Source organism: Sphingobacterium wenxiniae, assembly GCF_900116225.1.
GTDB lineage: Bacteria > Bacteroidota > Bacteroidia > Sphingobacteriales > Sphingobacteriaceae > Sphingobacterium > Sphingobacterium wenxiniae.
The window spans coordinates 173,014-288,356 of sequence record NZ_FOZZ01000004.1; the positions used below are offsets into that span (position 1 = coordinate 173,014).

Consider the following 115,343-nt stretch of genomic DNA (forward strand, 5'->3'; position numbering starts at 1 on the left):
AAACTGATTTATCAAAATAGATATGAGTAAAAACACGGCACTCACAGAGCACCATATTGCCTTAGGTGCTAAAATGGTCCCTTTTGCAGGCTTCAACATGCCTGTACAATATTCCGGCATCAATGACGAACACGAAACCGTACGTACCGGAGTCGGTGTTTTTGATGTAAGTCACATGGGCGAGTTCATCATTAAGGGTGAAAAAGCATTAGATTTACTTCAAAAGGTATCATCCAACGACGTTGCTAAGCTTTATGACGGAAAAGTGCAATATGGCTACTTGCCAAATGAAGATGGTGGTATTGTAGATGACTTCTTAACATACCGGATTGACGAACAGACTTATTTTTTGGTTGTCAATGCTTCCAACATCGATAAAGATTGGGATTGGATTTCCAAATACAATACTTATGGTGTCGAGATGAAGAACATTTCTGATCAGACTTCCTTGTTTGCCGTACAAGGCCCTAAAGCTGCCGATGCATTACAATCTTTGACGGACATCGAGTTGGCTCCTATGGAATACTATACTTTCCAGAAAGGTACTTTTGCAGGTGTGGACAATGTATTGGTTTCTGCAACAGGCTACACCGGCGCTGGTGGTTTTGAAATCTATGTTGCTAATGAGCATGCCCAACAGGTATGGGATGCCATCTTTGCCGCCGGCGCTGAATACGGCATCAAGCCAATAGGATTGGGCGCACGTGATACGCTTCGCTTGGAAATGGGCTTTTGTCTATATGGCAATGATATTGATGACACGACTTCTCCACTTGCCGGAGGTTTGGGCTGGGTAACCAAATTCACGAAAGACTTTGTGAACTCCGCCAACCTTAAAGCAGAGAAAGAAGCAGGCGTGAAACAGAAATTAGTCGGTTTCGAAATGATCGACCGTGGTATCCCTCGTCACGACTATGAGATCGTGGACGCGGAAGGCAACAAAATCGGCCGCGTGACTTCCGGAACGCAATCACCAACCTTGAAAAAATCTATTGGCTTAGGCTACGTAGATGCTGCTTTCGCTAAAGAAGGAACAGAAATCTATGTTTCTATCCGTAACCAAGCGGTGAAAGCCGTAGTGAAAAAACCACCGTTTGTGAAATAATATTTCTATTGTAGAGACACAATGTATTGTGTCTCTACAAATTTATTTCTTCGTTTCCTTCCGAACTACCTTTAACAGCACCACCTTCAAATAAACGAGCACGACCAATAGTGCAATAGAAATGAATAATACCATTTGATTACCCGTTTGGAAGGATACTATTCCGCTATATACAATAAAGGCTATTGCCAGATTCAACACGATGTTGAGGATAAAATATTTTTTCATTGTTATTTATTACTTTTTGGTTTGTGCAGGACTTTCTCCCGAATGAAAAAGAAATAGGCTATTCCTGCTATAATATTTCCAAAGATGATAAACAGGATCAGCAACATGCGCTCCATATTAGACAACTTGGGCGAGAGCATAACTTCACGAAGAACCAAAACAACCCAGAGCAGGGATAAAAGCAAAGCGATACTGATCAGTATGTCCGCTAATGGAAAGCGTAACACCTTAAACAGTATCGCCAGTATATAAAAGCCTAAGCTGAAATAGAATGCCTGCTTTGTCTGATGCGTCAAATCCTTCATGTGACAAAGGTAGGAAATATGATCAACTTAACTTTCCATTATGGGAAGATGCCCAACTCTTCGTAAGCCACGCCAATCTTGTCGATAGCACAGACAAATGCTGCTGTACGCAAATCTTCCACGCCTTCGCGGTTTTTATAAATCTCCCGGATTTCGCCGTAAGAACCAATCATAGTATCTTCCAGACCAGAATGCACCAAGTCAATTTCTGATGGCCCTCTCAAAATAGTCTTGCGTTCCAATTCCGAAACCTTTCTGCCTGTTGTAGATTCTATAATATCAATCAACTCTTGGTACATATTTTCGCTAAAGCGTTTCTCCAATCGTCCATAACGCACATGGCTCAGGTTCTTCAACCACTCAAAATACGAAACCGTTACCCCTCCAGCATTCAGATAAATATCCGGAATAACCAATATACCTTTTTTGTTTAGAATTTCATCCGCTTCCGCTGTTATTGGACCATTAGCCGCTTCACCGATAATCTTTGCCTGTATCTTGTCTGCATTCTCTGCGTGGATAACACTTTCCAGAGCCGCAGGAATAAGAATATCACACGGCTGTTCCAAACCTTCTGCTGGATTAGAGAAGCTAATTGCCCCCGGGAAGTTCAAGATGCCTCCCGTTTGTTGTCTATGTGCCTGGACAGCATTCAAGTCTAATCCATTCTCATCGTAGATAGCCCCGTCATACTCGATTAACCCCACCAATTTGGCGCCACCTTCGTAGAAATATTTTGCAGCGTGATAACCTACATTACCTAGACCTTGCACAATAACCCGTTTCCCAGCAACCCCCGTGGTGAGCCCTAATTGATCCATATCCTCTTGGAAAGAGCAAGCCTCACGGACGCCAAAGAATACACCTAATCCTGTAGCCTCCGTACGTCCTCTGACGCCTCCTTGTGAAACAGGTTTGCCAGTTACACAAGCTTGTGCATTAAGATCGTTCGGGTTCAAAGAGGCATAGGTATCCACAATCCAGCTCATTTCCCGAGAACTCGTTCCATAATCAGGTGCAGGTACATCAATCCCCGGGCCGATGAAGTTCTTCTTGCACAGTTCGGAGGTATAACGACGTGTAATCTTTTCCAACTCAAAGGCAGAGTATTTTTTGGAATCGATTTTAATCCCACCTTTTCCACCTCCGAAAGGAACATTCACGATAGCACATTTATAGGTCATCAGTGCGGCCAAAGCCATTACTTCTTCCTGATCCACCTCTAGGCTAAATCGTATACCTCCCTTACATGGAAGTTTGTGGTGCGAGTGTTGCACCCGATAGGCTTCGATAACCTCAATACTGTCTCCTATCTTCACAGGGAACTTCACCCGCAATATAGAATTACAGGCTTTAATCTGATCCAAAATTCCCTTGTCAAAACGGGTTTGTTTAGCCGCCTTGTCAAAATTGCGTTGTACGCTTTCGAAAAAACTTTGATTTGATGAATTTGTATTCGCCATAGCGTTCTTATGTTTATATTGATCCTTTTTTTACACCTTCTCCCTATCCCAAATCACATATTAAAGTTAGCTAAACTTTAAACAGCTAAGCAACAAAACAAAAGAATTATATTATTTATTTACAAACAGATAGTTTGTTTAGAAATTCACAAGGATTGCAATTGGTTTTTATAATTCGAGTATTTATACTTTTGAAGTTTTAAAAACTTCAAAAGTATAAATAGTATCATTCTTAATACACATCCAGTTCTGGATCGATTTCTTCTTTCCAGGCAAGTATCCCGCCTTGGAGATTGGACAGATTATCAAAACCCTGTTGCTCCAATAACATCACGGCCTGTGCACTGCGTTTTCCCGAACGGCATTGAATAATAACCGGTTTATCTTTGGAGATTTTATCCGATTCAATGACAATACCTGCCAACGGAATATTCAATCCACCCAAGTTGGAGACTTCATATTCAAATGTTTCACGAACATCAATCAGTTGAAAGTCCTCCTGATTATCGATCATGTTTTTTAACTCTTGTACTGTAACTTCGTTCATATTTTTATACTTTTATCAAACTTAGAGAAATTTACCCTTACCAACAATAGAAGAGTATAATAAGGTAAATTTATACATAACTCCTCTTGAATAAAAATTTTTTGGAGGAAACAAGTGATATTAAGACAACAACATGATGAAAAGAAACATCCTTTCGTATCTCTTACTGCTTGCCAGCCAGGCTTATTTCTTATTTTCCACAGCTCAGGTGGCAGACAAAGATGATGTCAAACGTATTATTGAAACTTTAGCCTCCGATGATATGCGTGGTCGAGCGGCACTGAGTAAAGATATTGAGCGGGCAGCAGATTTCATTGCCGATGAATTCAAATCTGTCGGACTTCAATCTTACACTGAAGAAAACTACAGACAGACTTTTTACATGACCAAGGTCAATTCCTTGGAACAACAAGTCATCATCAACGGTACAACGCTGAAAAACGAAGACTTTGTGATGATTAGTAGTGCTCCTCAAGTAAGTTGGAATCAAGATAGTACTGTCGAAACCCTGGAAATCAAAGCCGGAGAGGATTTCTCCCAACGCTTTCGGGAGATTGTGCGCAACAATCCGAATTCCAATATCGTTTGGGTAGATCCTTCTTTCGGACCTATGCTACAGCGCTTTAAGAAGATCTTCCCGAAAGAGAGTGTTGTTCCAAAGCAGGACAACGTAGAAGATGGGCCAAGCAAGGTCTTTATCCTCAAAAAGGAACCTGTACAGACTTTCCAAATTAACGCAGCAACCCGCAGAGAGGATTTTCCTTTGTTCAATGTGGCGGCTGTTTTGCCCGGAAAATCCAAGCCTGACGAGTTCGTCATATTCTCAGCGCATTATGACCACATCGGTGTATTGGATGCTGTAGAACAGGATTCCATCGCCAATGGAGCCGATGACGATGCTTCAGGAACAACGGCTGTTATCAGTCTAGCAAAACACTTCAAAAAATTGAATAAAAATGAGCGGACATTAATATTTGTTGCCTTTACTGCTGAAGAAATCGGCATGTTTGGTTCCAAATATTTCTCTAACCAAATAGACCCGGATAAGGTTGTGGCCATGATTAATATGGAAATGATCGGAAAAGATTCAAAGTTTGGACCAAACTCCCTTTATATCACTGGATATAATGCCTCAAACCTGGGGCAATTGATGCAGGAAAATCTTAAAGGAACGGAATTTACTTTTCATCCCGACCCCTATCCGCAACAAAACCTATTTTATCGTAGTGACAATGCGGTACTTGCAGCATTAGGTGTACCTGCACATACCTTTTCAACGGTACAAATTGACCAGGATGATTATTACCATACCGTCAGCGATGAAGTAGAAACTTTGGACATCGAAAACATCGTGTCGAGCATTGAGGCTATTGCTAAAGGTGTGGAAGGTATTGTTCAGGGAACACAGACCCCTTCTCGCGTAGAAAAACTAAGGGATTAGTACAAAAAGTGAGCGACTTTCGGTCGCTCACTTTTTGTACTATACTTTCTTCTGCATAACGTAATCATCCAGAATAAAGCCGAAATACGGTATATCTATCTCCTGTACAACCTCGAATCCTTGTTTAAGGTAAAAGTAATACGCTTTATTCCCTCTATTTACATTAAGCTCCAAAGTATCCACTCTTCTTTTCCGGGCTTCTTCCGCTGCAAACTGTATAAGTGCTGCGCCATAGCCTTTTCCTTGGCAGGAAGCCAGAAGATAGAGCTTTTCAATACGCAATAAGCATTTATCTTTAACTTGAATGGCAATAAACCCAACAGCCTCTTCCCCTTCCCAAAGCAAATAAAAATCCTGACCTCCGCTCATAGTATCACGTATAGCATCTGGTGTATAGCTCCTATTGAGCATAAATACAATCTGCTCCCTGCTTAAAATATCGGAATAGGTAGCATAATAGGCTGCATTTCCTATGTGATGGATAATGTCTGCTTCCGCTGGCAAAGCTTTACGAATAGTGTAGGACATAACGCTTAAATCTCTTCCCCAAGTAAAACAAAATCGTCCGTATTGAATTCCAAATAGATAAATCCGTCCTGCTCGGTCAGAAAGCAGTCTTTATCTATTTTGGCTATACCCACCAAAGATTTCAATTGGTCCTCCCTTACATGGATTTTTTCACCTTTTTGTTTCCACTTTTCGTATTTCCTCCGCACTAATACATAGCGTTTCTCCTCAACGAAAAGCACAATGTTGACATATTTACTATAAGCAAATATGCTCTCAGGAATCTTATCACAGACCATATTAACCGCACCATATCGATGCTCTACCAAATACCGTAATGTATCTTCGATGATGCCACGAAACAGAGGGATGGTTTTTACTTGTGTCTGGGGGAATTTTCTTTCGGTAGGAGCGATAACAAAATCTACCTTGATACCCTCAGCCAACAGAAAATCTACCGTATCCTCATCCGTAAAAACTGTTGGGCTCCACTCCAGCAGTTGTCCGATAAGCTCCTGGTCCAATACTTTAAAAGATGTTATCAATAAAGCAGGTTCCTGATTTTCCCGAACGATGTGATGTGAGGACATTGCTTAATATCCCCCTCCTTTGGAGGGGTTAAGGGAGGATTCCAATTGCTTTAAGGCAATATAGGACATCAAACCGATGCTTAGTTCCAAAGCTTGTTCATCAATATCAAACGTTGGTGTATGCACTGCCGAATATATTCCTTTCGCTTTATTACCTGTACCTAAGCGATAGAAGCAGGCATTGGTCTCCTGTGAATAATAGGAAAAGTCTTCAGCTGCTGGCCAGATGTCCAATTCTAAGACATTCTCTTCTCCGAGATATTCTACAGCAGCCTTTCGAGAAGACGCTGTGATTTTTGCTTCATTGATCAGGAAAGGGTAGCCTTTACGTACTTCAAAGTCACAGGTTGCCCCCATGCTCTCCGCAATACCGACAGCCATCTTAACCATTTTTTGGTGAGCTTCGCCACGCCAGTTTTCATCGAATGTCCGAAATGTCCCTTCTAGATATACCTCATCAGGAATAATGTTGGTAGCACCATTGCCCACGATTTTACCCCAAGACAATACGGTCGGAGTACGTGGGTCGGCCTGACGGCTGACAACTTGCTGCAATGCTGTAATAATCTGTGCTGTAATAGCAATTGGGTCAATATTTTGATGTGGATGTGCTCCGTGTCCTCCCTTTCCTTTTACCGTCATAAAAAGTTCATCACAGGAAGCCATATATTTCCCGGAGCGGAACCCCACTTTGCCAGCTTCTATAAAAGGCATAACATGTTGTCCGATGATACCCTGCGGAGCTGGATTTTGCAACACTCCCTCTTTAATCATAATCGAAGCTCCCCCTGGCAATCGCTCTTCTCCTGGTTGGAATATCAATTTAATCGTTCCGCCAAATTCCGAACGAAGGGATTGCAATATGTGGGCTACACCCAATAACGATGAAGTATGTACATCATGCCCACAAGCATGCATAACGCCTTCATTTTGAGACCCGTAAACCCTTCCTTCTACTTCTTGTATCGGTAAGGCATCCATGTCTGCACGCAATGCCAATACTTTGTCCGAAGGTTTTTCCCCGACAATCAGTCCTACCACACCTGTATTGGCCATAGATTCATAAGAAATGCCCAATACATCCAACTTTTCTTTTACAAAAGCTGCCGTTTGGTATTCTTCAAAGGAAAGTTCCGGATTTTGGTGTAAATGCCTGCGAATAGAAACAACTTCGTTAAAGTACTGTTTAGCTAACTCCTTGATTTTATTCTGTAGATAAGGCATGGTTGTTTTGTTTATTCGTAAGCCCAGATGTCTTCCGTAAAGACAAAGACATTGCTATATTGGGAACGCAGTTGACGCATGAAGTTATCGGCTTCTGAACGGCTTCTGAAGTCCCCCACTTTCACACGGTAGTTTGGTTCGTCGTAGGTGACATAACTTCCGACATCTTTATAACTCCTTTGGAAACGGGATTGTACAGCATAGGCATCATTACGGCTTGATCCAGAGAAAATCTGTACCCGAAAACCTCTCACCTTTACCCGTTTTCCGCCTTTTTTACTCGCTGTACGTTCACCAAGGCTTACCATACGTGCTACAGTAGGATTGATACCATTCTCCGCTCTAAATTCCTGCAATAAGCTGATCAAGGTATCCCGTTGAACCTCCACAATTCCCGTTTGGGCTTTGCTTATTTGCATAAATCCAATGAACGCTAAACTTAGTATCAATCCTTTCTGCAACATTTTTTCAAAAGTTATGAAAGTGATCTCAGCGATGGAAGTGAAGTTAATCACTTACTTAGAGCCATTATCACTTTATATTAAATTTTATTAACTGTTCTTGCCGTGGCAGTTTTTATATTTCTGACCTGAACCACAAGGACATTCATCATTGCGGCCTACAGTCTGTTCCTTACGGATCGGCTGTGTAATTTGCTGCTCACGAGTGTCCCGGTCTTCTTCAGATACTCCTGTCGGAGAACTCAATTCCGCTTTGGTGGCTTTTACTTGTGCAGGTTGCGCCGGTATAGGGCGCGCTTCGCGGACCTGATCTGGTTGCTGTTGTCCTGGAATCTCTCCTTTGAACAAGAAACTCACAATCTCTTTGTTCATGGATGCCAACATACCTTTGAAGAGGTTGTATGCCTCCATCTTATAGATAATAATCGGGTCTTTCTGCTCATAAACCGCATTTTGTACCGATTGTTTCAAATCGTCCATCTCGCGTAAGTGCTCTTTCCATGCTTCATCAATCAAGGCCAATACAACACCTTTCTCAAATGATCTGAAAACCTCACGTCCTTCTGTCTCCACTGCCTTCTGCAGATTTGCAGCAACTTGTATGCCACGAATACCGTCTGTAAAAGGAACCACAACATTTTCTATCATGCCTCCACGCTCTGCCAATACATTGGTCAGCACAGGTAATGTCTGAGCCGCGATCTGTTGTGCCTTATTATGGTAGTGTGTGATAACTTGTTGGAAAAGCTTGTCCGTCAATACGTGCGCATTGCTCTGTGTAAACTCCTCCTCTGTGATTTCAGGATTTATCGCAAACAAACGAATCACCTCGATTTGAAGCTCTTCGTAGGTTCCTCCTTCTTTTGCCTCAAGAACAACATCCTCTACGACATCGAAAATTGTGTTGTTCAAATCTACATCCAAACGCTCGCCAAACAAGGCATTCTTACGTTTGGTATAGATTACCGTACGCTGTGAATTCATCACGTCGTCATACTCCAACAAACGTTTACGTATACCGAAGTTATTCTCTTCTACTTTGCGTTGCGCTCTTTCGATAGATTTGGTCAACATGCTATGCTGCATCACCTCACCTTCTTCAACACCCATTCTCACCATGATGTTGGAAATACGCTCCGATGCAAAAAGACGCATCAAGTTATCTTCCAAAGACACGAAGAATTGCGAAGAACCTGGATCTCCCTGACGTCCGGCACGACCTCGCAACTGACGGTCTACACGGCGTGACTCATGACGCTCAGTACCGATAATAGCCAAACCTCCCGCATTGATAACTTCCTCGGTCAATTTAATATCCGTACCACGACCTGCCATGTTTGTGGCAATCGTTACCTGACCTGGACGACCAGCCTCCGCCACGATGTCAGCCTCTTTTTGGTGCAATTTCGCATTCAAGACATTATGCTTGATTCCACGAAGTTTAAGCATACGGCTTAATAATTCCGAAATCTCAACAGAAGTCGTACCCACTAATACAGGACGTCCCTCCTCTGTCAAACGCTGGATTTCTTGAGCCACAGCATTGTATTTTTCACGTGCTGTACGATAGATAAAATCTTGGCGGTCATCACGCTGAATTGGTCTGTTTGTTGGGATCTCAACTACATCCAATTTGTAGATTTCCCATAACTCTCCCGCTTCTGTAGAAGCAGTACCCGTCATACCCGATAATTTGTGGTACATACGGAAATAGTTCTGCAAAGTGATGGTCGCATAAGTTTGTGTTGCATCTTCGACCTTCACATTTTCTTTGGCTTCGATGGCTTGATGCAAACCGTCAGAGTAACGGCGTCCTTCCATAATACGACCAGTCTGCTCATCCACAATCTTCACTTTACCTTCATCCACGATATATTGGTCGTCGATTTCAAATAAAGTATAAGCTTTCAACAATTGGTTGATGGAATGGATACGCTCTGACTTTATAGAATAATCACGAAGAAGTTCTTCTTTACGCTGTGCTTTTTCTTCCAACGGCACATCCAATTTTTCAATATCGGCAATTTCAGAACCAACATCTGGCAAGATGAAGAAACTTGGATCCTCACCCGATGCTGTAATCAATTCGATACCTTTTTCTGTAAGCTCTACTTGGTTGTTTTTTTCATCGATAACGAAGAACAATTCTGCATCTACCTTTGGCATATTGCGATTCTGTTCCTGCATGTAGTAGTTTTCTGTTTTTTGCAGAATCTGACGGTGATTACCTTCAGAAAGGAATTTAATCAACGCCTTGTTTTTCGGCAAACCACGGAAAGCACGCAATAGGGCCATACCTCCGCCTTCTACATCGGCATCTCCTGCCGCAATGGCTTTTTTAGCCTCGTTGAATACCGTGTTGATATAGTTTTTCTGTGCATTGACCAAGCGTTCGATTCTTGGTTTCAGCTGATAGAATTCATGTTGGTCACCACGAGGGATCGGTCCGGAAATAATCAATGGCGTACGCGCATCATCAATCAATACCGAATCCACCTCATCAATCATAGCAAAATGCAATTTGCGCTGTACCATGGCATCCGGCGTCTGCGTCATATTGTCACGCAGGTAATCAAAACCAAACTCGTTGTTAGTTCCGTATACAATATCCGAAAGATATGCTTTTCTACGTTGTGGAGAGTTCGGCTGATGCTTGTCGATACAGTCCACACTTAAACCGTGGAACTCGAACAACGGGCCATTCCACTCGGAGTCACGACGTGCCAAGTAATCATTGACCGTAACGATATGTACACCTTGTCCGCTTAACGCATTGAGGTAAGTAGGTAGTGTTCCCACCAACGTTTTACCCTCACCCGTAGACATCTCGGCAATCTTACCTTGGTGTAACACAATACCACCAATCAACTGCACGTCGTAGTGTACCATGTTCCACGTGACTTCCGTCCCTGCGGCCATCCAAGAATTCTGCCAAATTGCCTTATCTCCATTAATCGTCACATTTGGTTTACGTGCTGCGATGTCCCGGTCAAAATCCGTTGCCGTAACCTCTAACTCTTTGTTTTCAGTTAAACGACGGGATGTTTCTTTCACTACCGCAAAAGCTTCTGGAAGGATTTCTTTTAATATTTCTTCCAGTTTCTTATCACGGTCTTTGGTTAATTTGTCGACTTTCTCGTATAGATAGGTCTTTTTGGTCATATCTACCTCAGGAAGATCTGCCTCAGCCTTAAGCTCAGCGATTTCCTTATCGATATCTGACAAATATTCTTTTATTCTTTCTTTAAAGGCTATGGTTTTCCCCCTCAATTCATCGTGGGTCAATGAGGACAGTTTCTCGTATTCTTCCTTAATCTTATCTACGATTGGTTGTATAGCTTTGATATCGCGTTCAGACTTGCTACCAAATAACTTGCTTAAAAATTTTAACATAATACTTTTTTCTCTGTGTGTTGCCGTACAATAATGACTCCAATTCTGTTATTGCAGACATTTTGACACTAATCGGGCAAATTTAGGTATTAGATATGATAAGTTACAGGGTTGAAGGTTATTTTTTTAATTTGTTACGGAAAGATTATTGAGGTACGGCATAACATCTATAATGTCTATCTCATTTTCGTCCTAAGGCGTTGTTTAAACGGTTTTGTTTTTGATATACCAATCAAAAAAGCTCCTTTATTCTGTTAAGAAAATCCGTTGGTTGGATTCTGGGATTAGCTCCTGTTCCTGCGCTTGCGCAAACATATACTGAATAGCACTTCGCCCCTCCTCACCCAAGTTTACAGAATAGCGGTTAACATACAGTTCAATATGCTTGTACATGACACTTTCTTCCATCTCCTGCGCATGGGAACGTATATATTCCAACCCCGATTTAGGATTGGCAAAAGCATATTCCACGCTTTCTCTAACCAAGTTGTTAATTTGTTGCTTGATACGTTCGTCCAGACTTCTTTTCACGACAATACCACCCAATGGAATGGGGTATCCCGTACGCTGTTCCCAAAAGTCGCCTAAGTCAATAACTTTAAGGAGTCCTTTTTCCTGATAGGTAAACCTATTTTCGTGAATAATCAGCCCTACGTCTATCCTTCCTTCCAACAAGGCGTTTTCAATATCGGAAAAAACCAATTCTACCTTATTCTGTAACTGCGGGAATGCCAAGCCCAAAAGGAAATTGGCGGTTGTATATTTTCCTGGGATACCAACCCGAAGCTTTGTATCCTGCTCGGCCAAAGGTTCTTTATTGGCTAACAAAGACCGCAACCTTTTTACCAAAACACCATCTTTTGCAATCAATAAGGGCCCAACACCAAAGCCCAAAGCGCTTCCTGCATCCAAAAGCTCATATTTATCTTGTGCATACGCAAAGGCATGGTAGCTGAGTTTGGTAATGTCTAGTTCACCACGGAAAGCCTTTTGGTTCAATGTTTCGACATCATGGTATTCTACATCAAAAGTAAATCCCTGTGTATCCACTTTATGATGGATTAGGGCATCAAAAATAAAGGTATCGTTCGGACAGGGAGAAAATCCTAATGATAGATTTGAGATGTGAGATGTGGGATTTGAGATGTGAGTCATGTGAATGATTATTCGACTTATTTTTGCTTAAATACTTATTTTTTGTGTGTACAGAAATGCCAACATCGCCAAAAAGGTAATCAGCACTACGCCTTTCGCCACATTATCCAGTTGGGGATCCCTTCGGTATAAGAGCCTCACCGCAATGAGGTTGACAGCAGCCGCAACAATATATGGCACGCCTTCTTTGCCAGCAGGCAAGAGGTCGGTTAAAGAGGTATATCTACTCAACACAAAAGCCAACAGCGGAAATATAAGGCCAAGTAACAGCCCTAACCAGATGTTATTCTTCATGCTTCCTGTCACTATCAAAGCTCCACGAGTTCAGTTCCGTAATGGCATGATGCGCCGTCATATCGAATTGTGTCGGTACAATGGACACAAATCCGTTTGCCAGCGCAGCGGCATCCGTATCCTCCCCTCTATCCAACAACTTGAACTGTCCGGTCATCCAAAAGTATTCACGATTATAAGGATCCATCCGTTCATCAAACTCTTCAAACCACTTGGCGGTAGCCTGGCGACAAATCTTAATGCCTTTTATCTCCTTACTGCTATGCGGGAAATTCACATTTAACAGAACACCCTTCTGCAAGCCGTTTTCCAGAACCTGTTGGACAATGCTGATCAAGTATGGGCGGCAATGGGAAAAATCGGCATGGTGTGAAAAATCATCCAAAGAAAAACCGATAGAGGGAATATCCTCGATTGCACCTTCTACCGCTGCTGACATCGTTCCAGAATATAGCACATTGATGGAATAGTTCAAGCCGTGGTTAATCCCCGACACACATAAGTCGGGCTTTGTCCCTTTAAAAATCTTATTGACGGCAAGTTTTACACAATCGACAGGGGTACCAGAACATTTATACATTTCCACGCCCTCATAAAGGTCGATTCTATCCAGGCGTAATGGTCTGCCAATGGTAATGGCATGGCCCATACCGGATTGTGGACTGTCGGGCGCAACGACCACAACCCGACCTATTTTCTGCATTTCCTCCAAAAGCACCTTAATTCCAGGAGCGGTAATGCCATCGTCGTTGACGACTAAAATCGTTGGTTTTTTATTTGCCATAATGCGAATGTAGGAAAAATTAAACAGCTATTTAAATGCAAAAGTCGGGAATAATAGATTCCAAAACCATAGAGTAAACTAATGAAAAAAGCGCGGAGACAATAAAGTCTCTGCGCTTCCATAAACTAAACTTAATGAAAAAACTAACCTAACCCTTTCAACCAGTCAATTACTTCTTCACGTGTTTTACCAAGCTTCTGTTGGATTTTACCCAACAACTCCTCGTCTTGGCCTTCTTCGTATTTCAAATCATCATCGGTCCAATCTGCATATTGTTGCTTGATTTTCCCTTTTAACTCATTCCATTTTCCTTTTAAATCTAAGCTGTCCATATTTTTCCTTTTTAATTGTTTCTTTAATAACAATGCGGAAAGGAAATTGTTTCAAATAATTGAATACAAAGTTATCTTGTTAATTAGATGGTTGTTCATATTCCACATACTTCCAATCAAATTGGTCGTCCTTGACCTCAAAAAGAAGAAAGCCCCGAGGTCCAAATTTTGTTCCCCGCCATGTTGGACGACCAGCAACGGACCCTCCGGTAATGAAGTGTGTCTTGTTTTCTATGTTCAAATCCTCTAACCAATGTAGATGACCTTGCAACACTAGTTTAAGTGTATGGTCTTTGAACACATCCAACAACATATCTCTATCCACCAGCTCCGGGCCATCGTTCTGTTTCCCAGGCTCAGGATACAATTGGTCAAATGCTGTAAGTGCCGGAATATGCAACGTTATCGCAATGGGGGTTTCCTTTGATACCTTAGCTAAATCTCGTTGCAACCAATTTAATTGTTCCTGCCCTATCCGCCCAATAAACTTCTTATCCACCACATCCAAAGCATTTAATACGATAAAATGCCAACCTTTGTGATCGAATGAATAATACGTATCCCCAAAATAACGCTGGAACATTTCATACTTATAGTCCGGGTGAGTCGCGTCCTCTACACTTTCCGGGTAAATACCAAATAGATCATGATTGCCCACAGTATTATACACAGGAACCTTTATCCGACTGCTTAATGTTTTATACAATGCAAACAATGAGTCGCTTTTTGCTTGATTGCCACGCATCACATCAAAGACTTGGTCGCCGCCAGAGATTACAAAATCCACATCAAGATTATTCACGGTATCAATAAGTTGATTAAACGCCGAAATGACAGCCGCATCCGTCCGAATATGTATATCCGTCATGAAAACAAATGAAAAATTTGTTTGTTCGGTTCGGGGAGATTGGCAAAAACCAACCATACATATTAATAAAGAGAATCAATAGGAGACTAAAAATGTGTTTCATGTTCGTTAGATTTTTCACTAAAAGTAAACAATTATCCACATTGCTTAAAGAAAACATTTTCAAAAAAACAGGAATCATTCCTCAACCATCGAGAAGGGTGGCTGATTACAGCTCGTTTCAAAATACCCTTACCACTTACGAAAACGTTTGAGTAAATTTCTTTCGCGATTATCCCTTTTAAGCCCTATATTAGTTATTTGTCAACAACGATTTAGATTATGAACAATACAATTTTCGAGAGCAGATATGCTATTGGGCCAAACGAAGCTAAAGGTCTGGATACCCAAGGCTTAAGGGATAATTTTCTTATTGAAACAATCTTTGAAGCAGATAAAATCCATTTTGTTCACACACATTACGACCGGTATATGGCGGGTGGTGCAATGCCCGTAGCCGGTAAGCTGCAATTAGAAACCATAGAAGCCCTTCTTAAGGAACCTTACTTCCTTTCACGTAGAGAACTGGGCATTATTAATGTCGGAGGCGATGGACAGGTCGAGGTAGATGGCACGGTGTACGACATCGCTCATAAAGAAGCGCTATATATCGGAAAAGGTGCAAAAGAAGTTTATTTCTCCAGCAATAGTGCAAACAATCCGGCAAAATTCTATTTAAACTCCACGCCTGCGCACCACAGCTACCCAACCAAAAGGGTAACCAAAGCAGAAGCAAATAAAATTGAACTCGGTGCTTTGGAAACAGCGAACCACCGTACCATCAACCAGATGCTGCTCCACAAAATTGTGGAGACCTGTCAGCTACAGATGGGGATGACCGAATTAAAACCAGGCTCTGTATGGAACACCATGCCTGCGCATACACACGATCGCCGGATGGAAGTTTACTTCTATTTTGAAGTACCAGAAGGGCAGGCCGTATCGCATTTCATGGGACCGATAAACGAAACCCGCCATATCTGGATGCGAAACGAGCAGGCTGTAATCTCACCACCATGGTCCATCCATGCCGGTGCAGGAACCAGCAACTATACCTTTATTTGGGGTATGGCTGGGGAGAACCTAGACTATGACGATATGGACAAATGTGCAATCACCGAGTTACGCTAAGAAGATGAAAAAGCTATTGGTAATCGCCTGCTTAATCGGTGGCAGCATCAGCCCCTTACTGGCGCAAAAGACCATTCATGTACAAAATCCCTTGGATGAAAACCGGATAGAACTTATTGAGATTCCTTTTGCCAAATTCAGCCGGCATTTCGGTGTAGATACCATCTTCACCGTGAAAGACAAGACTACCGGAACAACCTATATCCACCAGCTCGAAAAGTTGGGGACAGGTGTTCCACAGAACGTCTTGATACAGGTGCCTGTGACAGCAAACGGGAAGTTACAGCTTGTGGTAACAGCAGATAAGCCTGAGGTTTACCCGTCCAAGGCTTTTGCTCGTTATGTTCCAGAAAGAAAGGATGATTTTGCTTGGGAAAATGACGTAGTTGCCTTTCGCGCTTATGGAAAAGCCTTGGAAGGAACATCTGAAGATGCACAGGGATTCGATTTTTGGTCAAAAAGGACAAATGACCTTGTCGTCAACAAGTGGTATAAGACCGACGATTATCACCGTGATCATGGCGAAGGGTTGGACTATTATTCCGTAGGGCAAACCCTGGGAATGGGCGATATGGCTTTATATTTTGATAATCAGATCACCTATACCAAGCACTACAGACAATACGAGGTCTTGGACAATGGCCCTTTACGGACTACGTTCAAACTGATATTTGAACAACAGGACTTTGCCGGACAAACCATTTCTCTCAGCAAAACGATCAGCTTAGATGCCGGTCAACAATTTAACAAGGTTGTTGTGGAATTGAACGGTCAACCATCCAAAACCACACCGATTGTTATTGGTTTGGTCAAAAGGGGCGAAAGCAACCCACAATACGATTATGACCATTCAGATAGCTCCTTAGCCTATTGGGAGCCCAATATCCAAAATCACGGACATACAGGAACGGCTGTTATCATTCCAAGGGGCAAAGTTACTTTTATCCCGAATGATGTCAAGCAGTTTCTGCTTCACACCACTTTAGTCAACGGAAAGCCTTTTACCTATTACAATGGGGCAACTTGGGACAGAGCTGGTAAGATAACATCAGCTGATGCATGGGAGGATTTTGTGGAGGACAAAGCCGAACAGATAAAAAAACCACTGAAGGTGAAATTAAAATAAGGTAAAAAATATTGTCATGCTGAGCGGAGTCGAAGCACAGCATTTTTTACCTAACATCCTATAAGCATGATATTAGATACATTTGATTTAACAGGAAAAGTAGCCTTAGTGACGGGTTGCAAACGAGGTATAGGTAAGGCTATGGCGGAAGCTTTAGCGGAAGCGGGTGCGGATATTATTGGCGTTTCTGCTTCGCTGGAATTGGAAAACTCCAAAGTAGAGCAGTCTGTAAAGGCTTTGGGGAGGAACTTCTCAGCTTATCAGTGTGACTTCTCTAACAGGGAGAGCCTCTATACTTTTATTAAGCAGGTAAAAGCCGATCACCCCACCATTGACATTTTATTCAACAATGCTGGAAACATCTTGCGGAAACCTGCGGCAGAGCATCCGGATGAATACTGGGACGAGATCATCGAGGTAAACCAAAATGCCCAATTCATATTGACACGCGAAATCGGGAAAGAAATGATTGCCCGCGGCTCCGGTAAGATTGTGTTCACCGCATCCTTGCTGACTTTCCAGGGAGGTATTACTGTTCCTGGCTATGCCGCCTCCAAAGGAGCAATTGGTTCGTTGACCAAAGCTTTCGCTAACGAATGGGCTTCGAAAGGCGTCAATGTAAATGCGATTGCTCCAGGCTATATAGCAACAGACAATACCGAAGCCTTGCGTGATGACCCGGAACGTTCAGCCTCTATCTTGGGACGTATCCCTGCTGGTCGCTGGGGCGAACCTGAAGACTTCAAAGGTCCTGCAGTATTCCTCGCTTCCAAAGCTTCTGATTATGTACACGGAACGATTCTTACCGTAGACGGTGGTTGGATGGGCAGGTAGCATCCATCAAAAAAAATAAGGGCACCATACACACGGTGCCCTTATTCTTGAATTATAATGCCGGGAAAAACTGCTACATAATCAAGGTTTTATCAAATTCCTCGACTTTATTAAAGAACCCATCTAAATCGTAGTTTAGAACACCAAACAGTTCGATAAGTTGATCCATTTCTTCATAGTACTTACTCTCCAACCGCTTCACGAAACCTAAAGTTCCCCTGAAATCATCGAGATCTTCGTCAAAGACAACCATATCAACGGAGCAATCCTCATAGAATTGAATAACCTTCCTAAACTGCGGAAACGCAACTTCATTCATCCATTGGTCCTGCTCAAAAATAAAATCGTCATAACCAAAATACTCCTCTACGGCTTCTATCATTTCGGGGACAAAATCATCACAAAGTGCTGTAATTTTGATCAACAGATTCTTTAACTGTGTTCTGACTAACTCCTTGACCGGATTTGTCGGGAGCATCACCTCCAGGTGATCAAATTTCTGACGCGCTTCTCTGAATAATTCCGCTAACTCCTCTATTTGAAAATTAAACCCGGGGATCAGATGCCTAGCACTTTGTACCCGCTCTTTGATAGCATAAGTGCGGTCATGAATTTCCTGATAATATTTCAAAGCCACAGTTTCAAACTCAGGAGGAGCTATTCCCCGATCGAACCGCAACGTTATTTTGCGAAGTAAATGGTCCGTAGTGATTGTTTCCATAATCTTGTTGTTATAAAGTTAAGAATAAAATACAAGGGGCAAAACGGTATTGCCCCCTGTCCTGATTAAACGACCAGTGCTGTTACAACATCACTAAAGTTAAGGATGGCATCCCTTCCTATATAGGAAACCCGGAATTCATACTCTCGCATCGCCGTCAGATCACTTAGTTCAACAAATGATTTGCTGTGTAAAAAGCCAATCCATTCTTCTGTCCCTTTCTCCCGATATTCGTAACGGTACATTCGTGCTGGCCTCCATGGGTTGACACGCAATTGGATGATTCCTAACCCAACCTGTACGTGGGTTGCACGCAGGTTCTCTGCTTTGGGTGTTCGGCCTATTCGGACTGTAGTAGGTGAAGCTATGCGGAATCCTGCGGCAAGAATAATAGCTGGGTCACCCAAGGCAACCGCATCTACAAAATGCGATAGCCGATAGATTGTTTCCTGAAGGTCAACTCCTGTCTGTCCTTTTAGCACCACCGCTCTTCTGTCTCGGAAGGTAGCTTCTGCAAAAGCGGTGCGGTACGCTTCCAACCGCTCTTCCAAGACGGTTAACGATGGGACCGGATTGGCGAATAAATCTGCATTTTCTGTCATCTTCAATAAGATGTGTTCTGCATCACGCAACAAATCGGTTGCGTTCTTGCTTTTAAATACTGGTTTTGCACTCATTTCTTTAACTTTTTAAAATTTAACATTCTATGTACATGTACAACACAAAGATGCAGTGTAAAAACAGCCAAAAGGTGTAAAAAAAGGACGGATTCAAGGGTACCCCTAAAATACTTTTGTCCTTTTTTTACACCTTTCCTTCTTCAGGTTTCAAGAAAAAGCAGAGAAAAAACAGCCTTAAAAGCCATTTAAACACTGATTTTCAGTTAAACATTTTTGCTTTTCAGAAAAACACGCGAGTTACCTCTTCCGCCAAAACAGCTATCTCTTCTGACAAAGTAGCTATCTTCGCAGACAAAAGAGATAGCTTGGCTGTGAGACGAGATAGCTCCCCGAACAAAAAAGAAAACTTGTCTGTTCAGGAAGCTATCTCTCGTTATAGCGAAGATAGCTCTAAGAGCCTAGAAGCAACCTATCCTAATAGAAAAGCTATCTCGGAAGAAATTGGAGAGAGCTTCCAGAATTTTAGAGGTAGCTATACGATCACAAGAGGGTACGCATAGATCTCAGAAGCTATCTACTTTAAGAAAACAGATTGCTTAAACAGTAGAAGAGTCACCTTACAGCACAAAGAATATAGCTAAACACACCGAACAGATAGCTCTTAGGTTGCAACAGCTATCTTACGGAACAGAAGAGCTTTCCTTGTTTACAGAACAGCTACCTCCAATCGGCAATATTTTTACGGTCCTGACGAGGGGTTTGGTTAAACTGCTTTTTATATTGGTTAGCAAAATGTTTTGCATCGGTGAAATAGAGCGTAACGGCAATCTGCTCGATCGTTAACTCGGGATTGTTGCGCAGAAGCTCGCGTCCTTTGTACAACCGTACCTTTTGGATGGCAGCCCCCACAGTAATAGACCGCCCTTCAAATGCTCTACTTATACTTCGCGGTGAACAATTAAACGCATTAGCAATCATTTCCCGGTTCAGCCCCTCCTTCATATAATTTTCATGTATATAGGCGAGTACCTTATGGTAGAGGGGAACCAAAGATATATCTTTACCATTCCCCTTCTCATATCTCCTTAGCTGCTCAATATAAGAGGTATAAAACTTACCCAATAACTGCGCGATATGGTGCTGTGTAATAAACGGGCCAAAGGTCAATCGAGAAAATACCTCCAAAGCCTGACGTTCTACATAGGTAATAGGAAGAGCCATCCCCATACGATCAGCCTGTTTACCGGCATACTCTCTTAGTTTCGGATACTCGGCCATAAGCTGTGGTTTGGAAACACCGGACACCCCCATAAATAGTACCCATACTTTTTCATGCTGAACAGTAAGGTTGAGGTCATCGGCACTAAATGTAAAGATGGTATCCGCTTTGCTGGTACCGCCATTCGGGAAAGTAAGCCTACCCTGAAATTGCAGGCAAATCCATAAGATTTCTTCATCCTCACTGGGCAGCTCAAAGGAAACCATATCCTTCGGTCGCCCTTTTAATTCACATAACACAAAATCTTGTACCTTAAGTTGGATATACAAAAGCCCCCCATCAAGCTTTAGCCGGGAAGCTTGATGCAGCACGGCGAGGTGCATTCCCTTAAACGTATCTCTAGGAGAGGGTTTGGATGATACGGATTCCCTCCATAAATGAAGCGGACTCTTTTCAGGCATTTTTCTTTAAGCTATAATTTGCAGTAGCCTAATATAGCAATTTTATTCTATCTTGGCGTACACCCCAACACCCCTACCGATAAAGAATTCTATCTTTTTTCAGAAGCTATAAAGCCCCTTCTTATCCACAAAGTCAATGACCTTATCCGGGACGTAAAATCGGATGTTTTTACCGGCTTTTATAGCCTGTCGCACAAAGGTGGAAGAAAGTTCCATTACCGGGGTTTCGGTCATGGAAATTGACGGATGGCTCTTTAATGCTCCCCCATCGTATCCGGGCCGTGGGTAGACCATAATTCGATAATCACGCAAAAGAATATCCGCATTCTTCCATTTCGGAAGACCGATAAGATTATCTTCGCCCATAATTAAGATAAATTCCTTTGTAGGATGCTTTTCAGCAAGATAGGTCAATGTATCGATAGTATAGGACGGTTTCGGTAGAGAAAATTCAATATCCGAAGCATAAAGGTTTTCAGTACCTTCAATAGCAAGGTTAACCATCTCCAAACGGTCGTACATATTCGCCAAGCTCTTTTTTTCCTTAAAGGGATTCTGGGGAGATACAACAAACCAAACTTCGTCAAGCTCCGTATAATTGGCCATATAATTTGCAATAATCAGATGCCCCACATGTATAGGATTGAATGACCCGAAGAATAAACCGATTTTTTTCATTAGTATTGAGATTAAAGAGCCAAGATACAAGAACCAAGAATCTTTACTCTTTCTTCTTTCCTCTTTCTTCTTTACCCCCTATAAATTCCAACACCAACTTTTCTGCCTCTTCACAAGCTACTTCCAGATCAAAATTGTTCAGCACAACATCAAACTTATCAGCATAGCTCAATTCGTGTTCCGCCTTTGCAAATCGTTCTTGTAGTTTCTCTTCTGAGTCGGTACCCCTTCCACGAAGTCTTTCTTTCAAAACTTCCAAGGATGGTGGGTTGACAAAGATGGCCAACGCTTCTTCCGGAAATTTAGATTTTAAACGCAATCCCCCCACAACATCAATATCAAAAATCACGTGTTTGCCCTTTGCCCAGATACGCTCTACTTCTTTCCGAAGCGTTCCGTAGAAAGTGCCGGAATAGACTTCCTCAAACTCTATAAATTCCTGTTTTGCAATCTTATGTAGGAAATCTTCTTTGCTAATGAAATAATAATCTTTCCCATCTACTTCTCCCGTACGAGGTTCACGCGTACTGGCAGATATGGAAAATTCTATTTTGTCGCTGTGGTCAGCCAACAATCTTTTTACGATAGTGGTCTTCCCTGCACCTGAGGGCGCTGAAAATATAATTAATTTGCCGCTCATCTCTTTTATAATACGTTAAGCAATTGTTCTTTAATTTTTTCCAGCTCCTCTTTCATACGGACGACGATTTGCTGTATGTTCGCATTGTTTGCTTTGGAGCCTAAGGTGTTGATTTCCCGGCCCATTTCCTGCGAAATGAAGCCCAGTTTCTTCCCATTGGAATCGGAAGCATTCAAGGCCTGTATAAAATAATTGCAGTGACTGCGCAAACGCACCTTTTCTTCGGTGATGTCCAATTTATCCACGTAGAAAATAATTTCCTGTTCAAAACGGTTCATGTCTACATTTTCCTTTCCTACGGCTTCGTCCAAGTACTGGTGCAGACGTTCGCGTATCAGTGGAATACGGTTACCTTCTACCGCTTCTACCTGCGTAAGATAATCCAAAATCAATCCGACACGGCTTTCCAAATCGTTTTTCAAAATAAGTCCTTCATCCTGACGAAAGACATTGAACTGTTCAATCGCTTGGTAAAAAGCGGCCATAAGCACCTTTACCTCTTCTTCGTCAATAGCCTCTTCATTGGAAGAAACAACTTCCGGCATATTCAGCGCCATTTCAAACAAAGCCGTTTGGTCAGCGTTTAATTGCTCGGCTACTTCCTGCAGTTGGGTATAGTATTTTTTCAAAAGCTCGCTATTGATGGTAGAAGCCTTTGCTGTTTGGTTCATATATTCTACAGTGACGGTTAGGTTTACCTTCCCGCGCTCGATAAGCTTGCTCGATTCTGAACGCAATGCAAACTCACGGTCAGAAATCACCTTTGGTAACCTTAGGTTTAACTCGAGAAACTTAGAATTTAAAGATTTGAGTTCGACGGTATATTTCACCTTCCCATTGTCTTGGGAACCAATACCATACCCTGTCATTGATTTTATCATATGCAAAGGTATGAAAATAAGGTAAAAATCTACCAATCGTGCTTGGCAATGATAACACAAAGGTAGGTTTTGTAGGTCGCCCCTTGTGGAATTCGGGCGAACCCTATACCGATATCGTATAATGAACCATTCCATTGATCCATACCCAAGACATGTTTTCGATGACCAAATCCCGGAGAATTCTTCCCAATGATAAAAGCCTTTATACCATCTACGGCTGTACGGTGGTTTGCCGCAATGGATTCAAAATTATTTGCAGACAGTTTCTTCAACCAGTCAGCATTTAGTGAATAACCCGCTTTATCAATATAATAGTTAGGTCCGATTCCCTCTGGGGTAGTATGGGAAAAATAATTGCGATTTGCCATATCATAAGCCCGAAATTCTGCGGCTTTTGCTAAAGTCTCATTCCAGTGCAATTGTACCTTGGAGACTTTGCTTTCATCAAAACGCACACCCAGATCTTTCATCATTTTCTTGGGATTCTGCCTGAATTCCTGTAAATACAGATAAGCCGCAAAGGCTTCTTCCTTGTCTAATGAAATCTGCTTCTTTTGTGCTTGAACTGAGCTATGAAATAAAATAAATGCAGATAAAAAATACAGTATACGCATATATGTGTGCTATTTCAACAATAGACTATGGAGAAATGCGAATGTTTAATAGCGCATAAAAAAGGGGTCTAAAAAGGTTCACAAACCGCAAAAACGCGTCATTGCGAGAAGCGCAGCGACGAAGCAATCTACGTTTTTGACATCATTCCCGCCTCAGGCGGGACTTCGTTGCCTCGCAATGACGATGATGTTTAGCTTTTAGACATCCTTTTTCTTATTCATTTTTTCTTTGACGACTTCAAATATAATCGGTAGGATAGAAATAAAAATAATCAAGAGCACAACCTTGGAGAAATTGTCTCGGATTATGGGTATATTTCCAAGAAAATACCCGGCAAAGGTAATCCCCACAACCCACAACACAGCACCAACAACATTATACGTTAAAAAGGTCCCGTAATGCATTCTGCCTATTCCACCTACGAAAGGAGCTAGGGTACGTACAATAGGAACAAACCGCGCAATAACAATTGTTTTACTGCCATACTTGGCATAGAATGCATGTGTTTTCTCTATTTGTTCCTCTCTGACCATTTGCTTACCAAAAATTTTGAACTTGGTAATCCCCATCCCGAACCGCTTTCCGATGGAATAATTGAGTGAGTCCCCTGTAATCGCAGCGATTAGGAGCAAAAGCACCATTACCCAAACATTCAGGTCATTGGGCTGGGCAGCCAACATCCCTGCTGCAAACAAAAGCGAATCCCCCGGTAAAAAAGGCATAACCACGACTCCTGTTTCAATAAAGATGATGAGAAACAGGATAAGGTAAGTCCACATTTGGTATTCATTGACAATTTCAACCAGATGCTTGTCTATGTGCAAAACAAAATCTATAACAGAATATATCAGTTCCAAACCGCGCTGTGTATTAGATATTGTTCAACATAACAGGCATAACCAGCATCAAGATATCTTCATTATCTTCCTTCACGGCAGGGATCAATAAACCTGCCCTATTTGGTGAGCTCATTTCTATGACCACTTCTGCAGAACTCAGGTTATTCAACATTTCCACTAAAAATTTAGCGTTAAAACCTATTTCCATATCCTGACCTTCGAATTGACAACTTAGGCGTTCATGCGCTTCGTTCGAGAAATCCAAATCTTCTGCAGAAATATGCAATTCACTACCCGAGATCTTTAGACGAACCTGATGCGTAGTTTTATTGGCAAAGATAACCACACGGCGAAGTGTATTCAAAAACAATAGACGATCTACCGTTAATTTATTCGGATTAACCTGAGGTATAACCGCTTCGTAGTCTGGATAACGTTCATCAATAAGGCGACAAATAAGGTGGATATTGCCAAACTGGAAGAAGGCGTTTGTGTTGTTGTATTCAATCGAAACCTGCGTATCGTCTGACGGAAGTGAAGACTTAAGCAAGGTCAGCGCTTTCTTTGGAAGAATAAAAGACGTCGGTTTTTCTGTAGATACATCTGTACGGCGATAGCGAACCAATTTATGTGCATCAGTCGCTACAAAAGTTGCCGACTGCTCCGCCAACTGGACCAGCACACCAGACATCGCAGGCCGCAATTCATCATTGCTCACCGCAAAAATAGTTTTATTGATAGCTTCAGAAAGCACTGAGGCTGCCATATTTACTGTAGAGACATTATCCACAACAGGGATTTTAGGAAAATCATCTGCATTCTCTCCGCTCAATTTATATTTACCATCTCCAGCACTAATCTCTATAGCCAACGTATTTGTATCTACAGAAAAGGCAACCGGTTGGTCTGGAAGGGTTTTTAATGTTTCAATCAAAATCTTCGATGGCATTGCAACTCTTCCTTCTTCCTTCGCTTCAATCTGTAAGGATGTAACCATACTCGTTTGTAAATCCGTAGCCGATATGGTCAAGATGTTGTCTTTGATTTCGAATAAGAAATTTTCCAAAATTGGAAGTACAGTGCTGCTACTCGATGCACCGCTTATGGACTGCAATTGCTTTAATAAAATTGATGTGGATACAATAAATCTCATTACCTGAATTTTATAGATTTTTATATGCAATATTACATAAAAGAATCTACATTTTTATAATATTTTTGAGCTATAGGCAATATGCTTTAAGCTTACGGCTTACAGTATATTGCCTACTGCATAATCACTAAATTTAGTACATTTGTATAATTACGATATGCAGTTTAAGGAGATTATAGGTCATCACGATATTAAGGAGCATCTGCTTCAAACCGTAAAGGACAACCGGGTAAGCCATGCCCAGCTTTTTTTGGGTCCAGAAGGTTCAGGAAGCTTGGCTTTAGCAGTGGCTTATGCACAGTATATCAATTGCGAGAACAAACAGCTCAATGATAGCTGTGGCACATGTAGTTCATGCCGAAAATACCAGAAATTGATCCATCCGGATTTGCACTTTTCCTATCCCTTTTTTGCTAATGGAGAAAAGGATGTAGCGACAAGCTATCTCGAAGAATGGCGAAAAGCATTTCTGGAGAATCCATATATGGGTCTTGACCATTGGCGTCATCAATTGGATGCAGGCAACAAACAAGCGAATATCAATATAGCAGAGGCTCACGATATCATAAAGAAACTGAGTCTTAAAGCATTCGAGGCGGAATATAAGGTCTTGATCATGTGGCTTCCAGAATATCTGAACACGCAAGGGAATGCGTTGCTGAAACTTATAGAAGAGCCACCGGCAAAAACCTTATTTCTTTTGGTAGCAGAAAATCAAGATAAGATTCTGAACACGATTATTTCCAGAACACAATTGGTCAAGATTTTTAAATTGCCTCATCACGATGTTGCCCAGTATCTCATACAGGAAAAGTCTATTCCCACAGAAAGAGCCAACGAAATTGCTTTTATAGCAGATGGTAATATACAAACGGCACTTAATCTCATAGCGGAAGAATCCAACGAATATTTTAACTTATTAATCAGTTGGCTCCGCTTCATTGTGACGGACTCTGGATTGAATTTTATCCGTGTCTGCGAAGAGGACTTTCCAAAATTAGGACGTGAAAATCAGAAAAATTTCCTATTTTATGCCGTTAATATGTTGCGTCAGATCGTGCTAATGCAACAAGGTTTACAGAATTTAGTGCTCTTACAGGGGCAAGAGTTGGATTTTGTGAAGAAATTCAGCGAAATTTTCCAATTGGAACAATTGGAGGTTGCAATAGAGTTATTGGAGAAAACGCATTATAAAGTAGAACGAAATGCAAATCCCAAAATATTATTTTTAGACTTATCTTTGCAATTGGTTTTACTATTTAAATATCAAACGTTCCCTCAAGGGGCTCAATATATATAAAAGAAAGAATATGGGATGTGGCAGTTGCTCATCCGGAGGTGGTTGTGGTAGCAATACCGTAGGAACAACACCTGCAGGTTGCCAGAATAATGGCTCTTGCATGACCAGCGGATGTAATAAATTAGATGTATACGATTGGCTGTCCGACATGGATTTGCCTTCAAACTATAAACCGTTCAACATTGTAGAAGTCCGTTTTAAGGGCTCTAGAAAGGATTTTTTCGTCAATACGGATAATCTTTATTTGGAAATGGGAGAAATGGTAGCTGTTGAACCTTCAACAGGAGGTTACGATATCGGTCACGTGTCATTGACAGGGGAACTGGTACGCCTACAGCTAAAGAAAAACAATGTTGACCCCGAAACCGTCGGTAAAAAGATCTATCGGAAAGCTACAGAAGCAGACGTTGCCAAATACCAAGCGTCTAAAGATCTGGAATGGGAAACCATGCACCGCGCACGCAAATTGGCGCTGGACTTGGGACTCTCCATGAAAATTTCCGATGTGGATTATCAAGGTGATAAAACCAAGGCGACATTCTACTATACCGCCGATGGCCGTGTGGATTTTCGCGAATTAATCAAGCGTATGGCAGAGTCTTTTCGCATTCGTATCGAGATGCGACAGATTGGTATGCGTCAGGAAGCAAGCCGATTGGGAGGCATTGGCTCCTGTGGTCGAGAGCTGTGCTGTTCGACATGGTTAACAGACTTCAAAACGGTGTCCACTTCCGCAGCCCGTTACCAAAACCTGTCTTTGAACACCTTGAAACTTGCCGGGCAATGCGGTAAACTTAAATGTTGTCTTAACTATGAACTAGATAGCTATATGGATGCCCTAAAGGACATCCCGAACAATGTTGACCGCATCGAGACCACAGGAGGTATGGCTTATTTACAGAAGACCGATATCTTTAAGAAAACCATGTGGTATTCGTATCCTGGTGCAGAAAGTTGGATTCCTTTGCACGTAAGCAAAGTGAAGGAATTTGCTGAAATGAACAAAAACGGCCAGAAACCAAGCGAGTTGGTTGCCCCTCAGGATCCAAAAGATGAAGTGACAAAACCTGTATCTTATGACTACGAAAATGTAGTTGGCCAGGATTCTTTGACTCGCCTTGATGATAAAAACAGGAAGAAAAAACGCAAAAAATCCAAGCCTAAGAAGGATCAGCAAACGACAACGGATACTAAATCGGCTAATGCTGGTCCGAAAAAACAACAGCAAGACAAACAAGCTCAAGCTAAAAAAGAAGTAGTGAACAATAACGATACAACCGACAGGCCCAATGAGGAAAATGGGAACAACAAACCGAAGAGAAGGTTCAATCGTAACAACAGGAATAGAAATAGAAACAATTCTTCGGATAATAACAACAAAGGAACCTTATAAGGCGCTTCCTTTCAAAAATTACTATACGTTTACAGGCTCAGTATAGTAATTTTTGGAAGTGAATGCTTTGTAAATGTTTTTTCACCGTAGCAATATGAAAACCATAGGATACAACTTCTTGGTCATCATTTTTCTTATGCTCACTTCCTGCGGGGATCAAGCGTTTTATGAAAAAAATGAACCTATCAAAAATCGTAGCTGGGCCTATAATGAAATTCCGCAGTTCGAGGTGCATATTACGGACAAGAACATTAAATACGATGTTTTTGTCAACTTGCGCCATACAACCCATTATGGATTTTCGAACCTTTTTGTATTGGTCCATGAAAAAGGTCCACAGTTACGGGACACCGCATTTCGCCATGAGCTGAAATTGGCGGAACTGGACGGACGTTGGACAGGAAAGGGGGCGGGAAGTCTATTCCAAAATCAACTTTTGATAAAAGAAAATTTTACTTTTCCAGATACAGGAGTCTATCACTTTGCCATTGAGCAAAACATGCGTGAAAACCCATTAAAAGAAATTTCAGATGTGGGTCTTAAAATTGTTCAAAAGTAAATGATGCGCATTATCAGATGGATATTGCTCCCTTTTTCTCTTCTATATGCACTAATAGTATGGTTGCGTAATCGATTTTATGATATAGGGATCTTAAAAAGCCAATCTTTTCCCCTGCCTATCGTGGTCATTGGCAATTTAGCTGTAGGTGGTACAGGTAAAAGTCCCATGACCGAACATATACTACGCTTGATTTCTCCTTTGAGGAATATAGCTGTGCTGAGCAGAGGCTACGGTCGAAAAACAAAGGGCTTTCGCAAAGTGGAGGTTTCTTCCACAGCTGGAGAGGTCGGCGATGAACCTTTACAGATCAAACGCAAATTTCCTCAGAATACCGTGGTTGTCTGTGAAGACCGTTGTATAGGTATTGAAAAAATACGTCGCAAACATGAGGGTATTCTGTTAGACGATGCTTTTCAACATCGTAAGTTACGTCCCAGTTTTTCCATATTGCTGTTTGATTTTGCCTCACTTCAACACGTTATTCTACCTCTGCCTACAGGAAACTTTAGGGATTGCCTACACGAGAGTAAACGTGCAGATTTAGTCGTTATCACCAAATGTCCCAACAAAGTTGATGGTGACACCCGATTTCAACTGCAGGCAAAGCTCCATAAGTACACGCAAGCTCCCATTTTCTTCTCGACCATTGCTTATGAAAACCCTATAAACGACCGGGGGGAGCAACTACATTTGCATGAGTTGCAACAGAAAGGTATCCTGCTTATAACCGGTATAGCCAACCCTTTGCCCCTCCTTTCCCATATAGAGCCTATGGCTTCATCCCTTAAACATATAGCTTATCCCGACCATCACGCTTTTTCAGCTTCGGATATAGAAAAGATAAAGCATAGTTACGATAGTATACCAACAGATAATAAGCTCATACTTACTACAGAGAAGGACTTTCAGCGCCTACCGGAAGAACTGAAGATACAATCCCCCATTTTCTATATACCTATACATCAGTCTATTTTGTTTAACCAGGATTTCGAATTCGAAAATATGGTGAAAAGGGCATTTTCTTGTTAAGGAATGTTAAATTGTAACATATGTGATACAAAAAAATACTAAACCCACTCCTTTTCCTGTTATTATAAGTAAAAAAGGATAAATAATATTTAGTGTAAACATTTAAAATTTAACATCATGAAAAAATTATTTTTAACAGGTATCAGTTTATTATTTGCGTTAACATTGACATTTGCCCAAGAGGGTAATCCTGAAGAAAAAGCAAAACAAGTGGTCACGGAGTTAACTGAAAAGTTGACATTAACAGACGACCAACAAAAATCAATATACGATATCGTATTGGACAATGCTAAGCAAAAAGAAGCTTTAAAAGCGGATACCACCTTATCCCCAGAAGCGTTATCTGAAGCCGTCAGCAGATTAAAAGAAACTAAAAAAGCGCAGATAACTGAAAAACTGTCGGACGAACAAAAAGCACTCTATGCGCAAATAATCGCTGACAAGAAGAAGTAAGTTTCTTTATTTTTTAGACATCCGAAGTTTTAAAAACTTCGGATGTCTTTTTTTGTATAGGTATCATAAAAAAGGCGGATTCCAAATGGAATCCGCCTTTTTAACACTCAAAAATCAAAATAGATTCTTTACGAGGATTTCAGTTTTTTCTGAATGTCCTGTACATAAGTCTTAAATTTCTTATCAGTTTCGATTAGATCCTCAACTGTCTGACACGCATAAATCACGGTAGAATGGTCACGTCCTCCAAAGAAGTTACCGATAGACTTCAGTGAAGATTTTGTGTGGTTCTTAGCCAGGTACATAGAGATTTGACGAGCCTGTACAATCTCACGTTTACGTACTTTGGATTTCACCATTTCCACTGGGACTTCAAAATACTCACAAACTAACTTTTGAATATATTCCATGGAAATTTCTTTGTGTGTATTCTTCACAAAGTTCTTTAACATGGATTTTGCCAAATTGAGATCGATTTCTTTTTTGTTCAATGTAGATTGCGCAAGTAAGGAAACCATAGCCCCTTCTAGCTCTCTTACACTATTATCAATCTGTGTGGCTACAAATTCCACCACATTTTCCGGTAATTCAATACCGTCGGAGTACATTTTTTTCTTCAAGATTGCCATCCGAGTTTCCAAATCCGGAACTTGTATATCTGCAGATAATCCCCATTTGAAACGACTTAACAAGCGTTCTTCCAGGCCAGATAAATCCTTAGGAGCTTTGTCCGAAGTCAAGATAATCTGCTTGCCCGACTGGTGTAGATGGTTGAAAATATGGAAAAAAATATCCTGTGTTTTCTCCTTGCCGGCGAAGTTATGCACATCATCCATGATGATGACATCCATCGCTTGATAGAAGTTTACAAAATCGTTGATGGTATTATTCTTCAAGGAGTCCACAAACTGCTGACAGAATTTTTCACAAGAAACATAGATAACCAACTTATCCGGTAGATTCTTTTTGATCTCATTACCAATCGCCTGGGCCAAGTGAGTTTTTCCCAAACCCACATCGCCATAAATCATCAATGGATTAAATGATGTTCCTCCGGGCTTGTTTGCCACAGCAAAACCTGCGGAACGAGCTAATCGATTACATTCACCTTCTATAAAGTTATCAAAAGTGTAATGCGAATTTAACTGCGGATCTACCTGTAGTTTTTTCAATCCTGGAATCACAAATGGATTCTTTATATTTTTATTCAAAGCTACAGGAACAGGGATAGATTGTTTTTTACCTTCCGCACCATTTCCGTTGGAAGGGATATTGGTGGTATAAGGTGTATTGGCCGAAGATTTATCCACAATGATATTGTACTCCAAACGACCTTGCTCTCCTAAGAACTTTTTGATGGTCTTACGTAGGATACCTACATAGTGTTCTTCAAGCCACTCATAAAAAAATACGGATGGCACTTGAATAGTCAAAACGTTCCCATTCAAACCTACTGCTTTTACAGGTTCAAACCAGGTCTTGAAACTTTGCGCAGGTATATTGTCCTTGATGATCTGAAGACAGCTATTCCAAACACTTGTACACGTTTTTTCCATTCTTAAATTGTTAATAACTTGAAAACCAATAATTGACACAAAAAGTGTTTATAACTTTCTGTTAAGACGAAGATGACAAAAAAAAACGAGCTAAAAAACTAAATTGTCAAAAAAAACATAAATAGCTTATTATTAGATTTTTATATTGATTTTTGCGCGTTTTGTCTGCTAAAAAAATAACTTAAAATATTTTTTCAACACCGCCATTTCTTCGCTTTCCTCTATTGTACTTTTAACCAAAAACAGCATCTATTTCTTCTAAATGTGGAAAACTATTGTGCTGTTTCTATGGGTTAAATATAAGGAATAAAAAAAGACAAAAAAAGCGAGATTTAATAAAATCCCGCTTCTTAAATTTTCTATATCAAGCGATTAGGAAACCATTGAATCTGTCTTTATTCCAGATGTTAGCTTTTTGACTTCACTGGCAATGGATTCGGCATCATATCCACAGATTTTCCATAACTCTGCCTGCTCACCATGTTCAACAATTTCATCTGGAATTCCTAAACGGACAACTTGTGCTTTGTAACAATGATCCGCCATAAATTCCAATACCGCAGCACCTACTCCTCCCATAAGGCTTCCATCTTCTACGGTAATTATCTTATTAAACTTCTTGAATACCTCATGTAGCAACTGTTCATCCAAAGGTTTGGCAAAACGTAAATCGTAATGAGCAGGGTGAATTCCTTCTTCGCTCAAGTACTGCACCGCTTTAACCACTTCATTGCCAATGGCTCCAAAACTGAGGATGGCCACCTCTTCTCCATCTTGCAATTTACGTCCTTTCCCTATTTCAATCTTTGCAAATGGACGTTTCCAATCGACCATCACTCCATTTCCCCTTGGATAACGGATAACAAAAGGTCCTTGATCTGGTAACTGAGCTGTGTACATCAGATTCCTTAGCTCCTCCTCATTCATCGGAGCTGACACAACTAGATTCGGAACACAACGCATATAAGCAATATCATACGCCCCATGATGCGTTGGGCCATCAGCCCCAACAACACCGGCCCTATCCAAGCAAAACACGACATTTAGCTTCTGTAAAGCCACATCGTGGATAACCTGATCATAGGCCCTTTGCATAAAAGAGGAGTAAATATTACAGAAAGGTACCAACCCCTGTGTAGCCAAACCCGCGCTAAAAGTCACAGCATGTTGCTCGGCAATACCTACATCAAACGCTCGATGTGGCATTACTTTCATCATGATATTCATGGAAGAACCGGAAGGCATAGCAGGTGTAATGCCCATAATTTTATCATTGACTTCTGCCAATTCCACGAGGGTATGTCCAAAAACATCTTGGTATTTCGGTGGTTTTGGCTTGTCCGATACACTTTTTTTGATTTCACCGGTGATTTTATCAAACAAACCGGGAGCATGCCATGTCGTCTGATCCTTTTCTGCCAAGGCATATCCCTTGCCTTTCACCGTAACGGCATGCAGAAGCTTTGGCCCTGGTATATGTTTTAAATCTTCTATTGTTTTAGCCAATTTATTGACATCATGTCCGTCAACAGGGCCAAAATAACGAAAGTTAAGTGATTCGAATAAATTGGCGTTTTTTAACAACGTTCCTTTTATACTTTGCTCCAATTTCTTTGCCCAACCATAAGCATCTGGGCCATTTTTAGAAATCTTCGCTAAAACAGCAATCAGCTCATCACGGAATTTATTATAACTTCTGGAGGTAGTAATACTCGTTAAGTACTCCTTCATTGCCCCAACATTTGGGTCTATGGACATACAGTTATCATTCAGTATCACCAATAGGTTGGATTTCTCAATGCCTGCATGGTTCAGTGCTTCAAAAGCCATCCCTCCGGTCAAAGCTCCATCACCTATAATGGCGACATGCTGCCTGTCTTTTTCTCCTTTATATTCGGACGCAACGGCCATTCCTAATGCTGCCGATATAGAGGTTGAAGAATGGCCTACTCCAAAGGCATCATATTCACTTTCTTCTCTTTTAGGGAATCCCGAAAGTCCTCCAAAAACACGATTGGTATGGAAAACATCTCGTCTGCCTGTTAATATCTTATGCCCATAAGCTTGATGGCCTACATCGAAAATAATCTGGTCATAGGGTGTATTCAGTACGTAATGTAACGCCACAGTAAGCTCTACGACACCTAAACTTGCCGCAAAGTGCCCTCCATTTTCCGAAACGATATCAATGATAAACTGTCTTAGTTCATGGCAAACCTCTTCCAATTGGTTAGGTTTCAACGACCTAAGATCAGACGGATAATTTATCTGTTGTAATAGCGGACCAGCCTCTACTTGCATATCTTCTTCCCTATATAAATAAGTTACAAACTTAAGAACTTATTCCCTAAACTAAGGAACAATATAATCAAATAAAAGTTTAGCAGGTTTTTCCCTGTCAATTCCTTATTTTTGAACAGGATATGCAAACAACAGGTTACGAAATAAAACTGGAGCAATTCGAAGGGCCCTTCGACCTCTTGCTTTTCTTTATTGAACGGGATGAACTGAACATCCACGATATTCCGATTTCAAAGATAACAGATGATTTTTTGGATTATATCCAAAAGATGCAATCGTTGAATATAGAACTTGCCAGTGAATTTATCTTTGTAGCATCTACGCTGATGCGTATCAAAGCCAAAATGTTGCTTCCTCGTCCAGAACTCGATGACGCCGAAAACGAAATCGATCTGAAAAAAGAACTGACACAAAAACTTATCCTTTATAAACAATTTAAAGAGATTTGTGAACAGCTTCGTACATTGGAAGAGGAAAGAAACCGTTTACACGCTCGGGGCAATATAACCTTGGACAATAAGAGAGCGAGAAGTAAAGACACAACAGAAGAAGAGCTTTCTTCTTTCGACTTATATAAGCTGATGATGGTATACGAAAAATTGATGTTTAATTTCACACATCGTTTACAAGAAGTTATCCATACTGTGGTGAAGTTTCCTTACACCATTGAACAGCAGAAAAAAGCTATTACTGAACTTATCGAAATCAACCAAAAATTGGATTTTAGACAAATTGCCAAGAACTCGGAAAACAAGGTACAGTTTGTCTTCAATTTCTTAGCTATTTTGGAAATGTTGCAACAACGGTTGCTGGAAATACAAATAGGCACCGGTTATAACAGTTTTTGGATTGAGAAAAGAACGGACCTAAATTAAGGAATCTATTTATTAAACATTCTTTTCTGTACATCTCCAGAAAATTTCAATTCCTGTAAGCGCTGTAATAAAAAGGCATATCGGTTTTCATGCGGAATGTTTGGTAACTGCCGTACAGCCTTAAATCCAGAAAAAATAGCTGATGAACTCATCGCCTTAAATCGTTCCACAAATTTTTCTACTTCTATTTTATTCAAAAAGCCATCTACCAATCCATAATCCATCGCTTCTGCTGCAGAAAAATAGTCTGTATTAAGACATAATTGCAAGACCTTTTTTTCTGGCATTACTTGAAGTAAGCTAGCCACCACCTGAAAAGGAAATATACCTAAATTCAATTCCGGTAATCTAAACTGTACATTTTCAGCACAAAAAACATATGTACATCCCGCTATCATCAAAAATGCTCCAGCAATCACATCTCCTTCCACAATTGCCACAGAAGGTTTATACAGGGTTGCGAAGACTTCACCCAAAGAGATTGGTTGATTTTCTATGTTTGGGTTTCGTATATCAAGCTCTTCATTTTCGAAGGTTTTCAAGTCCATACCTGCACAGAACACCGGTCCATCAGCTTTTAGGACAACAACCTTTACCGCATTATCCGCATTTGCCTGTTGAAAAGCATGCGCCAATTCATTGACCATAGTCGGTGTGAAAGCGTTTCTTTTCTCCGGACGCGCTAAAATGACCTCCATTTGGAAATCTATTTTGTTGACTTTGATATATTGGTATGTTATTGTCTGCATATCATTCTTTTAAACTTCCCTTATCAATTCCTGAAACCCTGTTAACAACGCTTGTATTTTCTCATCTTTTGGGTTTTTAAACTCCCTTAACAACATCTCCGTGGGTATATTGCCCACCAAGTCATCCTGTGCGAATGGACAACCACCATAACCCATAATAGCCCCTTCAAAAATACGACATCCTGCTTCGTACGCTGCTTTTATTTTCAAAAGAGCATTTTCTTCCCTGCTGTGTAAATGAACACTGAATTCCAATGCAGGGAAAGTGTGCTTTATCAACGTGAATAACATTTTTATGCTCTCAGGGTAGGCTTCAGATGTAGTATCAGCAATGGAAAACCTTGTAACCCCCAATTGGGAAAGCTTTTCAATCCATTCCAAGACCAAATCCGTGCTCCAAGCATCTTTATAAGGATTGCCAAAAGCCATGGATATATAGACTATTAATTCTTGCTTACCCTTCCCCATTATATTCCGAATACCTTCTACGCGTTGAAATGATTGTGCTATTGTAGAATTTGCATTGCGCTGTTGGAAAGTTTCGGATATGGAAAACGGATAACCCAAAAAATCAATTTTATCAAGTTGTTGTGCAATTTCCGCTCCTTTTTCATTAGCAATAATTGCTAAAAGCTTGGTATTTCCTTTTTTTTCTATCCCTTCCAGAACCCGTGCAGTATCCGCCATCTGTGGTACCGCCTTTGGTGAAACAAAACTTCCGAAATCAATACAATCAAATAGATGGCTATCCATCAATAAATTGATATACGCTATCTTTTTCTCCGTTGATATAATGTGTTTAATCCCTTGAATAGCATCCCGAGGGCACTCTATTAGTTGTATCGCTTGTTTATCAGACATTTTTCTATTGTTCTCTTCTTACATATACAAATTGTGTTACCACATCGAAATATCTTTTTCGCACAGAACTTTTTTCTAACCACATAGGGACATAGCCTTTTTCTATTACCCAAAAATTTTCACAGATGCCAAAGGCATTGTCATAGCTTGTCCTTTATTTGATCTATGTTTGTATGTCGTTCAATTTATATATCTCGTTTAATTTCTCTTGCAATAACCATTTTTTGGATAGCACTTGTTCCTTCTCCTATAGTACACAGCTTGGCATCCCTAAAGTATTTTTCTGCTGGATAGTCTTTCGTAAATCCATATCCCCCGTGTACCTGCACACTGTGATTGGACACCTCCACCGCTATTTCCGAAGCATAATATTTGGCCATTGCACTTTCTTTCGTTACTTTCTGACCCGTATCTTTTAAGTGACCTGCCCGACGTATCAAGAGCTCAGAAGCATCTATTTTGGTAGCCATATCCGCAATGGTAAAACCGACGTCCTGAAAATCAAAAATCTTCTGCTGGAACTGTTCGCGTTCATTAGCATAGCGTAGTGCACATTCGTAAGCTCCGCGAGCAATGCCTAAAGAAAGCGCAGCAATAGAAATCCTTCCTCCATCCAACAATTTAAGAGCCTGAACAAACCCGTCTCCTACTTCACCGATTACCTGACTTTTATGCACACGACAATTATCAAAAAACAAACTTGCTGTTTCTGAAGCCCGCATACCCAATTTGTCGATTTTCTTTCCCGCCGTAAAGCCAGGAGTCCCCTTCTCTATAATAAATGCCGTAACGCCGTGCTTATCTCCTTTTTCCCCTGTTCTAACCATCACAACAGCTACATCGCCACTTATAGCATGGGTAATAAACGTTTTAGAGCCATTAATAATAAAATAATCATCTTCTCGTACAGCGGTAGTCGTTAGTCCCCCTGCATCGGAGCCAGACCCTGTTTCCGTAAGTCCCCAAGCACCAATCCACTCGGCCGTAGCCAATTTAGGTAGATACTTCTCCTTTTGCTCTTCATTTGCAAAGGATAAAATATGGTTGGTACATAAAGAATTGTGAGCTGCGACAGACAAACCTATAGAACCACAGACTTTGGAAATTTCATCTAAGATGGTAATGTACTCTTGATAACCTAAACCTGCTCCGTTGTATTTTTCGGGAACCAATATACCCATAAAGCCATATTCGCCCATCTTTTTAAACAACTCGACAGGAAAATACTGTTTTTCATCCCACTCCATGACATAGGGCTTGATAAACTCTCGAGCGAACTGGCGGGCACTTTCCCTTACCAAAGCTAATTGTTCATTTTCTTGTATTTGCAGTATCATATTTTAGAAGTTTATATTCGTATTTGTTAAAAATATAAAATTTTAGACTTATTTTAAAATAATTATATTTTCATAAGTAAAAACAACCATATAATTAAAAGGTTTTAAATATAGGCTATTAACAAACATTGTCCATTTTTATTATATTTGAGGAAAACGGCTAATTTTTTATAAAATAAACCACATAGGGACATAGTTATGGTTAAAATAACATTATGGAAAATCTACTTAAGACGTTAAAAAGCAAATACGAAAAATTACTTCTTGGAGGTGGTTTAAACAAAATAGAAAAGCATAAGGAAAAAGGTAAAATGACCGCTTGGGAACGAGTCGTTTATCTATTGGATGCAGATAGCCCTTATGTGGAAATAGGATCCTTTGCCGGCGATGGCATGTACGAAGAGCATGGCGGATGCCCCAATGGAGGTGTAGTTGTTGTTATGGGCTACGTAAGAAACCGATTGTGTATCATTGTTTCCAACGATGCCACGGTTAAGGCCGGGGCTTGGTTTCCTATTACGGGCAAGAAGAACTTGCGAGCGCAGGAAATAGCAATGGAAAATCACCTTCCTATCATCTATCTTGTAGATTCTGCAGGCGTATATTTACCCATGCAGGATGAAATATTTCCCGACAAAGAGCATTTTGGCCGTATATTCCGAAACAATGCCAAGATTTCATCCATGGGTATTCCCCAGATTTCTGCCATCATGGGTTCCTGTGTCGCAGGTGGTGCTTATTTACCTATTATGTCTGACTATGCCTTAATTGTAGAAGGTACAGGTTCTGTTTTCTTAGCGGGGTCTTATCTGGTAAAATCCTCTATCGGCGAGACCATAGACAATGAAACGTTGGGAGGAGCAAGCACACATTGTGAAATATCTGGCGTCACCGACAATAAATACCCAAATGATGAAAGTTGTCTTGATGCCATCAAGAATATTGTTGACAAGTTTGGTGAAAATGATAAGAACCTTTTTTCTCGCATAACAAGCAAGCAACCCGAATACCCTGTTTCCCATATCTATAAAAACCTACCGGAAGACCGCCTGAAGCCTTATAATATGGTGGAAATACTGAAAGCTATCGTCGATAAAGATTCTTTGGAAGAATACAAAAAAGAGTATGGAAAAACCTTGATTTGTGCTTTGGCGCGTATCGATGGTTGGGCGGTAGGTATTGTAGCCAATCAGCGCGAAATGGTAAAAGCCAAAAAACCAGGAAATACAACAGAAATGCAGATGGGTGGTGTCATTTATTCAGATTCTGCCGATAAAGCAGCACGTTTTATCATGAACTGTAATCAACAGAAGATACCCTTGGTATTTTTTCAAGATGTCACAGGGTTTATGGTCGGTTCGCGGTCTGAGCATGGGGGTATTATCAAGGATGGTGCAAAGATGGTCAATGCTATGGCAAACTCCGTTGTCCCTAAGTTTACCTTTATTGTAGGAAATAGTTATGGTGCTGGAAATTATGCCATGTGTGGGAAGGCTTATGACCCTCGGTTGATCTATTCCTGGCCCACAGCCCAAATGGCAGTAATGAGTGGTGCATCAGCAGGCAAAACTTTACTACAAATACAAGAGGCAGCCTTAAAATCCAAAGGAGTTTCTTTATCAGAAGAAGAAAAGAAAGATTTACTTTCCAAAATCGAACAACAATATAATAGGCAATTGAGTCCATACTATGCCGCAGCACGCTTATGGGTAGATGGTGTTATTGATCCAAAAGAAACCCGCAAGATTATTTCTATGGGTATTGAAGCCGCTAACCAAAATCCGGAAAGTCCGAAATATAACGTCGGTGTGATACAGGTGTAAAAGCCTCGTTAAAAACAGCGCGAGGATGGAACATCGATCCATTCTTAAAATAAAACCTATAAGGCTTGTATATAAGCTTGGCACAAATAATCCAATAAATATTATAGATTTTCAGAAAAAAATCTATAATATTTATTGCTAATCCTCTATTACTACTTAAATTTTCCATAAAAACAGGTAATATTTTAAAAAATATATGAAAATCATATATTTTTTAAAATCAATTTATATTTCATCAATGTATATATCTTGTTTTAAATATAAAAATATTGAAAAGCACGCTATATTTTAATAAAATAAATATTAAAACAATATATTTATTATAAATATTTCAATATAAATTTTATTTTGTTAAAAATTTAATATATAATTACGTTATAATTAGAAAATAAACAAAAATTATGTGAGTTTTATTAACTATTTAAATCTTAAAGCATGGAAAATTTAGCCTTATTTAAGAATTATCTTCATTCACCGAACATTTGGGACGAAATGTATGTCCAAAATCATGAAGTAAGGGATTCTTACAAGAGATTATGTAGCTTTCTCGAGAATATACCGCAAGCGCAACTTTCGAGCAAGGAAGAAATGGCTAAAAGACTTTTCATGAGCCAGGGCGTTACTTTTACGGTTTACTCCAGCGGAGAGGGTATTGAAAAAATATTTCCTTTCGATATCATCCCCCGGATTATTACTTCTGCAGAATGGGATTATATCGAGCGGGGAATTAAGCAACGTTTGAAAGCTTTAAATCTTTTCCTGAATGATATCTATTCCAATCAATTTATACTTAAAGATAAAATTATACCTGTTGATTTAGTGTATTCCTGTCCGCATTATCTTAGGGAAATGCATAATCTACCAGTGCCGCACGAAATATTTGTACATATAGCAGGAATAGATATCATCCGGGATTATGACGGGACATTCTATGTTCTGGAAGATAATCTTCGTACACCTTCTGGTGTTTCTTACATGTTAGAGAACCGCGAGATTACCAAACGTATATTTCCAGATTTTATTCCGCAGAACCTGGTCAGATCTGTGAATCAGTATCCACAATTGCTTTATAAAAACTTAGCAGAATTATCTACCAAAAATGGTTCTAAGCCAACAATTGTTATGCTTACACCTGGAATCTATAATTCCGCCTATTATGAACATTCATCACTTGCACGCCTAATGGGTATTGAATTGGTGGAGGGGCGTGACCTCGTGGTCGATAATCATCGTGTGTATATGAAAACAACTTCAGGATTACAATCTGTCGATGTTATTTACAGAAGAGTAGATGATGAATTTCTTGATCCACTGGTGTTTAAACCAGATAGTCTACTCGGTGTACCTGGCTTAATGTCTGCTTATCGTAAAGGCAATGTAGCTATCGTAAACGCGCCCGGTAATGGTGTAGCGGATGATAAGGCGACTTATATTTATGTGCCGGATATTATCAAATATTACCTTAACGAGGAACCTATCTTGAAAAATGTTCCAACCTATCATCTAGCGGATGAAGAGCAACGAGAATACGTTTTCAAGAACATGGAAAAAATGGTCATAAAAAAGACCAACGAATCTGGGGGGTATGGGATGATTATTGGAAATTGTGCCAGCGAAGCGGAGTTGGAGGATTATAAACAAGCTGTTCTACAGAATCCTCGACAGTTTATCGCGCAGCCAATTGTCAGCCTTTCGACAGTGCCATGTTATATCAATGAGCGTTTGCAGCCTCGCAGGGTAGATTTACGTCCTTTTGCTTTATATGGCCCATCGGGAATTGACATTGTGCCTGGCGGATTGACCCGGGTAGCGTTGAAGGAAGGTTCGTTAGTAGTCAATTCTTCCCAAGGAGGAGGAAGTAAAGACACTTGGGTACTCAGTGTTTAAATCCAATTATTAAAAAATAAATTATCGTATGTTAAGTAGAGTAGCCGATTCATTATATTGGATGTCCAGATATATGGAGCGTTCGGATGGTATTTTACGAATGCTAAAAACAAATTATGCTTATTCGCAGGATGATGGTACGGATTTCAGCTGGAGAGCAGTATTAACTATCTTCAGCGAAAGTTCTGAAGAACAAATCAACCGCATCTCGCAAAATAACCGTGAGGTACTGAAATATCTGATCACAGATAAAAGTAACCGAAATTCAGTCATCAATATTGTCTCGAATGCGCGGGAAAATGCCCGTGCTGTCCAGGATAACGTGACAAAAGAACTTTGGCAGTGCCTAAATGATTATTATCACCTGATCCGTAGCAATGATCTCGAAAATGCCATTCAATATGACGACCCTATTTCCGTCATAGATGAGTTGATAAAACAAGGATTATACTATTATGGAACTACGGAAATCACTTTAGCCCGTGATGGAGGATATTATTTTATCAATCTTGGAAAGTTTCTGGAAAGGGCAATGCAATCGGTGGATACCCTGGATGTTAAATTGCGTGAGCTGGACTACTGCCTGGATGCGAGTGAAGACCCATCCTATTGGAAATATCTCCTGCTTTCTATTTCCGGTTACGAGATCTTTCTGAAAAGTTACCGTTCTGCCCTGGAACCTAAAAATGTTATCGACCAAATTATCTGGAACCACAGTTTTCCGCGCTCGATACTCTATTCCGTAACCCGTTTGAAACAATCTTTCGAGACCATCAAAACAGATAAATCTGCCGAGAGTTACAAAACAGTCAGTTTCATGATAGGAAAATTGCATGCACAAATAAAATATACAAATATGGCTGATTTAGAAAGAATTGGATTCAAAAAGTATCTTCAAAGCACGAAAGAAGCATTAGGAGATATTGGTAATGCCTTAAATCATTATTACTTTGCATTCAAATAATAAAAAATACTTTCTATATTTCCACAATGGCAAAATTTAATATACAGCATATCACTACGTACACATATGATGAGCCTGTCTATGACAGCGCCAATCAAATTATGCTTTACCCTATAAAAGATGCTTATCAAGAAGTCGTCAGCCATCGTATAGCTATTACAAACGATCCACTGATAGAAACTTATACGGATTACTACGGCAATCAGGTCGGTACATTTACCAACTACGAAAGTCATAACGAATTAAATATATCTTCGTCTTTGGAAGTCCAGGTGAAATCAAAACTGCTTCCGGATGATAAGCTATCTGTTGAAAAACAATGGGAAATAATTGATGGGTTACAATACGATATGAGCTACATCAATTTTTTAAAAAAGGAATATTTTGATGCCGAAGATGAGCTTTTAGCTGTAGTTCTGCCAGAAGAACGAAGAAAATCTACACCTTATGAAGTAGCGCAATACTTTTGTCATTATGTATTCGAGAATTTCAAGTATATAAAAGGCATTACGAGTGTAGAAACTACCGTAGATGAAATATGGAAACTCAAATCTGGGGTTTGTCAAGATTTTGCCCATATTTTATTGGTCATGCTAAGGCGGGTGGGTATTCCGGCAAGGTATGTCAGCGGTTATATATGCCCTAATCAAAATGGTATGCGTGGAGAAGGAGCTACCCATGCATGGGTAGAAACTTTTATACCGGACTATGGCTGGTTAGGATTAGATCCCACGAATAATTGTATTGTCCAAAGTAACCATGTGCGATTGGCCGTAGGTCGTAATTTTGTGGATGTAAGTCCGGTAAAAGGAACTTATAAAGGGACTGCTCACCACAAACTGGAGGTAAAGGTCATCATATCATACGAAAACGACCCAATCCCACAAGAGAATGAAAGTAAAGAAGCGTTAATTGTTAATCCACAGTTTGAAGGCAACTCTTATCAACGGTTTAAAGAGATGCAGGAAATGCAGCAGCAATGATGAATATTTAAGATAAATTGTATTACTTACACTATATCGTCGTATAGCCTTATATAATCTGCCAAAGAATCGGGATTACGCATGATATCTTTAGATACTGCTTTTTCTACAGGAAATCCGGAGAAAATCTTCTTTATAGGTATTTCTAATTTTTTACCACTTAACGTATAGGGAATATCAGCAACCTTATAAAATAAATCAGGAATATGTCGGGCACTATACTGCTTCCGTAATTCATTTTTCAGAATAGGAATAAGAGATTCCAATACAGTTTCACCTTCTAATTGCAGAAACAAAATCATCTTCGATTCGCCTTTTTCGTTGTCTGTAGCAATAACCAAACTATCTTTTACTCCTGCAATACCATTGACAACATTATAGATTTCTGCCGTTCCGATACGTATTCCCCCTCTATTTAGTGTGGCGTCCGAACGTCCGTACATCACTATTCCACCCTCATTGTTAATGGAAATCCAGTCACCATGGCTCCATACACCTTTACGTTGTGAAAAATAACTATCCTTATATTTTTCATTATCCTTATCTCCCCAAAAATAAAGCGGCATAGAAGGCATAGGTTGCTTAATAATAAGCTCCCCTACTTCATTAAACACCTCTTGCCCTTGATCATTTACGGCTACAATATCCGAACCTAATGTACGGCATTGTATTTCTCCTGCATATACAGGACGATAAGTACATCCAGATAGAAAAGCACTACAGACATCTGTTCCCCCGCTAAGGGATATAATATGCACATCGGGAAATTTTTCCTGCAAATTCTCAAAAGTAGTTGCTGGTAAAGGCGACCCCGTAGAACCGATTACTTTTGGTGCATATCCTTCTATTTTTACATCATGAATCGCCGAAAAATAAGCTGCTCCTCCACCTAAATGATGGACCTTCGCACGTTTGACAAAAGTCCAAAAGTCAAGGTGTTCGTTATAGTGTATCGCACCATTAAACAAGCATAATGTAGCTCCGCAAAGCAAAGACGATAAAGCATAATTCCACATCATCCAGCCTGTCGTAGAATACCATAAGAAGTTTTCTTCCTTTTGTACATTTTGATGAATGGCCAACGCTTTGAAATGCTCCAATAAATTTCCACCTGTACTATGTGTTATAGCTTTAGGCCTGCCTGTAGTTCCCGACGAATACAGAATCCATATAGGGTGTGAAAAAGGTACGTGCTCAAATTCTAACTCTTGAAGAGAATAATCAGAGAAAATAGCTTGCCAATCGTCGTTATAGACACTTACTGTAGTCTCTATAGTAGTAATTTGGCTTTGCACATATTGTATTGTCTCTACCTTTGAAAATGTTTTTCCATTATATTGATAATCTGTTTCGACAAAAAGTATTTTAGGTGCTATCTGTTCAAATCGTTCTGCTATACTCTTATCGCCAAAATCTGGAGAACAACAGGACCAAATCGCTCCAAGGGAATTGACCGCTAAAAAAATAGCTATTGTTTCGACTGTATTATTCAATATCCCTACTACCCTATCTCCTTTTTCAATTCCTTTTGTTTTGAGAAATTGCTGTAGACTGGAAACTTTGTACTGTAAATTTTCCCAGGTTATTTCATGGTAATTGTTGTTTTCATCCGTATACTTGATAGCTATGTCTGTAGCATTTTTATTCCGAAATATATGCTCTGCATAACTCAGGGAAATACCTTCAAACCATTTAGCCCTAATAAAATCAGGAGAAGATATATCCCATTGCAATACCTCCTTGTATTGACCGGAATAATCGATTTTAAAATATTGTAGAATAGCTTCCCAAAAATCACCAGTCTGCGCGATAGACCAAGCATGAAAAGCTGCATAATCTAAAAAACAGCGGTTGTTATGTTGCTCTACAAACTGTTGAAAATCATAAAGTACTGATGATTTTATATACTGTTCTGAGGGTTTCCAGATAGGCTTTTTCATCTTGCTTACAAATGATTAATAGCCCAATATAAGAAAAAATGATTTTATTCCTTTTCCATTTTTTATCACGAAAGATAGATTAAAAATTTGGTATCGTATAAAACACACTTATTTTCTAGCCAAAACAGCAAAAAACAACTTAATTTTTATAAAAAAAACATAAAAAAAACTTCTTTTTAACAGTTTTACAAAAAAAATAAATAAAAAAACATATATATTTTAAATAAAAACTTATTTTTAATATTAAAATTTTAAATATTTACATTTATAATTTTTATTATTGTAATAATTATCGTTTTAACTTTTCAATTTACTAATTAACTATGAAACTTAAACCCTTTTTTCGGGAAAACTACTCCGGTTTCCTAAGTAAAAGAACGAAAACATGGATATTTTCGTCTTTTTTACTCGGAATATCCTCAGTATCTCTTCCCTATCACGTATCCGCATCGGATATTCCCGTTGTTTTCTCCAAACAACAAATTAATGTGACCGGTAAAATCGTAGATGAATCCAATAATCCAATAGATGGTGCATCTATCAAGGTGAAAGGCGGTACAAATTCTACTTCTACCGATGTAAACGGAAATTTTACCATTTCTGCTCCTCCTCAGGGTACACTCGTCATCACACACGTATCTTATGAAGCCCGGGAGATTAATATCAACAACCAAGGATCGTTGAATATTGTTCTAAAATCATCCGGTGAGAATCTGGATGAAGTCGTTGTTATCGGTTATGGAACGGTAAGACGCAGTGAAAATACCGGTTCTATCGCTTCAGTTAAAGGAAAAGATATTGCCGAAAAACCAACCTTGAGCTTTGAAGGTGCTTTAAGTGGACAAGCTGCCGGTGTGAATATGACAGCTAACGTAGGGAATGTCAATCAAGCTCCTGTATTCAGAATCCGGGGAACAAACTCTCTGTCATTAAGTTCCTACCCTTTAATCGTAGTGGACGGTATACCAATGTACACAGAAGATGTCAGCGTAGGTGGAAATGCATCAAACAATCCTTTGGCTTCTATTAATCCTGCTGATATAGAAAGCATAGACATAGCCAAAGATGCAGCAGCAACGAGTATCTACGGTTCTCGGGCGGCAAATGGCGTTGTTTTTATTACTACTAAATCAGGAAAAAGAGGAAAAGCAAAAGTGAATTATGATGCCTATTTCGGTATAAATAAAGCATTTAGATTGGCCGAAGTGCTCAACGCTGAGCAATATCTGGAAATTAAAAATGAAGGTTTACAAAATGCTGGAACTTATAACGCACAAACAAATTATTATGATTATTCCTTAGACATCAATGGAAACCGGATAGATACACGTTGGTATGATTACATTTTCCGTACAGGAAAAGTGAATAATCACAGCGTCAATGTGAGTGGTGCTTCCGAAGCAACCCGTTATTTCTTCAGTGCAGGTCTAACAAAACAGGATGGTATCATACAAGGCAATGACTTTGATCGTAAAAACATAGCTTACAACCTCGATCATAAGGTAAATAACTGGTTAAAAGTTGGTTCCAAAGTTAACTATGCGACGAACAAGACACGGGCTATTATGTCATTGGGTACAGGCGTTAATAGTGTCGCTTCCAATTCCAATTCGTACCGCTTGGGATTCATAACAGCTCCTATCGTTGCTCCATATAATAATGATGGAACATTCAATGTCATCGGTCCGAATGTAGGTATTATGGACAACGCAGGACATTTAAGATCTACTGCTCGGTTAGGCTATACCAATCCCGTATTATCATTATTGGAAAATGATGATTACACAGGTAATCATTTTTTACAGGGAAATGTATCCGTAGATATTAACCCTTTACCATGGATCACTTTTCGTTCGATATACGGCATAAACAATATGGAAAGTAAAACATATCGTTATTTCTCCCCTGAAACAAATGAAGGAATAAGTAGAAATGGTCGTGCAGATGCGATTACAGCAAGCCGGGAGATGACTATCTGGACAAATACATTAACATTGACTCCTAAAATTGCTGATGGCCATAAGTTGGATATCTTACTGGGTCATGAAGAGCAAACAACCAAACGGGATGGTTTTGGGTTGATGCGCGGCAATCAATCAGATGATTTGTACCGCAACATTCAAGGCGGTTTCACAGACCTTTCATTATCGAACACTGAAAACAATATCACAGAGAATTTTTTGGTGTCATTATTTTCAAGATTTCAGTATAATTTACAGGATAAATACTTTTTCTCAGGTAATCTGCGTCGTGATCAGTCTTCTGTTTTGGGTACGAACAACAAAGCCGGAACTTTCTGGGGTATCGGCGGTGGTTGGGATATTTACAAAGAAAGTTTCTACCAAAACGGCACCATATCCCAAATTTTGCAGAATCTAAAACTCAAAGCAAGTTATGGTAAAGTAGGTAATTTAACCGGGATTGGTGATTTCGCCAGCCTATCTACCTATGCTGCCACGCTATATGGTACAACACCGGGATTGTATTTTGCTTCTGCCGGTAATGAAGATCTAAAATGGGAAACCAGTAAAAAGACAGATGTAGGATTATCTTTTACCGTAGCTAATAAATTTAACTTTGAACTGGCGTATTACAATAACCGTATCGATGGTTTAATCTTTGGTGTGCCTACTCCTTCATCTGTCGGTATTCCAAACCCATCTTCAGGAAGCCGCAACCAGATTCTGGCTAACGTAGGAGAAATGTATAACCGTGGAGCTGAATTTACTTTTAATACGTCGCCTATACGAAATGATAATTTCACATGGAATCTAAATTTTAATATTTCTCACAATACGAATAAGGTTCTTTCACTTACAGATGGTGTAAATTCCCTAATATCCGATGCTGTTGGTGGCATAGCAGGTATGGCATCCATTACGCAGGTAGGCAGTCCGATAGGTATGATTTATGCCATCCGAACAGACGGAGTTGATCCACAGACGGGCCGAAGAATATTTATTGATGGTGATGGTCGGCAAGTATTTTTTCAACAAATCCCACCTCCGGGTGGTTACCAATGGGAATATGCCGATGGCAGCCAGGCAAGAGCAGTCAATACAGCAGATGACGCGGTACCTTATAGAGCAACTCAACCTAAATTTTTTGGTGGATTTTCCAATAATTTCATATACAAAGGCTTCGACTTAGACATGTTATGGACATTCCAATTGGGAGGATATATGTACAATGGTACACAATCCCAGTTAATGGATTACCGGTTTCAGAATAACCATGTCATGATTTTAGACAGATGGCAGAAACCAGGAGATATTACGGATATACCTCGTGTACAAGATGGAGATATTACTTCCTGGGGTTATTCTATTCCTATTACAGCAAATGTGTATAAATCGGATTTCCTTCGTCTGAGAAATATTTCTTTAGGATATACATTGCCGGTTGATTTTACTAGAAAGGGGCAAATAGATAAAATAAGGATTTATGCGAGCATTCAAAATGCCTTATTATTCACGCCATACAATGGTGCTGATCCGGAAGTAACCAGTACAGGAAATGCGACAACAACACAAGGATTTGACAAAAACGTAACACCCAACGCCCGTACATTCACTTTTGGACTACAAGCTTCATTTTAAATTCATCGAATCATGAAAAAAAGATTTTATATTATACCTTTATTATTATTTGTAATCACAAGCTGTGATTACGACGATAAATTAAATCCCGTTCCATCCACACTGGTATCAGAGATTACAGCCTTTGAAAACGTGGGCAGGATTAACAACCAGGTCAACGGGTTATATGCTACTTTCAAAGGAGGTGGTTTTTGGGGTTCCCAATATATTTATTATTCGGAATCCAGAGCAGGAAACTTTGTAGCCACAAATCTAAATCCTACGCGTGGTGGATTATCCTACCAAATGAGCGTAGACGCAAGTACAGGCGATGTAGATAATGTATGGACACAAGGTTATCAGATTATTAATGCTTGTAACTTGTTTATAGAAAGATTGGCTATAAACGGCGAAGAACTTTTAGGCGCAAATGTTTATCAAAATTATATGGCAGAAGCTCGGTTTCTTCGTGGTATAACCTACTATTATCTGTTGCATTTATATGCTCAGCCTTATCTAAAAGATGATGGTGCAAGCCCGGGATTACCATTACGTTTAGAAGCAAATACAGGTTTAAAAGACTATAACATGCCTCGATCTACGGTAAAACAGATTTACGAATTTGTAATACAAGAATTGGATTTTGCTGAACAAAATCTACCTAATTCCTATTCCAGCGCTTTGTCAAATACAACCCGTGCGCATAAGAATACGGCTATAGCCATGAAAACGAACGTTTATTTAGCTATGGGAAATTATGCTGCGGTGATTAGAGAATCGGATAAGTTAGTTCCAAATTCATCGCCTTACAAAGCCACTACAGGCGTTGCAAACCAATTGGAAAGTAACGTACTAAATGTATTTTCTGCTCCATATACTTCCAATGAATCAATATTTTCGATGCCATTTAGTTCAAATGATGTTCCGGGAACATCGTTAGGAAATGCTTATTTACCCGATGGTGCAAATGCATCGGGATTGGGTGCAGCTGGTACCGGGGATTACTATTTGTTGGAATCCGGAGTAGTTGCTGATCCGGATTGGAAAACAACAGATACCCGGCGTAATTTTGTATTTGCTACTCCAGCTGGTACTGCAGCCGGACGTCTATGGTGTGTAAAATACAAAATGGGGACACCATTTGCCGACTACATACCTGTTATCCGTTATGCACAGGTGATGTTGAATTTAGCAGAAGCATTAGCTCAACAAAATGGTACAGATGCGCGCGCTATACAATTACTGAATGCAGTCAGAAACAGATCGGACCAAACGACTACATTTAGTCCTACGACAAAAGCAGAACTATTGGATCTTATTTTTCGTGAACGCAATATTGAATTTTTTGGAGAAGGTATTCGTAACATAGATTTAGTAAGACAGCTAAAACCTATTCCTGCAAAATCGCCACGAGGTGGATCTCCGGTACCGGAAGTTAAGCCAACAGACCCTAATTATATATGGCCTTTGCCTACATCAGAAACACTTTATAATAAAGACTTATGAAACTAAAAATTGTTAAACACTTATTAATTGCCCTCTTCATTTCGCAGTTATCCATAGGGCAGGCACAACATATTGTTTCACCTAAAGAACATTTTGGATTCCATATAGGTGATGACTACATGTTGGCGAATTATAAGCAGATGGAAAGCTATTTTAAAAAAGTAGCTGAACAGTCGGACAGACTTATTATGCAGGATGCCGGGGTGACAGAAGAAGGCCGACAGCAATATCTTCTGATTATATCCTCGCCTGAGAATTTGAAGAATATTGAAAAATATCGTTCTATTTCGCAACGCTTAGGACGAGCAGAAAATCTTACGGATGAAGAAGCTAAAGTATTAGCTAAAGAAGGTAAACCCGTTGTTTGGATTGATGGCGGTATGCACTCCAATGAAACTGTCGGTTCCCATCAATTGATAGAGACTTTTTATCAGCTGAATAATAGCGATGACGAGGAGATATTAAATTTTTTGGATAAAGTCATTGTTTTAATGTGGCATGTCAATCCAGATGGGCAAGATTTATTAGCTGACTGGTATATGCAATATCAAGACAAGGAACAACGCAACATGTCTATACCAAGGTTGTACCAAAAATATGTAGGACATGACAATAACCGCGACTTTTTCATGTTCAATATGGTAGAAGCAACCAATATGGCGAAAATACTTTATGTAGATTGGTTGCCACAGATTATGTACAATCACCACCAGACTTCTCCCGATGGTACGATCGTAGCAGGACCGCCATATCGTGATCCTTTTAATCATATTTTTGATCCGTTATTAGTGACCGGAATTGATGGTGTAGGTTTTGCCATGATTAACCGACTGAATAAAGAAGGTAAACCAGGATATGTGCGTATGGATCAGTCTACATTTTCCACATGGTGGAACGGCGGAGCACGTACTGCACCTTATTTCCGAAATATGGTTGGTATATTAACCGAAACCTTTGGTAGCCCAACACCTATGGAAGTTCCCGTTGTCACAGAACGCTTAATTCCTAAAAATGGATTACCAAATCCGATTGCCCCACAAAAATGGCATTTCAAGCAGTCTATTGATTATTCAGTTTCGATGAACTATGCCATATTGGATTATGCAGCACGAAATGGAGACGAATTGCTGTACAATTTCTACCAGATGGGTAAGAATTCTATAGAGAAAGGAAACAAAGATACCTGGACAATGTATCCGAAGTTTGCTGAGCAATTAGAGAAAACCTATGATGAGGCTGTTAAAAGTGGACAAGAAGAAAAGAAAGAAGCCACTGGTTATTATCGTTCGAAAATTATTCCTACCAAATACTATGATGCTGTTTATAAAAATCCGGATAACCGTGATCCTCGGGCATATATCATCTCTGCAGACCAAGCGGATTTCGCCACCGCTATCAAATTCGTAAATACATTGATAAAAGGCGGTATATATGTTTACCAAAGCAAAGAAGATTTCAGCTACGGGGGTAAGCATTACCCAAAAAACACAATTGTAGTAAAGACTAATCAAGCTTTTCGTCCACAAATAATAGATATGTTTGAGCCACAGGACCACCCACATGATGTTCAGTATCCAGGCGGACCTCCGGTTCGTCCTTATGATGCAGCTGGCTGGACATTAGCAATGCAAATGGGTGTCAGCTATGATCGTATTTTTGAAGACTTAAATATTCCTTTGGAAAGAACAGACTATGGGATATTGCTTCATGCCCCTACTAATTCAGTTGAGGTTAGTAAAGTCGGGTACGCTATCAATGGCAAGGCAAATGATACTTTTATTGCGGTAAACAGATTATTGAAAAAAGGTGTTAAAGTATCTCGGGACGAGGAAACACAAAATTTCTATGTCGATGCCAAAGGCAAAGCGGTATTGGATGAAATGGCAGCTAAATATGGCTTGACAGTAACATCATTAACACAAAAACCTTCAACGCTAACCCCTATTAATTCCTTGAAAATAGGTTTATTCGACCATTATGGAGGCTCTATGCCATCCGGATGGGTTCGTTGGATCTTAGAACAATATGAATACGATTATGAACTATTCTATCCACAAGACGTAGACAGTAAAAACATAGCTAAATACGATGTATTGCTGTTTATCGGACCGGGAATCCCTGTCGGGGACAAACCAGGTATTACAAGATGGGGTAAAGAGCTTGAAAAGGAACTGGTACCTAAAGAATATCAACCTTGGATGGGTTCAATAACAAAAGAAACATCTGTTCCTATCTTAGAAGAGTATGTAAAAAATGGTGGCAGAATAGTAACAGTCGGTTCTTCCAGTGGGTGGGTATATGATCTGGGTATAAACGTAACCAACCCATTGATGGAGGAAAACAAAGATGGAAAATTAGCGGAAATATCCAGTGCTAAATATTTCGTGCCAACCAGTATTTTATCAGCTGAGATTGATACGGAAAAAGCAGAAAATTACGGCATGGCTAAAGAAGCTAAAATCGTTTTCAACAACAGTCCGGTATTTCAATTCCAATCGACTGACAAGCTTTACTCCTTAGGTAAATTCACAACCGACAAACCTTTGTTAAGTGGCTGGGCACACGGTCAGGAATATTTAAAAGATACGCATTTAGGTGTCGTAGCTTTATTAGGAAAAGGTAAAGTGGTAGCTATTGGTCCGGAAATTACAAACAGGGCACAATCCCACGGAACATTTAAAATGCTATTTAATCAGCTTTATAAATAGTCATTAAATCATATTAAAGCATCAGGTTTTTGAAAAACCTGATGCTCTAATGTTTATCTTTTAAAAGCATTCCATCCTTGTGCAGTAATAGGATGCACATTTCCGGATTTAGAAATCATTTCACAACCCGCAGCTTCTTCCGTAATGTAACCGATAATGGTAATATCCAACTGGTTCTTTATTTTATCGTATTGATCTTGCGGAACAGTGAATAACAATTCATAATCTTCACCACCGTTTAATGCACAAACTGTCGGATCCAAACCAAATTCACGAGCAGTTTCATAAGTCATCGGGTCGATAGGTATTTTATCCTCATAGAGCTTACAACCTACTTTTGAAGCTTTACAGATATGCAATGTCTCTGAAGCCAGGCCATCTGAAACATCAATCATTGCATTTGGTTGTATGCCATAGGTTCCAAACAATTCAACAACATCTTTTCGGGCTTCAGGTTTTAACTGTCTTTCTACAATATAATCCTTTCCTTCCAAATCAGGTTGAATCTGCGGGTTTTCCAGAAAAATCTGCTTTTCGCGTTCCAAAAGTTGTAATCCTACATAAGCACCACCTAAGTCACCGCTTACACATAACAAATCTCCTTCTTTTGCAGAAGAACGATAAGCTATTTTAGCTGCATAAGCATAACCTATACTGGTCACCGAAATAACCAAACCTTGTGCAGAAGCGGAAGTATCTCCTCCGATAAGGTCTACATTATATTTTTTACAGGCAATCAATGCTCCTTCATATATTTCTTCTACCGCTTCCAATGGAAATTTAGAAGACAAACCAATGGAGAACGTAATCTGCGATGCTATTCCATTCATCGCATATATATCACTCAGATTAACCTGCACTGCTTTATAACCCAAGTGCTTTAAAGGTACATAACGAAGGTCGAAATGGATTCCCTCCAAAAGCAAATCTGTAGATATCAATGTTTTCTTATCCGAAAAATCCAATACTGCAGCATCGTCACCAATACCTTTTACCGTTGATGGTTCCGTAAGCTCAACTGCTTTAGTCAGATAATCTATCAAACCAAATTCACCAAGTTCTTGTATGTTTGTTTTATCGCTGTTTTCGAACATGTTATTTTAGTATTGCGTATTGAGATATGAGTATTGAGATAACTTTTCCCTAATACAGATATCTGTGATTTTTATTTTTAAATACTAATTGTTTATATACGTATTCATTTATTTTATATATCAATATTTAGTACATGACAAAACTGAATAAGTCATAAAAAACGCGTCATTGCGAGGAAGTATGACGAAGCAATCTGCATTTTTAATGTCATCAGATTGCTTCGTTCCCTCGCAATGACGATGACATTATTTTTTGTCATGTACCGTAATATCAATACTATATCTTACAATCCCAGCTTCTCGGAGATTTCCAGCATCCGCTCGATAGGTTTTCTTGCACGTTCCACAACATCCATTGGTAAATCTACCTCTGGTAGCTCATAGTACAAGCAATTATAAAGCTTTTCCAGTGTATTTAGCTTCATATGTGGACAATCATTACAAGCACACACATTATTCGGTGGTGCAGGAATAAAAGTCTTCGTAGGACTTGCTTTTTGCATTTGGTGCAAGATACCTGATTCTGTTGCGACTATATATTGTTGTGCATCGTCTTCAATCGTAAATTTCAACATACCGGAAGTAGAGCCGATATAATCCGCTTGTGCCAGAATATGGTCCTCACATTCCGGATGCGCTATAAATTTCGCCTCTGGAAACTGTGCACGTAAATCCGAAATCTTATCCTGGGAGAAGATTTCATGTACCATACACGCACCGTTCCATAACACCAAATCACGACCGGTTTTCTTCTTCACATAATCCCCTAAGTTCCGGTCAGGTCCAAAGATTATTTTTTGATCTTCGGGAAGGCTTTCCACAATCTGCACAGCATTGCTGGACGTACAGACGATGTCCGACAGCGCTTTTAACTCAGCTGTACAGTTCACATAAGTGATTACTACATGATCGGGATATTGTTCTTTGAATTTAGCAAAAAGATGCGGAGGACAACTATCCGACAACGAACATCCTGCTTTTAAGTCTGGTAGCAACACTTTTTTGGAAGGAGATAGGATTTTTGCTGTTTCTGCCATAAAATGCACACCGGCAAATACAATCACATCAGCATCCGTTTTAGCGGCCTGCTGCGAAAGACCTAAACTATCTCCAATATAATCTGCAATATCCTGTATTTCAGATTCTTGATAATAATGTGCTAAGATAACAGCATTTTTCTCTTTCTTAAGTCGCTGTATCTCAGCAATAATATTTATCGTAGGATCTATCGGTTCATCGATATAGCCCTTGGCCTCTAAATCCCTTGCAAAAGTCGTATTCATCTGTTCTCTTCTCGTTTAGCTTTCTTTTGTTTAGAATATCTAACACTACAAAGGTAAACAAAGAAAATCAAACGAAATCCACATTCCCTTTTTTCAATAAATGATAATGTTTTTTTAAAGAAAGAATCTTATTGTTTATTAGCCTGTGGAAAATGGGGAGAAGTGATTGAATTTTTATTTGGAATAGCACTTATTCCTATGTTATCCACAATTTATTCACAGTTTATTTAAGATTATATATTGATTTTCAGTTCTGTAATTTTTTATGGGTTTTATTTTCCATAATTTTTTGTTGAATGTTTGTTGTTCATAATTTGTTAATATTAGGTTGACTTTTCCTTAATTTTTGGACAGGAAATGTGTGAATAGATGTTCATTTGTGGAAAGTTTACAAGTTTTCATTTTTAATCCACGTATTATGTACATGTTTTCCACATATTTTGTTAATTTGTTTTCGATAATCAAGAAATAAGGTATTAGGTTTTACACTTTATGGCACAAAGACAGGTAGATTTTCTGGTAATAGGGTCTGGAATTGCAGGATTAAGTTTTGCATTAAAGGCTGCGGAATTAGGTAAAGTATTGATAGTCACTAAATCCAATGAAGACGAATCTAATACCAAATATGCCCAGGGTGGTGTAGCTGCGGTTGTGGATAAGTCAGATAGCTTTGAAAAGCATATTGCTGATACACAGACAGCTGGTGATGGTTTATGCCATAATATTATTGTGGAAAACGTTGTTAGGGAAGCACCGGAAAGGATTAAAGAGCTTATAGATTATGGAACCAATTTCGACAAGGTCGATGGTGAGCATTATGATCTTGCCCGGGAAGGAGGACATTCGAACCATCGTATCCTTCATTATAAAGATATTACCGGTTACGAGATAGAACGCGCACTTTTGGAGAAAGTACATCAACATCCCAATATAGAGATACTAACACATTACTTTGCTGTCGATTTAATTACCCAACACCATCAAGGTGTCCATGTAGATAAAAGTACAAAGGATATAAAATGTTATGGTATTTATGCCTTGAATACACGTACGAATAGTATTGAAACTTTTTTGAGTAAAGTAACCTTAATGGCTTCCGGTGGAGCTGGTCATGTATATGGCAGTACGACAAATCCTACTATTGCTACCGGTGATGGTATAGCTATGGTATATCGTGCTAAGGGAAAAGTTCGCAATATGGAATTTATACAATTCCATCCGACATCACTCTATAATCCAAAAGAATCCCCAGCTTTTTTAATTTCAGAAGCGGTTCGTGGTTTTGGCGGTATTTTACGTAGGGTAAATGGGGATTCTTTTATGGAGGAATATGACGAACGGGCTTCTTTGGCACCCAGAGATATCGTTGCTAGGGCGATTGATAATGAAATGAAACGTTCGGGTCTTGATTTTGTCTATCTAGATATCACACACCGAAAAAGAGCAGAGATTATAGCGCATTTTCCAAATATTTATGAAAAATGTTTGTCTATAGGTTTGGACATGACGAAGGATTATATTCCTGTTACTCCGGCTGCTCATTATTTATGTGGGGGTATTTTGGTCGATGAGTGGGGAAGGACATCCATTAATAACCTGTATGCTTGCGGAGAATGTTCGTCTACAGGATTACATGGTGCTAATCGATTGGCTTCTAATTCTTTGTTGGAAGCTGTAGTATATGCCCATCGTATTTTTGAACATGCAGCAGATACTTTGTCATCCGTGGAATATGCTAGCGATATTCCCACCTGGGATGAATCCAAGGTACAGTTGATGAATGAAGAGATTTTAGTAACTCATAATCTACGTGAAACACAAAAACTAATGAGTGATTACGTAGGTATTGTACGTTCTGATTTTCGTTTGGATAGGGCAATGAGAAGACTTGGATTTTTATATGAAGAGACTGAAGACTTTTATAAGAATACAAAGCTTTCTGTGAAGCTCTGTGAGTTAAGAAACGTTATTCAAGTAGCTTATCTCATTGTAAAATCTGCTATGCAACGTAAAGAAAGCCGGGGATTACATTATACAACTGATTTTCCATCTAAGTCGGAAAGATTAATAGATACTGTTTTATAATTTATTCCCAAATCTATATAAAATGCCTGTTATATTACCTGTAAAGGATATTCATCCTGTTATTGATGGATCTGTTTTTATTGCGGATAATGCCACTATTGTTGGTGATGTTGTGATTGGTAAGCAATGTTCTATATGGTTTAATGCGGTGGTCAGAGGAGATGTGAATTATATCCGTATAGGTGATTATTCCAATATTCAGGATGGCGTGGTTATTCATTGCACTTATCAGAAAAATGGAACTGATATAGGCAATTATGTCAATGTGGGACATAATGCTATCGTTCATGGTTGTATAGTGCGGGATTATGTGTTGATTGGGATGGGTGCAATCGTTATGGATAAAGCTGTTATTGAATCTAACGTCATTATAGCTGCAGGAGCCGTTGTTTTAGAAAATATGGTATGTGAATCCGGTTATCTTTATGCCGGAATACCAGCCAGGAAAATAAAACCGTTAAGCGAAGAACAGCTGGCCATGCTCAAGCAATTGCCACATAATTATGTGTTGTATAGTTCCTGGTTTTGATATGTATTGGAGGATAGAAACGAATATGTAGAGACGTTGCATGCAACGTCTCTACTCTATATTATGGATGATAAAATTAATTTCCTAAGGCAAATTAATCGTTTCGCTTTGATCCCAGTTTGCACGGATTGTAAATGTTTTATCTAAGTACCATAGATTTTCTGCCTGTTTCTTGGCATATACATCTGCAGGATCCCAACGCCCATTATTATTTTCGTCGTATATCACACGTAAAGAATACTTCCCTCCTGGATAGTTTTTATAATTTATATGTGGATTAGAAGCGTTTATAATGCGTCTATCAAATACTTTTTCTTTACTCTCATCAATCAACTCAACAACGTAATTCATTGTTGAATCCAAACCATTGAATGTAAAGTTAATATTTCCGTAGTTATCCGATTCTTCATATGTAAAACGCGTTTTAAACTCTTTATTGGTATCCCCAAATGGACTTTGCATAGCATTTTCCTGAATAACCAATTCATAATTTCTTTTTGCCCGCCAATTGAATCGGATATGGTATAATTCTTTGTTTACAGAATCTTGTTGCAATTGGAAATTTCTTCTTGAAACAGAATCTTCATACAACATTATTTTTTCCTTATCTACAGATGCCAAAGGTCCAGTAGTACTCAATTTAATATGTCTAACTCGGTCTACTTTATTTGTAATGCTGAGTTGTGGTTTTACTTCACGGTCAAACTTCATATTACGTGAAACACGTATGGAAACGGTATCTCTTATCTCGCCAGCGTCTTTTACCAATAGTTTTATAGAATCCAGTTCTGTGTTGTCGATGTATATTTTTGCACTATCTCTGTTAAAGCTGTAACGCTCTATTTTTGTATTATTTAGTGCTTGAGGAGCTAGTATTTCTACTTCAGGTTCTTGCAATGGCTTTGTAAATGTCAATAGAATATAACCAGTATTGTCGACTCTTTTTTCTAATGTCCTATAGTCTTTTGGATAGCCTTTGGTTAATTCCAATGCGACGCCATTGATATCCTTGTTAAGAACTAAGCTATCTGCTAAGAAACCTATCCATTCGTCGTTACCATTGTATATACGATCATTATTTTGCTCTTTTAAAGCATATATTCTATAGGTATCCTCTCTTAGATTATTGAACTTGAAATTCCCGGATGTATCTACGTTAACGAATATGTTGGCTTTTCTTTTCCCAAATATGCTATCCTGTCTTGTTGGGATAAGTAAGACTTTGATATTTTCATCTTTTTTGGCATCAAAAGATTTGGTAAATCCATTTTTTACGGAACCACTTATGGATAAGGAATCCAATTCATCCCCCGTGGCGAATACGTAATTGTAGTTAATAATAGGATTGCCTTCATTATAATCTACCAAGCCTTTACCGAAGTTGATGGTATAGGTTGTATTTGTTTCCAGTGAATCAGGTAGGGTAATGATTAAGTTTTTCTTACGAACTTTATAAATAACCATTTCATCAAGATCAGGACTTATACTGAACTCTTTCATCTGGTTATTGAGTTTGATGAATTCATCAAAACTCAGCGTGATTTCTTTACTTCTAAAATTACGGCTATAGTTTTCTGGAAATTCGTTTAGTAATTTGGGAGGTAAACTGTCTTTTGGTCCACCTGTTGGCCGTTGCATATTAGCACAGCGGATACAAGACAATAAAATCAGTGTAAAAAGACCTAATAAAAAGGTGTTTCTCATATATACTGATTTAAGGACTTTTGAGGAACTTTTTTTGTTTTTGGAACTGCAAGTCATAAAATTAAAAATATTGTCTTGTATCGCTTTATTTTATTTTTCTGATTATTTAGTTTAAAATGTTGATAATCAGATATTTAATTAATATGTATCATTAAAACACTAATATCAGAAGGAGATACACCAGAAATACGGGATGCCTGTCCTAATGTTCGTGGTTTTACTTTCAATAACTTCTCCCGTGCTTCAATGGATAGTGAAGTTAGTGATGTATAGTCAAAATCCGGATTGATTTCTTTATCTTCCATCTTTTTCATTTTGTTTACGATTTCCATTTCTTTTTCAAAATAGCTATCATACTTCACTTTTATCTCCGTTTGTTCAATAGTTTCGTCGTCGTAGTTGGACAATAATGTATTGAAGCTTTCGTCTGCTTTAGCTATATCGTATATATTGACTTGAGGTCTGCTTAGTATATTGAATAGTCGTGACTTTTGATTTATAGGACTTGAATTTAAGTTTTCCAATATAGGATTCATATTTTCAACGGATACGCTATGTTGTTTCATATAGTCTACAATAGTATCAGAGTCTTTCACTTTTTTCTCTACTTTAGCTAATCTTTCATCATCTACCAATCCTAATTTATGTGCTAATGGCGTTAATCGTATATCTGCATTGTCCTGGCGTAAGAGTAAACGATGCTCTGCTCTGGAAGTAAACATCCGATAGGGTTCTTCTGTTCCTTTGGTCACAAGATCATCAATTAAGACACCTATATAGGATTCTGAGCGTTTCAATATTAGTTCGTGCTGATCGTTGATACGTTGATGTGCGTTGACTCCTGCTACGAAACCTTGGGCTGCTGCTTCTTCGTATCCAGTAGTTCCGTTGATCTGTCCGGCAAAGAAAAGATGTTTAACCTTTAATGTTTCCAATGTCAGATCCAGTTGCATCGGTGGGAAGTAATCGTACTCGATAGCATAACCTGGTCTATACATTTTTGCTTTTTCAAATCCTGGTATAAGTTGTAGTGCTTTCAGCTGTACGTCTTCCGGTAGAGAAGTTGAAAAGCCATTTACGTATATTTCTACCGTTTTAAATCCTTCTGGTTCTACGAATATCTGATGTCTGTCACGTTCAGCGAAACGATTGATTTTATCTTCAATAGAAGGACAGTAGCGAGGTCCAAGGCCTTTGATTCTTCCAGCAAACATCGGTGATCGGTCGAAGCCTGTTTTTAAAACTTCGTGTACTTTATCATTCGTGTAAGTAATCCAGCAACAACGTTGTTCAGTAGGTATCTCTACGTCGGTATAGGAGAAGCGCCCTTTCTTTTCGTCTCCCCATTGTTCTTCCATGAGGCTATAGTTTAGAGATCGGCCGTCAACCCGAGGAGGTGTACCTGTTTTCATTCTTCCGGATTCGAAACCTAAACTCACTAATTGTTCGGTCAATCCTGTTGCAGCTTTTTCTCCAGTGCGCCCCCCTCCTATTTTCTTTTCGCCTATATGGATAATACCGTTTAAAAATGTTCCATTCGTAAGTACTACTGCATCGGCTTCGATACGGATTCCTAATGAAGTTATCACACCTTTAGCTTGTCCATTTTCAACAATGACTTCCTTTACGGTATCTTGCCACATATCTACATTGGATAAAGATTCCAATGTTAATCGCCATTCTTCTGCGAATCGCATTCTGTCGTTTTGTGAACGGGGACTCCACATTGCTGGTCCTTTGGAAAGGTTTAGCATGCGAAATTGTAATGTAGATTTGTCTGCAATAATACCTGTATATCCACCCATGGCATCTATCTCTCGTACAATCTGTCCTTTTGCTACACCACCTATTGCCGGGTTGCAGCTCATCTGTGCAATGACTCCCATGTTCATGGTAATCAACAATACCGACGAACCTAAGTTTGCAGCTGCAGCTGCAGCCTCACATCCAGCATGACCGGCTCCTACTACTATTACATTATATTTATTAAACATTTTCTATTTTTATCTTGTTTCACGTGAAACCATTTAATTTGTTTCACGTGAAACTTTTATATATATTCTGCTAATTCCAACCAACGTTCTGATTTTTTATCCAATTCCTCTTGAAGTTTTTCTATTTCCAATGCAACTTCTGTTATCTTGTTATGATCAGAAAGTGTGTTCAGTAATGTTGTTTGTTCTTTTATGGAATTTTCTATCAAATCTATTTCTTCTTCCAAAGATTCGTATTCGCGTTGTTCTTTATACGTAAGCTTTTTCTTTTCCGCTACTTTTTCAGTTGGTTTCTGTTGTTGGATTGTTTTTGATTTTTCTTTCTCCTCACGTGCTATCTGTTCTATCTCGAGTTTATAATCAGCATAGTTACCATTATAAATACGTATGTTTCCGTTACCCTCAAAAATGAAAAGTTGGTCTGTTAACTTATCTATTAAATAACGGTCGTGTGAAACTAATAATAATACACCGGTATAATTTTCCAAAAACTCTTCCAGCACATTTAACGTATCTATATCAAGGTCATTGGAAGGCTCATCCAAAATCAAAAAATTTGGAATGCTCATTAATACCCGCATAAGTTGTAAGCGCTTCTTCTCCCCCCCGCTCAGTTTGCTTACCATATTGTATTGCTTCTCTGGTGGAAAAAGAAAGAGCGTTAATAATTGCGAAGCTGTAATGACATCACCATTTGCCATTTCTATATATTCAGCTACATTCTTTACGACATCCAGAACCCGATCTTCTTCTTTGAACTGAAGACCCCCTTGTTTATAATATCCGAATATGGTAGTTTCCCCGACAACTATAGAGCCTGTATCTGCTGACTGTATGCCGGTCACAAGATTAAGAAAGGTTGACTTTCCTGTTCCGTTCTTCCCTGCCAACCCTATTCTGTCTCTTTTTTTAAAGGTGTAAGAGAAATCACTTATGATAGGTTCTGCTGAAAATGCTTTTGTTACATTATCTAATTCCAATATCTTGGATCCTTGTCTGCTTACTTTGACAGATAATTGTACCGTTTCATTTTTTCTTGGACCTTTGGCTTTATCTTCCAATTCATAATAAGCATCAATACGGGCTTTGGATTTTGTCCCTCGAGCCTGAGGCTGACGACGCATCCATTCCAATTCCCTACGTAATAGATTACGTGCTTTTTCGGCCGAAGCTATATCCATAGCTTCACGTTCGGCTTTCTTTTCTAGGAAATAAGTGTAATTTCCTTTATAAGTGTAAATTTCGCCTTTATCCAATTCCCGTATCTCCGTACATACATTGTCCAGAAAATATCGATCGTGGGTGACCAAAAGTACAGTCTTACTCCCTGTTGTCAATAGTTTTTCCAACCATTCTATGGTTTCTATATCCAAGTGGTTAGTTGGCTCATCCAATATATAAACATCTGGTTCGTCTATTAAGAGTTTTGCCAGGGATAGGCGTTTTTTCTGACCACCAGATAGCGAGTCTATCGCTTGGTCAAAATTAGAAATCTGTAACCTGTTTAGAATAGTCTTGATATTATGTTCATATTCCCAAGCTTCGGCTGCAGAGAGTTTATCCGTTAATTCTGTTAACTTGTCTTGATCAATTTTATCGCTATTCAATAAATTCTCGTAAGCTTTGATCAGTTGTTGCTGTTCATTATCTGCACTGTAAATAAAATCGTTCACGGTATCCAGACCCGAAAAATCAGGTTCCTGTGAGAGGAAACCTATTTTGATACCTCTTTCTTTTACAACTTTTCCCTGTGTTGGAACGACCTGTTCTGCGAGAATTTTAAGTAAAGTGGATTTGCCGGTTCCGTTAATACCGACCAAGGCTACCCTATCCCCCTTTTGTAAGGCAAAATGTAAGTCCGAGAATAACCATCTGTCATTAAAGGAATGACTTACCTGCTCTGTTGCTAAAATACTCACTTAATATTTAAATTACTGATAATTAATATGTTGTATGTTTTACTATTCTTTTATCACTTTAACAGCATCTACTTTGGATACTTTCGCACAGGAGTCAAGTTTAAGAAGACACTGTACATTTTATGTCATCCTGAGCTTGTCGAAGGATAGACATGTCGCTCTTCCTTTGCCATACTCGAGACACAGCGACCAGCTTAGCCTGACAATAAGGAAGCTTTATTTAATAATGCATAAGCATTATATTAATATCATTTTATCCATATAATAGATATACCCTGACTTGAGGATATAAATTTCCAAGCACAAAAATAAAGAAATATCGCCGAAAAAGTATTTTTATAAAAGATGAAGCTGTATAAATTACAATAGGATGGGTTAATTCAATTTATAGGAAGCCACGAGATTGAAGCGGGGTATTTCTACAGTGAATAAGGATCCATCTTTCAACCGGCTCATCATATAGTATCCTTCCATATAACCTATTTCGCTTTTGAGATTGCAACCGGAAATATATTGATGGGTTTCTCCGGGTTCCAAAATGGGTTGTTCGCCAACGACTCCTTCGCCATCAACTTGTATAGTATCATTGAGAGAATCGAATATATCCCAATGTCTACTAATCAACTGAACGATATCATGACCCAAGTTTTCTATCGTAATGCGATAGGAAAACATAAAGTGCTGCTTGCTGGGATTGGAATATTCTTGTTGATAAACCTGCTCCACAGAGATGCGAACGCCTTCCGTTATTTGTGTAGTCATTTGATAATAAACTCCTTAATCGAGAGCAAATTATTAATTATCTTTTGAAGATTCAAATTTTATTTTAAAGTTGCTGTATTATAAATATCTGACTTTATTAATAAAGTAAACACAGTATATTATATTCATATTATTTCTTTACAAGCTCTACCCGTCTGTTTTTTGCTTTATTTTCTTCCGAATCGTTGGCGACCAGAGGTTTTTCAGCTCCGAAACCTTGAGCTGTTAAACGGGATTTATCTATTCCGTCAGTGACTAAAGCGCTCATCACGGCATTTGCACGGTCGTCTGATAACTTTTTGTTATGCGCCGCATTGCCTGTATTATCGGTATGCCCTTCAATGGAAATCTTTAAAGAAGCTTCCTGTTTCAAAGCTTTGGCGATCTGGTCCACCACTTTTTTCCCATCAGATTTAATATTGGATTTATCTACGTCAAAATTGATATATAGGATAGATTTTCCAGTCTCGTTCAAATCTTTTACGATTTTATCTGAAGTTATCTTTGTAATGGTTTGTTCGAAAGCTTTTTCTTGTACAATCTGTATAGAGGAAGAAGGAAAATCTTTTTTCTCCATGGCAATATAAATATTGCCGTCATTTCTTCGGATTACGTACGTGACTATTTCTTCATTATAAACATCAATACTTCCATTGCTCCCCCCATAGGTGCATAGGTCTTTGTATTGTTCTAAACGATCTCCTTTTAGTCTTCCTTCGAAAACTTTGACTCCACCTGCAGCAAGAATGGCATCTTCATAGCTTCGGAATAGGTAGCGGCCACTGATTTCTTTATCACTTTTCTTATCTCGGTGAATGTATGCTCTGAATGTTTTGCCTTCTACTTCATATATATTATCTGGAGTGACGAATACGATAAAGTCAAAATCTTTCGGTTTAACATTGTTGATATAGTTTGCGCCATCAGGAGCAGTGAAAAATGGAAAATCACCTATATCAGCCGTAGATATCGGGATTGTATTGATATCAAAAACGGTTGTAGTCGTGGATTCTGTTTGGGGTTCTGTAACTTGTGAAGAAGACGATTCTGTGTTTATTTCTTCTTGGGTTTGCTCATTGTCCTTATTGGATTGATTGGAAGAGTTGCAGCTTACAATTAGTGCTGTAGCGAAGAGTAAGGAATATAATACCGTTTGTTTTTTCATGATGAAAGTAGTGTTATTTCCGAATAAAAATAGAAAAAAGTCTAAAAGTAAACTAGTAATCAGTTATATATTTTAGACTTTTATTCAAAAAGGGGGCTTATTTGGATTTTCTTTTTTTATATTTTTTCCATCCCCAGACAGCAGTGGCTATGATTATCCCTATTGGCCAAATGCTGATAAGTCCTAAAAATAAATTTGAAATAAATTCCCAACCTGTGTCAAGTGAATCTTTTATTTTACTCCAATAAGTGTAAGTATAGGCCGGGTTTTCAGTGCTTGAATAGAAAATACTGATATGCAAGGTGCTGTATGATATCTGACCCGAAAGGTTTCTGAGAAGTGATTCGCTACTTTCTATATCTTCTTGTAATTGACGGATTTGTTCTTCTATCTCCAACAGTTCTTTTACAGATTTAGCCGAAGAAACCATTTTTTGATACTGCTCCAAGTAAGTTCTTTTGCTTTTTAGGCGAGATTCCACATCATAATATTGCAATGAAACGTCTTTTGCCTGAATAGATTTCTCCGTAATTTTATCCTCGCCATTTTCGATACCTGATATGAACTGGTCAAATTGGTTGACAGGAATACGGACAATCAGATTGTAATTGGTGTAAGTAGAGCCAGCGGAAGTGCTTTCTTGTTCGTAATACGCGTCGTGTTCCTTGATTTGATTATCCAGGCGGAGTTTAGTTTTTTTAATGTCTTTTGATGCTATGGATATATTTCCCGAACGGATTATTTTCTTATTTTGAACAGGAGATACAGTATTGTTGCTTGTTTCTGAACGTCCTTTCATCGTTACTGGACTATATAATCTTGTTTGGCTTTCGGGTGCAGCTTCAAAGTTTATATCTGCTGATGCTGTTTCTTCAGATACTGCCATTCCGTAGTTTTCTGTACTATTATTTATGGCTCTATTACAGCTCCAAATCAACCCACACAACAAGAGCGAAGATAATATGGTGATTCTTTTCATGTGATAATGTTTTTGTTGAATGATGCTGAAAGGGAGCTGTTTCCATAGATTTTTTTACTTTCACCCATTCCGTAGAATATTTAGTAGTTTTGGACTATGTCTTTAGGAACGCTATATCTTATTCCCGTACCCTTGGCAGAAAATGCCGAAAAACTGTCATACACGCTTTTTCATCACGAATTGATACAGCATATTGATGAATATGTGGTGGAAAACGAAAAGACGGCACGCCGTTTTTTGAAGCAAGCGGGGTTAAAAATTCCGCAAGGTGAGCTGAAAATCCACGATTATGGCAAGCACACCCGTGAAAAGATAGATTATAATCGTATTTTTAAGTCGGTGCAGGAGGGAAAGGACATCGGGTTGATGTCGGAGGCTGGGTGCCCGGGTGTTGCTGATCCGGGAGCAGATGTGGTGGCGGAAGCGCATAAACGAGGTGTAAAAGTCGTACCATTGGTTGGGCCAAGTTCGATTTTATTGGCGCTGATGGCTTCCGGGTTTAGCGGACAGAAGTTTGCTTTCCATGGTTATCTGCCAATTGATAAGGGCGAGCGAGCAAAGAAAATCAAGGATCTGGAATACCAATCGCTGAAAGAAAAGCAAACGCAGCTGTTCATCGAGACGCCTTTCCGCAACAACCAGCTTTTTGAGGAGATGTTGCGGCAGTGCAAGCCAGCAACCAGACTTTGTGTGGCATGTAATCTTACTGCGGAAGACGAAATGATACGCACATTGTCGGTACGGGAATGGAAAGAAGCAAAGGTGGATTTACACAAGAAACCAACCATATTTTTGATGTACGTTAGTTAAATAAAAAAGATAGAAAATTATGTTCGATATGTTGCCGGAAGGCATCAGCAAGGATCTGATACAGTATGCCATCATCGTGGCAGTAATAGGGCTTATCATCAAGGTTGTCTTTGCTTATACGCTGTATAGTACTCTGAAATTAGTCAAGAAAGAAAATCAATGCATTCTGCCCAGCCAGATTTGGTTCGTGGCGCTGCCATTATTTAATATCTATTGGAATTTCGAGGTGGTACGCCGTTTGGCGGACTCACTGAACAATGAATTCTATGATCGACAGATTGAGGTAGAGGAGAACCCAACAAGAAAGGCTGGTCAACTTTTTGCGTGGACATATTTGCTGCGGAATATTCCTCTTCCGCCTTTTATATTATTGATTATTGGCATGCTGCACTTTGTTTATTATATTACTTATTGGATAAAGGTATATCAGTATAAATCCCTGTTGGCTCTACATGTCAACCATTTCGGAACAGATTATACGGCAAAGAAAGAAGAAAATGAAAATTAGAGAACTTACCGGATACTTGGAAAGTATAGCGCCTTTGGCTTATCAGGAAGCTTACGATAATTCGGGGCTGATCGTTGGCAATCCAGATGATGAAATCAGCAAAGCATTGATTTCGTTGGACTGCACGGAGGAAGTCGTGGAGGATGCTATCCGCAAGGGATGTGACATCATTATTTCGCATCATCCTATTGTCTTTAAAGGTTTGAAAAAATTCAACGGACGCAATTATGTAGAGCGCACGATTTTAAAAGCTATTAAAAATAATATTGCACTCTATGCAATCCATACCAATCTGGACAATGTGTTCGGCGGTGTAAGCACAAAAATTACAGAGCGTTTGGGGTTGGAGTCTACCGCTATTTTGAGCCCAAAATCCAATCTGCTAAAAAAACTGATTGTCTATGTGCCACGGACACATGTCGAAGAAGTGCGCAATGCGCTATTTGATGCTGGTGCCGGAGCAATTGGCAACTATGACCAATGCAGTTATAATACAGTTGGGTATGGCACATTCCGAGGTTTGGATGGGGCAACTCCTGCGATTGGTCAAATCGGCGAACAGGAACGTGTGGAAGAGACGAAGATAGAAGTAGTATATCCTGCGGTGAAAGAACGGGCCATTGTTGTGGCGATGTATGCTGCCCATCCTTATGAAGAGGTTGCATACAATATTGTTTCCTTGGATAATGGGCTGCAAAATGTAGGTTCGGGCGCTATCGGTAATTTACCGCATCCGATGTCGGAAGCTTCTTTTTTGGTTTATGTCAAGGAAAAGTTGAACGCACAGGTCATCCGATATACACAATTGCGGGGTAAAGAGGTTTCCCGCGTGGCGGTTTGTGGTGGAGCAGGCGGCTTTTTGCTTTCGGAAGCAAAGCGTTCGGGAGCAGATGTGTTCATTACAGCAGATTACAAATACCACGAGTTTTTCGATGCAGAAGGTGAAATTGTCATTGCCGATATCGGACATTATGAAAGTGAACAATTTACGCAAGAATTATTATTGGAGATTATTCAGAAAAAATTTGTTAACTTTGCTGTCCTATTGACAGAAATAGAGACAAATCCTGTTAAATACTACATTTGATAATGGAACAAACCGTAGAACAAAAGTTAAAAGCATTATGGGCGTTACAGTCCGTACATACGAAAATAGATAAAATTCGTCAGGTTAGAGGTGAGTTGCCTATTGAGGTGGCTGATTTGGAAGACGAGATTGCAGGTCTGGATACTCGTATTGAAAAAATCAGAGCAGAGTTGGATGATTTAGAAGATTCAATCGTCAATCGTCGCAACATGATTAAAGATGCGCAAGCAGCGATCAAAAAATACGAAGGACAGCTGAACGAAGTTAAAAACAACCGTGAATATGATGCAATCTCAAAAGAGATTGAAATTCAGGGCTTGGAAATCCAGGTATGCGAAAAGCGTATCCGTGAGGCAGAGTTTGAAATCAAGAACAAAACTGAGCTTTACGAAAGCACATTGAAAAACTTGGAGTTGAGCAAATCTGATCTTGACGTTAAAAAGAAGGAATTAGATACGATTACTGCTGAAACTCAAAAAGAAGAAGACGCATTATTGTCCAAAGCAGCAAAAGCTGAAAAAGGAATCGAAGAGCGTTTGTTAACTGTTTACAATAAGCTTCGTAACTCTTTCAGAAACGGTTTAGCCGTTGTGTCTATTGAGCGTGACAGCTGTACAGGTTGTTTTAACAAAATTCCACCTCAGCTGCAGTCTGAAATCCGTCAGCGCAAGAAAATCATTATCTGCGAGCATTGCGGAAGGGTTCTTGTAGATGAAGGCATTGTCTTCGAAGAAGAGAACCAAGGATAAAAAATATAGGGAAGCCTGTCATATTAGACAGGCTTTTTTAATATAGCACATGCTCATTTTCCATTAGAAATTCCTCCACTTTCTCTACCATTTTTTTACTGCCAATGACAATTGGGCTTCGTTGGTGCAGTTGTGTTGGTTGAATGTCTAAAATTCGCTCTTGGCCGGAAAGAGCTTTCCCTCCAGCTTGTTCAATAATAAACGCCATGGGGTTACACTCATAAAGCAAGCGTAACTTCCCTTGGGGATATTGTTGGGTTTCCGGATAAAGAAATATGCCGCCAATAATCATAGTTCGGTGCAGGTCAGCGACCATCGACCCAATATAACGCGATGTGTAGGGTCTTTGTGAGATAGGGTCTTCCATCTGACAATATTTGATGTAATCTTTGACATACTGCGGGAAGCGGAGGTAGTTGCCTTCATTGATAGAATAGGTTTTTCCCTCTTCAGGAATCTTCATATCGGGGTGGGAAAGACAAAATTCGCCTATAGATGGATCCAATGTGAATCCGTTAACCCCTTTCCCTGTGGTGTAAACCAACATGGTCGATGAACCGTAGATGACATAGCCGGCGGCAATCTGTTCATGACCATACTGCAGAACCTCATGTATAGCTACTGGTTGGCCTTCTTTTTCTTTGCGGCGATAGATCGAAAAAATAGAACCGACCGATACATTTAGATCAATATTGGAAGAGCCATCCAAAGGATCAATACACACGATGTACTTGGCATCTTTAGAATAGGGCTGTGTGGTCAGGTCAATGCCTTCCTCATGCTCCTCAGAGGCAATGTAACAACATTCCCCTCCCCTACTTAGGGCCTGGATGAACTGTTCATCAGCATAGACGTCCAGTTTTTGTTGTTTTTCGCCTTGCACATTTTGTACACCATGTTCGCCAAGGATGTCTGCCAGGCCGGCTTTATTGACCTCATAATTGATAATCTTGGCAGCAATGCCAATGTCGCGTAACAATCTGGAAAGTTCCCCTTTGGCATAGGGAAAATCACCCTGTTTTTCAATAATGAATTGACCTAATGTTTTGAATGACATAGTAAAAGCTTTTATTGTTCTTACGTTAGGGTTACATTTTGCTAAAAAAACAGGTGTTACTTGCTAAAATAGCCTGCCGAAACCACTAACTCTCTGTAAATTCCGCTGCAAATCTAAATAAGTGTTTTTAAATAAAAAACTGATTTTCAGCTTATTGTATTTTATACACAACGCTATATCATTGATAAATAAGAGGTTAACTTGAATTTATTTTTTTAGCTTTTTTGAATTCCTAAGATTCTCTTCGTAATGCGAAACTCTGGGAGTATTACTGTATATATCTTGTTTATTTTTTGCAACATATCTGATAGATTTCCTAAAATGCAGATATTTCCTATATTTTTGATAATAAATCATATTGTGATATCTATGCATACTTCATTTTCAAATATTTTAAAGGCACTTGCCTTTTCAGGCGTGCTGTTGTCCACCGCTTTGGCTCAACAGGAAACTCTTTTGCTGCGCAACCCCAGTATTAGTGATAAACATGTATCTTTCGTTTATGGAGGAGATATATGGATAGCAGACAAAGATGGATCTAATGCACGCCGATTGACGGTAAATCCGGGTGTGGAGCAAAATCCAATTTTTTCTCCCGATGGTAAGAACATTGCTTTTACAGGGAATTATGATGGTAATACGGATGTATACATTATTCCAATCGAAGGAGGAGCACCGCAACGGGTCACTTACCATCCCTCGGCAGATGTGGTCAGGGGCTGGTTGAATAATAATGAAGTTTATTTTACGACAACGAGGGAGTTTACGTATTCTTTGGGTTCGAGGTTATACAAAACATCTAAAAATGGAACTTTAGCAGAGCCTTTGCTCATGCCTGAGGCTTATCAAGGTAGCCCTTCTGCTGATGGGCGTTATTGGGCATATATCAAGAACACAGATCCCACAGAACGCGATCGGGTAGCATTTAAACGCTATAGAGGAGGGGGGATGCCTTCTATTTGGATTTTTGATACCCAAACCAAGGAGATTGAAATCATCCCGGGAGAGCTAAGCAACGATGTAAAGCCTGTATGGTTAGGTGATAAAGTATATTTCTTGTCGGATAGAGATAAGATTGTCAACATCTTCAGCTATGATACAAAAACGAAGAATATTGAAAAACTAACAAACTTTAAAGACTATGATGTTCGAACACTGAGCGGTCGAGGAAATGAGTTGGTGTTTGAATATCAGGGTAAGGTGAACATCCTGCATACGGAAAGCAAAAAAGTTACACCATTATCTATAGCTGTACATGCAGATGCGGTCTATAAACGCCCACATTATGCTGATGTTACACCGTCTACGATTCGTTCTTTTTCAATTTCTCCAACGGGGCAACGTGCTCTTTTCGAAAGTCGGGGTGAAATTATTACTGTTCCTAAAGAAAAAGGAGATGCACGCAATATATCTTCTTCTCCAGATTCGCATGAGCGTTTTCCTGCTTGGTCGCCTAACGGAAAATGGATTTCTTATATTTCGGACAAAAATGGGAAATATGAGTTGGTACTACGTGATCAATTTGCAAAAGAAGACCCTGTGTATATCTCTTTAGGGCAAACGGCTTTTTACTTTCAGCCAACGTGGTCGCCCGATAGCAAAAAGTTATTCTATAATGATGCTCACCTGAATCTATATTATGTGGATATCGAGTCTAAAAAAGTGACGTTGGTTGATGATGATAAGCTAAGTTCAACTACAGGGCGCACTTCAAACCATTTTCAACCTTCCTGGTCTTATGATTCTAATTGGATTGCCTATGTTAAAAGCTTGAATAATGGTGTGCGCACGCTGTTTATGTATAATTTGCAAACAAATCAGAAAACGCAGATTACGGATGGTATGAGTGCGGTGACGCAACCGACCTTCAGTAGAGACGGGAAGTATCTGTTCTTTGCTGCCAGTACGAATACCGGCTTGACCAATTCCGGCCTTCACATGACGGCTTATGAAAAGAATGTCAATTATAGCGTGTATGCTTTTATCCTGTCTAAAGACACGCCTTCCATATTTAAAAATGAAAGTGATGAGGAGAAAATCGTAGAGGATAAAGAGGGTAAGAAAGAGGAGACTGAAGATAAGAAGGACGGGGATGACAAATCTAAATCTTCTGAAGAACCAAAAGGCAAGGATAAAAAAGCACCTACAACCAAAGTGGACCTGGAGGACATCAATAACAGAATCGTAGCATTGCCATTGTCACCGGGTTATTATAGACTGAATGGGGCAACGGAAAATATGTTGACCTATATGCGCGGGCGTTCTATCGGGGTCTATGATTTGAATAAATTGGAGGACAAAACCCTTGTGGATCAGGCGAATGGTTTTGACTTGAGTGCTGACGGAAAGAAGATGATCTATATGAGCGGTCGTGATTTCTTTATTGTTAGCGCAGGCCAGAAGCCAGCAGCAGGCACAGGAAAGATTGCTTTGACAAATATAAAGCAAATGGTGGATCCGGCGGCGGAGTGGAATCAAGTGTTCAATGAGGTCTGGGCCATGCAGAAAGAATTTTTCTATGTGGAGAATATGCACGGTGTAGATTGGAATGCTATGAAGACCAAATACGCGAAATTCTTACCTTATGTGAATCACCGCTCGGACTTAGGCTACCTGTTAAACGAAATGATGGGTGAAATGGTTGTGGGACATAATTATATCTATCCGGGGGATGAGCCTTCTTCCCCATCTGTCAATACAGGTACGCTGGCGGCAGATTTTGTGGTGGATCAAAAGGGCTATAAGTTGACCAAGATATATACCCGCCTGGATTGGAACCCTTCGTTTAAAGCACCTTTGGCAGAGCCGGGATTAAATATTAAAGAAGGCGAGTATATTGTGGCTATAAATGGTATACCGGTCAATTCCGATAGGAATATCTATCAAGCGTTGGAAAACACCGTAGATAAACAAGTTTCGGTTAAAGTAAGTGCAACTGGCAGTTTGTCTGATGCGCGTGATCTTATTGTGCGTCCGATTTCATTTATGGATGAGGTGTCTTTACGCCGTACGGATTGGGTGGAAAATAACCGTAAGCGAACCGATGAGCTGAGCAAAGGGCAGATTGCATACGTCTATATGCCAAATACGGGGCAGGAAGGATATACTTCTTTCAACCGATATTATTTCTCCCAAATGGATAAGAAAGCGCTATTGCTCGATGAACGTAATAACGGAGGCGGCTCTGTTGCGGATTATGTTATTGACTTGCTTTCCAGAGAACTGATTTCGGGATGGAAAATCCGTGACGGAAAAAGTTTCACGACTCCGGGGAATGGGATATATGGACCAAAGGCCATGATTATCAATGAAAATGCCGGATCCGGAGGGGATATGATGCCGTATATGTTCCGTTTCAAAGGTTTAGGAAAATTGGTTGGCCGTACGACAATGGGTATTTTGGTGGGTATTTCCGGCTATCCTCCTTTGTTGGATGGCGGACGGATTACCTCGCCTAATTTTGGAATCTTTGATTTAAATAGTAATTACATCATCGAGAATGAGGGGGTTGCACCGGATATATTTGTTGAGCAAACACCGAAAGAACTTTTGGAAGGAAGGGATCCTCAACTGGAAAGAACCATACAGCTTCTATTGGAGGAGATGAAAACCTATCCATATAAAGAATTGAAAGATCCGAAAGACCCTGTTCGGGTTAAATAGTGAGTTGACAGCGGCCGCATTTTTGCAAAAATGCGGCCGCTGTTATTTTTATTTTATAGTTTTATCCAATGAACGATACATTAGGTAAACCCCATAACAGCCCTTGGAAGGATTTATTGACCTTATTGCTCGTAACCTTTGGTCTGAGTTTGGCGCTCCAGTTGCCTTTAGTGCTGATTGGTTTGTTTTTGTCGGGCGACATAAATGGGTTATCGGAGGATACGGGCTCTCTTTATGCTATACACCCTTATTTTACCTATCTGGTATTTATGGGAGGAACTTTGGGTACCTTTTTGCTCCCGGCCTATTACTATTATAGAAAGAGCAATCAACCTGGGGTTCTACCCAGCCAAGGCTTGAATCGGGTATGGACCTATGTTTTATCTGTATTATTTCTTTTGGCTTTTGTTCCGCTAATGTCGCTGGTTTCGGACTGGAACTTGCAGATGACTTTGCCCGAATCGTTTAGGGGCATAGAACAATGGATGCGTGTGCAAGAGGACCAGATGACGGACATTATGTCGCAGATTATTATGGTTGATCGTGTGGATCTTCTCTTGATGAATGTGTTGGCAATAGCGGTCTTGCCTGCGATTGGGGAAGAGTTTTTCTTTCGGGGAGCTTTGCAGCATATTTTTAAGCGGATTTTCGGTAATACACATATTACCATTTGGGTGGTTGCTATTATTTTCAGCGCTATTCACATGCAGTTTTATGGTTTTTTTCCTCGGATGTTATTGGGGGTGTTCTTTGGTTATATGCTGTTATGGACAGGTAATATTTGGGTTCCGATATTTGCACATTTTGTGAACAATGCATCTGTCGTAATTATGGCATTTTATTATGCGAGGCAAGGAAAGACATACGAGGAGTTGTCGGCAAGCGAGAGTTTTCCAATAATTGTGTATCTTGGCAGTATAATTCTAAGTATTGGCCTGGCATATCTGTCCTATCAATACAGCACTAAAAACAAGATATATGGAAAAAGAATGGGTTAAGATACAGTCCTATACGGATGCTCTTCGAGGAGAAATCATTAAGCAGATGCTTGAAGAGAACGGTATTCCTGTCGTTTTGATGAATAAACAAGATTCTTCGTTTAAGTTCGGTAAGATTGACCTGATGGTGAACGCTGACGATGCGGAGGAAGCACGCAGATTAATAGCGGAAAACGAATCCGGCGAAACTGATGAAAATTAGAGCGATTACGGGTTTTTTCTTTATTGCGGTGCTGATTGCCGTACTACTGGGCGGAGCATTGATATTTGTTCCTTTTTTTGCTTTGGTGGCAGCCTTGTGTGCTTTTGAGTTTTACAAAATGGTAGCAACCGAGACGGTTCGTCCCTTACGTTGGATAGGAACAATAGCCGCTTTTGCGGTGGCTGCTGCGGTAGGCTGTGTACAACTTGGGCACTTGAAGGCGGAGCAATTGCTTTGGGCTCTTCCGTTTATCTTTGTGGTGTATATCTCGGCTCTTTTCCGAAAAACGCCAAACCCCATCCAGGACATCAGCTTTACCCTAACCGGATTTATTTATGCGGCAGTTCCATTTCTGTTTTTTATAGCGTTGGGTTTTGTGCAGGGCGATTATAATGCCTATATTCCATTGGGTTTTCTAATATTGTTATGGACCAATGATACAGGTGCATATTTGGCTGGACGTAGCTTTGGGCGCACCAAGTTGTTCGAGCGGATATCACCAAATAAAACTTGGGAAGGCTTTATTGGTGGTGTTGTGCTGGCGGTAATTGTTGCTTTGAATCTACAGCAGTATTTTGGGTCGCTGGAACGATGGGAATGGGTCGTTGTAGCGTTGATTATCGGTGTTTTCGGAACATTAGGTGATTTGGTAGAATCGATGTTCAAAAGAAATCTGGGCGTTAAGGATTCCGGTAATATTTTGCCAGGGCATGGCGGTTTCTTAGATCGTTTTGATGGTTTGTTGGTTGCCGCACCTTTGGTGTATCTGTTTTTGAAGTTGGTGTAACGAATCCGTTGTGCATTGTGAAAAAATCCAGATTCCTCTCCCGCCTCAGGTCGGGATCGGAATGACAAAGAGATGAAATTGTCAATCAAATTGATTAATAAAAAAATGAAAATAGAAAAACAGACGATAGACTTTTTAAGGCAATTGCAAAAGAACAATAATCGCGAATGGTTCCAGGAAAATAAAGAAAGTTATGACGCCGCAATCACCAATGTAAAGGAGTTTATTACGGAATTGATAGCGGAATTCGCTGTTTTTGATCCGCATATCAACACCGACATACAGGCATCAAAGTGCCTTTTCCGTATCTATCGGGACATTCGTTTTTCTAAAGATAAAACACCCTATAAGAACTGGTTTGCAGCAGGAATATCCATTGATGGACGCAAACTGGATGGTCCAGAATATTATCTGCATATTGAACCTGAGAAAAGTTTTTTGGCAGCAGGTTACTGGAGGCCGAACAAAAATCATCTGGAAGCTATCCGACAGGAAATAGATTACAGCACTCCGGAACTTTTGAAAGCATTAGATGCCGGCGGTTGGAAGGTGGAAGACTTGTCGAGAGAAGACAAGCTTAAACGTGCTCCAGCTGGCTACGCTGAAGATGACCCCAATATTGAATTGCTCAAATTGAAGAGCTTTATTCTTTATCAGCAATTTACTGATGAAGAAATAACGGATGGTCAAGGGTTACAGAATCTGGTGAAAACAGCCGAGCGTATTTATCCATTTAAGCGTTTTATACACCAGGCTCTGGAACAATAAACATAACCTAATGAATATTCTTGTTGTCGCTGCTACAGAGTCTGAAATTTTGCCTTCTTTATCTTTTTTGGAATCAAAAAAAGCAGATGTGTTGATTACGGGTGTTGGTATGGTGGCTACAACCTATGCCTTGACCAAAAAACTGAAAACATCTTCGTATGATCTAATTATCAATGTTGGCATTGGCGGAGTTTTGAATAAAGAATCCCAATTGGGAGAGGTTTATCGTGTTGTTGAAGATACTATTTATCGCTTTGGGGCGGAAGATGGACAAGCGTTCCTGTCTATGGATAATTTAGGGTTTGGGAAGTCAACTTTTGTAGAGCAATTTCCTCAGCCATGGGATACTATAGCTTTGCCAACGATCAAAGGTCTTACGGTGAATACTGTTCATGGCAATGCTGAAAGCATTGAGCAGCTTCGTCTTTCCTACCCTTCGAATGTAATGGAATCCATGGAAGGTGCTGCGGTATTTTATGTGGCAAATATGGAGAAGATACCTGTGATGCAATTGCGTGCGTCATCCAATTATATTGAACCTCGAAACCGAGCCGCCTGGCAAATTGGTTTGGCTGTTGCAAACCTCAATGATTGTTTACAGAAAGTAATCGTGTCCCTGAGGTAAATCTCTTAACGATTGGGAGATACTTCCTACGAAATAATGACATAAATCGCTATTTTTTGCAGGTGGGGCATTACGAAATATAAATAAATAATAGTAGTTTTGCGATATTCTTTATTTAAGACACAATTTTACAACTGATGAGAGAAATACAATTCAGAGAAGCGCTTCGGGAAGCCTTGAACGAAGAGATGCGTAAAGATGATAAAATATTTTTGATGGGCGAAGAAGTCGCTGAGTACAATGGTGCTTACAAAGTGAGCCAGGGTATGTTGGACGAGTTCGGCGCTAAACGTGTTATAGATACGCCTATTGCAGAACTTGGTTTTGCAGGTATTGCAGTGGGTGCTGCGATGAACGGACTAAGACCTATCGTGGAATTTATGACGTTCAACTTCTCTTTAGTAGCGATTGACCAGGTAATTAATGCTGCGGCAAAACTTCGCCAGATGAGTGGTGGTCAATTCTCTTGTCCGATTGTTTTCCGTGGCCCAACCGGGAATGCGGGTCAGTTGGCAGCGCAACACTCTCAAAACTTTGAAAACTGGTATGCAAATACGCCAGGATTGAAAGTTGTTGTTCCTTCTAACCCTTATGATGCAAAAGGATTATTGAAATCTGCTATCATCGATCCAGATCCGGTAATTTTCATGGAGTCTGAGGTTATGTATGGAGATAAAGGACAGGTTCCAGAAGAAGAGTATTACCTGCCAATCGGTAAAGCAAATACAATTCAGGAAGGTACTGATGTAACCGTGGTTTCTTTTGGTAAAATGGTTCCACGTGTGGTTATTCCTGCGGTTGAAGAATTGACAAAAGAAGGTATCAGTGTAGAATTAATCGATTTGCGTTCCGTACGTCCAATTGATTTTGATGCGATTCTTGAATCTGTGAAGAAAACCAACAGATTGGTGGTTGTTGAAGAGGCTTGGCCTTTGGCTTCCATCTCTTCTGAAATCGCTTTCCGTGTACAGAAAGATGCATTTGACTATTTGGATGCACCAGTTATTCGCGTAACTTCAGCAGACGTACCGCTTGGCTATGCACCTACTTTGGTAGAAGCAGCCTTACCAAGTGTAGCTAAAGTTGTAAAAGCTGTTAAGGAAGTTTCTTACATCACGAAGTAATATTAGCACTTGATATAAAAACATGTCTTCGTCATCGCGATAAACGAAGCCTGCATACCGCAGGCAGGCAATCGGATGACATGCAAGCATATAAGGAAAGACCTTCAGCAATGAGGGTCTTTTTTTGTGGTGGAGAAGGCTGTTTTAGGAAAAAAATGCTATCTTCACTCACAAAGAAAAGTTATATGAAAAGATATTTTTTAACAGGGATGGCTCTTTGTTTGGGTTTTATCTCATTTGCACAAAAGGCCGTTGACTTTAAGTTGAATCCGGAAATCGGCAAACCGTTGAAGATTAACATGCTGATGAAGACAGATGTAGAAGGTCCTCAGAGTGTCATCATGGATATGAACATGGGTATGGAAATGGTTGCTTCACAGAAAGATGGAGAAAATTTCACCATTGAGAATACGACTAAGACAATCAAGGTAGATATAGATGCAGGAATGATGACAATGTCCTATAATTCTGAAGAGGAAGCTGCTGACGAGATGGCAAAAGCGTTAGGCGAGCAGTTTTCAAAGATTATTGATCAGAAAATCACGATCGTGATGACTGAAAAGGGAAAAACATTGGATGTTAATCTTCCGGAGAGTTTTGCGGGACAAGGGTTTGACAAGTCTTCTTTTGCGAATATTTCTGCCAGTCTTCCAGAAAATGCTGTGTCTCCGGGGGAGTCATGGAGCAGTTCGTATGAAATGACAGACAACCCTTTGATTGCTTTTGTAGAGCAAACGTCCACTTATCGAGAAGAAAGTGCGGAAGGATATGTTATTGATGTAGAAGGAAAGATGAAAGATGGATCTGACAATGAGATTGGTTCTGTAAAAGGACATTACATCTTAGATAAAACGACGCATTTTACAAAGAATGCTGTTTTGACCACTTCTATTGAGGTGCAAGGAACAAAAGTGGTTAGCGACATTACAATGTCCGTAGATTAAGAATTTTAAAAAGTATAAAAAAACGGAGTCAAATTTTTGACTCCGTTTTTTTTATGTACCAAATTTATTTTTGCGTATTACGCATTGATTTCAGCTTTGTATTGATCTGCAGATAATAAAGCATCTACGTCAGTAGGATTGCTCAATTTCACACGAATAATCCAACCCTCTCCATAAGGGTCTGAGTTTACCAATTCAGGAGAACCATCGATAGCCTCATTGACCGCTAATACCGTTGCAGTTACAGGAATGAACAAGTCTGAAACAGTTTTTACAGCTTCTACTGTACCGAATACCTCATTTGCAGCAACTTCTTCGTCAACAGTATTGATATCAACGAAAACAATATCTCCCAATTCGCGCTGTGCGAAATCCGTGATGCCGATAACGGCTTCATCACCTTCTACACGAATCCATTCGTGATCTTTAGTGTATTTTAATTCTGCTGGAAAATTCATAACTTTTTTCTTTGCTCAAAAATAGGATTATCATTCGACATAAGCAATTTTTTCACTTAAATTAGCCCTATGAACCTACAAATCGAGAAACTATACCATATTGCCCGGAAAGAGGAGCGCAATATTATTGGTTTGATGTCTGGAACATCGTTGGATGGCCTGGATATTGCCTGGTGTAAATTAAGGAGAAGTGGTGTGGATACTGAACTGACGTTAGAGCAATTCGTTACTCTACCCTATCCAGAAAGTTTCCGTAAGCAGGTGCGTGAGGTATTTGCTAAGCGAGCCATCGACCAGCAGGTGCTCTGTGGTTTGAATGCCATGATAGGGCGTTTGCACGGAGAGTTGGTTAATCAGGCACTTGCGGACTGGAATGCAACAGCAACTGATATCGATTTGATTGCGAGCCATGGACAAACGGTTTACCATGCTCCTCAGAGGCTTACGAAGGATATAATCTATCCGAATAGCACCTTGCAAATCGGTGATGGCGATCATCTTGCCGTGACTACGGGAATCATCACTATAGCCGATTTTAGGCAGAAACATATCGCTACAGGTGGAGAGGGAGCGCCTTTGGCAGCGTATGGTGATTTTCTGCTTTTTACTGATACTGTTGAAAACCGCTTTTTGCTAAACATTGGCGGCATTTCCAATTTTACATTTTTACCCCGTAAGGACAGCGATCTCAAGGCCTACGCGACCGATTTGGGACCAGGAAATACCATGATGAACCAATTCATGTTCCAGCAATTTGGGTTGGAGATGGATAAGGATGGCGATGTGGCGAGGGAGGGAGTTGTTCACGAAATGTTATTAGAAGCATTATTGGCAGAACCTTTTCTTACCGAAGGCTTTCCGAAGACAACAGGACCTGAGTTGTTCAATTTGAGCTATTTAGAGGCAGCACAACAGAAAACGGGCACGCAATTCTTAAAGACCGAAGATGTGATGGCAACCTTGAATGCTTTTGCGGCCCAAGCGATTGTAGAAGGAATAAAGCGGCAGGCTAAAGGGTTAGACCATGTTGCGGTTTATGTAAGTGGTGGCGGGTTGCATAATCCTGTTTTAATGGATAATATGCGCCAACAACTGCCAAAGATAGAGATAAGCAGTTTTGCAGAATTAGGCCTTAATCCCGATGCGAAAGAAGCGTGTCTTTTTGCTGTATTAGCAAATGAGACTGTCGCGGGCAGTCCGCAACATGTAGAAAATATTCAGGATTCCCCTGCCGTATGCATGGGGAAAGTCTGTTTTTCTTAGATTTTAGAATTTAAGCACTATCTTTGTCTTATGGTTTATATCACAAGGCGCGAGCGTTTTAGCGCAGCCCACAAACTTTTTCGGGAAGACTGGTCGCAGGAACAGAACGAAGCCGTTTTTGGCAATTGTTCCAACCCTAATTGGCATGGTCATAATTACGAGCTCTTTGTGACGGTGAAAGGAAAAATCAATCCCGAGACAGGCTTTGTTATTGATTTAAAACGAATGAAGCAGATTATGCTCATACATGTTATCGATAAATTGGACCATAAAAATATAAATCTCGATGTAGATTTTATGCAGGGTAAAAAGGCTTCTACCGAAGTCATTGCTGTAGAGATTTTTAAGGTGCTGAAAGAGGAGTTCACAAAAGAAAATGTACAGCTACACGCAGTGAAGCTTTATGAAACAGAAAATAATTATGTCGAATATTTCGGCGATTAATCCTATAAATAATACAAAATGAGTAATCTTACAGACTTCGACAGCGAAGAGCAAGACGGTTATATCAAAATTGATCAATACAATACCAAACATGTTGATCGCATAGCGACCTATTATAAAGATATTTTAGAAGCTATTGGCGAAGATCCAAAGCGTGAAGGTTTGATAAAAACGCCAGAGCGCGTAGCCAAGGCCCTGCAATTTCTGACGCATGGGTACGATATTGATGCGGCGCAGGTGTTGCGTAGCGCAATGTTCGAAGAAGATTATAGTCAAATGGTGGTTGTAAAAGATATCGAGGTCTATTCGATGTGTGAGCATCACATGCTTCCCTTCTTTGGGAAAGCCCATATTGCGTATATCCCGAATGGACATATTGTAGGGTTGAGTAAGATTCCGCGCGTGGTGGACGTGTTTGCTCGTAGATTACAGGTACAAGAGCGTTTGACCAATGAGATCCGGGATTGTATTCAAGATACACTGAATCCAGCAGGGGTTGCTGTCGTGATGGAATGTAAGCATATGTGCATGGCAATGCGGGGTGTGCAGAAACAAAATTCGGTGACGACGACTTCTGCTTTTACCGGAGCCTTTCAAAATGATGTTACACGATCGGAATTTTTACGCTTGATTACAGCGTCATTAGATTAATGGTTTTTTTATGAAAAAAGGTCTTCTGAATACTTTCAGGGGGCTTTTTTCGTTTTTAAGCCAGTTGATACAAAAATTAATTTATGTTAAAATTCTTTCTAATATAGGTGTGCTTGACTACTTTTGTCGCTATGCTTGAAAATGAAGAGGTTTTAAATGCCTATTTGGAGAAAACCTGTGACGCTGAAAATGAGCTATTAAAACGGGTTCATCGGGAGACTTATCTAAAGGAAACGATGCCGCATATGCTCTCTGGGCATTTTCAAGGAAGAGTTCTTTCCATGCTTGCAAAACTGGTTCAGCCGAAGCTGATGTTGGAGATCGGAACATTCACCGGCTATGCGACATTATGTTTGGCAGAAGGCCTATCCTCGGACGGTCTGCTTCACACAATTGATGTGAATGAAGAACAACAAGAACGAGTGCAAGGATATTTTGATGCTTCACCGTATGGTGAGCAGATAAAATACCATATTGGACCAGCGGCAGAAATAATTCCTACGATTGAGGGCATTTTTGATCTGGTGTTTATCGATGCGGACAAAAAAAACAACCTTCAGTACTTCGAAATGCTGATTGACCGTGTGCGAAGCGGAGGCATTTTGTTGGTTGATAATGTGCTATGGAAAGGCAAAGTACTATCAGATAATCCAGATAGTCAAACAAAAAGAGTATTAGAACTTAACGATACTTTGGCAAAAGACACAAGAGTTGAAAAACTTATTTTGCCAATTAGAGACGGGCTTTTTGTGTTACGCAAAAAGTAATGGTTGAACTAAATGTAACAACATGCAAAAGACAAGTATTATTTGTAAATACTTAGTAGTATTGCTCATGAGTGTGCTGACAATCCACACAGTAAGCGCACAAAAATTTTCACCAAGCAGCTATATTGCCGAACATAAAGAAGTTGCGCAAGAGCTGATGAAAGAAACGGGGGTGCCAGCCTCTGTTATTTTAGGTGTAGCTTTCCATGAAAGTGCATATGGAAATAGCCGAATAGCCAAACACCTTAACAATCATTTCGGTATTAAAGGAAAAAACAAAAGCAAGGTCATTCGTTCAGCTTATAAAGGCTACCTATCGGTTAAAGAATCTTATCTGGACTTTGTTGGACTTTTAAAAAGAAGAAAAGCCACAGCTCCACTTTTTGAAGATTATTCACATGAAAACTACCAAGCTTGGGTAAAAGGTATTGCTAAATCAGGTTATTCGGAAACCAGGACTTGGTCCGCAAAAGTATTGGCAACGATTGAACGCTATGATTTAGATGCCATCGATGCAGAGGTGTATCGTGAGCTGGAAGAGAATCGATTGGCTGTAAATGAAGTTGTTCAAGAAAAAGAAGACCTGCTGTTACAGCAGATGAGCCTAAACATTCAAGAAGATGTTTTTGACATACTGAATACACAACTGATTATCCGTCAGAATTTGAGTATGGAAGATTTGAAAATAAAAAGCCGGTTGTCGGCAAATGATTTGATTAACAGCGAGCAACGATCTATTCTATAAAATTGTATGTTCATACGCTTTCTTCTCGCACTTATGGTCGGCGTTATCTTTTTGGGGTCTTGTGCATCCAAAAGGGCGGTATTAACTTCCCCTTCACATGGCAACAATGGTTCACGTGAAACAACCGAAGCTAATAGACGAGGAGCTACTTCTACCTCTGGCCATCAATATATCGAACAATATAAAGACATTGCTATCGCCGAAATGAATCAATACGGCATTCCTGCCAGCATTAAGCTGGCACAAGCTATTTTGGAGTCGGGAAATGGCAATAGTTACCTTGCTCGAGAAGCAAACAATCATTTTGGCATAAAATGTGGAGGAGTATGGAGCGGCCCTTCTGTGAATCGACCCGATGATACACATAATGATTGCTTTCGCGTGTACAATAACCCCGAACAGTCATTTAAAGATCATAGTCAGTTTTTGTTGCGCAAGCGCTACGAAAAGCTGTTTACATTGGATAAAAACGATTATCGTGGCTGGGCTAAAGGCTTGAAAGAAGCTGGATATGCCACAAATCCGCGCTATCCAGAGCTACTTATAGACCTTATTGAACGCTATGAATTGTATCAGTATGACCGTGCGGAAGTGTCTTATGCAGCCAAGGAAAAGAGGGAAGAAAAGATAGAGGAGATCATCGAGTATAAAGAAGAAGTGGCACCGAAGGAAGTGCAGGAAGAGATAAAAAGTGCTGTTGCCATGACGATACACGAGGTGAAGGCCTCCGATACCTTGTATTCAATTGGAAGGCGTTACGGTGTGAGCGTTGAACAATTGAAGCAGCTAAACGGATTGTCTACAGATAGTCTTTCTATTGGTCAGTTATTGGTCGTGACCAAGTAAGGATCCGAATTGTATAAAAGTTGTTAAAAATTCGGAAGATAACGTTCTTTAATTTAGTTTTACAGCGGTGAACATCCTTCGGAACATATCTGTATACTTGATATTGCTACTTCCCTTTTCTGTTTTGGGACAAGCCAAGACCGTACAGGGAATTGTTTTTGATAAAGGTACGAAACAACGTATCGGAAAAGTCTTTATCAAAAACGACCAGACGAAAGACAATATCTATAACAATGCGCGCGGAGAGTTTGAAATTCGTTTGCGCGAAGGCGATGCTATCATAGCCACCAAAGAGGGATATTTCCCCGATACTATTGTTTATTCAGAAGAAAAAGTCTTGATGTTCCATATGGAACGTAGTAGCATCTACATTCCTGAGGTGCAAGTGGTTGCACGTAAGTCGCCCGAAGAAATCCTGAAACAACGAAGAGAAGAATTCAACAAAGCCTATAGACTTGCCGATCCGGGCAGCATTTTCAGTGTAGGGCCAACCGGAGCTGGGTTAAGCATTAGTACTATCTATAATTTTTTTAGTCGAGAAGGGAAAAATGCGAAACGTCTTACCCGAATAATTCAGCAGGAATACGAGAATAATGTTATCGACTCCAAGTTTACACGTGAATTGGTGCAGAAAACGACTGGGCTTAAGGGTGAACACCTCGAAAACTTTATGAGTAATTACCGACCAAATTATTATTTTATATTAGCAGCGTCGCCTTATGAGCTTACGGAGTATATAAAAAGCAAGTATGAAATATTTAAATTAAATCCTAACTTGCGTTTTTTACCGAAATTGCCGGAAATAGAATTAGAAGTCAATAATTAGATAATAATATGGTTAAAGAGTTAAAAATACTTGCTGTAATTGTTTCTATGCTGGCGGCACAGGCAGCCGTGGCTCAGGTCGATTTGAAAGAATTGAGAGCAAAGCCGGATACAACCATAGTCGGGGAGTCTAAAACTCCACTAAACAATCTGAACCGCATTCATGTGCCTATTCCCAAATTGGATTTGGAAGTGGACTATTGGAAGCATTGGACGAAGTTTGGTATCAATGCCAATCAAGCTTCATTTAGTGACAACTGGAATGCCGGGGGGGTAAACTCTATTGCTGTGGGTGTACTTGGTTGGCACAAATCTGAATACAATAAGAATAACTTTCAATTTGCTACAGAAATTGATTTAAGGTACGGTAAAATCAAAAATAAAGATCAGTTGGCAAAGAAAAATAATGACCGTATTTTCTGGGATAATAAGGTTGCATACGGTCTTTCAAAGAGTTGGGCTCTTTATTTCTCCTTAACATTTGAATCTCAGTTTGACTTAGGGTATACTTATAGAACAGAAGAAGGAATAGAGCGTATTTATGAATATAATACTGGTTTTATGGGCCCTGGGTATTTTACAGAATCCTTCGGTTTAGAGTATAAGCCTGATAATACTTTTTCTCTTCGTTTGGGTACAGGTACTGCTCGACAAACCCTAGTGTTGAATGACCGAGTAAAACCTTTGACTGTTAGTGAATATGCTATGAGATACCCAGAAAATGATCCGATAACAGCAGATCAAGAGAAGTTTGGTTTAAAACCGGGTGAAGAATTTAGAAATGACCTCGCGTTTCAGTTAACAGCTAACTTGGACAGAAACCTTTCCCAGAATCTGAACCTCAAGGCGAGATATAATATGTTTGCGGATTATCGAGAACTAAGTGATCCAGATCACCGTTTAGATGCTACGCTTACGGCAAAAGTGACCAGTTTAGTGAATGTTTCTCTATCTGGAATTATTGTCTATAATTCGGATGAGTCCAAGAAAGTGCAGTATAGCCAAGCTTTGGCTTTAGGTTTAACCTATTCATTACCACGATAATTTGTTTTGAAGTATAGTCTGTTTTTATTTGGGGTGATGTTGTTGGTTTGGAGTTGTGGAACGCCTAAAAAGACAGTTTTGCAAGCTCCTAAGCCTATTTTGGTTCAGCCGGATACAGTTAAACTGGAAGCAAGCCGAGAGAACTTGATTGATACAAGGCAGGTGCTGGATACGCTTTTCGGCGCTGCCGAAGTCCCTGTCGTGTTAACAACAGAAGATCGTGTCAGGGAGATGATGCGGGAAGGTATCAACAAGAATGCGGACTGGACGGAAGCAATGCATTATGATGTGCGTAAGCCAAATTTCGTTATTATCCACCATACAGCTCAAACAAGTATTAATCAGACTATCCGCACCTTTCAATTGCCCCACACGAAAGTTTCCTCCCATTATGTTATTGGTCGGGACGGGCAGGTCGTGCAGATGCTTAATGATTACCTGCGATCCTGGCATGCTGGACGTTCCAAATGGGGAAGTATTACGGATATGAATTCGGTTTCGTTGGGAATAGAATTGGACAATAATGGTAAAGAACCCTTCTCTGAACTGCAGATACGTTCTTTATTGGTGCTTTTGGATACACTAAAAACAAAGTACAGTATTCCATTTACCAATTTCTTGGGACACGCAGATATTGCACCAACACGAAAAGATGACCCTAGTGCTTTCTTTCCCTGGAAACGTTTGGCCGAGCAGGGTTTTGGCGTATGGTATGACGAGTATAATTTGCAAATGCCACCAGAAAACTTCAATTATGTTGATGCGTTACGGATTATAGGGTATGATGTGAGTAATCTTCGGTCTACGATTATTGCTTTTAAACGGAAGTTTATCGCGACGGATACCAGTGAAACATTGACGGACTACGATAAGAGGGTGCTATATAATCTGTACAAACGGTATTTTTAACGAACGTTTATTCTTTATTAGCCTTTTTTCCTACGGAAAACTGTACAGCATAACCCAAAACGATTACTGCAACACAGCCGACTAGATTTAACCAAAGGTAGGCCAGCCAATCCATATGCCATACGGCAAATACGATAAGTTCAGAAAGAATAGCTGCGATAAATACAGCCCTCCCTCCTATCTTTTTGAAGTAGAAAGCCACGATAAAAATACCTAAAATCGTTCCGTAGAATAGCGACCCTAAAATATTGACGGCTTCCAGCAGGTTTCCCAATTGACTGGCATAAAGCGCCACTAATAGCGTAATAATACCCCAGAACAGGGTAAAGATACGTGAGGCATTCAAATCGCTTCGCTCGGAACCGGTCTTGTGGATAAAACGTTTATAAATGTCAACGACAGTTGTCGAGGATAAAGAGTTTATTGCACTGGCTGTAGCGCCCATGGAGGCTAAAAAGATGACAGCAATCAGCAGGCCGATAAGTCCTTTCGGGAAGGTTGACGTTACGAATGAAAGGAAGATATAATTATTGTCATTGAGCTCTGCATCGGGATTATTCTTCTTAAGCAAGACTTCTACCTCTTTGCGCAAGGCTTTATCTTCCTCGTTCTTGGTTTGTAAAGCCGTTCGGGCTAAATCAATACCAGTTTCATCTTTTTGCTGTAGGGCTGTTGCTAATTCCTGTGATACAATGGATTTCTCTTGACTGATGGCCTCATGGCGTTGCATGATAGCCTTATATTCGTCGTGGTAGATACTTTGTTCTATTTTGCTTACTTCGACATTATTAAAGAATAAAGGAGCCGTGTGGAATTGGTAATAGGCAAAGACCAATACGCCAATAAGCAGGATACAAAACTGCATAGGGACTTTGAGCAACCCATTCATCAGTAAGCCTATTCTCGAATCGCGGACAGAGGAACCTGTTAGGTAACGACCGACCTGACTTTGATCTGTCCCAAAATAGGAAAGTTGCAAGAAAAAACCACCAATGAGTCCGGTCCAGATCGTATATTGGTTATTTAAGTCAAAGTTCCAGTCTATCGCGTTGGTTTTGCCTGATTTCCCGGCGATATGCAAAGCTTCGGAAAAACCTATGTTCTCAGGAAGTAGCTTCACTACCATTACACCTGCGACAAGCAATGCTGTAAAGATGATCCCCATCTGTAATAGCTGTGTATAGGATACGGCTTTTGTCCCTCCCCAAACGGTGTAAAAGATGACTATTAGTCCGATAATGAGGGTTGTATAGGTAACGTCTAAATGGAGGATACTGGATAAAATAATGGAGGGAGCAAAAATGGTGATCCCGGTAGATACACCGCGTTGAATCAGAAAGAGTATCGCGGTCAGGGCACGGGTTTTTACGTCGAAGCGCTTTTCCAGAAACTCGTACGCGGTATAGACTTTTAGTTTATGAAAGATGGGAACGAAAGTTATACATAGCACAATCATTGCCAGCGGTAACCCGAAATAAAACTGCACGAAGCTCATCCCTTGGCTGTAAGCCAAACCGGGAGCAGAAAGGAAAGTAATTGCGCTGGCTTGCGTAGCCATCACAGATAAGCCGACAGTATACCAAGGCAACTCACGATTGCCGACGATATAACCATCTATATTTTTGATTCCTCTGCTTTTGTACATGCCGTAGACGACAATAAGCAGAAGAGTGAGAAAGAGTACTATCCAATCAATAGTACTCATGAATAATATTGTGTAAACCAGTACATAAAGGCAATGCAAAGCAATAGCCACAGACATACCAGCAGGTAAAACTGTTTCCAGCTCTTAATAAAGGGCAGCAGTTTCTTATCTGTCATGCGGTTTAAATGGTAGAGCAAAGCTAATGAAGAGGATAGCGATGACAAGACCGATTACTGCACCACCGATAAAGCCCATAAAAGTACCATGGGTGATGATAGAAACCAATGCGCCAAATACTGTTCCTACTAAAAGGATAATGCCTTTAACATTCAATGTTTCGTTTTTTTCTACTTGATTTTCCATTATGTTTTTATGTTCTATTTTTCTTTTGTTAACAAATTTACAAATAATCTATTAGCTCCGGGAACTCCGGCAGGTAATTGTCGGAAAAAAGATAAGGATGTATAGACAAATTTGCCTTTTCCGATACGGTTGATGAGCAAAGAACCGCGATGCGGAGCTTCATTGGTATCGTGCATAGACAAAGGTGTGCGATAGCTTTTGTCTACATCCTCGGCAAAATATAAGCCCCGCTCCTGCACCCATCCGTCAAAATCTTGTTCTGTGATCTTGTTCGGGTAGTTCAACACAGGGTCGTCCTCGTCGACCAATGTGACTTTCGCATCTTCCTCGGTTACTCTTGCCCGTGTGATTTTGAACGGTTTGGGTGCAAAATTATCTTTTTTCAGACCACTGTTCACATTGTACTGCATGACCACTACTCCACCATTTTCTACATAAGCATAAAGCTCGGGGAGTTTGTAGGCTATTTGTTTGTCTACATTCATAACCCGTACGCCAAGCACAACGGCATCATATTTTTGGAGTGAATTTCTATTGATGCTTTCGGACGTAAGAATATCTACATCGATTCCAATAGCACGAAGAGATTCGGGGACAAGGTCGCCAGCCCCCATAATGTAAGCAACGCGATTTACAGGGTTATTCAATGTTAGTGATTGTAACCTTATCTGTGCGTCTGGAAACCAACTCTGTTTTGGAATATGCTCGTAAGCGATTTCCCGTAAACCCATAAGGCGCTCGTCCTGCATTTGAAGGGTTAAGTTTGTGGCGCCGTTAGTAGCCCCATTATTGGTGATGTTTACGGTTTTTGTTAAATAAGGTTGGTCCGGGCTAAAGTTTAAGGTCAGGTTTGTCGGTTCAATATTCCATCCCTCGGCACCGGCATTTACATGAACGGTATATTGTTTCGCTTGTTGTGCATGGTTTTGGAACGTAATCGAGACCATTTTGCTTTCCTGCGGTTGGATGAGCAACGCCTGTTGGTCGAATGATGCAGTCAAGGCCGGGGTTACCCGAACAAATTCATGCACTTCACCACGCACAGGGTCTACATATTTGAATTGCAAAGGTTCGTTAATACGGATATTTACCCCTCCTATTTCTAACAGGATTTCCGTTGCGGGCAAATCCTTATTAATGGGATAGCCAAAGTCTTCGGAGCGCACATTGAATTTACCTTTGCCGGGTTTCTGTACTAACCAATAAGGCTGTGTAATGTCATCGATAGAGGCTTTGCCCTCAAAAAAGAATGTTTCATTATGTGGCAAAGGCTTATTGATTTCCTGACCGTTAATACGAAGTACATTAACTTTTGTATCGGGATTGCGGAGAATAATTTCGGTTTGATAAGGAATAGGCGCATTTTTTACATAGCTTCCCTGCGCCGTTAAGCTTTCTACCTTGATGCCAGCACAGGCCAAAATAAGTTCCTCTATCTCTTTGGACTTACGGGATTTCCAATAATCATCATCTATTTTCTGGACATCTTTCCATAGCGAAGTGAGTCGCGGAATAGATAAATAAGGCTTTTGTGGGTTAAAATCAGCAATTAGCTGATCGATGCTTTGTGCAATATGGGAACTATTGCTGATGCGGTTCCAGGAAATATCAATGTGATCGAACAGGTCGCTTTCCGCTTTATCTCCATCCACATGCTCGAAAGTTTCCAATAACACACCGTTTGTTCCTGCAGAACCAAAGCCCTGACTTTTATGTTGCGAGCGGCTTAGGGCTGCAATTTCACCATAGGATCTACCCAATAGCGGATTGTAATTGCCAATGTCTAAGCGAAGCTGGTTTTGGCTGTTGCCCTGCATGCGCATAAAGTTGGCGGTGTTCCACAATAAACGTTTTACCTTCCAGGGTTTTACAAGAGTTAGCTGTTCCGGATAGGCGTTGGGATCAGCGGCGGCTTTAAAAGCTTCATGGGCAATGATGGCTGAGGTTTGGTGGTGGCCATGCCCTCCCCGTTCGTCTGGTGGGAAACGAGTGATGATAATGTCCGGCTGTAGGGAACGAATAATCCAGACGGCTTCGCGAAGCACTTCCTCTTTGTTCCAGAAGCGGAACGTTTCATCGTAGGTTTTAGAAAAACCAAAATCGAAGGCTGAAGAGAAGAACTGCTCACCGCCATCCACTTTGCGAGCCTGCAGAAGCTCTTGGGTACGTATTAAGCCAAGCTCGATGCCTTGCTCCGTTCCGATAAGGTTTTGTCCACCATCACCTCGCGTTAAAGACAGGTAGGCTGTACGTACTTTGCGTTCAGAAGCCAGATAGGATATTAATCGGGTGTTTTCATCGTCCGGATGGGCAGCAAAGTAAAGTGCGGATCCAACAACTTGTAGACGTTCCATTTTAGAAAGGATGTCAGCTGCGGTTTGGGGGGTATAGGATTGACAAAAACTTGTACTAACCTTAAAAAATAGAATAAGTATGCAGAGAAATAGTTTCTTCATAATTTCTAAAATAGAAAAAATCAAACATAAAAATAAAAGGAACCAAGTTTTATCTTGATTCCTCTTACCAACAATTAAAAATCTTTTGTCTAAAACTTCCAATTCAAAAGCCCCTATGTTTTGGAAAACGAAGCATTAAATTAAGTCGATAGTTTTAAAATAGTAACCTTTTAGTATTAGTAAAAATAGCATTAAAAGTATTAGGTTGGCGCGATGTGAAAAAAAAACTTTTCCACACCAACTGAGTTTTGAACAAACAAGCAGGGGTGGAAAAGCTATAAAGGGTTTTATTATATGGGTTGGTATCAGGTATGTGGCTTGATAATAACTACTTATCAATCGAACCCAAGACGCGTTTCATGAAATTATTCAATGCATCTTTTTTAGGAGTTCCTTCTTTGATAAGTTTATCCACCTCTACCGCTCCGTACATATTGGAGATCAATTCACCGATAACATCGAGCTCCTCGTCTTTTAAAGAAGAGACTTCTGTCAAAGCTTCCAGCGTTTCGATAGTTTCCAATACGAAGTCTACATCGTTCTGCTCGATAAACTCGATCAGGTGCTTAATTACTGGTAACTTCATTTAATAGTTCGATTAATCCGTCGATTTTGTTTGTTTGTACTTGGTTCACCAGTTTACCGCCTTTGAAAGCAGCAAAAGTTGGCAAGTTATTTACGTTTGCTAATTTTCTGGATTCAGGAAATTTTTCCGCATCCACGATTACAAAGCCTACGTTTTCATTCTCAGAAGCCAATTTTTTGAATTTTGGTTTCATGATTCGGCAGTTTCCGCACCAAGAAGCGGAAAATTGTACCAATACAGTATCATTGCTGCTTACTACTTCTTGTAGATTGTCAGCTTCTAATTCTTGTAACATAATAATTTTGTTTAACGTTTTTAGTTCAAAGTTGTAGGTCTAAAGTTTAAGGTTCTATATAGAACCTTAAACTTTGAACTTTAAACAAATTAGTTTGCAGAAAGGTAAGAAGCAACACCATCTCGAGTCGCGTTCATAGCTTCTTTTCCTTCTTCCCAGTTTGCAGGACAAACTTCTCCGTGTTTCTGAACGTGCGTATAAGCATCGATCAAACGAATATATTCTTTTACGTTACGGCCAAGAGGCATATCGTTTACAGACTCGTGGAATACTTTACCAGTTTCGTCGATCAAGTAAGTCGCACGGTAAGAAACTGCTGAACCTTCAACCAAGGTACCGTATTCTGGGTGTTCAACTTCTTTCATTTCCAAGATACCCAATACGCTTGACAAGTTACGGTTTGTGTCAGCGATCAAAGGATATTCTACACCTTCGATACCGCCATTGTCTTTTGCTGTATTTAACCAAGCAAAATGTACTTCGTTAGAGTCGCAAGAAGCACCGATAACGATTGTGTTGCGTTTTTCGAACTCCGCTACTTCTGCTTGAAAAGCGTGCAATTCTGTAGGACATACGAAAGTGAAGTCTTTCGGATACCAAAACAATAATACTTTTTTGTTTTCTTGTTGTGCTTTTTCGAATACGTTGATTGACAAATAATCGCCTAAATAGTCAATTGCGTCTACTGTGATGTTTGGAAAATTTTTACCTGTGAAACTCATAATATTTTCTTTCTTATTTTGTAGCACAAAGGTACGCTTTTGTTTGTTAGAAAATAATCAAAAAATTTTATAGTGTATTGGTAAAATCTATATATGTTTTTAAACACAATAAGAAAGCCTTATATTTTTGTTTGGAAAAATAATGTATTTTTGTTTGTCTTTCACAAAGGGCTTAATGGCCCCGTAGTTCAACGGATAGAATAGATGTTTCCTAAACATTTGATAGCAGTTCGATTCTGCTCGGGGCTACTAAATAGAAAAACCAAAGACTATCCTTTGGTTTTTCTTTTATGTTATAGACACCTAACCCCAATGACAAATCAACGAACCACTATTTCTCGTTCGCCGGAGATTAAACTAATATGGCAGCAATCGAACGCAACTGTATATATTGTATTGATAACTTCCTTCGAGCCAATATACCCTTGAAACCGTACTGGGATTTTCTTAAATTTGGGCAACACCTTGTCATGTAGGTCACTCACTATAGGATAGTTTCCATATTGCTGGTACAATCTCCAATCCTCTTTAGCAAACGGATTAGTCAACACCTCTCCATTGGACAATCGAGTTACCTTGGTTTGTGTCAATGCAACGGGCTTCCCCTGATTATCGACTACTTTTGCCGATATAGTTACAAGCATATCGGTGCACATAGCTGATTCACAAGACATATCCAGCATATCTTCTTCCTTGTGTTTAGAGCAGGATAGTAAGAGGATGGCTGTCAGTCCGAATGTAAAAAATGTTATACTTCTCATCGTTGGTTTAATGGGGTTTTATACATAACGTTAGCTATTGATTTTTCGCTACAATAATCTCTAACTATATTGCCATATGGAGGTAATATGAACAACTAAATTACCTAACAGAGTTTGGCTTTTCATAAAAATATGTAAATTGTCTGCAAAATTAGTAGACATTAAAAAACAACTACTGCACGAGAGAGATAGATGAAAGCAACGTATATCGACTATAGCGATACAGGCAGTTTTTCTAAAGCCCTTTTAGCTTATTTGGGCAATGAGGAACAGCTTCGCCCTTTCTATGGCCTTCGGCCGACTTTACCAGACTTCAAAGAGCAGATTGCGCTTAAAAAGAATTTTAATAACGACCACAGGTCGTTATTGGTCGCGCAACTTAAAGAACAATATGCTGAACTTTTAGACAATGCACCGTTGGTAGCTTCGCATATTGACCTGTTGAAGGATCAGCATGTTTACACCGTAACAACGGGGCATCAGCTGAATATATTTACAGGGCCGTTATATTTTATTTTTAAAATCGTTTCGGCAATCCGTTTAGCTAAAGACCTCAAAGCCGCACACCCAGAGAATGATTTCGTACCGGTCTATTGGATGGCTACGGAAGATCATGATTTCGAAGAAATCAACCATACACGGGTATTCGGGAAGAAAATTGCATGGGATACGGAGGGTATATCGGCTACAGGGCGTATGTCTACTGCAAATATTGTAGATACTGTCAAACAATACTGCAATACCTTTGGTATCTCACCGAATGCGGAAAAGCTTACGCAAATCGTGGAAGAAGCTTATTTGAAAGGCCGTTCATTGGCAGATGCTACTCGTCTGTTTGTCCATGAGCTTTTTAAGGATTATGGATTGGTGATTATCGATGCGGATAGAAAAGCTTTCAAGGCGGTATTTGCGCCTTATATTGAACAGGATATTCTGGAGGAAAAAAGTTTTAAGGCAATCCGTGAAACCTCGAATCAATTGGAAGATTTGGGGTATCACCCCCAGGTACATGCACGGGAAATCAACTTTTTCTACCTTACAGACGAATTTAGGGAGCGTATTGTGCGCACAGAGGATGGACGATTTGAGGTTCTGCACCAGTCGATTTTCTTTACGGAATCTGAGTTACGTGAAGAGATAAAAAACTATCCGGAACGTTTTAGTCCCAATGTGGTTATGCGTCCGCTATATCAAGAAATCATCCTTCCCAATCTGGCCTATATTGGGGGCGGTGCGGAAATTGTATACTGGTTACAGCTGAAAGCTAATTTTGAGCAATACGGTCTTCCCTTTCCTATATTGATTCCCCGAAACTCTGCAATGATTACAGATGACCAAGTTGCAGGTAAAATTTTCCGTTTGGATTTGACGTTCAAAAGTATCTTTAGGGATGCAGAACAACTCAAAAGCGAATACGTTCGTCGGCATACGACCCATCGACTGAACCTAAAAGATGAGTGGATGGAGTTTAATTCCATTTTTGGAAAAATCAAACTTCGCGCACACAAGATTGACCCCAGCCTCGGGCCGAGTACCGATGCAGTCAAGGCGCGATTGAAGAAAGCTATAAACAATCTGGAGAAAAAATTATTAAAGGCAGATAAACAGAACCACAAAGAGGCTCTGATACAGATTGAGCGTTTGAAAGACAAGCTTTTCCCTGGCGGCGGACTGCAGGAAAGAACAGAAAACTTTGCACCGCTCTATATCAAGTATGGCGATGATTTGATAAGGGATCTGGAAAAGTATTTTAATCCGTTAGACTTCAAATTTTCTATCCTGTACTAATGAAAATGCCTATCATAGACTTCAAGACGAGTAATTTTTACCGTTATTATGCGGAGAAGGCAGGTCTTTCGGATGAACAATTTGAGGAACTTAATCCTTATTTTGCTTTTAAACAAGTCGAGCCAAACAGTTATCTCCTGCGTGCCGGAGAAGTGGGGCATTATGCTTTTTTTGTGGAGTCTGGTTTATTACTGTCTTATTCTCTGGATGAAAAGGGAGGAGAACATATCCTGCAATTTGCTCCCGAGAACTGGATAGTCTCAGACCGGGCAAGTCAGTATTTTAATAAGCCTTCAGATTATTATATCAAGGCTATTGAGCCATCTCTCGTCGTTTATATCCAACCGGAGTTTATGGAGAAGGCTTCGGCTTTGAGTACCGAGTTTGCATGTTTCGTGGAACATTCTCTACAGCGAAACATTTATGCGCAGCAGCAACGTATAAACTCGCTGTTGGCTATGCCTGCCAAACAAAGGTATTTAGCTTTTATGGAGATGTATCCAAATATGTTATTGCGTGTTCCGCAATGGATGATTGCGTCTTATTTAGGCATCACGCCGGAAAGCCTGAGCCGGGTACGCAGGGAGCTTTTAGAAAGAAAATAAAGAGTAAAGAATATAGAAGAAAGAGCAAAGAAGAAAGAGATTGATGTCAGTCTTTACTCTTTGTTCTTGCATCTATTCTTCTCTCTGAAATACCTCTGCAATCATACAACGTGCACTTCCGCCTCCACAGGTTTCTATTGTTGGTAAAGGGCTGTGCACAATTTTACCAAACTTCGATAATATATTAACCTGTTCATTGGTAAAACTATGGTAGGCCCGACTGCTCATAACAATCAAAGGATTGCCATCTTTCGATTTTACCTCAAGGATATTCCCTGCAAACTCGTTAACCTGTTCTTCCGAAATCTCAATAACCTCTTTACCTGTTTTTTCAAGCTGTTCCAATAAGTCATGTCGATGATGGAGGTTGTCTATGCTTTCTAAGCAAACTACGGCGAATTTACGACCTACGGACATCATCACATTCGTGTGGTAAATCGGCATACGCAGGCCATCGACCGTTTGATTGGCTTGAAAGATGATGGGGGTAAACGCCATGTTCAAACAAAAGCGATGAATTAGCACGGCATCGGCACGTGGGGACAAAGAACAGTAGGCGATGCGGTTTTCCCTATCGAGGATAAGGCAACCAGTGCTCTCCAAGAAAAGATGCTCTTGTTCGTAGAATGTATAATCGATGACATGTTCAAAAGTTATCCTTTGTTTTGCCAATATGGAAAGCACGTCAAGCTCTCTTTCTAATCGACGGTTTTTAGCAAACATAGGATAAAGGATCGCCGTGTCACCGTGGAAAGAAATGCAGTTGTTGGGGAAGATGCTATCAGGCGTATCGTGTGTGGCTGTATCCTGTACGATAACCGTGTTTACTCCGTGTTGTTGAAGTTGTTGGACAAAGGTATCAAACTCTTGTTTTGCCAAGTTATTGACGTTGTCGCTTTCTATATCCTCTTGGAAATAATTGTTGACGGCCGTTTGTTCGTTTTTCCGAAAACGATGTGGGCGTACTAATAGCAATGTATCTGTTGTCTGTCGCATGCTTTAATCACGAAGTAAAGGAAGTGTAGAACAACGTAGAAGCCCCTCTTGTTTACCTATTTCGTGGTAAGGTATTTCCTCTACATGGAATCCCTGAGCTCGTAGCCAATCATTTAGTCGGGTGAAACGCTTTTCTGTAACAACGACCTCCAGGGATATGGAAAATACATTACTGAACATTTGGTACATCTCGTCTGCGGTAATGTGAAAGAGATTTTCTTTGCCAAAGAGACTAACCAAATAATCATAATCCTCTTTATCTCGAAATCCTCCTTCAAAGATAATTGCCTTGTCAGCTCCTATAGGCTGGAAACAACAATCAAGGTGTAATGCATTTGCACGAGGATCGGTCATAGACTTGATAAGATCAAACCCTTTCACCTGTTTGTGAGGAAATAACGCTTTAATAAATTGAACGCCAGCCATGTTCGTTCTTGCCGTGTTGAATGAGGAATAGTCTTCTCCTTTGTAGGTGCCAATGAAAATATGGTCGTTCCATAATAGGACATCACCTCCTTCGATATGCACCTCTTCTGGTGGGATAATGAAATGTGCCGGGTCGATTTGTGCTATAATGTATTCGATAGCTTGCCACTCGTCAGCACGGTCTGGAAGTATATTGGCCTTGATAAAAAAGTCATCAATAACGAATCCGATGTCGCGGGAGAATATCTGGTTAATATCCGGTAGAAGTTGGGGTCTATATACCCTGACGCCATGACGTTCCAGCACCTGTTGGAAACAGGTCATTTCATAGACCATGTCTGCCTCCTGTGGATAAGTGCCCGCCAAGATATGCTCCAAAGATTTCGGGTCATAAGCATCTTCAGCTTTTGGTGTGGGGCCATTTTGGTGTGCAATTCCCAAAATTACCGCATGCAATTTTCCGGTTTCATTTTTAACATGGAGTTTTATCATACAAGGTTTCTTTTGTTTACAAATGCCTTTAAATATAGCAATTAAGCCAGTTGAAGCGTAATTTTTGTAGCGAATTGAATTGTTGGTAAAGTTTCCTCTGAAATGTTGCCAATCCATAAAGGAATGGTTGTTTTGTTTTTGTTTCTTTTAATAGAAAAGTAGTGTTCAAATCTCAAATAAATAGTCTATTAGACATTCGATTATTGCTGTGTATTTTGTTCATGGGCTAAAAAATAAAAAGACAAACGTTTGTGCGTACTTTTCAACCGATAGATTATTAAGGACAGGTTTTTATTCGTTAATAAAATTGTATCTTTGCAGTCTCAAAAATGTATAGAATAGTATAGTTTCTGAAAACGAAAAATCAAGCTGTTAGGGCTATGCTAATCAAAAAGTTAAGCGCACATGAGCCACGTATTTTATCAAGAAAAATTTGAAGACCGTCACAACGGTCCAAGAGCCGAAGAAGCACAGGAAATGTTGTCTTTCTTAGGTGTGCAATCCATTGACGAGCTTATCGAACAAACCGTTCCAAGCCAAATTCGCCTTAAAGCTCCCCTTGCTTTACCGAAAGCATTGAGTGAAAAAGCTTATTTAGAGAAAGTAAAGCAAGTTGCAGACAAGAACAAAGTGTTCAAGTCCTACATTGGACAGGGTTATTACGATGTAACTGTACCGGGTGTTATTCAGCGCAATGTATTGGAAAATCCAGGATGGTACACCCAATATACCCCATATCAAGCTGAGATTGCACAAGGTCGTCTTCAAGCTTTGTTGAATTTCCAGACAGCTGTTTCCGACTTAACAGGATTGGAGATTGTAAACGCATCATTATTGGATGAGGCCACCGCAGCGGCAGAAGGGATGTTCATGTTATATGCGGCTCGCAAAAACAAAGCGGCTAACGTATTCTTGGTAACACCGAATGTATATCCACAAACATTGGACGTCTTGCAAACCAGAGCTGTGCCTTTTGGTGTAGAAATCCGTGTGGCTGATATTACGGAAGCAAATTTAACAGAAGACGTTTTCGCGGTATTCATCCAATACCCTGCAGCAGATGGTACGATTGTGGATTATACTAACTTTACAGCGGCAGCTCATGAAAAAGGGATTACGATTTGCGTGGCAGCTGACCTGATGTCTTTGGCTTTATTGACGCCTCCGGGTGAATGGGGAGCGGATGTGGTTGTCGGTAATACACAACGCTTCGGTGTACCAATGGGTTTTGGTGGTCCTCATGCGGCTTATTTTGCTACAAAAGATGCTTATAAACGTAATATTCCGGGACGTATCATTGGAGTAACTTCAGACTCTACTGGTGGTTACGCTTTGCGTATGGCATTGCAAACCCGTGAACAACACATTCGCCGTGATAAAGCTTCTTCTAATATCTGTACGGCACAGGCGTTATTGGCTATTATGGCATCATTTTATGCAGTATATCATGGTCCCGTAGGGATTAAAAATATTGCATCCCGCATCAATGACTTGGCAAAGCTGTTAGATAAAGCTGTACAGGCATTAGGGTATGAGCAAATCAATAAAACATATTTCGATACGTTACGCATCCATGCAGGCGAGCAAGTTGGCGCTTTAAAAGGCGAGGCTTTAAATAACGAATTGAACTTCTTCTATGATGGAGAAGTGGTGGGAATCTCTATCGATGAGACGACTACTTTTGAAGATATACAAACCATCGTTAAGGTATTTGCTAAAATCAAAGGCAAGACCCAAAACGATGTGGATTTACAAGCTTTAGTGAATGAATTGAGTACATCTATTCCTGCTGAATTGGTTCGTCAATCCAACTATTTGACTCATCCAGTGTTCAATAGCTACCATTCTGAAAGCGAGATGTTGCGCTATATCAAGTCTTTGGAAGCTAAAGATTTGTCGCTGTGCCACTCGATGATTCCTTTGGGTTCATGTACCATGAAATTGAATGCAACTACCGAGATGCTTCCGTTAACCTGGGCACATTTTGGCGGCTTGCATCCATTTGCTCCTGCAGACCAAACCACAGGATATATGCAGTTAATCAACGAATTGAATGACTGGTTGTCTGCCATTACCGGTTTTGCGAAGATGTCATTCCAACCGAACTCTGGAGCACAGGGTGAATACGCGGGCTTGATGGTTATTCGCGCTTATCACGAAAGCCGAGGTGAAGGACATCGTAATATTTGTTTGATTCCTGCTTCTGCACATGGAACGAATCCTGCTTCTGCTTCTATGGCAGGGTTAAAGGTAGTTGTGGTGAAATGTGATGAGTATGGTAATATTGATGTTGCCGACTTAAAAGCAAAAGCAGAAGAACATGCGGCTAACTTGAACTCCTTGATGGTTACTTATCCATCTACCCACGGTGTTTTCGAGGAGTCTATTATTGAAATCTGTGCGATTATCCATGCGAATGGTGGACAAGTGTATATGGACGGTGCGAATATGAATGCGCAGGTTGGTTTGACCAGCCCAGGTTATATTGGTGCTGACGTTTGTCACTTGAACTTACATAAAACATTCTGTATCCCACATGGTGGTGGTGGTCCAGGTATGGGACCTATTGGTGTTGCGGAACATTTGGTTCCTTTCTTACCAAACCATGAAGTGGTTGCGGTATCGGGCGAAAAAGGTATCTCCGCAGTATCTGCAGCTCCATTTGGCTCGGCCTCTATCCTCACTATTTCTTATGCGTATATCGCGATGATGGGTGGCGAAGGGCTTACTAACGCAACAAAAACAGCAATTTTGAATGCAAACTATATCAAGGCTCGTCTGGAAAACCACTATCCGGTATTGTACGCAGGGGCTAACGGACGTTGTGCGCACGAAATGATTTTGGATTGCCGCGCTTTCAAAAATGTGGGTATTGAGGTTGGTGATATTGCTAAGCGTTTGATGGATTACGGTTTCCACGCACCTACGGTATCCTTCCCGGTTGCAGGGACATTAATGGTTGAGCCTACGGAATCAGAATCTAAGGCAGAGCTTGACCGTTTCTGTGAAGCTTTGATTGCTATTCGTGCGGAGATTGCTACGGTAGAATCAGGCGACGCTGACCAAAAGGAAAATGTATTGAAACATGCGCCACATACAGCAGCTGTAGTGACAGGTGATGAATGGGATAGACCTTATAGCCGTCAAACAGCCGCTTATCCGTTGCCGTATTTGAAAGTGAACAAATTCTGGCCTTCAGTAGGGCGCGTGAACGATTCGCAAGGGGATAGAACCTTGATTTGTTCTTGTCCTTCTATTGAAGAATATGCGGAAGCATAAGGCTTGAAAAAAAATAAGTTCCAGACAGCCTTTGTCGCACTTTTACTCGGCTCAGCGTGACAAAAGGAGTTGTTTGAAGACAATTAATAACTCTTAATAAATGCCTGCAATGTTAAAATTGCAGGCATTTTTCTATTTTAGGGAAATTTTACTGTTTTCAATATGAGGAGAAGATATAAGTTTCTATCTGTTTTTGTGTTATGTTGGCTCTTGCAACAAGGGTTGACGCAGGGACAACAGGTTCTTTTTGAATTTGGTGAGAAGAAGGATTTTAATGATTTGATCTCGGGTACTGTTGCACCTGAGCCTTTAAAATGGATAGATGTCAATACATCGGACACCTCTTGGTATAGGGATGGGGAAAAGCTGGTCTGTAAAGGTTTACCGATAGGTGTTGTGCGTTCTGAAAAGATGTACCAAAATTTTATTATGCATGTCGAGTGGCGCCACTTGGAAAAGGGTGGGAATTCAGGAATATTTGTGTGGTGTGATGACGAGCCGGAGGAGTATAGCCGACTTCCAAGCGGTGTGGAGGTACAGATGCTGGAACTGGACTGGGTTAATCAAAATAAACGGGATGGTGCAATGCCACCGATAGCCTATGTACATGGTGAGCTTTTTGGGGCTGGAAAAGCCAAGACGATTCCGGATAACCCTCGTGGAGAACGAAGCAAATCTATTGAAAACAGATGCTTAGGTGTGGGCGAATGGAATAAATATACCGTAGTATGCGTGGATGGTACGATTAAATTGTCGGTGAATGGAAAGTTTGTAAATGGTATTCGGGAATCTTCGCAGCGAAAGGGTTATCTGTGTCTGGAGTCCGAAGGAGCTAAAATAGAATTTAAAAATCTCCATATTATTGAATTGGAAAAGGGATACATTCTTCCCGAGCATATTGTAGAAGCAAAATAAAGCGTACTTTTGCTATAAGCTATAAGCTATAAGCTATAAGCTATAAGCTATAAGCATTGCTTGCTTGATAAAATGTATGGATATGAAGAAATTAATTTGGGTAATGCCGTTGTCGCTTTTATTCTTGTTGAGTGCATGTGGTGGTGGAAAATATGCTGCGACAGAGAAAGTCTATAAGCAGAAATCAGAAGAATTTGCTCAACTGTATAGGGAAGCACCCGTAACAGGTCAGCTAGAAAAAATTGTGACTCCTGTGGAGAAAGAATGGGTTGCGTCTACCAACTTTGGTGTGCGCAAACCAAATTATGTCATGATTCACCATACTGCTCAGCAATCTTTGGATCAAACGGTAAAAACATTTCATAACATGAAAGTGGGCGTAAGTTCGCATTATGTGATAGGTCGGGATGGTAAGATTGTACAGATGGTCAACGACCTTTACCGTGGTCATCATGCCGGACTAGGAAAATGGGGAAATGATACGGATCTTAATTCTTCATCTATCGGGATTGAGTTAGACAATAACGGAACAACGGATCCTTGGCCCGAAGTACAGATTAATGCCTTAACTTCGTTGTTGTCCTATCTGAAAGAAACGTATAAGATTCCACAGGCGAACTTTATAGGCCATATGGACTATGCTCCCACGCGGAAGAACGATCCTTCACGTTTCCCGTGGAAAATATTGGCCGATCAAGGTTTTGGCTTCTGGCACGAAGAGAACTTAGAAACTCCTCCGGAGAGCTTTGACCCTAAATTGGCTCTGCGTATTATTGGTTATGACATCAAGAATCTTGATGCCGCCATTAAAGCCTTTAAGATACACTATATCCAACGTGACACTGACACGGCCACGCTGAATGAGGAGGATATGAAGATTCTATACGCAATATTTAAGAAGTATCTATAAAAAAATAAAAGAGGCGGTCTCAAAAGCCTTATCTGTCTGTCATCCTGAGCCTGTCGAAGGATAGACAGACAGATAATCAATAAATTGTGTCTTTCGACTTCGCTCAAGGTGACAATTTATTGTACTTTTTAGACAGCCGCTTTTTTATACGGTTTTTACAAATCGCTCATCATAGTTTTCGATATCCACGATATACCTGTTCTTGATTAAGAAATCAAATAAAGGTTTGGCTTCTTCGGAAACGGGCATATTCTGTGTAGTGACGATTTCGCCGGTCTTGCGATCCAGATAAGGGTAAGCATACAGCTTAACATCTTTGCTGAACATCCCAGAGATATATGCAAGTAATTCTTTAGTATAATGTTCTTGATTGTAATTGCCACTATTGAAGATGTTCTTTAAGTTGGCTACGTTGGTTGCGATACCAACATTCTTTGGCTTAAAGTTTTTGACAAATTCTGCAAGGTGGTTATTTCTTCGGAAGTTGGACACGATGATGTTGTTGCCCGTTGAACAAAGGTATTCGGCCCGCTCTGCAAAGTATTGTAGATCTTCTTCTGTAATGTGACTGTCTTCGTCCAGCACATTTCCCATCAACACTTCAATCAGTACGATTGTGTCTTCGGGAAGAGCCCCTGTGTTCTTTTTGAACTGCTCTACAGCTAAGTTGAACAAGTCGAAGTTAGGATTTGATTTCTGGCGATATTTGGTACGGAGAATAATGATATTCTTTTTGTATAGGTAATCCTTGATTTGCGCAGCTTTACCATCTGGTTTGAAGATAGCAGCCTTTGCGAAGCCTTTGGCTATTAGATAGAGATTAAGAAGTCGCTCATTTGCATTCGCGAATACAGGACCAGAAACTTTTACTAAATCAATCTCCACGGATCCAACCGAAAGGTTGTCCACCAGCGACTCGATCATAATTTGCGGATTTTCCGCATAATAATAAGCGGCAAAAATGAGGTTTACCCCCAAAATTCCTAAAACCTTGGATTGCAATCGGGAATCGCTATCCAGCAAACGGATGTGGATAATGATATCATTTACCGGGCCTCCGGTCTCATGTTGAAAGCGGATACCTATCCAACCATGCGGATCGTTGGTTTTTGTAAAGTTAAGTGTCGTTACGGTATCGGCAAAAGCAAAGAATTTTCTACCCGTGTATTTTTCACCTTGGAGGCGTTCGGTAAGCAACTCAAATTCATGATTGAGCATTTTGGTCAGTCGTGTGCGGCTGACGTACCTTCCGGACTCCTCTTCTCCGTATATCGCATCGCTGAATGCCATATCATAAGCCGACATAGATTTAGCAATGGTGCCAGAAGCTGCTCCTGCGCCGAAGAAGTTACGAGCGACTTCCTGGCCAGCGCCGATTTCTGCAAATGTTCCGTAAATATCGGGATTGAGGTTTATTTTTAATGCTTTACGCTTGGTTTCAAAAATTTCTCTTGCCATAGCGCAAAGGTACGAAAACAGTAGTAATTAAATAGAGTTGAATATACTAAGAGTAGAAATATAGAACCCTACAAGAATAATGAGACTCAAAATGGTCACATGTAGATTATTTTTGGCTTTTTTAAATGTTTCGACTCCAAATATGATACCTGTGGATAATACCATTAAGAGCTTAAGAATATTATCATAATGATATCGCTGTAGTTCGGTTCAGTATCCGTGCCGATGTACGTTGCTCTGAATTCGTAAAACTGCATCATTTAAGCAAAACAAATATTTAATTAACTAGCAGAAAGATAGGCAGGAAAAACGGTCAAAAATTGTAAATATGTGCCAAAATTCAGCATATCGAAAAAATCTTTTGGCACGATTTTACAATTTTTTAGGGGGTTTTAGAGAGCATTATTAAGGTGAAAAACTGGGTTTAATCTGTATTAAACACTGTTTTTAGCTTGAATAACAGCTTAAAATATCAATAAACAAACTCTAGAGTTTCTGTAGAAAACGCTACCTTTTTTGTCAGACACGCTAGCGTGTCTGACAAAAAAGGTAGCGTTTATCTTCTATAAGGTAGCTTTTGAAACAGGCGCTCTAGCTTTTCGGACAGAGAAGGTAATATTTCTTTTGCGAACGTTAGCGTTTGGGACCTACTCCCTAGTGTTTTCAACAGAAAAGGTAGTTGTTCTATTAAAAACGTTAACGTTTTAGCTCTACACGCTAACTTTTCGAACGCAAAAGGTAGGGCTTTTGCTGTAAACGCTAGCGTCTGCATTGTACTGGCTAGCTGTTCTAATGGAAGAGCCCATGTGTCCAGCAAATCTCCTATCCCGTTGTTTTGTGAAAAAGGCTAGACAAACTCAGCCTGAAATTGTCAAGGATAAACATGTCGCTTCAATGTTGCATCAGCCCCACAAGCCCAGAATGACAATTAGGATGCCTTCTGTTTCATAATGCACAACGGGTTATTTTTTATTTTTTTCTTGCTTAAAGAACTGTCCAATTAATATAGAGGCACATAGTACCAACAGGGATATGTAAAAATATTTCATTTCTTTTTCCCCTTCTTTATAGGGTAAAAAGTAGATAGTCGCTATAAACGAGATGATGCAAATTGATGATAATATAAGTCTGTTCAATTATTAACTATTTTCTTTAGATTAAAAAATCTCTAAAGAAAATAGTTATGCCATCTTAAAAAAATGAATAAATCGCGAGAAAAGTTAGTCTGTAGCGGACTTCCTTTTTCTTCTTTCTATACTCAACTTTTGAGCTAAAATCCCTAAAACACAAACGCCTGTACTATACAAAAATGATTTTAGCTCTATTATAACCTTCGTAAGCAGGTCGCGATGCTTGTTTTGTTAGAAAAACTTGGAGAGAGTGAAAAAAGATGGGCTTGCCTAAAGCAAGCCCATTTTCTGTAAGGTATAAAACAAAGCTGAAGTATGCAGTGCCTGACCAATTTTGTTGTCAAATAAAAACTGCTTTGCTTCCTCAATGCTCATTTCGACAACTTCAATGTCCTCTCCCTCGTCCAGTTCCTGATCTTTTACTTTTTTACCGCCTTGCAAGAGGTAGGTATAGGTCAGGTTGCCGGAAGTGGCGGGGTTGGCATAGAGCTCGCAGATGTATTCAATGGAGTCAAAGGCGTAGCCGGTTTCTTCCAGCAACTCGCGCCGGGCAGCGTCAGTCGGGTCTTCGCCCACTTCTACCACTCCCGCTGGAAGCTCTACCATGATGTGCCCCGCTCCATGCCTATATTGCTTGACAAACAGGATAGTCTGCTGCTCGGTAATACCGATCATGTTTACCCATGTCGGGTACTCCAACACATAATATTCTTCCTTGATATTGCCATTGGGCAGCTGCAGCTTGTCTACACGTAAAGTTGCCCAAGGCTTTTGGATAATGTATTTAGAATCTAATAATGTCCACTTCTGCATTTTAGAACCTTTAGTCTTTTACGATGTCTGCCATAATGCGCTGCACCTTTGTTTCCAGAACAGCCAGCGTTGACTCATAATCTGCTTTGCTGTTTAGGTTCTCTTTTACAGAGCAATAGAACTTGATTTTTGGCTCGGTGCCAGATGGCCTTGCCGAAATTACATCGCCGTCTACCGTGATAAATTGTAATACATCAGACTTTGGCAAATCAATGGCCGAACTTTCCTGTGTCGCCACTACATGTGCCTGGCTGTTTTGGTAATCGCGGATTTCTTTCACGGCAATGCCACCCAAAGATTGTGGCGGATTTGCGCGTAAATCCGCCATCATCTGCTTGATTTCATCTGCTCCAGCTTTGCCTTTTTTTGTTAACGAAATCAATTTTTCGTGATAGAAGCCATAATTGGTATATAGGTCTTGCAACACGTCAAATAAAGACTTGCCCTGACTTTTGAAATAAGCAGTCATCTCCGCGATGAAAGCACAGGAATTGACCGCATCCTTATCCCGAACCAAGTCCCCAACCAAGAAACCGTAGCTTTCTTCTCCACCGACCAGGTAAGTCGCTTTTCCTTCCAGGTTAGTCATAATCTCACCGATGTATTTGAAACCGGTAAGAACCTCGTAGCTATCAACGCTAAATGAGGTGGCGATATCGCTGATTAAATTGGTGGTTACAATTGTCTTGACCACGAAATTACTGTTTGTAAGTTCTCCTTTCCCCTTTTTAGCAGACAAGACATAATAGGTCAGTAAGCTACCGATTTGGTTCCCGTTGAGGAGCTGAAATTCTCCTTTATGGTTTTTTACGGCTACACCAACACGATCCGCATCTGGATCGGTTGCCATCACAACATCTGCATCGAGCTCTTGTCCACGCTTAACCGCCATAGACATTGCCTCTTGCTCTTCCGGGTTTGGATAAACTACTGTTGGGAAGTTACCATCCGGTTTGGATTGCTCCTCTACCAAGTTGATATTGGTGAAGCCCCAAGCTTCAAGCACTTTAGGAACAATGATGCCCGTTCCGTGAATCGGCGAAAACACAATTTTTAAGTCCCGTTGTGCGGTCACCGCTTCGGGATGTATGGATAGATTTTTGTTGGCGTCGATATAGATTTGATCGAAATCTTCTTTCACTATACTGATGTTGGCCTCGTCGCGGTCAAATTTGATTTCGGATACCGATTGAATAGCATACACCTCCGTAATCACATTCTTATCGTGTGGTGCAGCCAGTTGTCCACCATCGCTTCCGTAAGCCTTGTAACCGTTGTATTCTTTAGGGTTATGTGAAGCGGTTAGCATCACCCCTCCCTGACAGCCGAAATGACGAACAGCAAAAGACAACATCGGTGTTGGGCGTAGCTGCTCGAATAGGTACACATGTATGCCGTTGGCAGAAAACACATCAGCCACCAAATGCCCGAAGCTCTGTGAGTTGTTGCGGCTATCGTAAGAGACCGCGACTTTTATAGACTGACCCGGAAACTGCTTTTTCAGATAATTTGCGAATCCTTGCGTCGCTTTACCAATCGTGTATTTGTTCATACGGTTGGAACCAATGCCCATAATACCACGTAAACCTCCAGTGCCAAATTCCAACTCCTTGTAAAAGGAATCGATAAGCTCGGTTTCTTGATTTTCGTCTATTAATCGCTGAGCTTCTGCAACCGTTTCACTATCATAATCTTTTGTTAACCACTGATTGATACGACCTTGGGTTTCTTTATCAATATTCGACATAAGGTAATTAATTATATTGCTTTTGTGTCTGGTTTATATAACCTAATAAAGTTACTTCTTCACGACTAAGATAAATTTTATTTTCCAATAAATTAGTGTTGGGAATATACCACTCTACAATATTTTTTGAAAATTCTGCGGATACGGAGCTTTAGGCGTCACACCAGCCGTAGGCTCTGTCTAGGACAATGACATACCATGCTCCCTCATATTTCTTAACATGAAAAACAAGGTTTTCATTGACGGTTAGAATAATGCGATATGTATCTTTCTCTAATTCTTTGATTTGGGCAACTTCGGCAGCGGACACATTTTCAAATTCTTGTCGAAAGATAGCTATCGTCGTCAATTGATTTGCGGTTGCGGTCGTGTCGGCAAAGAAGCCCAGTTTATCCCATTTCTCACTTCCGCAATCAAATACTGGAAGCTTTTCAAAGGTCAATGTATAATCGTTTTGAAAAGTGGTGTATGGGAAGTGATTTGGCACGGGGTTGCTAAAATCAATACGGCTTACGTGCGCATAAACATCAGAAGCACCGGGGCGATAGATGATGTAAAGGCCTAAGTCGGGATGTATTAATGCGTTCACCTTATCGTTGTCTTGGGAGATGTACGCACGGGCGAAGCGTGTGATAACCTCCGGAAGCTGTTGGGTTTGTTCGAAAGTGGCGATGCTATCCGCGGCATCTTTGTTGTCCTCATTTTTTTTTGATGAAGAGTTACAAGAAACAGCAAATATGCTGGAGATAAGGAGTGTCCAAAGAAGTTTTTTCATAGTTTCTTATGCTTTCTTTTGTGTCAGGTTGTCGATGATTGTTTTTAAGATACTGCGCGTGGAGGGCTTCCACCACTGCTCCAACATCTGTTGTGCAGCAAGGGCTTTGTCTTGCTGTATCTCCTGTAGCAATGCTTTACGAAGATTGTTTTTGGTGGTGGCCCAGGCATTCTTTTCAAACTGCATGAAAGCTTTAGCTTTCTGTGTGGCAACAGTGTGAATGCGATTTGCGGGTACAACTTCGTCAACAAGATGAATCAACAAAGCTTCGGAGGGCGAGAAAAGTTTTCCGGCCAAGAGGCTTCTGTAAGCTTCTGCCTGACCTATCCAAAGGCTATATAAGGAGAATATGCTGGTTGGTACGGGAACACCTATAGCAACCTCATTTAGACCAAAAATGTACTGTCCTTCTGCCATCACGCGATAATCACAACAGATGGCTAACACACAACCTCCGGCAGGAGAATGTCCAGTAACAGAAGCAATAAGTGGCTTGGGAAAAGCGATGAGGTCGTAGATTAAATCCAGAAAACGTTCCCAGAACCGACGTATGGTTTCTTCGTCATAGTCGTATAAAGTGATGAGATCTAATCCAGAGGAGAAAAAGCCTTCGTTGCCATGCAATATGACCGCCTCAACGGACGGGCTCTCTTTTGCTTCTTTCATCTCCGTAATCAACTCGTCTACCATTTCGAGGTTTAATGCGTTGGAACGCCCCCGACTTAGACCTATATAAGCAATGTGGTCGGTGGTTTGTGTCTTGATAAATTCCCTCATATTATAATACCTTTATAAAAGTTGATTGTGGAAAAATACGTAAAAAAACATCAATATCATATATAACGAAGGTTTAACGTTTAAATTTTTTGATATGGCAGAACTGAATAATAATCTGAAAAATGGAGGCAAAACAGAACGTCGAAATGTGCGCAACCGTCCCGTACCAAAGGTTGATTTGACAGCTATGGTAGATTTAGCCTTTCTACTCATTACATTTTTTATGTTGACGACTTCGTTGAATACACCTAATCAATTGGATGTAGCCATGCCAGATAAAATAAAGGAGAAGGATTTGCCTATAGAGATAAATGAAAAGCGTACACTAAGTTTGCTCTTGGGAGCAAATAATGAGATAACTTATTATCGAGGACGTGAGGATAACCCAGAGCGTGTACCGCAGATTGTGGGGTACGGAAAGTTGGGGTTACGGGAGTTGTTGCTGAAAACTCAAAAAGAAGTGCTGACGCTAACAGAGGGAGAAGATATGATTGTCTTAATTAAGCCTGGAGATGCATCGGTTACCAGAAATCTTGTGGATGTGTTGGATGAAGTGCAGAATGCGCAAGTAAAAAGATATATGATTACCAAAATGTCGGAAACAGAAAAGGATATGATGTGACAAAAAAAGCACCTTTGGCGAACATTAATAAAGGGCTATATAGACTTAAACTTAAAGCCTATTGAAAAAATACAGCAGGTAAGCGACTTTTATTATTTTACATCGGTATATTTGCTACCATGAATATTCTGATTATCGGTTCAGGAGGTAGGGAGTCTGCCTTCGCTTATAAAATAGCTAAGAGCCCTAAGCTTACTCAATTGTATATAGCTCCGGGAAATGCGGGTACAGGTCAATATGGTCAAAATGTAGCTTTAAAAGTGACGGATTTTGAAGGTATTGCGGATTTTGTATTGGCTAATGATGTTCACATGGTTGTCGTCGGGCCGGAAGAACCTTTGGTAAAGGGTATTCATGATTATTTTCTTGCAAGAGAAGATTTAAATCATATTCCTGTAATCGGGCCCCAACAACAGGGAGCACAGTTGGAAGGGTCAAAAGACTTTTCTAAGGAGTTTATGTTTCGCCATAATATCCCAACAGCAGCTTACCAATCTTTTGACCAATCGAATCTGGAAGAAGGCATCGCTTACTTAGAAACGCAAAAGTTGCCTATCGTCCTAAAGGCAGACGGTTTGGCAGCAGGAAAAGGGGTCCTTATATGTGAGACCATAGCGGATGCTCAGGATGAGCTGCGTGCTATGATTGCGGATGCTAAATTTGGTGATGCAAGTTCAGTTGTGGTTGTCGAAGAATTTTTGAAAGGCATTGAACTGTCTGTTTTTGTGTTGACTGATGGCGATTCGTATAAAGTATTGCCTTCTGCGAAAGATTACAAGCGAATTGGCGAAGGTGATACTGGTTTGAATACGGGAGGCATGGGTTCTATTTCCCCTGTCCCTTTTGCTGATGATACCTTCTTAAATAAAGTCGAAGAGCGTATAATCAAACCGACGGTAGATGGGCTAAAAAAAGACGGTATTCCTTATAAAGGATTTATCTTTATCGGATTGATGAATGTAGAGGGTGAGCCGTATGTTATCGAATATAATGTACGCATGGGGGACCCGGAAACTGAATCTGTGTTACCGCGGATTGAATCTGACTTGGTCGATTTATTGGAAGGTGTTGCAAAGGGAGACCTTGAAAATAGATCTTATACAGTAAGTCCAAAAACAGCAGTAACGGTGATGTTGGTTTCGGGAGGCTATCCGGGAGATTATGAGTCAGGAAAAGAAATCAATAATATCGAAAATGTAGAAGATTCAATCGTATTCCATGCGGGAACGAAAGAAGTGGACGGGAAAGTGGTAACTGCCGGAGGACGAGTTATTGCGGTAACAACCCTACAGGATAACCTTTTCGAAGCCTTGCAGCAAGCTACAGCTGATGCCGGACGTATATTCTTTGAACGAAAATATTTCCGTAGAGATATTGGATTTGACCTAATATAAAAAATAATCTTTTCAAATTCAGATTATTATGGAATAGGCGATAAAAATATTTTGGTGAAACGAATATAGCACTTATATTTGCATCACCAAAAGCAAATGGCCCGTTCGTCTAGGGGTTAGGACGCAAGATTTTCATTCTTGAAACAGGGGTTCGATTCCCCTACGGGCTACACATTTAAAAGTCAAAACATACTAAAACGCTGTAAATTAAATGTTTACAGCGTTTTTTATTTTGTCGGTATCTACAAATCTTTCAATTTTTCCCAATAAAAAAGTGAGTCATTCGGTGAGTCATTTTTTTCAACGACCCTACATACGGCAAGCAAAGTAGGGCTCTGCCCAACTTCCGCTTGCTCTATTGTATCGTCCTGCAATAGGTTTACAATATTGACTCTGTTTTTGACCCTCTCTTTTTTAATATCCTGGTTATCCCAATTATCCGTAACGATGTGCTTCAGTTCCAAGATAAAACTAAACCGAACAAATAATTGTCTCATCTGTTCTGGTCATATACAACAAAAACTTTAACGTTATGATACAGACAAAATTTCAAGATTGTATAGAAGCATGTGGAGAATGTGCCGTGTTCTGTAGCCAGTGTGCAGCTGCCTGTTTAAATGAAAAAGATCTGGAACACCTTAAAAACTGCATCCAATTGAATCTGGAATGCACTATCATCTGTGATACTGCTGTAAAAGTTATGAGTATCGATGGACAGTTAAGTACAGAGCTCTGTAAAATATGTGCAGATATCTGCGAACGATGTGCAGACGAATGCGAAAAGCATGCAGATATGGGCATGGAACATTGCCGTGAGTGTGCTGAAGCTTGCCGCGCCTGTGCCAAAACATGTAAGGAAATGTCAGCGGTTTAGCTGCGTTAAGGGAATTGTTTCGACACTTAATTTCAATAGTAGGAAACCGCCGAATCGCATGGCGCTCATATGGTATTAATTTTCTATACAAAGCTGGTTTTGTATATCAAAATGAATTTAATTAGGTTTGTACGGTCGTTTCCGTACTTCCTAAATATAGTATTTGGGGTATGACCAGAACTTCTTTAATTATTTCTTGAATGCTATTACCAAAAGACCAAGTATTTTAAAATTCTATATGAAAAAAACTGTAAGAATAAGAACAACACTCAGTAAAGGGGTCATTGTTCCAAGTTTGATTTTCATTGTGGGAATCTGTCTGTTGTCGGCTATTTTTCCGAGCCTAACAGAAGACCTGCTCAGCGCAATCAAAGATATTATCTTTGTGAACCTGAATTACGTTTATGTCTGGTCGGTAACCATTTTTGTCCTGTTCTTAGTTTATCTGATGTTCAGTAAATATGGTAATATCCGGTTAGGAAGAAATGACAGCAAACCCACCTATTCCTTCTTTTCGTGGATTTCTATGCTTTTTGCTGCCGGTATGGGTATCGGGTTAATGTATTTCAGTGTTGCAGAGCCGATGCAGCATTATTCAAATGAAGTTTTTTCGGGAAATACGGCTGTTCAGCGAGCCAAAGACGCACAACTTTATACTTTCTTCCATTGGGGCATCCACGCTTGGGCTATTTACGGGATTGTCGGGTTGTCTTTAGCCTATTTTGCCTATCGTTATCGTTTACCCCTTTCCTTGCGGAGCTGTTTCTATCCACTGTTGAAGGATAAGATCAAAGGCAAATGGGGCAACACCATTGATGTGTTCGCACTTTGCAGTACTTTTTTTGGAATTACCACCACATTGGGTTTTGGGGTGGTGCAGATCAATTCCGGTCTGGAAACACTAAATATCTTGCCGGGAACTAGCTTTATTTACCAGGTATTAATTGTCGGTGTATTGGTTTCACTTTCTATTATATCTGCCGTGAGCGGAGTGGACAAAGGCGTAAGGATATTGAGCAATATCAATATTGTAAGTGTTGTCATACTCCTACTTTTTGTTTTGATCCTCGGACCTACGGTATATCTGATAGGAAGTTTCACGGAAGGGATCGGGACATATATCAATGAATTCTTTAGCTTGACATTCAACACACATGTGTACGAAGAGAACACGCAGCAGTGGTTTTACGACTGGACAATACTGTATTGGGCGTGGTGGATTTCGTGGTCGCCTTATGTCGGACTATTTATCGCTAAAATTTCTAAG

At 40.1% G+C, this 115,343-nt stretch carries 104 protein-coding genes and 2 tRNA genes (1 of these 106 running past the window's edge); 52 read left to right on the forward strand and 54 right to left on the reverse strand.

Going from position 1 to position 115,343, the window contains the following annotated elements; genetic code table 11:
- The first annotated feature begins 22 nt into the window (after positions 1 to 22).
- Entirely contained in the window at positions 23 to 1,105 is a 1,083-nt protein-coding gene (gcvT, locus tag BM375_RS07320; protein WP_093364841.1) for a glycine cleavage system aminomethyltransferase GcvT, read from the forward strand.
- A 42-nt stretch (positions 1,106 to 1,147) separates the two neighbouring features.
- Here gcvT and BM375_RS07325 read toward each other — a convergent pair whose 3' ends face one another.
- From BM375_RS07325 to BM375_RS07340, 4 genes are all read right to left on the reverse strand, one after another.
- Entirely contained in the window at positions 1,148 to 1,333 is a 186-nt protein-coding gene (locus tag BM375_RS07325; RefSeq protein WP_093364842.1) for a DUF6358 family protein, read from the reverse strand.
- A gap of 2 nt (positions 1,334 to 1,335) precedes the next feature.
- Entirely contained in the window at positions 1,336 to 1,638 is a 303-nt protein-coding gene (locus BM375_RS07330) for a hypothetical protein (RefSeq protein ID WP_093364843.1), read from the reverse strand.
- Between the two features lie 38 nt (positions 1,639 to 1,676).
- Positions 1,677 to 3,101, reverse strand: a complete 1,425-nt coding sequence (locus BM375_RS07335) for a Glu/Leu/Phe/Val family dehydrogenase (RefSeq protein WP_093364844.1) — start codon at positions 3,099 to 3,101, stop codon at positions 1,677 to 1,679.
- Between the two features lie 232 nt (positions 3,102 to 3,333).
- Positions 3,334 to 3,648: a rhodanese-like domain-containing protein gene (locus tag BM375_RS07340; RefSeq protein WP_093364850.1), complete on the reverse strand. Its 315-nt coding sequence runs from the start codon at positions 3,646 to 3,648 to the stop codon at positions 3,334 to 3,336.
- A 133-nt stretch (positions 3,649 to 3,781) separates the two neighbouring features.
- Between BM375_RS07340 and BM375_RS07345 the strand changes: the two genes are divergently transcribed.
- Entirely contained in the window at positions 3,782 to 5,089 is a 1,308-nt protein-coding gene (locus tag BM375_RS07345) for a M20/M25/M40 family metallo-hydrolase (RefSeq protein WP_244525846.1), read from the forward strand.
- Between the two features lie 39 nt (positions 5,090 to 5,128).
- Here BM375_RS07345 and BM375_RS07350 read toward each other — a convergent pair whose 3' ends face one another.
- The 10 genes from BM375_RS07350 to BM375_RS07395 form a co-directional block, all read right to left on the reverse strand.
- Positions 5,129 to 5,617 carry a GNAT family N-acetyltransferase gene (locus tag BM375_RS07350; RefSeq protein WP_093364852.1) on the reverse strand — a complete coding sequence of 163 codons (489 nt, stop codon included), beginning with the start codon at positions 5,615 to 5,617 and terminating at the stop codon, positions 5,129 to 5,131.
- A gap of 5 nt (positions 5,618 to 5,622) precedes the next feature.
- Positions 5,623 to 6,186 carry a hypothetical protein gene (locus BM375_RS07355; RefSeq protein WP_093364853.1) on the reverse strand — a complete coding sequence of 188 codons (564 nt, stop codon included), beginning with the start codon at positions 6,184 to 6,186 and terminating at the stop codon, positions 5,623 to 5,625.
- A 3-nt stretch (positions 6,187 to 6,189) separates the two neighbouring features.
- The gene (locus BM375_RS07360; RefSeq protein ID WP_093364854.1) at positions 6,190 to 7,410 is read right to left on the reverse strand and encodes a M20 metallopeptidase family protein; all 1,221 of its coding nucleotides are present in this window, start codon (positions 7,408 to 7,410) and stop codon (positions 6,190 to 6,192) included.
- Between the two features lie 11 nt (positions 7,411 to 7,421).
- Positions 7,422 to 7,874 carry an SPOR domain-containing protein gene (locus tag BM375_RS07365; RefSeq protein WP_093364855.1) on the reverse strand — a complete coding sequence of 151 codons (453 nt, stop codon included), beginning with the start codon at positions 7,872 to 7,874 and terminating at the stop codon, positions 7,422 to 7,424.
- 87 nt (positions 7,875 to 7,961) lie between these two features.
- Positions 7,962 to 11,264 (reverse strand): preprotein translocase subunit SecA, encoded by a 3,303-nt coding sequence (secA, locus tag BM375_RS07370; protein ID WP_093364865.1) that lies wholly within the window; start codon positions 11,262 to 11,264, stop codon positions 7,962 to 7,964.
- 246 nt (positions 11,265 to 11,510) lie between these two features.
- Positions 11,511 to 12,419 carry a menaquinone biosynthesis family protein gene (locus tag BM375_RS07375; RefSeq protein WP_093364867.1) on the reverse strand — a complete coding sequence of 303 codons (909 nt, stop codon included), beginning with the start codon at positions 12,417 to 12,419 and terminating at the stop codon, positions 11,511 to 11,513.
- Between the two features lie 27 nt (positions 12,420 to 12,446).
- On the reverse strand, positions 12,447 to 12,713 hold the full coding sequence (locus BM375_RS07380; RefSeq protein ID WP_093364869.1) for a hypothetical protein: 267 nt from the start codon (positions 12,711 to 12,713) through the stop codon (positions 12,447 to 12,449).
- Positions 12,703 to 13,497: a 5'/3'-nucleotidase SurE gene (surE, locus tag BM375_RS07385; protein ID WP_093364870.1), complete on the reverse strand. Its 795-nt coding sequence runs from the start codon at positions 13,495 to 13,497 to the stop codon at positions 12,703 to 12,705. The genes BM375_RS07380 and surE overlap by 11 nt, the downstream gene beginning before the upstream one ends.
- A 143-nt stretch (positions 13,498 to 13,640) precedes the next feature.
- Positions 13,641 to 13,829 carry a CsbD family protein gene (locus BM375_RS07390; protein WP_093365015.1) on the reverse strand — a complete coding sequence of 63 codons (189 nt, stop codon included), beginning with the start codon at positions 13,827 to 13,829 and terminating at the stop codon, positions 13,641 to 13,643.
- Between the two features lie 79 nt (positions 13,830 to 13,908).
- Positions 13,909 to 14,697, reverse strand: a complete 789-nt coding sequence (locus BM375_RS07395) for a metallophosphoesterase family protein (RefSeq protein WP_170852613.1) — start codon at positions 14,695 to 14,697, stop codon at positions 13,909 to 13,911.
- A gap of 321 nt (positions 14,698 to 15,018) precedes the next feature.
- On the opposite strand from BM375_RS07395, the gene kduI reads away from it, so the two are divergent.
- The 3 genes from kduI to BM375_RS07410 all read left to right on the forward strand — a co-directional run bounded on the left by kduI (position 15,019) and on the right by BM375_RS07410 (position 17,827).
- Positions 15,019 to 15,867: a 5-dehydro-4-deoxy-D-glucuronate isomerase gene (gene kduI, locus BM375_RS07400; RefSeq protein WP_093364872.1), complete on the forward strand. Its 849-nt coding sequence runs from the start codon at positions 15,019 to 15,021 to the stop codon at positions 15,865 to 15,867.
- Positions 15,868 to 15,871: 4 nt separating this feature from the next.
- Positions 15,872 to 16,993, forward strand: a complete 1,122-nt coding sequence (locus BM375_RS07405; RefSeq protein WP_093365016.1) for a DUF4861 family protein — start codon at positions 15,872 to 15,874, stop codon at positions 16,991 to 16,993.
- Positions 16,994 to 17,062: 69 nt separating this feature from the next.
- Positions 17,063 to 17,827, forward strand: coding sequence for an SDR family oxidoreductase (locus tag BM375_RS07410; protein ID WP_170852619.1), 765 nt, complete (start codon positions 17,063 to 17,065; stop codon positions 17,825 to 17,827).
- 73 nt (positions 17,828 to 17,900) lie between these two features.
- Here the strand turns inward: BM375_RS07410 and BM375_RS07415 are convergent, their stop codons facing one another.
- The 9 genes from BM375_RS07415 to dnaN form a co-directional block, all read right to left on the reverse strand.
- Positions 17,901 to 18,548 (reverse strand): hypothetical protein, encoded by a 648-nt coding sequence (locus tag BM375_RS07415; protein ID WP_093364874.1) that lies wholly within the window; start codon positions 18,546 to 18,548, stop codon positions 17,901 to 17,903.
- A gap of 65 nt (positions 18,549 to 18,613) precedes the next feature.
- Complete coding sequence (locus BM375_RS07420; protein WP_093364875.1) at positions 18,614 to 19,225, reverse strand: fibronectin type III domain-containing protein; 612 nt, start codon at positions 19,223 to 19,225, stop codon at positions 18,614 to 18,616.
- 660 nt (positions 19,226 to 19,885) lie between these two features.
- Positions 19,886 to 20,848: a helix-turn-helix domain-containing protein gene (locus tag BM375_RS07430; protein WP_093364879.1), complete on the reverse strand. Its 963-nt coding sequence runs from the start codon at positions 20,846 to 20,848 to the stop codon at positions 19,886 to 19,888.
- Between the two features lie 99 nt (positions 20,849 to 20,947).
- A complete protein-coding gene (gene nadD, locus BM375_RS07435) occupies positions 20,948 to 21,526 on the reverse strand; it encodes a nicotinate (nicotinamide) nucleotide adenylyltransferase (protein ID WP_093364881.1) in 579 nt (192 codons plus the stop codon).
- 43 nt (positions 21,527 to 21,569) lie between these two features.
- Positions 21,570 to 22,166 (reverse strand): guanylate kinase, encoded by a 597-nt coding sequence (gene gmk, locus BM375_RS07440; protein ID WP_093364883.1) that lies wholly within the window; start codon positions 22,164 to 22,166, stop codon positions 21,570 to 21,572.
- A 5-nt stretch (positions 22,167 to 22,171) separates the two neighbouring features.
- Complete coding sequence (locus BM375_RS07445) at positions 22,172 to 23,047, reverse strand: YicC/YloC family endoribonuclease (RefSeq protein WP_093365018.1); 876 nt, start codon at positions 23,045 to 23,047, stop codon at positions 22,172 to 22,174.
- 29 nt (positions 23,048 to 23,076) lie between these two features.
- A complete protein-coding gene (locus BM375_RS07450) occupies positions 23,077 to 23,661 on the reverse strand; it encodes a CAP domain-containing protein (protein ID WP_093364884.1) in 585 nt (194 codons plus the stop codon).
- A 198-nt stretch (positions 23,662 to 23,859) separates the two neighbouring features.
- Complete coding sequence (locus BM375_RS07455) at positions 23,860 to 24,519, reverse strand: DedA family protein (RefSeq protein WP_093364885.1); 660 nt, start codon at positions 24,517 to 24,519, stop codon at positions 23,860 to 23,862.
- A 13-nt stretch (positions 24,520 to 24,532) separates the two neighbouring features.
- Positions 24,533 to 25,654 (reverse strand): DNA polymerase III subunit beta, encoded by a 1,122-nt coding sequence (gene dnaN / locus BM375_RS07460; protein ID WP_093364886.1) that lies wholly within the window; start codon positions 25,652 to 25,654, stop codon positions 24,533 to 24,535.
- Positions 25,655 to 25,811: 157 nt separating this feature from the next.
- Here dnaN and BM375_RS07465 point away from each other — a divergent pair, with 157 nt between their 5' ends.
- The 5 genes from BM375_RS07465 (at position 25,812) to BM375_RS07485 (ending at position 30,391) form a co-directional block, all read left to right on the forward strand.
- Positions 25,812 to 26,954: a DNA polymerase III subunit gene (locus BM375_RS07465; RefSeq protein WP_093364887.1), complete on the forward strand. Its 1,143-nt coding sequence runs from the start codon at positions 25,812 to 25,814 to the stop codon at positions 26,952 to 26,954.
- Between the two features lie 10 nt (positions 26,955 to 26,964).
- Entirely contained in the window at positions 26,965 to 28,347 is a 1,383-nt protein-coding gene (locus BM375_RS07470) for a PSP1 domain-containing protein (protein ID WP_170852614.1), read from the forward strand.
- Positions 28,348 to 28,441: 94 nt separating this feature from the next.
- Positions 28,442 to 28,906, forward strand: a complete 465-nt coding sequence (locus tag BM375_RS07475) for a gliding motility lipoprotein GldH (RefSeq protein ID WP_093365019.1) — start codon at positions 28,442 to 28,444, stop codon at positions 28,904 to 28,906.
- The gene (lpxK, locus tag BM375_RS07480; RefSeq protein ID WP_244525847.1) at positions 28,907 to 29,938 is read left to right on the forward strand and encodes a tetraacyldisaccharide 4'-kinase; all 1,032 of its coding nucleotides are present in this window, start codon (positions 28,907 to 28,909) and stop codon (positions 29,936 to 29,938) included.
- Between the two features lie 117 nt (positions 29,939 to 30,055).
- Positions 30,056 to 30,391: a hypothetical protein gene (locus BM375_RS07485; RefSeq protein WP_093364890.1), complete on the forward strand. Its 336-nt coding sequence runs from the start codon at positions 30,056 to 30,058 to the stop codon at positions 30,389 to 30,391.
- A 128-nt stretch (positions 30,392 to 30,519) separates the two neighbouring features.
- Here the strand turns inward: BM375_RS07485 and dnaA are convergent, their stop codons facing one another.
- Entirely contained in the window at positions 30,520 to 31,947 is a 1,428-nt protein-coding gene (dnaA, locus tag BM375_RS07490; RefSeq protein WP_093364892.1) for a chromosomal replication initiator protein DnaA, read from the reverse strand.
- A 372-nt stretch (positions 31,948 to 32,319) separates the two neighbouring features.
- Complete coding sequence (gene dxs / locus BM375_RS07495) at positions 32,320 to 34,248, reverse strand: 1-deoxy-D-xylulose-5-phosphate synthase (RefSeq protein ID WP_093364893.1); 1,929 nt, start codon at positions 34,246 to 34,248, stop codon at positions 32,320 to 32,322.
- Between the two features lie 122 nt (positions 34,249 to 34,370).
- On the opposite strand from dxs, the gene BM375_RS07500 reads away from it, so the two are divergent.
- A complete protein-coding gene (locus BM375_RS07500; RefSeq protein ID WP_093364895.1) occupies positions 34,371 to 35,123 on the forward strand; it encodes a segregation and condensation protein A in 753 nt (250 codons plus the stop codon).
- Positions 35,124 to 35,128: 5 nt separating this feature from the next.
- Here BM375_RS07500 and BM375_RS07505 read toward each other — a convergent pair whose 3' ends face one another.
- From BM375_RS07505 to BM375_RS07515, 3 genes are all read right to left on the reverse strand, one after another.
- Positions 35,129 to 35,872, reverse strand: coding sequence for an enoyl-CoA hydratase/isomerase family protein (locus BM375_RS07505; RefSeq protein WP_093364896.1), 744 nt, complete (start codon positions 35,870 to 35,872; stop codon positions 35,129 to 35,131).
- Positions 35,873 to 35,881: 9 nt separating this feature from the next.
- Positions 35,882 to 36,733, reverse strand: coding sequence for a beta/alpha barrel domain-containing protein (locus tag BM375_RS07510; RefSeq protein ID WP_093364898.1), 852 nt, complete (start codon positions 36,731 to 36,733; stop codon positions 35,882 to 35,884).
- Positions 36,734 to 36,918: 185 nt separating this feature from the next.
- Positions 36,919 to 38,070: an acyl-CoA dehydrogenase family protein gene (locus tag BM375_RS07515; protein ID WP_212611641.1), complete on the reverse strand. Its 1,152-nt coding sequence runs from the start codon at positions 38,068 to 38,070 to the stop codon at positions 36,919 to 36,921.
- A gap of 215 nt (positions 38,071 to 38,285) precedes the next feature.
- On the opposite strand from BM375_RS07515, the gene BM375_RS07520 reads away from it, so the two are divergent.
- The 4 genes from BM375_RS07520 (at position 38,286) to BM375_RS07535 (ending at position 43,727) form a co-directional block, all read left to right on the forward strand.
- Positions 38,286 to 39,893, forward strand: coding sequence for an acyl-CoA carboxylase subunit beta (locus BM375_RS07520; protein WP_093364899.1), 1,608 nt, complete (start codon positions 38,286 to 38,288; stop codon positions 39,891 to 39,893).
- 435 nt (positions 39,894 to 40,328) lie between these two features.
- Positions 40,329 to 41,780: a circularly permuted type 2 ATP-grasp protein gene (locus BM375_RS07525; RefSeq protein ID WP_093364901.1), complete on the forward strand. Its 1,452-nt coding sequence runs from the start codon at positions 40,329 to 40,331 to the stop codon at positions 41,778 to 41,780.
- Positions 41,781 to 41,808: 28 nt separating this feature from the next.
- Positions 41,809 to 42,744, forward strand: coding sequence for an alpha-E domain-containing protein (locus tag BM375_RS07530; protein ID WP_093364902.1), 936 nt, complete (start codon positions 41,809 to 41,811; stop codon positions 42,742 to 42,744).
- Between the two features lie 26 nt (positions 42,745 to 42,770).
- Entirely contained in the window at positions 42,771 to 43,727 is a 957-nt protein-coding gene (locus BM375_RS07535) for a transglutaminase family protein (protein ID WP_093364904.1), read from the forward strand.
- 26 nt (positions 43,728 to 43,753) lie between these two features.
- Here the strand turns inward: BM375_RS07535 and BM375_RS07540 are convergent, their stop codons facing one another.
- Positions 43,754 to 45,667: an acetoacetate--CoA ligase gene (locus BM375_RS07540; RefSeq protein WP_093364905.1), complete on the reverse strand. Its 1,914-nt coding sequence runs from the start codon at positions 45,665 to 45,667 to the stop codon at positions 43,754 to 43,756.
- Between the two features lie 323 nt (positions 45,668 to 45,990).
- Between BM375_RS07540 and BM375_RS07545 the strand changes: the two genes are divergently transcribed.
- Genes BM375_RS07545 through BM375_RS07555 form a run of 3 tightly spaced genes read left to right on the forward strand, consistent with a single transcriptional unit; the run spans position 45,991 to position 53,459 of the window.
- The gene (locus tag BM375_RS07545) at positions 45,991 to 49,266 is read left to right on the forward strand and encodes a SusC/RagA family TonB-linked outer membrane protein (protein WP_093364906.1); all 3,276 of its coding nucleotides are present in this window, start codon (positions 45,991 to 45,993) and stop codon (positions 49,264 to 49,266) included.
- Positions 49,267 to 49,278: 12 nt separating this feature from the next.
- On the forward strand, positions 49,279 to 50,751 hold the full coding sequence (locus BM375_RS07550) for a RagB/SusD family nutrient uptake outer membrane protein (protein WP_093364908.1): 1,473 nt from the start codon (positions 49,279 to 49,281) through the stop codon (positions 50,749 to 50,751).
- Entirely contained in the window at positions 50,748 to 53,459 is a 2,712-nt protein-coding gene (locus tag BM375_RS07555) for a M14 family metallopeptidase (protein WP_093364910.1), read from the forward strand. The genes BM375_RS07550 and BM375_RS07555 overlap by 4 nt, the downstream gene beginning before the upstream one ends.
- Positions 53,460 to 53,512: 53 nt before the next feature.
- Here BM375_RS07555 and thiL read toward each other — a convergent pair whose 3' ends face one another.
- Positions 53,513 to 54,553: a thiamine-phosphate kinase gene (gene thiL / locus BM375_RS07560; protein WP_093364911.1), complete on the reverse strand. Its 1,041-nt coding sequence runs from the start codon at positions 54,551 to 54,553 to the stop codon at positions 53,513 to 53,515.
- A 284-nt stretch (positions 54,554 to 54,837) separates the two neighbouring features.
- The gene (gene nadA, locus BM375_RS07565) at positions 54,838 to 55,836 is read right to left on the reverse strand and encodes a quinolinate synthase NadA (RefSeq protein ID WP_093364913.1); all 999 of its coding nucleotides are present in this window, start codon (positions 55,834 to 55,836) and stop codon (positions 54,838 to 54,840) included.
- Positions 55,837 to 56,328: 492 nt separating this feature from the next.
- Between nadA and nadB the strand changes: the two genes are divergently transcribed.
- Both nadB and BM375_RS07575 read left to right on the forward strand, forming a co-directional pair.
- The gene (nadB, locus tag BM375_RS07570; protein ID WP_093364915.1) at positions 56,329 to 57,921 is read left to right on the forward strand and encodes an L-aspartate oxidase; all 1,593 of its coding nucleotides are present in this window, start codon (positions 56,329 to 56,331) and stop codon (positions 57,919 to 57,921) included.
- A 22-nt stretch (positions 57,922 to 57,943) separates the two neighbouring features.
- Positions 57,944 to 58,450, forward strand: coding sequence for a gamma carbonic anhydrase family protein (locus tag BM375_RS07575; protein WP_093364916.1), 507 nt, complete (start codon positions 57,944 to 57,946; stop codon positions 58,448 to 58,450).
- Positions 58,451 to 58,534: 84 nt separating this feature from the next.
- On the opposite strand, the gene BM375_RS07580 is transcribed toward BM375_RS07575, so the two are convergent.
- From BM375_RS07580 to BM375_RS07605, 6 genes are all read right to left on the reverse strand, one after another.
- Positions 58,535 to 60,154: an Ig-like domain-containing domain gene (locus BM375_RS07580; protein ID WP_244525848.1), complete on the reverse strand. Its 1,620-nt coding sequence runs from the start codon at positions 60,152 to 60,154 to the stop codon at positions 58,535 to 58,537.
- Positions 60,155 to 60,288: 134 nt separating this feature from the next.
- The gene (gene mnmG, locus BM375_RS07585) at positions 60,289 to 62,148 is read right to left on the reverse strand and encodes a tRNA uridine-5-carboxymethylaminomethyl(34) synthesis enzyme MnmG (protein ID WP_093364919.1); all 1,860 of its coding nucleotides are present in this window, start codon (positions 62,146 to 62,148) and stop codon (positions 60,289 to 60,291) included.
- Positions 62,149 to 62,204: 56 nt separating this feature from the next.
- Entirely contained in the window at positions 62,205 to 64,067 is a 1,863-nt protein-coding gene (locus BM375_RS07590) for an ABC-F family ATP-binding cassette domain-containing protein (RefSeq protein WP_093364921.1), read from the reverse strand.
- 375 nt (positions 64,068 to 64,442) lie between these two features.
- Positions 64,443 to 64,829 carry a Co2+/Mg2+ efflux protein ApaG gene (gene apaG / locus BM375_RS07595; protein ID WP_093364923.1) on the reverse strand — a complete coding sequence of 129 codons (387 nt, stop codon included), beginning with the start codon at positions 64,827 to 64,829 and terminating at the stop codon, positions 64,443 to 64,445.
- A gap of 130 nt (positions 64,830 to 64,959) precedes the next feature.
- Positions 64,960 to 65,994, reverse strand: a complete 1,035-nt coding sequence (locus BM375_RS07600) for an OmpA family protein (RefSeq protein WP_093364925.1) — start codon at positions 65,992 to 65,994, stop codon at positions 64,960 to 64,962.
- 97 nt (positions 65,995 to 66,091) lie between these two features.
- Complete coding sequence (locus BM375_RS07605) at positions 66,092 to 66,973, reverse strand: DUF4349 domain-containing protein (protein WP_093364927.1); 882 nt, start codon at positions 66,971 to 66,973, stop codon at positions 66,092 to 66,094.
- A gap of 96 nt (positions 66,974 to 67,069) precedes the next feature.
- On the opposite strand from BM375_RS07605, the gene BM375_RS07610 reads away from it, so the two are divergent.
- From BM375_RS07610 to BM375_RS07625, 4 genes are read left to right on the forward strand one after another with little or no spacing between them, the layout of a single operon-like run.
- Positions 67,070 to 67,783 (forward strand): SAM-dependent methyltransferase, encoded by a 714-nt coding sequence (locus tag BM375_RS07610; protein ID WP_093364928.1) that lies wholly within the window; start codon positions 67,070 to 67,072, stop codon positions 67,781 to 67,783.
- Between the two features lie 19 nt (positions 67,784 to 67,802).
- Positions 67,803 to 68,291: a hypothetical protein gene (locus BM375_RS07615; RefSeq protein ID WP_212611642.1), complete on the forward strand. Its 489-nt coding sequence runs from the start codon at positions 67,803 to 67,805 to the stop codon at positions 68,289 to 68,291.
- Positions 68,281 to 69,378 (forward strand): Nif3-like dinuclear metal center hexameric protein, encoded by a 1,098-nt coding sequence (locus tag BM375_RS07620; protein WP_093364929.1) that lies wholly within the window; start codon positions 68,281 to 68,283, stop codon positions 69,376 to 69,378. Before BM375_RS07615 ends, BM375_RS07620 begins: the two co-directional genes overlap by 11 nt.
- A gap of 2 nt (positions 69,379 to 69,380) precedes the next feature.
- Entirely contained in the window at positions 69,381 to 70,127 is a 747-nt protein-coding gene (locus BM375_RS07625) for a zinc ribbon domain-containing protein (protein ID WP_093364930.1), read from the forward strand.
- A 37-nt stretch (positions 70,128 to 70,164) separates the two neighbouring features.
- Here BM375_RS07625 and fbp read toward each other — a convergent pair whose 3' ends face one another.
- Entirely contained in the window at positions 70,165 to 71,184 is a 1,020-nt protein-coding gene (gene fbp, locus BM375_RS07630) for a class 1 fructose-bisphosphatase (RefSeq protein WP_093364931.1), read from the reverse strand.
- A 369-nt stretch (positions 71,185 to 71,553) separates the two neighbouring features.
- Here fbp and BM375_RS07635 point away from each other — a divergent pair, with 369 nt between their 5' ends.
- The 8 genes from BM375_RS07635 to BM375_RS07670 all read left to right on the forward strand — a co-directional run bounded on the left by BM375_RS07635 (position 71,554) and on the right by BM375_RS07670 (position 80,295).
- Positions 71,554 to 74,847 (forward strand): S41 family peptidase, encoded by a 3,294-nt coding sequence (locus tag BM375_RS07635; RefSeq protein WP_093365025.1) that lies wholly within the window; start codon positions 71,554 to 71,556, stop codon positions 74,845 to 74,847.
- Between the two features lie 68 nt (positions 74,848 to 74,915).
- Positions 74,916 to 75,845: a CPBP family intramembrane glutamic endopeptidase gene (locus BM375_RS07640; protein WP_093364933.1), complete on the forward strand. Its 930-nt coding sequence runs from the start codon at positions 74,916 to 74,918 to the stop codon at positions 75,843 to 75,845.
- Entirely contained in the window at positions 75,826 to 76,047 is a 222-nt protein-coding gene (locus BM375_RS07645) for a putative signal transducing protein (RefSeq protein WP_093364934.1), read from the forward strand. Before BM375_RS07640 ends, BM375_RS07645 begins: the two co-directional genes overlap by 20 nt.
- A complete protein-coding gene (locus BM375_RS07650) occupies positions 76,037 to 76,834 on the forward strand; it encodes a phosphatidate cytidylyltransferase (RefSeq protein WP_093364936.1) in 798 nt (265 codons plus the stop codon). Before BM375_RS07645 ends, BM375_RS07650 begins: the two co-directional genes overlap by 11 nt.
- Positions 76,835 to 76,939: 105 nt before the next feature.
- On the forward strand, positions 76,940 to 77,602 hold the full coding sequence (locus BM375_RS07655) for a DUF2461 domain-containing protein (RefSeq protein ID WP_093364937.1): 663 nt from the start codon (positions 76,940 to 76,942) through the stop codon (positions 77,600 to 77,602).
- Between the two features lie 10 nt (positions 77,603 to 77,612).
- The gene (mqnB, locus tag BM375_RS07660) at positions 77,613 to 78,227 is read left to right on the forward strand and encodes a futalosine hydrolase (protein WP_093364939.1); all 615 of its coding nucleotides are present in this window, start codon (positions 77,613 to 77,615) and stop codon (positions 78,225 to 78,227) included.
- Positions 78,228 to 78,364: 137 nt separating this feature from the next.
- Positions 78,365 to 79,351, forward strand: coding sequence for a pyruvate dehydrogenase complex E1 component subunit beta (locus BM375_RS07665; RefSeq protein ID WP_093364940.1), 987 nt, complete (start codon positions 78,365 to 78,367; stop codon positions 79,349 to 79,351).
- 185 nt (positions 79,352 to 79,536) lie between these two features.
- A complete protein-coding gene (locus BM375_RS07670) occupies positions 79,537 to 80,295 on the forward strand; it encodes a DUF6263 family protein (RefSeq protein WP_139227525.1) in 759 nt (252 codons plus the stop codon).
- A gap of 77 nt (positions 80,296 to 80,372) precedes the next feature.
- Here the strand turns inward: BM375_RS07670 and gcvH are convergent, their stop codons facing one another.
- Positions 80,373 to 80,753: a glycine cleavage system protein GcvH gene (gcvH, locus tag BM375_RS07675; protein ID WP_093364944.1), complete on the reverse strand. Its 381-nt coding sequence runs from the start codon at positions 80,751 to 80,753 to the stop codon at positions 80,373 to 80,375.
- Between the two features lie 69 nt (positions 80,754 to 80,822).
- On the opposite strand from gcvH, the gene BM375_RS07680 reads away from it, so the two are divergent.
- The 9 genes from BM375_RS07680 (at position 80,823) to BM375_RS07720 (ending at position 88,247) form a co-directional block, all read left to right on the forward strand.
- Positions 80,823 to 82,016, forward strand: a complete 1,194-nt coding sequence (locus BM375_RS07680; protein WP_093364946.1) for an anhydro-N-acetylmuramic acid kinase — start codon at positions 80,823 to 80,825, stop codon at positions 82,014 to 82,016.
- Positions 82,017 to 82,046: 30 nt separating this feature from the next.
- The gene (locus tag BM375_RS07685; protein WP_093364947.1) at positions 82,047 to 82,460 is read left to right on the forward strand and encodes a 6-pyruvoyl trahydropterin synthase family protein; all 414 of its coding nucleotides are present in this window, start codon (positions 82,047 to 82,049) and stop codon (positions 82,458 to 82,460) included.
- 18 nt (positions 82,461 to 82,478) lie between these two features.
- A complete protein-coding gene (gene folE / locus BM375_RS07690) occupies positions 82,479 to 83,111 on the forward strand; it encodes a GTP cyclohydrolase I FolE (RefSeq protein ID WP_093364948.1) in 633 nt (210 codons plus the stop codon).
- A gap of 131 nt (positions 83,112 to 83,242) precedes the next feature.
- Positions 83,243 to 83,878, forward strand: coding sequence for an O-methyltransferase (locus BM375_RS07695; RefSeq protein WP_093364949.1), 636 nt, complete (start codon positions 83,243 to 83,245; stop codon positions 83,876 to 83,878).
- A 22-nt stretch (positions 83,879 to 83,900) separates the two neighbouring features.
- The gene (locus BM375_RS07700; protein ID WP_093364950.1) at positions 83,901 to 84,623 is read left to right on the forward strand and encodes a glucosaminidase domain-containing protein; all 723 of its coding nucleotides are present in this window, start codon (positions 83,901 to 83,903) and stop codon (positions 84,621 to 84,623) included.
- A 6-nt stretch (positions 84,624 to 84,629) separates the two neighbouring features.
- The gene (locus tag BM375_RS07705; protein ID WP_093364951.1) at positions 84,630 to 85,469 is read left to right on the forward strand and encodes a glucosaminidase domain-containing protein; all 840 of its coding nucleotides are present in this window, start codon (positions 84,630 to 84,632) and stop codon (positions 85,467 to 85,469) included.
- Positions 85,470 to 85,536: 67 nt separating this feature from the next.
- Entirely contained in the window at positions 85,537 to 86,295 is a 759-nt protein-coding gene (locus tag BM375_RS07710) for a hypothetical protein (RefSeq protein WP_139227527.1), read from the forward strand.
- 8 nt (positions 86,296 to 86,303) lie between these two features.
- Positions 86,304 to 87,338: a DUF3078 domain-containing protein gene (locus BM375_RS07715; protein WP_093364953.1), complete on the forward strand. Its 1,035-nt coding sequence runs from the start codon at positions 86,304 to 86,306 to the stop codon at positions 87,336 to 87,338.
- A gap of 6 nt (positions 87,339 to 87,344) precedes the next feature.
- Positions 87,345 to 88,247, forward strand: a complete 903-nt coding sequence (locus tag BM375_RS07720; RefSeq protein ID WP_244525849.1) for an N-acetylmuramoyl-L-alanine amidase — start codon at positions 87,345 to 87,347, stop codon at positions 88,245 to 88,247.
- A gap of 7 nt (positions 88,248 to 88,254) precedes the next feature.
- On the opposite strand, the gene BM375_RS07725 is transcribed toward BM375_RS07720, so the two are convergent.
- The 6 genes from BM375_RS07725 to BM375_RS07750 form a co-directional block, all read right to left on the reverse strand.
- Positions 88,255 to 89,952: a sodium:solute symporter family protein gene (locus BM375_RS07725; RefSeq protein WP_093365027.1), complete on the reverse strand. Its 1,698-nt coding sequence runs from the start codon at positions 89,950 to 89,952 to the stop codon at positions 88,255 to 88,257.
- Between the two features lie 105 nt (positions 89,953 to 90,057).
- Positions 90,058 to 90,255: a hypothetical protein gene (locus BM375_RS07730; RefSeq protein ID WP_093364955.1), complete on the reverse strand. Its 198-nt coding sequence runs from the start codon at positions 90,253 to 90,255 to the stop codon at positions 90,058 to 90,060.
- Between the two features lie 14 nt (positions 90,256 to 90,269).
- Positions 90,270 to 92,711, reverse strand: coding sequence for a PIG-L family deacetylase (locus BM375_RS07735; RefSeq protein WP_093364956.1), 2,442 nt, complete (start codon positions 92,709 to 92,711; stop codon positions 90,270 to 90,272).
- A 328-nt stretch (positions 92,712 to 93,039) separates the two neighbouring features.
- Positions 93,040 to 93,297, reverse strand: coding sequence for a DUF6952 family protein (locus tag BM375_RS07740; protein WP_093364957.1), 258 nt, complete (start codon positions 93,295 to 93,297; stop codon positions 93,040 to 93,042).
- Entirely contained in the window at positions 93,278 to 93,592 is a 315-nt protein-coding gene (locus BM375_RS07745) for a thioredoxin family protein (protein ID WP_093364958.1), read from the reverse strand. Before BM375_RS07745 ends, BM375_RS07740 begins: the two co-directional genes overlap by 20 nt.
- A gap of 89 nt (positions 93,593 to 93,681) precedes the next feature.
- Positions 93,682 to 94,314 (reverse strand): peroxiredoxin, encoded by a 633-nt coding sequence (locus BM375_RS07750; RefSeq protein ID WP_093364959.1) that lies wholly within the window; start codon positions 94,312 to 94,314, stop codon positions 93,682 to 93,684.
- 177 nt (positions 94,315 to 94,491) lie between these two features.
- On the opposite strand from BM375_RS07750, the gene BM375_RS07755 reads away from it, so the two are divergent.
- Positions 94,492 to 94,563: transfer RNA gene (locus tag BM375_RS07755), tRNA-Arg, on the forward strand.
- Between the two features lie 71 nt (positions 94,564 to 94,634).
- Here the strand turns inward: BM375_RS07755 and BM375_RS07760 are convergent.
- Positions 94,635 to 95,075 carry a hypothetical protein gene (locus tag BM375_RS07760; RefSeq protein ID WP_093364960.1) on the reverse strand — a complete coding sequence of 147 codons (441 nt, stop codon included), beginning with the start codon at positions 95,073 to 95,075 and terminating at the stop codon, positions 94,635 to 94,637.
- A gap of 192 nt (positions 95,076 to 95,267) precedes the next feature.
- On the opposite strand from BM375_RS07760, the gene bshC reads away from it, so the two are divergent.
- Both bshC and BM375_RS07770 read left to right on the forward strand, forming a co-directional pair.
- The gene (gene bshC / locus BM375_RS07765; RefSeq protein ID WP_093364962.1) at positions 95,268 to 96,863 is read left to right on the forward strand and encodes a bacillithiol biosynthesis cysteine-adding enzyme BshC; all 1,596 of its coding nucleotides are present in this window, start codon (positions 95,268 to 95,270) and stop codon (positions 96,861 to 96,863) included.
- 5 nt (positions 96,864 to 96,868) lie between these two features.
- Entirely contained in the window at positions 96,869 to 97,468 is a 600-nt protein-coding gene (locus tag BM375_RS07770) for a Crp/Fnr family transcriptional regulator (RefSeq protein ID WP_170852615.1), read from the forward strand.
- A gap of 72 nt (positions 97,469 to 97,540) precedes the next feature.
- Here the strand turns inward: BM375_RS07770 and ctlX are convergent, their stop codons facing one another.
- Positions 97,541 to 98,464, reverse strand: a complete 924-nt coding sequence (gene ctlX / locus BM375_RS07775; protein WP_093364964.1) for a citrulline utilization hydrolase CtlX — start codon at positions 98,462 to 98,464, stop codon at positions 97,541 to 97,543.
- 3 nt (positions 98,465 to 98,467) lie between these two features.
- The gene (locus BM375_RS17460) at positions 98,468 to 99,382 is read right to left on the reverse strand and encodes a dimethylarginine dimethylaminohydrolase family protein (protein WP_093365029.1); all 915 of its coding nucleotides are present in this window, start codon (positions 99,380 to 99,382) and stop codon (positions 98,468 to 98,470) included.
- A 405-nt stretch (positions 99,383 to 99,787) separates the two neighbouring features.
- On the opposite strand from BM375_RS17460, the gene gcvP reads away from it, so the two are divergent.
- The 3 genes from gcvP (at position 99,788) to BM375_RS07795 (ending at position 104,486) form a co-directional block, all read left to right on the forward strand.
- Positions 99,788 to 102,661, forward strand: coding sequence for an aminomethyl-transferring glycine dehydrogenase (gene gcvP, locus BM375_RS07785; protein WP_093364965.1), 2,874 nt, complete (start codon positions 99,788 to 99,790; stop codon positions 102,659 to 102,661).
- Positions 102,662 to 102,823: 162 nt separating this feature from the next.
- On the forward strand, positions 102,824 to 103,576 hold the full coding sequence (locus BM375_RS07790) for a 3-keto-disaccharide hydrolase (protein WP_093364967.1): 753 nt from the start codon (positions 102,824 to 102,826) through the stop codon (positions 103,574 to 103,576).
- An 82-nt stretch (positions 103,577 to 103,658) separates the two neighbouring features.
- Complete coding sequence (locus BM375_RS07795) at positions 103,659 to 104,486, forward strand: N-acetylmuramoyl-L-alanine amidase (RefSeq protein WP_398357519.1); 828 nt, start codon at positions 103,659 to 103,661, stop codon at positions 104,484 to 104,486.
- Between the two features lie 144 nt (positions 104,487 to 104,630).
- On the opposite strand, the gene BM375_RS07800 is transcribed toward BM375_RS07795, so the two are convergent.
- From BM375_RS07800 to BM375_RS07825, 5 genes are all read right to left on the reverse strand, one after another.
- Positions 104,631 to 105,944 carry a nicotinamide mononucleotide adenylyltransferase gene (locus tag BM375_RS07800; protein WP_093364970.1) on the reverse strand — a complete coding sequence of 438 codons (1,314 nt, stop codon included), beginning with the start codon at positions 105,942 to 105,944 and terminating at the stop codon, positions 104,631 to 104,633.
- Between the two features lie 1,400 nt (positions 105,945 to 107,344).
- Positions 107,345 to 107,887, reverse strand: coding sequence for an NUDIX hydrolase (locus tag BM375_RS07810; RefSeq protein ID WP_093364972.1), 543 nt, complete (start codon positions 107,885 to 107,887; stop codon positions 107,345 to 107,347).
- A 10-nt stretch (positions 107,888 to 107,897) separates the two neighbouring features.
- Positions 107,898 to 109,634, reverse strand: a complete 1,737-nt coding sequence (locus BM375_RS07815; RefSeq protein ID WP_093364973.1) for a phospho-sugar mutase — start codon at positions 109,632 to 109,634, stop codon at positions 107,898 to 107,900.
- A gap of 151 nt (positions 109,635 to 109,785) precedes the next feature.
- Positions 109,786 to 110,409, reverse strand: a complete 624-nt coding sequence (locus tag BM375_RS07820) for a hypothetical protein (protein WP_093364974.1) — start codon at positions 110,407 to 110,409, stop codon at positions 109,786 to 109,788.
- A gap of 6 nt (positions 110,410 to 110,415) precedes the next feature.
- Positions 110,416 to 111,186, reverse strand: a complete 771-nt coding sequence (locus BM375_RS07825) for an enoyl-CoA hydratase/isomerase family protein (RefSeq protein WP_093364975.1) — start codon at positions 111,184 to 111,186, stop codon at positions 110,416 to 110,418.
- A gap of 94 nt (positions 111,187 to 111,280) precedes the next feature.
- Between BM375_RS07825 and BM375_RS07830 the strand changes: the two genes are divergently transcribed.
- From BM375_RS07830 to BM375_RS07840, 3 genes are all read left to right on the forward strand, one after another.
- Positions 111,281 to 111,808 carry an ExbD/TolR family protein gene (locus BM375_RS07830; RefSeq protein WP_093364976.1) on the forward strand — a complete coding sequence of 176 codons (528 nt, stop codon included), beginning with the start codon at positions 111,281 to 111,283 and terminating at the stop codon, positions 111,806 to 111,808.
- Positions 111,809 to 111,927: 119 nt separating this feature from the next.
- On the forward strand, positions 111,928 to 113,202 hold the full coding sequence (gene purD / locus BM375_RS07835; protein WP_093364977.1) for a phosphoribosylamine--glycine ligase: 1,275 nt from the start codon (positions 111,928 to 111,930) through the stop codon (positions 113,200 to 113,202).
- Positions 113,203 to 113,300: 98 nt separating this feature from the next.
- Positions 113,301 to 113,372: transfer RNA gene (locus BM375_RS07840), tRNA-Glu, on the forward strand.
- Positions 113,373 to 113,444: 72 nt separating this feature from the next.
- On the opposite strand, the gene BM375_RS07845 is transcribed toward BM375_RS07840, so the two are convergent.
- Positions 113,445 to 113,699, reverse strand: a complete 255-nt coding sequence (locus tag BM375_RS07845) for a hypothetical protein (RefSeq protein ID WP_093364978.1) — start codon at positions 113,697 to 113,699, stop codon at positions 113,445 to 113,447.
- Positions 113,700 to 113,734: 35 nt separating this feature from the next.
- Here BM375_RS07845 and BM375_RS07850 point away from each other — a divergent pair, with 35 nt between their 5' ends.
- Both BM375_RS07850 and BM375_RS07855 read left to right on the forward strand, forming a co-directional pair.
- Positions 113,735 to 114,076, forward strand: a complete 342-nt coding sequence (locus tag BM375_RS07850; protein WP_093364979.1) for a four-helix bundle copper-binding protein — start codon at positions 113,735 to 113,737, stop codon at positions 114,074 to 114,076.
- Positions 114,077 to 114,314: 238 nt separating this feature from the next.
- On the forward strand, positions 114,315 to 115,343 hold the 5' portion of the coding sequence (locus BM375_RS07855) for a BCCT family transporter (RefSeq protein WP_093365031.1). The gene runs 987 nt beyond the window's last position; only the first 1,029 of its 2,016 coding nucleotides appear in the window; its start codon is at positions 114,315 to 114,317; the stop codon falls past the right edge of the window.

Coding starts and splice junctions, on each gene's coding strand:
- BM375_RS07340 (WP_093364850.1), bottom strand. CDS start 3,648: ATGAACGAAGTTACAGTACAAGAGTTAAAAAACATGATCGATAATCAG.
- BM375_RS07750 (WP_093364959.1), bottom strand. CDS start 94,314: ATGAGTTTCACAGGTAAAAATTTTCCAAACATCACAGTAGACGCAATT.
- BM375_RS07470 (WP_170852614.1), top strand. CDS start 26,965: ATGGGATGTGGCAGTTGCTCATCCGGAGGTGGTTGTGGTAGCAATACC.
- BM375_RS07695 (WP_093364949.1), top strand. CDS start 83,243: ATGCTTGAAAATGAAGAGGTTTTAAATGCCTATTTGGAGAAAACCTGT.
- BM375_RS07345 (WP_244525846.1), top strand. CDS start 3,782: ATGATGAAAAGAAACATCCTTTCGTATCTCTTACTGCTTGCCAGCCAG.
- BM375_RS07635 (WP_093365025.1), top strand. CDS start 71,554: ATGCATACTTCATTTTCAAATATTTTAAAGGCACTTGCCTTTTCAGGC.
- BM375_RS07390 (WP_093365015.1), bottom strand. CDS start 13,829: ATGGACAGCTTAGATTTAAAAGGAAAATGGAATGAGTTAAAAGGGAAA.
- BM375_RS07375 (WP_093364867.1), bottom strand. CDS start 12,419: ATGACTCACATCTCAAATCCCACATCTCACATCTCAAATCTATCATTA.
- gcvT (WP_093364841.1), top strand. CDS start 23: ATGAGTAAAAACACGGCACTCACAGAGCACCATATTGCCTTAGGTGCT.
- apaG (WP_093364923.1), bottom strand. CDS start 64,829: ATGACTACACAAATAACGGAAGGCGTTCGCATCTCTGTGGAGCAGGTT.
- BM375_RS07670 (WP_139227525.1), top strand. CDS start 79,537: ATGAAAAGATATTTTTTAACAGGGATGGCTCTTTGTTTGGGTTTTATC.
- BM375_RS07395 (WP_170852613.1), bottom strand. CDS start 14,697: ATGACGGATATACATATTCGGACGGATGCGGCTGTCATTTCGGCGTTT.
- BM375_RS07575 (WP_093364916.1), top strand. CDS start 57,944: ATGCCTGTTATATTACCTGTAAAGGATATTCATCCTGTTATTGATGGA.
- BM375_RS07430 (WP_093364879.1), bottom strand. CDS start 20,848: ATGCCTGAAAAGAGTCCGCTTCATTTATGGAGGGAATCCGTATCATCC.
- surE (WP_093364870.1), bottom strand. CDS start 13,497: ATGGCAAATAAAAAACCAACGATTTTAGTCGTCAACGACGATGGCATT.
- BM375_RS07655 (WP_093364937.1), top strand. CDS start 76,940: ATGAAAATAGAAAAACAGACGATAGACTTTTTAAGGCAATTGCAAAAG.
- BM375_RS07325 (WP_093364842.1), bottom strand. CDS start 1,333: ATGAAAAAATATTTTATCCTCAACATCGTGTTGAATCTGGCAATAGCC.
- BM375_RS07330 (WP_093364843.1), bottom strand. CDS start 1,638: ATGAAGGATTTGACGCATCAGACAAAGCAGGCATTCTATTTCAGCTTA.
- BM375_RS07760 (WP_093364960.1), bottom strand. CDS start 95,075: ATGAGAAGTATAACATTTTTTACATTCGGACTGACAGCCATCCTCTTA.
- kduI (WP_093364872.1), top strand. CDS start 15,019: ATGAACAATACAATTTTCGAGAGCAGATATGCTATTGGGCCAAACGAA.
- BM375_RS07485 (WP_093364890.1), top strand. CDS start 30,056: ATGAAAAAATTATTTTTAACAGGTATCAGTTTATTATTTGCGTTAACA.
- BM375_RS07540 (WP_093364905.1), bottom strand. CDS start 45,667: ATGAAAAAGCCTATCTGGAAACCCTCAGAACAGTATATAAAATCATCA.
- nadA (WP_093364913.1), bottom strand. CDS start 55,836: ATGAATACGACTTTTGCAAGGGATTTAGAGGCCAAGGGCTATATCGAT.
- gmk (WP_093364883.1), bottom strand. CDS start 22,166: ATGAGCGGCAAATTAATTATATTTTCAGCGCCCTCAGGTGCAGGGAAG.
- BM375_RS07625 (WP_093364930.1), top strand. CDS start 69,381: ATGGAACAAACCGTAGAACAAAAGTTAAAAGCATTATGGGCGTTACAG.
- BM375_RS07365 (WP_093364855.1), bottom strand. CDS start 7,874: ATGTTGCAGAAAGGATTGATACTAAGTTTAGCGTTCATTGGATTTATG.
- BM375_RS07820 (WP_093364974.1), bottom strand. CDS start 110,409: ATGAAAAAACTTCTTTGGACACTCCTTATCTCCAGCATATTTGCTGTT.
- BM375_RS07405 (WP_093365016.1), top strand. CDS start 15,872: ATGAAAAAGCTATTGGTAATCGCCTGCTTAATCGGTGGCAGCATCAGC.
- BM375_RS07715 (WP_093364953.1), top strand. CDS start 86,304: ATGGTTAAAGAGTTAAAAATACTTGCTGTAATTGTTTCTATGCTGGCG.
- BM375_RS07520 (WP_093364899.1), top strand. CDS start 38,286: ATGGAAAATCTACTTAAGACGTTAAAAAGCAAATACGAAAAATTACTT.
- BM375_RS07580 (WP_244525848.1), bottom strand. CDS start 60,154: ATGAGAAACACCTTTTTATTAGGTCTTTTTACACTGATTTTATTGTCT.
- BM375_RS07545 (WP_093364906.1), top strand. CDS start 45,991: ATGAAACTTAAACCCTTTTTTCGGGAAAACTACTCCGGTTTCCTAAGT.
- BM375_RS07650 (WP_093364936.1), top strand. CDS start 76,037: ATGAAAATTAGAGCGATTACGGGTTTTTTCTTTATTGCGGTGCTGATT.
- BM375_RS07620 (WP_093364929.1), top strand. CDS start 68,281: ATGAAAATTAGAGAACTTACCGGATACTTGGAAAGTATAGCGCCTTTG.
- BM375_RS07350 (WP_093364852.1), bottom strand. CDS start 5,617: ATGTCCTACACTATTCGTAAAGCTTTGCCAGCGGAAGCAGACATTATC.
- BM375_RS07420 (WP_093364875.1), bottom strand. CDS start 19,225: ATGAGTGCAAAACCAGTATTTAAAAGCAAGAACGCAACCGATTTGTTG.
- BM375_RS07645 (WP_093364934.1), top strand. CDS start 75,826: ATGGAAAAAGAATGGGTTAAGATACAGTCCTATACGGATGCTCTTCGA.
- lpxK (WP_244525847.1), top strand. CDS start 28,907: ATGATGCGCATTATCAGATGGATATTGCTCCCTTTTTCTCTTCTATAT.
- dnaA (WP_093364892.1), bottom strand. CDS start 31,947: ATGGAAAAAACGTGTACAAGTGTTTGGAATAGCTGTCTTCAGATCATC.
- BM375_RS07415 (WP_093364874.1), bottom strand. CDS start 18,548: ATGGAAACAATCACTACGGACCATTTACTTCGCAAAATAACGTTGCGG.
- BM375_RS07610 (WP_093364928.1), top strand. CDS start 67,070: ATGTCTTTAGGAACGCTATATCTTATTCCCGTACCCTTGGCAGAAAAT.
- BM375_RS07800 (WP_093364970.1), bottom strand. CDS start 105,944: ATGGCAAGAGAAATTTTTGAAACCAAGCGTAAAGCATTAAAAATAAAC.
- BM375_RS07475 (WP_093365019.1), top strand. CDS start 28,442: ATGAAAACCATAGGATACAACTTCTTGGTCATCATTTTTCTTATGCTC.
- BM375_RS07505 (WP_093364896.1), bottom strand. CDS start 35,872: ATGCAGACAATAACATACCAATATATCAAAGTCAACAAAATAGATTTC.
- BM375_RS07770 (WP_170852615.1), top strand. CDS start 96,869: ATGCCTATCATAGACTTCAAGACGAGTAATTTTTACCGTTATTATGCG.
- purD (WP_093364977.1), top strand. CDS start 111,928: ATGAATATTCTGATTATCGGTTCAGGAGGTAGGGAGTCTGCCTTCGCT.
- gcvH (WP_093364944.1), bottom strand. CDS start 80,753: ATGAATTTTCCAGCAGAATTAAAATACACTAAAGATCACGAATGGATT.
- BM375_RS07360 (WP_093364854.1), bottom strand. CDS start 7,410: ATGCCTTATCTACAGAATAAAATCAAGGAGTTAGCTAAACAGTACTTT.
- nadD (WP_093364881.1), bottom strand. CDS start 21,526: ATGAAAAAAATCGGTTTATTCTTCGGGTCATTCAATCCTATACATGTG.
- BM375_RS07530 (WP_093364902.1), top strand. CDS start 41,809: ATGTTAAGTAGAGTAGCCGATTCATTATATTGGATGTCCAGATATATG.
- BM375_RS07850 (WP_093364979.1), top strand. CDS start 113,735: ATGATACAGACAAAATTTCAAGATTGTATAGAAGCATGTGGAGAATGT.
- BM375_RS07355 (WP_093364853.1), bottom strand. CDS start 6,186: ATGTCCTCACATCACATCGTTCGGGAAAATCAGGAACCTGCTTTATTG.
- BM375_RS07815 (WP_093364973.1), bottom strand. CDS start 109,634: ATGTCGAATATTGATAAAGAAACCCAAGGTCGTATCAATCAGTGGTTA.
- BM375_RS07745 (WP_093364958.1), bottom strand. CDS start 93,592: ATGTTACAAGAATTAGAAGCTGACAATCTACAAGAAGTAGTAAGCAGC.
- BM375_RS07445 (WP_093365018.1), bottom strand. CDS start 23,047: ATGATAAAATCAATGACAGGGTATGGTATTGGTTCCCAAGACAATGGG.
- secA (WP_093364865.1), bottom strand. CDS start 11,264: ATGTTAAAATTTTTAAGCAAGTTATTTGGTAGCAAGTCTGAACGCGAT.
- BM375_RS07795 (WP_398357519.1), top strand. CDS start 103,659: ATGAAGAAATTAATTTGGGTAATGCCGTTGTCGCTTTTATTCTTGTTG.
- BM375_RS07380 (WP_093364869.1), bottom strand. CDS start 12,713: ATGAAGAATAACATCTGGTTAGGGCTGTTACTTGGCCTTATATTTCCG.
- ctlX (WP_093364964.1), bottom strand. CDS start 98,464: ATGCGACAGACAACAGATACATTGCTATTAGTACGCCCACATCGTTTT.
- BM375_RS07665 (WP_093364940.1), top strand. CDS start 78,365: ATGAGAGAAATACAATTCAGAGAAGCGCTTCGGGAAGCCTTGAACGAA.
- BM375_RS07525 (WP_093364901.1), top strand. CDS start 40,329: ATGGAAAATTTAGCCTTATTTAAGAATTATCTTCATTCACCGAACATT.
- BM375_RS07680 (WP_093364946.1), top strand. CDS start 80,823: ATGAACCTACAAATCGAGAAACTATACCATATTGCCCGGAAAGAGGAG.
- BM375_RS07535 (WP_093364904.1), top strand. CDS start 42,771: ATGGCAAAATTTAATATACAGCATATCACTACGTACACATATGATGAG.
- BM375_RS07725 (WP_093365027.1), bottom strand. CDS start 89,952: ATGAGTACTATTGATTGGATAGTACTCTTTCTCACTCTTCTGCTTATT.
- BM375_RS07825 (WP_093364975.1), bottom strand. CDS start 111,186: ATGAGGGAATTTATCAAGACACAAACCACCGACCACATTGCTTATATA.
- BM375_RS07450 (WP_093364884.1), bottom strand. CDS start 23,661: ATGCGTATACTGTATTTTTTATCTGCATTTATTTTATTTCATAGCTCA.
- BM375_RS07615 (WP_212611642.1), top strand. CDS start 67,803: ATGTTCGATATGTTGCCGGAAGGCATCAGCAAGGATCTGATACAGTAT.
- dxs (WP_093364893.1), bottom strand. CDS start 34,248: ATGCAAGTAGAGGCTGGTCCGCTATTACAACAGATAAATTATCCGTCT.
- BM375_RS07600 (WP_093364925.1), bottom strand. CDS start 65,994: ATGAAAAAACAAACGGTATTATATTCCTTACTCTTCGCTACAGCACTA.
- BM375_RS07685 (WP_093364947.1), top strand. CDS start 82,047: ATGGTTTATATCACAAGGCGCGAGCGTTTTAGCGCAGCCCACAAACTT.
- BM375_RS07605 (WP_093364927.1), bottom strand. CDS start 66,973: ATGAAAAGAATCACCATATTATCTTCGCTCTTGTTGTGTGGGTTGATT.
- BM375_RS07830 (WP_093364976.1), top strand. CDS start 111,281: ATGGCAGAACTGAATAATAATCTGAAAAATGGAGGCAAAACAGAACGT.
- BM375_RS07335 (WP_093364844.1), bottom strand. CDS start 3,101: ATGGCGAATACAAATTCATCAAATCAAAGTTTTTTCGAAAGCGTACAA.
- BM375_RS07465 (WP_093364887.1), top strand. CDS start 25,812: ATGCAGTTTAAGGAGATTATAGGTCATCACGATATTAAGGAGCATCTG.
- BM375_RS07550 (WP_093364908.1), top strand. CDS start 49,279: ATGAAAAAAAGATTTTATATTATACCTTTATTATTATTTGTAATCACA.
- fbp (WP_093364931.1), bottom strand. CDS start 71,184: ATGTCATTCAAAACATTAGGTCAATTCATTATTGAAAAACAGGGTGAT.
- BM375_RS07790 (WP_093364967.1), top strand. CDS start 102,824: ATGAGGAGAAGATATAAGTTTCTATCTGTTTTTGTGTTATGTTGGCTC.
- mqnB (WP_093364939.1), top strand. CDS start 77,613: ATGAATATTCTTGTTGTCGCTGCTACAGAGTCTGAAATTTTGCCTTCT.
- BM375_RS07730 (WP_093364955.1), bottom strand. CDS start 90,255: ATGGAAAATCAAGTAGAAAAAAACGAAACATTGAATGTTAAAGGCATT.
- BM375_RS07700 (WP_093364950.1), top strand. CDS start 83,901: ATGCAAAAGACAAGTATTATTTGTAAATACTTAGTAGTATTGCTCATG.
- BM375_RS07515 (WP_212611641.1), bottom strand. CDS start 38,070: ATGATACTGCAAATACAAGAAAATGAACAATTAGCTTTGGTAAGGGAA.
- folE (WP_093364948.1), top strand. CDS start 82,479: ATGAGTAATCTTACAGACTTCGACAGCGAAGAGCAAGACGGTTATATC.
- mnmG (WP_093364919.1), bottom strand. CDS start 62,148: ATGTTTAATAAATATAATGTAATAGTAGTAGGAGCCGGTCATGCTGGA.
- BM375_RS07510 (WP_093364898.1), bottom strand. CDS start 36,733: ATGTCTGATAAACAAGCGATACAACTAATAGAGTGCCCTCGGGATGCT.
- BM375_RS17460 (WP_093365029.1), bottom strand. CDS start 99,382: ATGATAAAACTCCATGTTAAAAATGAAACCGGAAAATTGCATGCGGTA.
- BM375_RS07810 (WP_093364972.1), bottom strand. CDS start 107,887: ATGCAGAAGTGGACATTATTAGATTCTAAATACATTATCCAAAAGCCT.
- BM375_RS07740 (WP_093364957.1), bottom strand. CDS start 93,297: ATGAAGTTACCAGTAATTAAGCACCTGATCGAGTTTATCGAGCAGAAC.
- gcvP (WP_093364965.1), top strand. CDS start 99,788: ATGAGCCACGTATTTTATCAAGAAAAATTTGAAGACCGTCACAACGGT.
- bshC (WP_093364962.1), top strand. CDS start 95,268: ATGAAAGCAACGTATATCGACTATAGCGATACAGGCAGTTTTTCTAAA.
- BM375_RS07705 (WP_093364951.1), top strand. CDS start 84,630: ATGTTCATACGCTTTCTTCTCGCACTTATGGTCGGCGTTATCTTTTTG.
- BM375_RS07640 (WP_093364933.1), top strand. CDS start 74,916: ATGAACGATACATTAGGTAAACCCCATAACAGCCCTTGGAAGGATTTA.
- BM375_RS07500 (WP_093364895.1), top strand. CDS start 34,371: ATGCAAACAACAGGTTACGAAATAAAACTGGAGCAATTCGAAGGGCCC.
- nadB (WP_093364915.1), top strand. CDS start 56,329: ATGGCACAAAGACAGGTAGATTTTCTGGTAATAGGGTCTGGAATTGCA.
- dnaN (WP_093364886.1), bottom strand. CDS start 25,654: ATGAGATTTATTGTATCCACATCAATTTTATTAAAGCAATTGCAGTCC.
- thiL (WP_093364911.1), bottom strand. CDS start 54,553: ATGTTCGAAAACAGCGATAAAACAAACATACAAGAACTTGGTGAATTT.
- BM375_RS07735 (WP_093364956.1), bottom strand. CDS start 92,711: ATGAAGAAACTATTTCTCTGCATACTTATTCTATTTTTTAAGGTTAGT.
- BM375_RS07845 (WP_093364978.1), bottom strand. CDS start 113,699: ATGAGACAATTATTTGTTCGGTTTAGTTTTATCTTGGAACTGAAGCAC.
- BM375_RS07555 (WP_093364910.1), top strand. CDS start 50,748: ATGAAACTAAAAATTGTTAAACACTTATTAATTGCCCTCTTCATTTCG.